The organism is Amycolatopsis sp. FDAARGOS 1241, from assembly GCF_016889705.1.
GTDB lineage: Bacteria > Actinomycetota > Actinomycetes > Mycobacteriales > Pseudonocardiaceae > Amycolatopsis.
Map to the genome: position 1 here is coordinate 3,225,311 of NZ_CP069526.1, position 110,528 is coordinate 3,335,838.

Here is a 110,528-nt window from a genome sequence, read left to right on the forward strand (position 1 = left end):
CGCCGCGGTGACCGCCGAGGGCTACTCGGTGTCGGGCGGCCGCGTCGACGCGACCCGGCACCGCGCGGCGCTGCTGGCCAAGCGGACGTCGGACAACACCGACTTCGTACTGCCGCTGGCGCTGGCCGACGGTGCGCTCGGCACACCGCTGCCCGCGGATCCGCCGGGTGCGGTCACCGGCGGGTTCAAGATGATCGCGCTGGACCAGGCCAGCGGGCTGGTCTACCTGGCGCGCGCCGGCAGCGGCCTGATCTGCTTCGGCGCGGGCGCGGCCTCGGTGGCGGCGGTGGACCTCGACTCGGGCACGACCCGGCTGTCCGACGGGGGCAGCGTGTGCGCGAACGGGCTGGCGTTCGACGACGGCGCGAACAAGCTGTACGAGACGGTGTACCGCTCGGTGAGCCTCAACATCGTCGGCACCACCTCGCTGGGCTCGGTCGCCGGCGACACGCTCACGGCGGGTGGCTCGGTGACGGTGCGCCAGCAGCAGTCTTCGTTCCTGGCCGTCGACGGGGTGCACCACCTGGGGCTGGTCGCTTTCCGCACGCCGCCGGTGATCTCGCAGTTCGGCAAGGTCGGTGGGGTGATCACCGACAGCAACGCCACGAGCCAGTTCGCGGTGCTCGACCTGACGACCGGTAAACAGGTGTCGGTGGTGTCCGGGCTGAACATCGTGGCGGGCCCCTTCGGCGGCGAGGTCAACAGCCAGACGGAACGCTCGGCCCAGCTCGACCCCGCCACCCGCACCGGCTGGGTGCCCTCGGCCGACGGTAGGCAGCTGCAGCAGTTCCGGTACTGACGAGTCCCTCCCGGCGGCGCGGCCGGGAGGGCCGGGTGATGGCGGGATCGGTCCGATGTGGACCGGTCCCGCCATTTTTGCGGGTTTCGATCGCCGAAACCCGGGGCGGCAGGGCAAGATCGACAGCGTGGACCGACCGCTGGCTGGCAGGATCGCCGTCGTCACCGGCGCGAGCCGGGGCGTGGGCAAGGGCATCGCGCTGGAGTTGGGTGCCGCCGGCGCGACGGTGTACGTCACGGGCCGCAGCGTCGGCGCCGGCCCGTTGCCCGGCACGATCGCCCAGACAGCCGCCGAGGTGACGGCGCTCGGCGGTACCGGCGTCGCCTTGCGCTGCGACCACCACGACGACGCGCAGGTGGCGGCGGTGTTCAAGCGCATCTCCATCGAAGCGGCCGGCTCGATGTACTGGTGAACAACATCTTCTCCGCGCCTGACCTCGCGGGGTGGCTCGACAAGCCGTTCTGGGAGCTGCCGATCAAGGCGTGGGACGAGGTGCTCGGCATCGGCGCCCGCTCGCACTACGTGGCCAGCGTCCACGCCGCTGCGCTGCTGTTCGCCGCGGGCGGGGGCCTGATCGCGAACATCTCGTCCTCGGGCGCGGCCGCGTACACAGCAGGACACCGTCTACGGCGTCGGCAAGGCCGACGTGGACAAGATGACCGCCGACACGGCGCTCGAGCTGCGGCCCCGCAACGTCGCGGTCGTGTCCCTGTGGCCCGGTCTCGTGCGCGCCGAACTGCTGGCCTTCGCCGCCCGCCGGACGCGCGAGGGCCGCACGGTCCTCGACATCCCCGGCGCCGGCGCCTTCGACCTCGCCGCGGCCGAGTCCCCGCGCTTCGTCGGCCGCGGTGTCGTGGCGCCGGCGGCGGACCCGGACGTGCTCAACCGAGCGGGCACCGTCGAAACCACCACGGACCTCGCGGCGGCCTACGGCTTCACCGACGTGGACGGCACCCTGCCGGGCGAGATCGCGGCGTCCTGAGCGTCACCACCGGTGCCACCTAGGCGGATTCGCCCGGCACATTCCCGACATGGCTCGGCAAGCTCGCGTCCCCGGCCGCCCGGCCTAGCGGGCCGCGCCGGCCGGTCCGGAGCCCAGGTCGAGCAGCTCCTCGAAGAACCCGCCGATCCGGCGTTCGCGGTCGACGAGGTGGACCTCGAGGATCCAGTGCGACACCTGACCTTTGCGGTCCGGCCGGCGCATCGGCCGGTCGCTGCCCGGTGCGATGTACGACTCGATGCGCTCGCCGTCGATCGTTTCATGCGGGAACTGGCCCACGAGGTGCCCCGCGTGCGCGCCGCCGAACTCCCAGCCGGCGTCGGCGGCGAACTTCGTGACGTGCGCGTACAGCTCGGCGCCGCTCACGTCCGGGTGCGCCTCGAAGTACGCGCGCCCCGCGGCCCACACCACCGGCAGGCTGTCGCGCAGCCGCTGCTTCACCGGGTCGTCGCCCAGCACGAACGTCCGCCCGAAGTCGGCCTCGAACTCCTCGAAGATCGGGCCGAAGTCCACGAACACGATGTCGTCTTCGGCGATCACGCGGTCCGGTGGGTTCTCCCGGTACGGCTGCAGCGTGTTTTCGCCTGCGCGCACGATCCGCTTGTGCCAGTAGCGGTCCACGCCGAACAGATCGGCCGCGAGGTCGCGCACGGCGTCGCTCGCCTCCGTCTCGCGCACGCCCGGCGCGAGCAGCCCGCGCCGCTGCACCTGATCGAACAGCTCGACGGCCTTGGCCTGCGCCTCCAGCAGCCGCCGGGCGCGCAGCGCCTCGTCCTCGATCAACTCAGCCATGCCGCGACCGTAACCGGCTGGCGCCCGCGCTCACCAGGGGCGCCCGATTCGGGCGCGTACGGGGAGGAATGTCCGGTCTTCAGGGGAACCGGGGAAAACTCCACAGGTTGCGCACGGAGCGTGGCAAGGAAACTCTCAGGTACGGGGTGTGTCCTGGTCGAGGCGGCAAGCCAGGAGCGGGACGAGGCTGGAGCGGGAAAATGAGCGAACAGGAACCGGGTTCGACGGGCGGACAGGCCGGCGGCTGGCCGTACGGCGACCAGACCCAGCCGGGCCACTACGGGCAGTACGGGCAGCAGGCGCACCAGAGCCGGCAGGGGCAGCACGGCCAGCAGGGCCAGCAGGGCCGGTACGGACAGCAGAACCCGTACGGCTATCAGCAGGGCTGGGCGCAGCAGGGTGCCTGGGGCACGCAGCAGTATCCGCAGACGCCGTACCACAAGCCCAAGCCCAAGCCGCCCAGGCCGGTGCGCAGCGCGGCGATCGCGGTCGGCACCATCGGGCTGTCGGTGGTCCTCGGGCTCGGGATCGGCCACTTCGTGTGGACGCCCGGCTCCGGCTCCGCGAGCGGCAACCAGAACTTCGGGTCCGTCGCCCCGCCCGGGGGCACGTCGAGCACGTCGATCGACGCCAACGGGATCGCGCAGAAGGTCGACCCGGCGCTGGCCGACGTCAACACCGACCTCGGTTACCAGGGCGCGGAAGCCGCGGGCACCGGCATCGTGCTCACCTCCGACGGCGAGATCCTCACGAACAACCACGTCGTCGAAGGCGCCACCAGCATCAAGGTGACCGACCTCGGTGATGGCAAGACCTACACCGCTTCCGTTCTCGGTTACGACCGCAGCCACGACATCGCGGTCATCAAGCTCAACGGCGCGTCCGGGCTCAAGACCGCGACGCTCGGCAACTCGTCCTCGGTCCAGACCGGCGACGCCGTGGTCGGCATCGGCAACGCCGGAGGTGCCGGTGGCACCCCGGCCGTGGCCGCGGGCAAGGTGACGGCGCTGAACCAGTCGATCACCGCGTCGGACGAGTCGAGCAGCTCGTCGGAGCAGCTGTCCGGCCTGATCCAGGTCGACGCCGACATCCAATCCGGCGATTCGGGCGGCCCGCTGGTCAACGCGAGCGGTCAGGTGGTCGGTGTCGACACCGCCGCGTCGCAGAGCTTCCAGTTCAACGGCGGCCAGGGCCGTGGCTTCGGCGGCGGGCTCGGGCGCGGGCAGGGCGGCTTCGGCCAGGGGCAAGGCGGCCTGGGCCAGGGCGACGGCCAGCAGGGCGGCTCCACCGGGAACCAGGGCTTCGCGGTCCCGATCAACCAGGCGATCGACCTGGCGCACCAGATCATCGGCGGCAAGTCGTCCGAAACCGTCCACATCGGACAGAGTGCCTTCCTCGGTGTGTCCGTGAGCGACGCCGGGCAGCAGGCCCAGGGCGGCTTCGGCCAGGGTCAGCGCGGGCTCGGCCAGGGTGGCCTGGGGCAGGGCGGCTTGGGTCAGGGTCAAGGGCAGGGCCAGGGCAGCTCGTCCGGCGCGCTGATCCAGCAGGTGGTCCAGGGTGGCCCGGCGGCGGCGGCCGGCCTGACCGGCGGCGACGTGATCACCGCGGTGGACGGCAAGGCCGTCGACTCGGCGACCACGCTCACCACCCTCATGGACACCCACCACCCGGGCGACAAGCTCACCGTGACCGTCGTCGACCAGACGGGCCAGCAGCACGACGTCTCGATCACCCCGGCCAACGGGCCGGTCGGCTGAGCGCGACCACCAAGGGGTCCCGGTCCACTTCGGACCGGGGCCCCGCGCTCGCGGGCCGGCCCCTCCTCGCGGCGAGGCAGGGGGTTTCCGCCGGCCCTGCCGACGGAGCCGGCCGGGTGCGGCACGAGCGAACCGGCGGCCCGCCGTGCCCGGGCACTGCGGGGTCGCCGCCGTCGCGCAGCTCGTCTCGGACGCGCCCGGACCGCCGCCTGAGTCGCTGGTGGCTCACATTCCCCGCCTCTGAGGCCGATCGCGGCTTATCGTGTGGCAGGCACCGTCGCCGAAGCCGGGAGAGGATTCCGTGGACGCAACCAGCACCTGGTCGTACGAGCCGCTCACCCCCACCGCCTACCTCGATCGCGCCGCGGCCGCTCACGGCGACCGCATCGCCGTGGTCGACGGTGAGGACCGCTGGACCTACTCCGAGCTGCACGAACGGTGCCGCCGGCTCGCCGGCGCACTCGCCCCGCTCGCCGCCGGGCGGCCGGTGGCCGTGCTGGCGCCCAACACCCACGTGCTGCTGGAGGCGAATTTCGGCGTGCCGTGGGCGGGTGTGCCGCTCGTCGCCGTGAACACGCGGCTCGCGGCTCGCGAGATCGCCTACCTGCTCGAGCATTCCGACGCCGCGGTGCTGGTGCACGACCCCGGGTTCGACGAATTGGTGGCCGACGCCGTGGCGCTGCTGCCCGGCGAACCGCCCCGCCGGATCCGCGCGGGGGAGGAGTACGAGCGGCTGCTGGCCGCAGCCGAACCGCTCGCGCTCACGCCCGGCGACGAGCGGTCGGTGCTCTCGATCAACTACACGTCCGGCACGACCGGCCGGCCGAAGGGCGTGCTGTACAGCCACCGCGGCGCCTACCTGCAGGCGCTGGCGATGGTCGGGCACACGGGCTTGTCTCCGTCGGCGGTGCACCTGTGGACGCTGCCGATGTTCCACTGCAACGGCTGGTGCTTCCCGTGGGCGGTGACGGCCGCGGCCGCCACGCACGTGTGCCTGCCGAAGGTCGAGCCCGCCCGCGTGTGGCAGCTGATCCGGGAGCAGGGCGTCACCCACCTCAACGGCGCGCCGACGGTGCTGTCGATGCTCGCGTACGCCCCGGAAGCGGCGCCGGTGGAGAAGCCGGTGCGCGTGGCGACGGGCGGGGCGCCGCCGTCGCCCGCGATCCTGCGGCGGATGCGCGAGCTCGGCTTCGACGTCACGCACCTCTACGGCCTCACCGAGACCTACGGCCCGGCGATGATCTGCGACTGGCGCCCGGAGTGGAACGCGCTCGGCGAACAGGAGCAGGCGCGGCTCAAGGCGCGCCAGGGCGTGGGCAACATGATCTCCTGCACCGCACGCGTGATCGGCGACGACGGCGCGGACGTGCCCGCCGACGGTGCCACGATCGGCCAGATCGCCCTGCGCGGCAACAACGTGATGCTCGGCTACCTCAACGACCCGGCGGCGACGCGCGCCGCGGTGCCCGACGGCTGGTTCCGCACCGGCGACCTGGGCGTCGTGCACCCCGACGGGTACGTGGAACTGCGCGACCGCAGCAAGGACGTGATCATCTCCGGCGGTGAGAACATCGCGTCGGTGGAGGTGGAGCAGGCGATCGCCGAGCACCCGGCCGTGCTCGAAGTCGCGGTCGTCGCCGTGCCGGACGACCGCTGGGGCGAGGTGCCGGCCGCCTACGTGACGCTGCGCGACGGCGAAACCGCGACGGAGGCCGAGATCGTCGAGTTCGTGCGCGAGCGGCTGGCGCGGTTCAAGGCGCCGAAGAGCGTGACCTTCGGAGACCTGCCGAAGACGTCGACGGGGAAGATCCAGAAGTACGTGCTGCGCGAGAAGGCGTGGGCGGGGGTCGAGCGGCGGATCCAGTGACGAAGCTCAGCCGAGCCGGTAGAAGCGCCACGTGTCGTGCTCGATCGGCAGCACCGCGATGCGGTCGAACCCGGCTTCGTGCGCGTAAGCCTCGACGGTCGAGCGGCGGATCGCGGTGCCGGTGGCGGCCGAGTGGGGGCTGCTCATGCTGTCGGGCAGGCAGATCGCCACGCTGAAGCCGTACATCAGCCGCTCGACGGAGTCGCCGGGCGCGGTGAAACTGTCCGCGACCTTCATGTCGGCCACGAGCACCGTCGTGCCGAGACGGTGCATCGCCTCGAGCGCGCGCACGGGATAGGGCAGGTCGTGGAGGCACTCGAAAGCCATCACGAGGTCGTACGGTCCGGCGCCGGCCGTGCCGATGTCCTGCCGGTGCACGGTGATGCGGTCTTCGAGGCCGGCTTCGGCGACGTTGCGCCGGGCGAGCTCGACGGTGGCGCGGTCGAGGTCGTAGGCGTCGACGCTCGCGTGCGGGAACGCGCGCGCGAGCGCGATCGCGGCCCAGCCGCCGCCGCAGCCGACGTCGGCGATGCGCGTGGGGCCGTCGGTGAGCTTGGCGAGCACGTCGGGCATCGCGGGCAGCCACTCGCTGGCCAGCAGGTGCAGGAACCCGGGGCGGTTGAGCGCGGCCTGGGACTCGCGCATGTCGGCGCCGTGGCCGGACCACGGGAAGCCGTGGCCGGTGCGGAACGCTTCGGCGACCTGGGGCACGTGCCCCGCGGCGCTCACCAGCTGGCGTGCGAGCGGGCTGAGGTAGGCGAGTGCGTCGTGGTCGGCCAGCACCGTCTCCGCGCCGGGGGCGAAGCGGTAGCGCCGGTCGCCCTCGGTGCCGGTCACGTCGAGGAAGCCCGAAACCGCTTGCTGTTCGAGCCACTCGCGGGCGCAGCGCTCGTCGGTCCCGGTCGCCTCGGCCAGCTCGCCGGGGGAGCAGTGGCCACCGGCGAGAGCCCGGTAGTAACCGAGGCGATCGCCCAGCGCGATCGCGATGACGTCGGACGTCGCGACGGCGGCGTCGAACACGCGCGCGGCCACGGTTTCCGCGGGATCTTCGGGCATCACCCAGTATTTCCAGCGCCGGACGAGCCGGACAACGGCCGACTTTTCATCGCGGGCCTGGTTCATCCTGGTGCTTCCGGGGTGCGCTTTCCGCGGCTCGCCGTGGTGCCGCCGGGCAGTTCCCGGGCGAATGCTGCCGCAGAGGCGCTGCTCCTTCGCGCCTCCGGCTTTGCTCGTCGCTGAGAGTGGCGCAGGTCCACCACAACGAACAACCGTTCGCGGAGTTCGCCACGGCGCCGGAGACGGCTCGGCACGATCGTTTTCCGCCGGAGTGGGCCGCACGGCCGGCCAACAGGCCCAGACCATGGGGCGAAATGGTTGTCTCCGGGCACCTGGCCCGGTTCCGGTGCCGCCGAGCCGGTCGCGGCGGCACCGGCGGCTCAGGCCGGCCTGACCTCGCACGACCACGCGCCCCCGGCACCGCGGGTGCACGTGATCTGCTGGTCGTCCCCGTCGTCGGGCCGGCGCCACGGCATCACGGCGTCCCCGGCGAGGAGGGCGTCGAGCGTCTGGAGCTCGGGGTCGCGGGGCTCGGGGTGGTGCTCGTAGCCGGCGCGGCCCAGTGCCAGCGCGATGGCCATGCCGAGCAGGTTGACGTCGTTCGCGCCGGTCGGCAGGTCGCCGCCGCCGTCCGGCCGCAGCCGCACCCCGGCCTCGGGTGTGTAGACGATCGCTGCGGTGTAGCTGTCGGACATCGCCGGGCACTCTCCGTTCCTGAACCCACTGACGGGCCCAGCCTATTTCCCCGCCCACCCCTGACCACCAGCGACCCGCCGCGGGCCTCAGCCCAGTGCCCGACGCAGCCGCGGTGCGCGCACGAGCACGCGGCACGCGTACCGCACCTGGGCCCAGCGGCCACTCCGGCTGCTCGCGAGCTCGTGGAGCTCGGACAGGAACAGCTCGGCGTATTCGGCTCGGTTGCCGGCCGGCAGCAGCGCCACCGCGCACGTCGCGGCCAGGCGGGAGAACGCGATCACCTCGGCTCGATTCGCCGCCGGACCGGCCCAGCCACGCCAGCGCGGGCCGCGCGGGCCGAAGCCGTGGTCGCCGAGGACGGCGAGCACGTCCGTGCGCGCCAGATCGAGCTGATCGACCAGTTCGGTCACGCAGCGCCGCGCGAGATCGTGGTCGGCGCGGTCGGTGCCCTCGCTCATCAGCGACAGCGCGCGCCCGGCGTAGGCGCGGGCGGTGTCGAGCGCCGGGCCCAGCTCCGCGGGACCCGCGAGGTCCGCCGTCACGTCGAGTTCGCGGCACAGCTGCCGCAACCGCGCGGCGACGAGCGGCCGGTCGACCACCCGGCGGGAAATGCCCAAGTGCGGCAACACCGACTCCGCGACGTCGTCGTGCGTCCGGGCGAGCATCCGGTCCAGGCCGAACAGCAGGTCCAGCGGCACGCTCACCGGGCACCTCCCGAAAGGCGCGGCCGCAGCCGGGCCGCCGCGGGCGCCGACTTTTCCGCGCGGAGCAAGGCTTCGCGCACCGCCTCGATGCCGTCGGGGTCCAGCCGGTAGTAGCGCCGTCGCGGTCGGCCCGCCTCGGCCGGATCGGTTTCCTCCCAGCGCGAGCGCAGCCACCCGGCTCTCTCGAGCCGCGCGAGGATCGGGTGGATGGTGCCGCTGGGCAGCCCGGCGGCAGCGCAGATCTCGAGCCCGTAGCGCTCCTGGGCGGGCTCCCGCAGCAAGGCGTGCAGCACCAGCTGAGTCGGGAGGGTCATCCGCGGAGCGGTCATGGTTGAACCTACCTAGCCCGGGCCGTCCGGAGAAGCCCCCGATTCCGGCGTGCGGGTGACCTGTGCCGAATGGTCTGGACATGCTTCGATTGGGCCAGATAATAAGCCTCTGCCCGCCAAGCCGAAGGTGCGCGATGAGGCGGTTCCGACTGTCCCTGTTCGCTGCGGTGGTGCTGGCCGCCGTGCTGCCCGGGGTGGCCCGAGCGGACAACCTGTTGGTCAACGCCGGGTTCGAGAACGGTGTGAGCGGGTGGACGTGCGCGGCCGGTGCGGTGGCCACGCAGCAGCCCGTGCGCGCGGGCACCGGCGCGCCGGCCGGTCCGGCGTCGGCGGGGGACACGGGCCAGTGCAGCCAGACGGTGCGAGTGCGGCCGAACACCGCGTACACCGTCCAGGCGTGGGTGCGGGGCAATCCGGTGTACCTGGGGGTCGCCGGAGGGCCGTCGACGTGGACTGCCGCGGCCGAGTACACGCGGTTTCAGCTGCAGTTCACCACGGGGGCGAGCCAGACGTCGGCGCAGGTGTACCTGCACGGGTGGTACGGCGCGGGCACCTACTACGCCGACGATGTCAGCCACGACGGGCCGGGCGGCGGGACCCCGGGCACGCCCGCGGCACCGGGCACCCCGGCGGCGACCCAGGTCACCAGCACGTCCGTCGCGCTGAGCTGGGCCGCCGCGGCGGGCAGTCCGGCCGGGTACCGCGTGTACGAGGACAACACGCTCAAAGCCACGGTCTCCGGCACGTCGGCCACCCTCGCGGGCCTGCAGCCGTGCACCACGCACACCTACGCGGTGGCCGTGTACAAAGCCGCCGGGGAGTCGCCGAGGACCACGCCGGTCTCCGCGACCACCGGCGGTTGCACCAGTGCCGGCCTGCCGGAGCACGCCCTCATCGGCTACCTGTACGCGAGCTTCGCGAACGGGTCCGGTTACGTCCGCATGGCCGATGTGCCCGACGTGTGGGACATCGTCGCCCTCGCGTTCGGCGAGCCGACCTCGCCGACGTCCGGCGACATCGGCTTCACGCGCTGCCCGGCGAGCGAGTGCCGGCGTCGAGAGCGCCGCGGACTCCACCGCCGCGATCCGGGCCAGGCAAGCGCAGGGCAAGAAGGTGCTCATCTCCATCGGCGGGGAAAAGGGCCAGGTGCAGCTCACCACCACGGCCGCGCGCGACGCGTTCGTCAGCTCCGTCTCGGCGATCATCGGCAAGTACGGCTTTGACGGTCTGGACGTCGACTTCGAAGGCCACTCGCTGTCCCTCAACCCCGGCGACAGCGACTTTCGCAGCCCCACCACACCCGCCGTGGTCAACCTGATCTCGGCGCTCAAGACGCTGAAAGCGCGCTACGGTGCCAGGTTCGTCCTCACGACGGCGCCCGAGACGTTCTTCGTGCAGGTCGGTCACCAGTTCCACGGCGGCTCGTCGGGCGGCGACCCGCGCACCGGCGCCTAGCCGGAGAAGTGGTCCCAGTTCACCGACCACGTCATGATGCCCCGCAAGCCCGGCTGGGTGCCGCCGCGCAGCGAGTAGCCGCCGCACCCGGTGCCCTTGACGAGGCAGGTGAGAGTCGCCTGCACGTCGGCGGGTGCGGTGTAACCGTTGCCGGCGTTGACCGTGGCCGGCACCGACGGCGATCTGCTCGTCGCGCAGACCCGGGAAGAACGCGCCACCGGCGACGGTGAACCCAGCCTTCAGCATGTCCGTCATCGCGACGTGGAAGTCGGCGCCACCCATGGTGTGGTACTGGTTGTCGAGCCCCATGACCGGGCCGGAGTTGTAGTCCTGGACGTGCAGCACCGTCAGGGAGTCGCGCAGCTCGTGGATCACCGGCAGGTCTGGGCGTTCCAGAACGCACACGCCTCGTTCCTCGACGCCCTGCCGTGACCCACCCGACCTGGCGGTGCGTGATCGTTCTCGGGCAAGCTGGGACGTACCCGAGATCGTGAGGACCACCGATGGACTTGAACCTGGTCGGCAAGCGGGCGCTGGTGACCGGCGCGTCGAAGGGGATCGGCGCCGCCATCGCGGAGGTGCTGGCCGGCGAGGGCTGCCACCTGCACCTGGCCGCGCGCAGTGAAGACGCGCTGCAGGACCTGGCGAAGAAGCTTCGCGACGCGCACGGTGTCGAGGTGACCGTGCACGCCGTGGACCTGCGCGTACCCGAAGACCTGGAGCGCCTCGCCGCGGCGACCGCCGACGCGGGCATCCTGGTGAACAACGCCGGGGACATCCCGGCGGGCACGCTGCACCAGGTGGACCGCGACCGGTGGCGGCACGCGTGGGACCTCAAGGTCTACGCCTACGTCGACCTCTCCCGCCTGTTCTTCGCGCGCCTGGGCGAACGAGGCAGCGGCGTGATCGTCAACGTCATCGGCGCGGCCGGCGAACGGCCCACGGCCGGCTACATCGCGGGTGGCGCGGGCAACGCCGCGCTCATGGCGTTCACCAAGGCCCTCGGCGGCGACGGCCCGCGCCGCGGGGTGCGGGTCGTCGGCGTGAACCCCGGTCCGGTCGCCACGGAACGGATCACGGCCATGCGCGCCGCCAACGCCGACGTCGACGCGAGCTTCGCCGCGCTGCCCTCCGGCCGCGTCGCCGAGGCCCGCGAGGTCGCCGACCTGGTGGCGTTCCTGGCCTCGCCCCGGGCCGCCTACATCAGCGGCACCATCGTGACCATCGACGGCGGCATCTCCGCTGCGGGCTGATCATCGCGCGCCGAAGACGTGGCGCCACCGCTCGGCCGAGGTCGCCAGGTCGCGGCCGACGTGGTCGAAGTAGTCGCCCATCGCGGCCAGGCGCGCGGCCGCGGGGGAGCCCGCCGGCAGTGCGGCTCCCGACCGGGCCGAATCGGCCCAGGCGGCGCACACGTCGGCCTCGCGCCGGCACGAGCGGTACCACGCGTCGTCGTCGACGCGGTAGCGGTCACGGGTGCCACGGGTGCCACGGATGCGCCGGACGAGTTCGAGCTGTTCCGGACAGGCGACCGCTTTGGACACCGACGCCGGGCTCCACGCGCGCCACGAGATCGGCCGCCGACAGCTCAGCCTCGCCACCGGTGAGGAGCGCGGCGAGGACGCGTGCGGCCATCCGCGGGAGTCCGGTGTGGACCATCATCGTGGTGAACCGTTCCTCGAACCCGGTGAGGACGGGCCCGTCCGCGGGCATCCGCCGGGCGCGCGCGAGAGCGTGGCCTCCTGGGCGTGGTCGGCGTGGTCGGCGCGGTAGCCGCCGTTGCGCCGGATCTCCCGGCTCACCGTCGACGTCGGCCTGCCCAGGCGCCGGGCGATCTCGGCGTAGGGCAGCCCGCCCGAGAGCCCCTCGGCGACGGCGCGGCGGTCTTCGTGCGTGAGTCGGCTTCCCGGTATGGGGCCGGCGTAGCGCTCATTGCAACGGCAAAACCCGAGTTGCACTCGCGACAGTCATTGCAACACAAGAAAAACTCGAGTCGACGAGCCTCGGTGGACAGTCGTAGTTTCCGGATCGGGAAACAAGGGGCTCACCATGGACACGACGGCGTTCACCGCGGTGGAGAACAGTCTGTACCTCACGCTTGACGGCCGGGCGCTCGACAGCCGCGCACCGCGCCCGGTGCCGGGCGATCCGACCGCCGCCGGCGTCGCCGAGGCGCTCGGGCACGACCGTGGCAAGGCGCCGCTGGTGAAGAGCCAGGTCTTCGACATCGCGGTGCGCTCGCGGATCCTCGACGACGTGGTGCGCTCGTTCGTCGCCCGGCACCCCGACGCCGTGGTGCTGGAGCTCGGTGCCGGGCTCGACGGCCGGATCGAGCGCGTCCAGCCACCCTCCACAGTGGACTGGTACGACCTCGACCTGCCGGCCGTCGTCTCCGCGCGCGAACGCCCGCTTCCGGCGCACCCGAACGTCCACCCGATCGCCGCCGACCTCACCGAGCCGGGCCGGCTCGACCGGCTGCCGGAGGGCAGGCCCGCGGTCGCGGTCGCCGCCGGACTGGTCGCGTTCCTGCCGCAGGAAGCGTTCGTCGCGCTGCTGAGCGGGCTCGCGCACCACTTCCCCGCGGGCGAGATCGCGTTCAACAGCTACACGCGCTTCCATCTGTGGGCGATCAAGGACCACCGCGGCACCGGCTCCATCGCCGGCGTCGTGGCCAACCCCGCGTTCGACGACCCGCGCGACCCGCAGCGCTGGGTGCCGCAGCTGCAGCCGGCCGGCGAGCTGTTCGCCACGCGGGCACCGGAGGTCACGCTGCAGCCGCTCGCGATGCGCTGGTTCACGCGGCTGGCGGCTCGCAGCGCGGCACTGTCGCGGCGCGGCACGTGCGTGCTGCGCTACCGGTTCTGACTCACGCGTCCGGGTAACGGGTGTCGACGGCGTAGGCCTCCCACGCGGCGAGGTCGGCCAGCTGCTTCTCGAGCTTGGCCCGGATCCGCGTGACGGCCTCGGGCCCGAGTGGCAGCCGCAGCGGCGCGTCCGGTGTCTCGACGAGCTTGATGATCGCCGCGGCCGCGCGTGCCGGGTCGTTGGGCTGGCGGCCGTCCTGCGCGGAGAACTGCTCGCGCAGCCGCCCCGCGGGGGTGTCGCCGTAGTCCGCGATGGGGTCGGCGAAGGCCATGGACCGGCCCGCGAACTCCGTGCGGAACGGTCCCGGCTCGACGATGCTCACACGGATCCCCAGCGGCGCGACCTCACCGGCGAGTGCCTCGGACATGCCCTCCAGCGCGAACTTCGACGTCGCGTAGATCGCGTGCCCCGGGTTGCCGACCACGCCGCCGACCGACGACAGCTGCACGACGTGCCCGCTGCGCCGCTCGCGCAGGTGTGGCAGCACGGCGCGGGTCACGGCGAGCACGCCGAACACGTTGGTCTCCATGACCTTGCGCGTCTGCTCGTCGGTGAGCTCCTCGAGCGCGCCGATGAGGCCGTGGCCCGCGTTGTTGACCAGCACGTCGATCTGGCCGTACTCCGCCAGGGCCGCGTCGACGGCCGAGCGGATCGACGCGGGATCGGTCACGTCCAGTCGCGCGACGAGCGCGCGGTCGGCGAAGTCCTTGATGCTGTCGATGTCGCGGGCGGTCGCGACCACCCGGTCGCCGTGGGCGAGCACGGCCTCGGTGAGCACCCGGCCGAATCCCGCGCTCGTGCCGGTGATGAACCACACCCGGCTCATGGACCACTCCTTCACAACCGATACTTTGAGTCTCAAACCAAACTACCTTGAGACTCAAGGGAGTGTCCAGGCGGGGAGTGTGGTCGTGGTGCAGGATTCGGTCGGTGCCGGGCTCGGCGCGTGGCTGCGCGTGATGCCCGCCGGGGTGGACCCGGACGTGGAGGCCGCGCGGCAGCGCATCGGGCGGCTGTCACGGCAGTTCGAGCAGGTGCTGGAGCGCGCGGCCGCCGCCCACGACCTCACGCCGGGCGACTGGCAGGCGCTCTCGGCGCTGCACCGCTCCGGCGAGCCGCCCGTGCTCACGCCCAAGGAACTCGGTGACCTGCTGGGCGTCACATCGGGCACGGTGAGCGTGCGCATCGACCGCCTCGCCCGGGCGGGCCTGGTCGAACGGGTCGCCGCAGCCGACGGCCGCAGCCGCCCCGTGCGGCTCACGCGCAAGGGCCGCGACCGTTGGGCCGCCGCGACGCAGCAGCGCACCGACGACGAACACGACCTCTTCGCCGGTGCGCTCGACCCCGTGCGGCTGGCCGCCCTCAACGCCCTGCTCGGTGACCTCCTGGCCCGGTTCGAGACCGAGTTCGGTGCCGCATCCACAATGGACACGATCCGGGGCGGGTGAAGCCCCGCCGGCCGGGGTGGCGCCACGTCCCGGAAGCGCCACCCCGCCGGTCGCGGAACTCAGACCAGCATCCCGTGCGGGTCCAGGACGTACTTGCGCGCCGCACCCTCGTCGAACTCGTGGTAGCCGCGCGGGGCGTCCCCGAGCGAGATGGGAGTGGCGTTCACGGCCTTCGCGATCTGGACCCGGTCGTTCAGGATCGCCATCATCAGCCGCCGGTGGTACTTCATCACCGGGCACTGACCGGTCGTGAACGAGTGCGACTTCGCCCAGCCCAGTCCGATGCGGATGGACAGCGACCCGTGACGGGCGGCTTCGTCGCCGGCGCCCGGGTCACCCGTCACGTACAGCCCGGGGATGCCGAGGGCGCCGCCGGCGGCGGTGATGTCCATCAGCGAGTTGAGCACCTCCGCGGGGTGCTCGGTCGCGGCCTCCTTGCCGTGTCCGCGCGCCTCGAACCCGACGGCGTCGACGCCGCAGTCGACCTCGGGCATGCCCAGGATCTGCTCGATCTGGTCCTTCGGGTCGCCCTTGGACACGTCGACGGTCTCGCAGCCGAAGCTGCGCGCCTGCGCCAGCCGGTCGGCGTTCAGGTCGCCCACGAGCACCGCGGCGGCGCCCAGCAGCTGCGCCGAGGCGGCCGCCGCCAGGCCCACCGGCCCGGCGCCCGCGATGTACACCGTCGAACCGACCGTGACGCCCGCGCTCACGCAGCCGTGGAAACCGGTCGGGAAGATGTCCGACAGCATGGTCAGGTCGAGGATCTTCTCCATCGCCTGATCGCGGTCGGGGAACTTCAGGAGGTTCCAGTCCGCGTAGGGCACCATCACGTACTCCGCCTGGCCGCCGACCCAGCCGCCCATGTCGACGTACCCGTACGCCGAACCGGGCCGGTCGGGATTCACGTTCAGGCAGATCCCGGTCTTGCCTTCCTTGCAGTTGCGGCACCGGCCGCACGCGATGTTGAAGGGCACCGAAACCAGGTCGCCCACCTTGATGAACTCGACGTCGCGGCCGGTCTCGACCACTTCGCCGGTGATTTCGTGACCCAGCACCAGGCCCTGCGGTGCCGTCGTGCGCCCCCGGACCATGTGCTGGTCGGAACCGCAGATGTTCGTCGCCACGTTCTTCAGGATCACGCCGTGGGGCGTTTGGCGACCCACGTTCGCCGGGTTCACACCCGGACCGTCCTTGAGCACGAATCCCGGGTACTCGATCGTGTCGACCTCGACCTTGCCCGGACCCATGTACGTGACCGCTTTGTTGCCTGCCATGAGTTTCTTGCCGCCTTTCCTCGTTCGCCGGTGAACAGGTGGCGCGGCGCGGGGGGTTTCCTCCCGTCACGTCAGGCAATCCATGCTAGAAAAGTGAACGCGCTGCGTGAAGGGCCTGCGTGCTGACTTGCCCGCGAACGCCCGGGTGGGCAAGATCGATCGCGGCGGGGGACCGGGAAGCCACTGTCTGGAGGAGCCGCGGTGGAGATCGTCGAGTTCACCCCCGAACGCGAGCAGTACGCGTGGACTTTCGGTGGGGTGGAACCCATTCGCCGGGTCGCACCCGGCACGCTGATGAGGCTCTGGACCGAGGACGCGTTCAGCGGCCGGCTGCAGAGCGCGGCGGACAAACCGAGTGAAAAGCTCGACATGCGAGAGGTGAATCCCCAGACCGGTCCGTTCTACGTGGAGGGTGCCGAACCGGGCGACACACTCGCGCTGCACTTCGTGGATCTGGACCCGGCGCGCGACTGGGCGGCGTCGGCGACGATTCCGTTCTTCGGTGGTCTGACCGCCACCGATCGCACGGCGATGCTGCACGAGCCGCTGCCCGAGCTGACCTGGATCTACCAGCTCGACCGCGACCGCCAGGTCGTGGTGTTCGAGGCGCTGCGCGGCGAATTCCGCCTCGACCTGCCGGTGGAACCGATGCTCGGTACGGTCGGCGTGGCGCCCGCGGGCCGTGAGGTCCGCACCTCATTGGTCCCCGACATGTTCGGCGGCAACATGGACACGCCCGAGATGAAGGCCGGCAGCACCTGCTACCTCGGGGTGAACGTGCCGGGCGCGCTGTTCTCGGTCGGCGACGGCCACTACCGGCAGGGTGAGGGCGAGGCGTGCGGCACCGCGGTCGAAGGCGCCATGAACGTGACGCTGATCGTGGAGCTGATCAAGGGCGGCGCACCGGTGTGGCCGCGGATCGAGCAGGACGACCACTACGTGGTGGTCGCGTCGTCGCGCCCGCTGGAGGACGCGTGGCGCTCGAGCCAGCACGGCATGATCGGCTGGCTCGGCGAGCTGTACGGGCTCGATCCCCTCGACGCCTACCAGTTGCTCACCCAGATCAGCCAGGCCCCGCTGGCCAACGTCGTCGACGCGAACTACAGCGCCGTCACCAAGATCCCGAAGCGCCTGCTGCCCACGGGCGAGGCCTACGGCGGAATGCACCGCTACCTGCGCGAGCAGGCCGCGAAGCTCTAGGAGGAGACCACATGGATCTGCGGCTGGCCGGGCGCAAGGCCCTGGTGACCGGTGGGACGAAGGGGATCGGGCGCGCGATCGTCGCCTCGCTCGCGGGCGAAGGCGCGGAGGTGGCGTTCTGCGCGCGCACCGAATCCGAGGTGCGTGCCACGGAGAAGGACTTCCGCGATGCGGGCGCGACCGTGTCCGGTGAGGCGGTGGACGTCGCCGACGGCACCGCATTGACGGCGTGGGTCGAGCGGGCCGCGGCCGATCTGGACGGTCTCGACATTGTCGTGGCGAACGTCAGCGCCCTGTCCATCGGCCCGACCGAGGAGAACTGGAGCTCGAGCTTCGAGGTCGACCTGATGCACACGGTCCGCGTCGCCGAATCCGCGCTGCCCCACCTCGAACGCAGCGACGCGGGCTCGATCATCGCCATCTCGAGCGTCTCGGGCCGCGAGATCGACTTCGCCGCGCCGGCCTACGGCACGATGAAGGCCGCGGTGATCCACTACATCCAGGGCCTGGCCTTCCAGCTGGCGCCCAAGGGCATCCGCGCGAACACCGTGTCGCCCGGCAACATCTACTTCGAGGGCGGCATCTGGCACAGCACGGAGACCGGCAACCCCGACCTGTACAACCAGGCACTGGGGCTGAACCCGACGGGCCGCATGGGCACGCCGGAGGAGATCGCCTATGCGGTGACGATGCTGGCCAGTCCGCTCGCGTCGTTCATCACGGGGACGAACCTCGTGGCCGACGGGGCGCTGTCGCGCGGCGTGCAGCTGTAGCACTCAGTTCCGTTCGGCGCTCCCGGCTCGCGGTCCCGGAGCGCCGAACTGCGTGCGCAGGAAGTCGATCTCCGCGGTGATCATCGCTTCACGAGTGCGCAGTCCGTAGACGTGGCCGACGTCGTCGAGCCACCGGAAGTCCGCGTCGGCGCCGGCGTGCCAGTAGGTGGTGACCAGGGTTTCGCTCTGGATGATGGGGACGGCGTCGTCGGCGGTGCCGTGGACGGCGAGCAGGGGCGCGGCCGACGCGGTCACGTGCGAGAGCGGGCTCGCGGCCGCGGCGAGGGCCGGGTGCGGGGCGGGCACGCCGCCCAGCAGCCAGGCGTGCGGGTCTTCGCCGGTGGCGCGGAACGGTGAGCTCGGTGGGGCTTCGGCAGCCGCGTGAAGTCCGAGGGCGCGCTCCACGCCATGACAGCCTGCACGCCGCTGTCCGGCCCGAGGACGCCGATCTCACCTTCGAGGTCTTCGCGGCCGCCGGTCACGGCGAGCATCACCGCCAGGTGCCCGCCCGCGGCGTGGCCCCACGCGGCGAAGCGGTCCGGGTCGAGCAAGAGCGCCGGGTGGGGGTGGCGCAGCCAGCGCACGGCCGCCTTCACGTCGTGCGGCTGTGCCGGGTACACCGCCTCACGGCTGTGTCTGAAGTGGACCTCGGCGACGGCGAACCCCGCGGCCGGCAGGCGGTCGCCCGAGGTAACGGCCGAGTGGCGCGTGCTTGGGCGAGCCGACGGCGAAGGCGCCGCTGTGCACGAACACGACCACCGGCCGGCCCGTCGCGGGTGGCGGGCCGGCCGGCACGACCAGGTCGAGCAGCAGCGGCCGGTAGCCGAGCAGGGGCGCGACCACTGCGTCGCGGTAGAGCAGACAGCCCTGGCCCGGCTCGGGTTCCGGCGGGGCGGTCTGCGGGAGAGCGGGCAGCACGTGGGTCACGGCGCCGACTATCACCCACCGCGAGCCGGAACCGGTAGCCGTACCAGAAAGCGGGAGAGCCGACGGATTTCGTACAGCCGTCACAGGGCGAACGCGATCGACCGCACGACGATCGCGGCGACGAAGACCACCGTGAACGCCAGGTCGATCGACAGCCCGCCCGCGCGGACGGGCCGCAGGACCCGGCGCACGGGCGCGATCACGGGCTCGGTCGCGCGGTGGCTGTAGTAGCGCGCTTTCCCGAGCCAGGGCGGCCCGGTGGTCGCCACGCGCGTCCAGTCCAGGATCATCCGCGCGATCAGCACGAGGATGAACAGGGTCAGCAGGTACCCGACCAGAGTTCCGATCAGGCTCATCACACACTCCTCGGATGGCAGTCGTTGCACCCTGCTCAACGCCGGAAGAGCCCGGGGAGTGTCCCGTTTGCCGGAGTTCTCAGCGACTTATCAGCCGGGCACCACCGTGACCTGCGGCTGGAGCACGCGGTCGAAGCCCACGAATCTTCGCGCGCCCGCCATCGGCACCGCCAGCACGGTGTGCGCGACCGCGCTGGAGGGGCCGATGTGCAGCTCCACCGGACCGGTGTCGACGAGGCGGTCGCCGGCCCGGCCGGTGAACGACGTGAGGTCCGCGTGCAGGTCCAGGTGCACCACCCGGGTCGCCCCGGGTGGGAGCGCCACGCGCGGCGCGGCGATCAGCTGGCGCAGCGGGCGCGCGACCTCGGCGACCGGGTCGTGGAGGTAGACCTGGACGACCTCCGACGTCTCCGTGTCATGGGGGTTGCGCAGGGTGACGCTCACCCGGCATGTGCCGTCCGTCGGCCACGTGGCTGCGCCGGTGACCGAGACCCACGTCGCCGGGTGGTAGGCGAGGCCGTGGCCGAACGGGAACACAGGCGTGGGGTCGATCGAGCTGACGTCGCTGCGCGCGGCCAGTGCCGCGCCGAGGTAGGTCGAGGGCTGGGTCGTCCCGGCGGCGGGGAAGCTCACCGGCAGGCGGCCCGACGGCTCGACCCGGCCGGTCAGCACTCCGGCGAGCGCCGCCGCGCCTTCTTCGCCCGGGTAGAACCCGCACACGACGGCCGCCAGGCGGCCGACCTGGCGCGACAGCTCGTAGGGCCGTCCGGACAGCAGCACCAGCACGACCGGTGTGCCCGTCGCCAGCACCGCTTCGAGCAGCTCCTCCTGCCGGCCCGGCAGCCGCAGATCGGCAGCGTCGCAGCCTTCGCCGGACGTCCCGCCGCCGAACAGGCCCGCGCGGTCGCCGAGCACGGCGACGCAGACGTCCGCCGCCGCGGCCGCCTCGACGGCGGCGGCGAGCTCCTCATCCGTCCCGTCGGTGACGCCGCAGCCGCGGGCGAAGGTGACGTCGAACGACTCGCTCAGCGCCTCGGCGACCGTCGGCACGTCGAGCCCGATCGGCACGCCCGGGTGGTGCACGCCGACGTGCATCGGGAACGAATAGCAGCCGAGCATCGCGCCCGGCTCGTCCGCGCGCGGGCCCACGACCGCCAGCCGGACACCGGAACGCAGCGGCAGCGCTCCGGTGTTCGACAGCAGCACCACCGACCGCTCCGCGAGCTCCCGCGCGAGCGCGCGGGACTCCGCGTCGTCCAGCGCCGTCACGGCCGGATGTGGTGACCACTCGGGATCCAGCAGGCCCAGCTCGAACTTCTGCGTCAGCACGCGGTGCAGCGCGCGGTCCACGAGGGACTCCTCGACGCTGCCGTCCGCCAGCGCGGCCACGAGCGGCGCACCGTAGCAGTCCACTGTGGGCAATTCCACGTCGACGCCCGCGGTGAGCGCCTGGCGCGCCGCGTCCGCCGGTCCGGTCGCGACGTGGTGCAGGGTGTGCAGGAACGCCACGGAGAAGTAGTCGGCCACCACGGTGCCGGTGAACCCGTAGCGCTCGCGCAGCAGGGTGGTCAGCAGTCCGGGGTCCGCCGCGGCGGGCAGCCCGTCGAGGTCGGTGTAGGAGTTCATCACCGAGCGCGCCCCGGCGCGCAGCGCGTGCTCGAACGGGGGCAGCAGCACGTCGGCGAACTCGCGCGGCCCGATCGCCACCGGCGCGAGATTGCGCCCGGCTTTCGACGCCGAGTAGCCCGCGAAGTGCTTGAGCGTCGCGACGATCCCGGCGGACTCGAGCCCGGCGACGTAGGCCGCGCCGATGGTGCCCACGAGGTAGGGGTCCTCGCCGATGGTCTCCTCGACGCGGCCCCAGCGCAGATCCCGCGCCACGTCGAGCACCGGCGCCAGGCCCTGGTGCACGCCGAGCGCCCGCATGGTCCGCCCGATGCGGGAAGCCATGCGCCGCACCAGGTCCGGGTCGAAGCTCGCGCCCCAGCACAGCGGGGCCGGGTACACCGTCGCCTGCCACGCCGCCAGACCGGTGAGGCATTCCTCGTGCACCACGGCGGGGATGCCGAAGCGCCCGCGCGCCACGATCTCCTCCTGCGTCCGCGCGAGCCCGCGCGCGCCGATCTCCGGGTCGACCGGCCGCGTGCCGAACGCGCGGGTCAGCTGCCCGACGCCGTGCGGCACGAGCGCGTCCCAGTCGGGCGGATCCTGCGCGAAGTCGTGCTGGTGCGGCGCGACTTCACCACCGGAGTCCATGCCGACCCAGATCCCGGACAGCTGAGCCACCTTCTCCCGCACGGACAGGCGCGCCACGAGGTCGCGCACCCGCTCGGCGACGGGCAGCCGCGGGTCGCGCCACGGTTCCCCCGCGGCCTCGGCGGGCTGGGTGGTCTCGGTGGTCACGAGCGGGCTCGCGGCGCGGCGCTCGACGAGCGCACCACCAGTTTCGTGTCGAGCACCACGGGCTCACGCTCCTCGGGTCCGCCGTTCATGAGTCCGATGAGGACGGTGATCGCGCGGTGGCCCATCTCGCGGATGGGCTGCTCCACCGTGGTGAGCGGGGGAGTGCACAGCGCCGATTCGGGGATGTTGTCGAAGCCGACCACGGACACGTCGTCCGGCACGCGCAGGCCCAGTGCCGAAGCGGCTTCCAGTGTGGCAATGGCGGAGGTGTCGTTGGCGGCGAACACCGCCGTCGGCCGGTCGGGGCGCGTCAGCAGTTCGCGTGCCGACGCCGCGGCGAGCTCCCCGTCGTAATCCCCGGCCACGACCAGGGTCTCGTCCACCTCCACGCCGGCCGCGGCCAGGGCGTGCCGGTAGCCGGTCTCGCGCAGCTGCGCCGACTGCAGGTCCGGCCGGCCCGCGAGCAGCGCGATCCGCCTGTGCCCGAGCCCGAGCAGGTGTTCGGTCGCCAGCTGCGCGCCGCGCAGGTTGTCGGAGACGATCGCCGGCAACGGCGAGCGCCCGGTGTGCGGATCCACGGCGACGACGGGAGTTCCGGGCAGGCCTTCGAGTTCGGCCGCGGGGGTCACGAGCACCGCGCCGTCGACGAGCGTGCCGCTCAGCCGGGACAGGTACCGGCGTTCCCAGCCCTCCGGGTCGCCGGTGCGCCCGCCGGCGGAGTACACGACGAGCTCGAACCCGGTGCCGCGGATCGCGTCCGCCGCGCCCTTGAGCAGCTCGGTGCTGAACGGTTCGAGGTCGGCCACGAGGATGCCGATCACGTTGGTCTTGTGGTTGCGCAGGCTCTGCGCCACGAGGCTTGCCTCGTACCCCAGCTCGTCGATCACGGCGCGGACCCGCGCGAACGTGTCGGCGGCGACACCGTAGCGCTGGTTGATCACCTTGGACACCGTCGCGACGGACACTCCGGCGTGGGCGGCGACGTCACGGATCGTGACACGGGAACGAGGCTGCACCGGGCCAGCCTAGCGATGTAAAACGTTATCGACAACGATTGACACGGGAATTTCGGGCGCGCAGACTCTTCGCCATCCCGGGCGCCGTCACGCCCCGTCCAACTCGGCCGAAGTCGTCAGGAGTGGATCCGCCATGCGTCCCAGCCGGAAATCCCCCGTCGCCGCCCTCGTCGTGGCAGCCGCGCTCGTGCTCTCCGCGTGCGGGGGAGGTGGCGACGGCGGGCCGGCCGCCGCGTCGGGACCGGTCACGCTGACCTGGTGGCACAACGGCACGGCGGAGCCTGTGCGGTCCTTGTGGCAGCAGGTCGCCGACGCCTACCACAAGGCGCATCCCGACGTGTCGTTCACGGTGCAGCCGATCCAGAACGAAGAGTTCACCACCAAGGTGCCGCTGGCGCTGCAGTCGAGCACGCCGCCGGATCTCTACCAGCAGTGGGGCGGCGGGGACGAGGCTTCACAGGTCGATTCGGGCCGTGTGGCCGATCTGACGTCGTCGGTACAGAGCTGGATCGGCAACCTCGGCCAGACCACGCAGGGCTGGCAGGTCGGCGGGAAGCAGTACGGCGTGCCGTACGTCCAGCACGTCGTCGGGTTCTGGTACCGGAAGGACCTTTTCGCGCAGGCCGGGATCACGGCCCCGCCGACGACCATGGCGGACTTCACCGCGGCCGTCGGCAAGCTGAAGGCCGCCGGGGTCGCGCCCATCGCGCTCGGGGGCAAGGACCGCTGGCCCGATGCCTTCTACTACGACTACTTCGCCGTGCGCGCGTGCTCCACGCAGGTGCTCAAGGACGAGATCTCCGCCGGCAAGCTGCAGAACCCGTGCTGGGTCAAGGCGGGCCGGGACCTGCAGGGCTTCCTCGCCACCCAGCCGTTCCAGACCGGGTTCAACGGCACGCCGGCGCAGCAGGGCGCGGGCAGCTCGGCCGGCCTCGTCGCCAACGGCAAGGCCGCGATGGAGCTGCAGGGCGACTGGGAACCGAGCACGATGTCCTCGCTCACCGACGACAAGGAGCTGGACGGCAAGCTCGGCTGGTTCCCGTTCCCGTCGGTGCCCGGCGGCGCGGGCGACCCCGCGGCGCTGCTCGGCGGCGGTGACGGGTTCTCGTGCACGACTCGCGCGGTGGCCGCGTGCGCCGGGTTCCTGCAGTACCTCACGAGCACGCCGGTGCAGAAGAAGATCGCCGAAGCCGGCTCGGGCCTGCCGGTGAACGCCGAGGCCGTGGCGTCGTTGAAGAGCGAGTCGCTCAAGGCCGTGGCCGAGCAGACGCGCAAGGCGTCGTACGTGCAGATGTACTTCGACCGCGCGTTCCCCACGGCTGTCGGGCAGGCGCTCAACGACGCCGTCGCGAACCTGTTCGCGGGGCAGGGCAACCCGGAAACGGTGGTGCAGGCCGTGAACCAGGCCGCCACCGGGAACAAGTGATGGCGGCTCCGGCGCCGCCCCGGCCGCGCTCGCGGACCGTCCACAGTGCCCCCCGGCGCCCCGCGCGGCGCCGGGGCCGCACCCGGCTCGAGCTCGTGCTGCTGCTCGGCCCGGCGCTGACGCTGTTCACGGGGTTCGTGCTGGTGCCCATCGGCATTGCGCTCTACTACAGCTTCTACTCCTGGAACGGGTTCGGCCCGCTCACGGACTTCGTGGGGTTCCAGAACTACGCCGACGTGTTCGGTGGCGCGGTCTTCCGCGGCGCGATCGGCCACAACGTGATCCTGGCCGTGCTCTCGATCGTGGTCCAGCTGCCGCTGAGCATCGGCATCGCGCTGCTGCTGGACCGCAAGCTCAAGGGCCGCACGTTCCTGCGGATGGTCGTGTTCGCGCCGTACGTGCTGTCGGAGGCGATCACGGCCGTCATCTGGGTGCTCATGCTGCAGCCAGGAGGATTCGTCGACGAGATCCTGCGCGGCGCCGGGCTCGGTGGGCTCGTGCACCAGTGGCTCGCCGATCCGCGGATCGTGCTGTACACGCTGTTCGTGGTGATGACGTGGAAGTACCTCGGCTTCGGCGTCATCCTGCTGCTCGCGGGTCTGCAGGGGGTGCCGCCGGAGCTGCGCGAAGCCGCCGCGCTCGACGGCGCGACCGCGTGGCAGACCACGCGCCACGTGGTGCTGCCGCTGCTCGGCCCCACGATCCGGATCTGGGTGTTCCTGAGCGTCATCGGTTCGCTGCAGCTGTTCGACCTCGTGTGGATCATGACGCTCGGCGGCCCGGCCAACGCGTCGGCCACGATGGCCAGCTACCTGGTGGACCACGGGTTCAAACGCTACGAGTTCGGCTTCGGCAGCGCGGTCGCCGTGGTGCTGTTCGCCATCTGCTTCGTGTTCGCCTTGCTGTACCAAAGGTTCGCGCTTCGGCGCGACACCGCCGGTGCCCTGACCCGGGCGGTGAGCTGACGTGGCGGGCCGGCGCTGGGGCCTGGTCGCCGGTTACACGGCCGGGGTCGTCGTCGTGGTCGTCACGGTGGTGCCGCTGCTGTTCGTGGTGCTCGGCGGCTTCCGCACCAACGGGCAGCTCAACCGCGATCCGGCGGGCCTGCCGGGGCCGTGGGTGTGGGACAACTACCGCAGCGTGCTCACCTCGTCCGGCTTCTGGCGTTTCCTCGGCAACAGCGCGCTGATCGCGGTGGTGGCGACGGCGCTGGCCGTGGGGCTGGGTTCGATGGCTGCGTTCGCTTTGTCCCGCTACGCCTTCAAGGGCCGCGAAGCCGCGTATGTCCTGTTCACCCTCGGGCTACTGTTCCCGCTGGGGGTGGCGACGCTGCCGCTGTACTTGTGGTTGCGCCAGCTCGGACTGCTGGAGAACCCGCTGGGCGTCGCGATCCCGGAGGCCGCGTTCTCCCTGCCGGTCACGATCGTGATCCTGCGGCCGTTCATGCACGCCGTGCCCGGGGAACTCGAGGACGCCGCGGTGCTCGACGGTGCGAGCCGGCTCGGGTTCTTCTGGCGGATCATGCTGCCGCTCTCGGCGCCCGCGCTCACCACCGTCGCGGTGCTCGCGTTCGTGACGAGCTGGAACGCCTACCTGCTGCCGCTGCTGGTGTTCAACGACAGCACGCACTTCACGCTGCCGCTGGGCGTGGCGACGTTCCAGTCGCAGTATTCGCAGGACACGGCGCGAGTGCTCGCGTTCACGGCGCTGTCGATGGTGCCGGCGCTCGGGTTCTTCGTGGTGGCGCAACGGCGGATCGTGGGTGGGCTGACCGGGTCGGTCAAGGGCTGATCGCTTGCCCCGCCGCACCGGGTGCGGTGGAGTGGGGGAAAGACCATCGGCTCCGGGAGGCGTGGTTCACGTGGGCGAAGGGCAGGGTGGCCGGCGCAGCGCGGCGTGGTTCGGTGCGTCGGGGCGGGCGGGGATGATCCACCGCTCGTGGATGCGGTCGCAGGGGTTCGGCCCGGACGTGTTCGACGGGCGGCCGGTGATCGGCATCGCGACGAGCGCGTCGGAGCTCGCACCGTGCAACGTCCACCTCACCCGGGTGGCCGAGGCGGTGAAGCGCGGCGTCTGGCAGGCCGGCGGGTTCCCGTTGATGTTCCCGACCATGGCCACGGGCGAAACGCTCATGCGGCCCACCGCGATGCTCTACCGCAACCTCATGGCGATGGAGGTCGAGGAGCTCATCCGCGCCAACCCGCTCGACGGTGTGGTGCTGCTGTCCGGCTGTGACAAGACGACGCCCGCGATGCTGATGGGCGCGGCGAGTGTCGACCTGCCCGCGGTGATGGTGACCGGCGGCCCGATGCTCAACGGCAAGTTCCGAGGTGAGGACGTCGGGTCCGGCACGCACGTGTGGAAGTTCGAGGAAGAGCTCAAGGCCGGGCGCATGAGCCAGGAGGAGTGCTTCTTCGCCGAAGGTTGCATGGCGCGCTCGAACGGGCACTGCATGACCATGGGCACGGCGTCGACCATGGCGTGCCTCGCCGAGGCGCTCGGCATGCAACTGCCCGGCTCGGCGACCTGGCCGGCCGTCGACGCGCGCCGGTTCGAGACTGCGCAGGCGGCAGGGCAGCGGATCGTGGCGATGGTGGAGGAGCAGCTGCGGCCGTCGGCGATCCTCACGCGCGAGGCGTTCGAGAACGCGATCCGCGTGAACGCGGCCATCGGCGGCTCGACCAACGCGATCATCCACCTGCTCGCGCTCGCGGGCCGCGTCGGCGTGCCGCTGGCGATGGCGGACTTCGACGCGCTTGGCCGCGAGGTGCCGACGCTCGTGAACCTCATGCCGTCGGGGAAGTTCCTGATGGAGGACTTCTGCTACGCGGGCGGCCTGCCCGTGGTCGTGCGGCGGCTGGCCGCAGCCGGGCTGTTGCAGCAGAACACGGTCACCGTGACGGGGAAGTCGCTGGCGGACAACGTGTCCGACGCCGAGTGCTGGAACGACGAGGTGATCACCGAGGTCGCCGATCCGTTCCAGCCGGCGGGGACCGGAACCGCCGTGCTCACCGGGAACCTCGCGCCGGACGGGGCGGTGCTCAAGCAGTCGGCCGCGTCGCCGGAGCTGCTCACGCACACCGGTCCGGCGCTCGTGTTCGACACCGCCGAGGACTACCACCGCGTCGCGGACGACCCGGACCTCGACGTCACCGCCGACACCGTGCTGGTGATCCGCGGCGCCGGGCCGAAGGGCTACCCGGGCATGCCGGAGGTGGCCAACGTGCCGCTGCCGGCGAAGCTGCTCAAGGACGGCGTCTCCGACCTCGTCCGCATCTGCGACGGCCGCATGTCCGGCACCGGCTACGGCACGGTCGTGCTGCACGTGAGCCCGGAGTCCGCCGCGGGCGGCCCGCTCGCGCTGGTGCGGACCGGCGACCGGATCACACTCGACACGCCCGCCCGTTCGTTGACGCTCCACGTCTCGGACGAGGAGCTGGCCGCGCGCCGGGCCGCGTGGCAGCCGCCGGAATCGCCGTACGTCAGCGGGTACACGTGGCTCTACACGCACCACGTGACGCAGGCCCACCAGGGCGCGGATTTCGATTTCCTGCACGGTTCCCGCGGCCCGGGTGTGCCGCGCGATTCGCACTGAGGGGCCGGGATGACTTCGCTGGTCAAGACGGCGGCGGGCTGGGGCGTGGCCGGGGTGTCGGGCACCGGGCTCCTGCCGCCGGGCACAACGTTGGGCTCGTTGCTCGAATTGCCGGCGGTGGAGCTGACGGCGCGGGTGGCCGCCGTTCCGCTGGGGTCCGCTTCGCCGGGGGCACCACTCGCGCCGGTCGACGACGACACCGAGGTGTGGGCGGCGGGCGTGACGTACGAGGTGTCGCGCGAGGCCCGCATGGAAGAGAGCGGCGACGCGGCGATCTACGCCCGCGTGTACGACGCCGAGCGGCCGGAACTGTTCTTCAAGAGCATCGGCCGGCGGGTGCGCGGGCCGGGTGAGGTGATCGGCGTCCGGGAGGACTCGACGTGGGACGTGCCCGAGCCAGAACTGGCGGTGGTGGCCAACGCGCTGGGCGAGATCGTCGGGTACACCGTGGTGAACGACGTCAGCTCCCGCAGCATCGAAGGCGAGAACCCGCTGTACCTCCCGCAGGCCAAGATGTACCGCGGTTCGTGCGCGGCAGGCCCGTCGATCGTGCTCGCCTCCGCCGTGCCCGATCCGTACGCACTGGCGATCTCGGTCCGCATCGACCGCGGCGGCGCCCCGCTGTGGTCCGGCCAGACCACCACCGCGCGCCTGCACCGCAAACTGCCGGACCTGGTCGCCTCCCTCTACCGCGGCGACCGCTACCCGCGCGGCGTCGTGCTCGCCACCGGCACGTCCGCCGTCCCGGGCCCCGACGTGACCCTGCAGGACGGCGACGAGGTCACCATCACCATCGACGGCATCGGCACCCTCCACAACCCCGTTCGGAGGGGGTTGTTCCCCTAGCCGCTGGGGCTGGTGCCGTCGCAAAGCCGTCGAGCAACCCCGGGAGGAACGCCGGCTCGAGGCTGCCCCGCCGGCCATCACCCTCCGCCGGACGGCGTCCGGCGCCCCGCGCCCGGTCCGCGGCCGCCGAAGACGACACAGTGCGGATGAGGGCCGAATCCGTGGCCGAACCCGCGGGCCGAGCCGGTCGTCGGGCGGAGTGGCGCTACTCCCCGATGTTGGTGAGGGTGCCAATGACGTAGCGCATGTCGCCCATGCGCATGCCGTCGTCCTCGAGGGGTGGAAGGTGGTTGGCGGCGAGGAGGTCCCGGATGCTGGTTCCGGTCAGCGTCCAGCCGAGGTCGGTGAGGTAGGGAGCCGCTTCGTTGCGCGCGCCGAAATAGCGCAGCCGCGTCATGTCGGTGTCGAAGTTCTGCGCACGCCAGTGTTCGGAGATCCGGTCCAGGCTTTCCTTTGTCGTGTCTTCGTCGCCCGGTCGCGGATTGGGCCTGTTTTCCGTGGCCACCCGGCTGCCCGGCGCGCTGAGTTCGGTGATGGTGTCCAGCAAGCGATCCTGTGCCTCGGGCGGCAGGTAGCCCAGCAGGCCTTCGGCGCTCCACGCGGTCGGCCGGGCCGGGTCGAAGCCCGCGGTGCGCAACGCGGCGGGCCAGTCGTCGCGCAGGTCGACCGCGGCCACCCGCCGGTCGGCGGTGGGGGTGGCGCCCAGCTCGGCCAGGGCACGGGTCTTGAATTCGACGACCTGCGGCTGGTCGAGCTCGTACACCACGGTCCCGGCCGGCCAGGGCAGCCGGTACGCGCGGGAATCCAGTCCCGAGGCCAGGATCACGGCCTGCGTGAGGCCCGCGTTGGTCGCGTCGAGGAAGAACTCGTCGTAGAACTTGGTCCGGACCTTGGCCAGGTCGATCCACACGTGCCCGACCAAATCGCCGGGGGCCTCTTCGCCCGTCGCCAGCCGGGTGAGCAGGTCGACGCCGACCGCCCGCACGAGCGGTTCGGCGAACGGGTCGTCGATGAGCGAACGATCCTCGCGGGTCGCGATCGCCCGGGCCGCCGCGGCCATGGTGGCGGTCGCGCCGACGCTGGACGCCAGGTCCCAGGTGTCTCCGTCGCGCCTGGTGGATTCCACGTGCTGCCCCTCTTTCCGTGAACCTCGGTCGTGTTCGGGAAAGGGCATACCACCCGGACGATGCGGTCACCCCACGGGCCTGGCACCGTCAGCGGTCACGCCGTGGTGCCCGGCCGGCCTCGGTCACCCGTCGGCGGTGGTGCGGGTGAACCACGCGGCCAGCGCGGACCGGGGGCGGACGCCGAGTTTGGCGCGGATGCGTTCGAGGTGGGTGGCGACCGTGCGCGGGGCGATGCCGAGGCGGCGCGCGATCTGCTGGTTGGTCAGGCCGTCGGTGACGAGGGCGGCGACGGTCTGCTCCTGGGGTGTCAGCCGGTCGTGGCCGGTGGCGTGGAAGTGCTCACTCGCGTCGAGGGAATGGGCGACGGCGGCGGCGAGGGAGACGCGCGTGCCGGCGCGGGTGGCGGCGCGGGCGCGGCGGGGGTCGAGAGCAGTGGCCGCGGTGGCGGCGGCCGAGCGGACGCGGTGGCGCCACGCGGGTTCCGCCACGGCGTCCAGGCCGCGGCGGACGGCGTCGGCGCAGGCGAACAGGCCCAGCGCGCGCTCGTGGTCGCCGCGGGTGGTCAGGACGATGGCGACGCCCTCGGTGAAGTAGGGCACCTTGAGGCCGTCGGTGGGGGCGGTGACGAGGAGGGCCTCCACGAACCGGGCTTCGGCCGTCGCGTGGTCGCCGGCGGCGAGGGCGGCGGTGCCGGCGGTGTGCAGCACGCTCGCGAGCCGACCGGGGGTCGCGTGCGCACGTGCGAGCGGGAGGCCTTCGCCGAGCAGTTCCTGCGCCTCGGTGAGGTCGCCTGATTCCACGGCGGCCCACGCGAGGTCGTTGAGCAGCACCGAGAGCACGGCCGGGTCACCGAGCTCGCGGGCGAGCGACAGCGCAGCGCGGTAGTGCCCGTCCGCCTGCGCCGGCGAGCCGGAAGCGCGGTGCCCGGCCGCGAGGAGGTCGTGGAGCGATGCGATGCGTGCCGGACGGTCCAGTGTGGACTCCAGCGCCAGTGCGTCCGCACCGATGCGCAATTGCTCGCCGAAGCGGCCGGCGCGGTGCAAAGCTTTGCACAGCGCCGCTTGCAGCGACGCGGTGAGGTCCGGCCGATCGGCGACGTGCGGGAGCGCGGCGCGCACGAGCCGTTCGCTCTCTTCGAGGTGGCGCCCGAGCGCCAGCCACGCCCGGGCGAGCCCGCAGGCCGGCACGGCGAGCCGCGCGTCGCCACGCGCGGTGAGCCAGCCGATCGCCGCCAGCACGTGGTCGGCCCGCGCGACGAGCCGCCGGCACAGGCCCTCAGGCAGGAGGAACGCCGGCAGGTGCGGTTCGACCTGCGCCACGAGGTGGGCCGCGAGCGCCTCGAACGCGGCGTCCGTGTTCCCTTCGGCGTCGAGCTGCTCGCGCGCGAACGCACGGCCCCCCGCCCACAGTCGCAGGTAGGTCGTGCCGTCGGCGGCGGGCTCAGGCACGAGCAGCGACTCCGTCACCAGCCGGTCCAGCACACCGGGACCGGCGCCGAGGACGGCCGCCAGCTCGGCGTCGAACGGCCCGGGCAGCACCGCCAGCCGGTGCCACGCCGCGCGTTCGGACGGGGCGAGCCGCCGCTGGTCGCGTTCGAGATCCGCGCGCACGGACCGCTCGCCGGGCGCGAGGTCGAGCGCCGTCGTGAGGCCTTCGGACGCGCCGGCCGGACCGAGCAGGCGCACGCGCGGCGCGGCCAGCTCGAGCGCGGCGGGGACGCCTTCGAGGACGCGGCACAAGTCCGTGACGTCGGCGGGACCGACGGCGAAGAACGGGTTGAGCAGGCGGATCCGGTCCAGAAGCAGCCGCGCTGCGTCGGCAGAAGCGAGGCCACGCAGCGGAAGCACCTGCTCGCCCTCGACGCCGAGCAGGCTGCGGCTCGTGGCCACGATCCGCACCTCCGGTCTTTCGCCCAGCAGCCGCCTGACCAGCTCTGACGTGGCACCGGGCCGGTGGTCGCAACCGTCCAGAACGACGAGGTCGGCGTCCGGCGGCACTGGCGGATCCACAATGGACACATCGAGCACGGGTGCGGTGAGCTCGGCCGCGAGCCGGGTCTTGCCGATGCCACCCGGGCCGGTGATCGTGACGAGCCGGTGGCGGGTGAGCAGCCGGCGAAGCGTCGCGAGCTCTACGCGCCGCCCGATGCAGCCCGGGCCGGGCCGCGTGGTCCGGACCCGGCGCCGGTACGCGCGCTGCCGGCACGCGCCGGAGCAGTACCGCGGGCGCCGCCCGCCCTGTTTTCCCGGCCCAGGGGACAGTGGGGCACCGCAGCTGAGGCACAACACGCCGGCAGCCTAGAGCGAGACGTAACGTCGGCTGATCGCGCTGCAACTGCGGTTTCGTAACGCCCGGCCGTGCTGCCGACTGGGCCAGGGCCGTTCGCCTGCCTAAGTTGGTTTCACATATCTGCCAGATATTCAGATACATGAACGGAGTTGCGGTGCTGCCTCCTTCACGGTCCCGTTCCCGGCTGGGCCGGTTCTCCCTCGTCCTCGCCACCGTCACCGGCCTGCTCGCGACCACCGCGGGCGCGGCCGGCGCCTCGCCTGCGCCGCAGCAGCCGGTGTCGGTGTGCTCGCTGCCGATCGTGTCCCTCGCGTGCCAACCCGGCACCGTCGTCCTCGACGGCGCCCGGCTCACGAAGAACCGCGTCGGGCTGCTGCTCGGTGACGCAACACTGCGCACGTCCCTCGGCGACCTGCTCGATCAGGCCGACGCAGCCCTGGCCAAGGGCCCGTGGACGGTCGTCGACAAGGATCGCGTGCCCCCGAGCGGCGACAAACACGACTACCTGAGCCTCGCGCCGTACTGGTGGCCGAGCCAGCCGGCGACCGCCGACAACCCGCAGGGCTGCCCGTACGTGCAGCGCGACGGCGTGCTCAACCCCGAGACCACCGCCGTGCCCGACAAAGCCGAGCGGCTCACGGCGTTCAGCTCGATCTACCAGCTCTCCCTCGCCTGGTTCTACACGCGCAAGCCGGAGTACGCGCAGCGCGCCGCGCGCGACCTGCGCACGTGGTTCCTCGACACGGCCACGAAGATGAACCCGAACCTGAACTTCGCGCAGGGCATCCCGTGCAAGAACGACGGCCGCGGGATCGGCATCATCGAGTTCGCCTACACCTTCACGCAGGTGCTCGACGCCGCGCAGATCCTGAGCACGGGCGCGCCCGGCTGGTCGAAGAGCGACGCGAAGGGGATGCAGGGCTGGTCGGCCGACTTCCTGGCCTGGCTGCGCACGAGCCAGAACGGCAAGGACGAAGCCGCCGAGACCAACAACCACGGCTCGTTCTACGACATGCTCACCGCCGGCATCGCGCTCTACACCGGCGACAAGGCGCTGGCCAAGCAGATCGTGCTGACCGCCGAGAAGACGCGCCTGGACCACCAGATCGCCGCCGACGGCAGCCAGCCCGAGGAGTCGACGCGCACGCGCAGCTTCCACTACCACACGTTCAACCTCGTCGCGCTCACCCGGCTCGCGCAGATCGGCCGCCACGTCGGCGTCGACCTGTGGAGCTACCACACCCCGGAGGGTGGCAGCCTCTTCAAGGCCGTCGACCACCTCCTGCCCGCCGCGACGGGCGGTGCGTCGCAATGGCCGCTGCCGGACCTGAACTTCCTGCAATACGCGGCCCTCGACAGCGTCCACGCCGCCGCCGACGCCGGTGACGCCCAGGCGCGCGCAGCCCTGCCCCACATCCCGGCCCCGCCGGGCGGCGACCTGTACCCGGTTCGCCCGGCCGCCGAACAGCTCGACGACATCTCGGTCACCGGCTGACCGGGCGCTCGACGGTCCGATCGTGCTCGGGCCATGGAGCGGGCGCGGGTGCCGGTGGTGCCGGGACCGTCCGACGTGCGTCGGCCGGTGGGGGACGTGGCCTCGGGCCGCGTCCCCGTCTTGTCGCGCCGAGTCGGTCTTGCTATCGGACTCTGCTCGTGGGAACTCGAGTGGGAAAGTCCTGCTGACGGAGGCTTTCCGTGACCGAGCTACCGCGCAAATTCGCCGCCCACCCGTCGGTGCGGGCTGTGCTGGAGCGGGGCGTCCCCCAGCGGCCCGGGGCGATCGACGCGGCGTGGCTGCGGGAGCTGGCGCTGGCGGCGGGGGGCCGACGACGTCGCGGCGGTGTCGCTCGACCACGCCGACCTGGCGGGGGAGCGCCCGCACGTGCTCTCGGCCCTGCCCGGCACGCGCAGTCTCGTCTCGCTGGTCGTGCGCATGAACCGCGACAACCTGCGCACGCCCGCGCGCAGCGTCGCGAACCAGGAGTTCCACCGCAGCGGCGAGATCATCAACGAAGCGGCCCGCACGATCACCCGCGCGCTGCAGGACGCCGGCCACCGCGCGCTCAACCCGGCGGCCACGTTCCCGATGGAGAAGGACCGCTTCCCCGGCCGGATCTGGGTCGGGGCGCACAAGACCGTCGCGGCGGCGGCCGGGCTCGGGGTGATGGGCTTGCACCGCAACGTGATCCACCCGAAGTTCGGCAACTTCGTCCTGCTCGCGACGCTGCTGGTCGACGCCGAGGTGACCGAATACGGCGAAGCCCTGGACTACAATCCCTGCGTGGAGTGCAAGCTGTGCGTGGCCGCGTGCCCCGTCGGCGCGACCGCCAAGACCGGCGAGTTCGACTGGGCCGCGTGCTCCACGCACAACTACCGCGAGTTCATGGGCGGATTCACCGGGTGGGTCGAGACCGTGGCCGACAGCGGTGACGGCGCCGAGTTCCGGTCGCGCGTCACGGATTCCGAGAACGCGTCGATGTGGCAGAGCCTGTCCTTCAAGGCCAACTACAAGGCGGCCTACTGCATGGCGGTGTGCCCGGCGGGGGAGGAAGTGCTCGGACCGTACCTGCAGGACCGCCGGGAATTCATGCGCACGCTGCTGCGGCCGTTGCAGGACAAGGAGGAGACGGTGTACGTCACCAGTGGCTCGGCCGCCCAGTCCCATGTGGAGCGCCGGTTCCCGCACAAGACAGTGAAGGAGGTCCGCGGCCGCAAACCCTGAGTTCGCCCGGACGCGCGGGCGGTTCACGGCCCGGCGCGTGCGAAGGCGTGGAACGATTTTCGGCGGAACCGTCGGAATGTGAAGGGAAACCGCGCGTGGGCGAGACCAGCCGGGTCGGCGAGGCGAGCCGGAAGGTGACGTTCGTCCTGCCGCCGGACGCCCCACCGGGCCGGTCAGCGTCATCGGCGTCATCGGCGTCATCGGCGACTGGCAACCGGGACGGCACGAACCGCGCAAGCGCTCCAACGGCACCCGTTCCCCGCCGTCGAAGTCCGCTCCGGCGCCGGGCTCCGCTTCCGCTACCTCGCCGACGGTAGCCGTTGACTCGACCTGCGCCCGCGACGGTCGCAGCCGCGTGTTCGTCGCCGACTGACCGGCGCGTCCCGAGTTTTCGAACGTGTGCTCCACAACACCGTTGTTGTGGAGCACGTTCCGTTATTCTCGCCTTTCGTGCCCAGACCCCGGATCCACGATCCAGAACGGCTGCTCGACGTCGCCGAGCGGCTCGTGGCCGAGCGCGGCCCTGAGGAGGTCACCGTGCGCGCGCTCGCACTCGAGGCGGGGGTGCCGAACAGCACGATCTACCACAGCTTCGGCTCGCTGCCCGCGCTCGTCGGGCGCGCCTGGCTGCGCGGCGCCACCCACTTCCTCGACGTGCAGGAGAACCTGGTCGACGAGGCGCTGGCCGGCGATGGGCCGATCGCGGCCGTCGTCGCCGCGGCCGATGCGCCCGCCGTGGTCGCGGGGCTGCGGCCCGACGCGGCGCGCCTGATGATCACCGTCTCACCCGACCGCGTGCTCGGCCCGCAGCTGCCCGCCGAGGTGGTCGAAGCCCTGCACGCGCTGGACAAACGAATGGTGCGCCTGCTCGTCCGCCTCGCCCGTGAGCTGTGGCAGCGCGGTGACGGCGCGGCCGTCGAGGTCATCACCGCGTGTGTCGTGGACCTGCCGACCGCGCTGTTGCGCCGCGAGCTGGTCGAAGGGCGCGTCGGCGAGGGCAGCCGCCGCCGGCTCGCTGCCGCGGTGCGCGCCGTCCTCGCACTCCCGCCGCCGAAACGGCGTCCGTCCCGTACCGGAAGAAGCACCTGAACCGCCCACGACAAGGACTTCGCGATGCCGACCCTCACGCGCCACGACGCCGTTTCGGTTCTCGACTTCGGTGCCGACGAGAACCGCTTCTCGCCCAGGTGGCTGGAGGAGGTGAACACGCACCTCGACACCGTCGTCGCCGGCACGGCGCCGGCCGCGCTGGTGACGACCGGCGGTGGCAAGTTCTACTCCGACGGCCTCGACCTCGAGTGGCTCACGGACCACGGCGGCGACGAGGCCGCCAAGTACGTGACTTCGGTTCACGAGCTGCTCGCTCGAGTGCTCGCGCTGCCGGTGCCCACGGTCGCCGCCGTGAACGGGCACGCCTTCGGCGCCGGCGCGATGCCGGCGATGGCCCACGACTTCCGCGTGATGCGCACCGATCGCGGCTTCTTCTGCTTCCCCGAAGCCGACCTCAACTTCCCGTTCACGCCCGGCATGGCCGCGCTCATCCAGGCCAAGCTCACGCCGGCCGCCGCGGTCGCGTCGATGACCACCGCACGCCGCTTCGGCGGCCCGCAGGCCCGGGACCTGGGCCTGGTCGACGCGACGGCCGACGAAGCCGCGCTGCGGTCCACCGCGGTCGAGGTCGTCGGCCGCTCGCCGGCAAGGACCGCGCGACGCTCGGCGCGATCTAGTCGACCATGTTCGCGCCGGCGCTGACGGCCCTTCGGAGCTGATCCGGTACCCTGGTGCCCGGGTGCGGTGGTGGGGCTCGCCGCCCGGGACGCCGGACCACGGGGTTCCCGGACAACCGCAGTTACCACTGCCAACAGTCCCTACTCGAGCCGAGGGCACCGCTGTGCTCACCCTGGAGTAGGAGACTTGTGCCCGAATCACCTGACCCGCGGGCGGTTTCCGGCCGTCGTCGGCCACCCGCACGCTGGATCGCACTGCGTGAACACGCGCCGGTGCTCGCCGTGATCGCCCTCGGCGGCGCCCTCGGTGCCGTCGCCCGCTACGGCCTCGCCGTACTGCTGCCAACCCAGCCAGGGCACTTTCCGCTGGCAACCTTCCTGACCAACGTGTCCGGCTGCTTCCTCATCGGCATCCTCATGGTCGCCGTCACCGAAGCGTGGACCGCGCACCGGCTGGTGCGGCCGTTCCTCGGCATCGGGATCCTCGGGGGCTACACCACGTTCTCGACCTACACCGTCGAAATCCGGGGGCTCCTGGACGCGGGTGAGGCCGACGTCGCGCTCGGCTACCTCGCGGCCACGCTCGTGGCGGCGTTGCCCGCCGTGGCACTGGGGATGGCGCTCGCGCGGTTGGCTTTCGTCCGGCGCGAGCGGGCGGTCCGGCCGTGACGGTCCTGCTCGTGATCGCCGGCGCGATCGTCGGCGCGCCGCTGCGCTACCTCACCGACCGGTTCGTGCAGGCGCGCCACGGCAGCCCCTTCCCGTGGGGCACCTTCGTCGTCAACCTCACGGGGTGCCTGATCCTCGGCGGGCTCGCCGGCGCCGGCTCCGCGTTGCCCACGGCCGTGTCGCTGCTCGCCGGCACCGGTTTCTGCGGGGCGCTCACGACGTACAGCACGTTCGGCTACGAGACCGTGCGCTTGCTCGAACGGCGCGCGTACTGGCCCGCGGTGGGCAACATCGCGCTGAGCGTCGTGGCGGGCGTGGGGGCCGCGGCGCTCGGGTACGCAGTGGTCCACGCCCTCGTCGGCTGAAGCGCGTCAGGACGCCAGGTCGGCGTACACGACGATGTTGTCCACGTAGCTGTGCTCGGCGTGGTCGAACACGCCGCCGCAGGTGATCAGCCGCAGCTCCGGTTTGGTGCTGTTGCCGTAGACCGCGTCCTCGGGGAACTGGTCCTTCGGCACCTGCGTGACACGCGCGACGGTGAACTTCAGCTTCTTGCCGTCGCTGCGGTCGATGTCCACTTCGTCACCGGGGACGAGGTCCTTCAGCCGGTAGAAGATGCCCGGCTTCTTGTCCCCGTCCACGTGACCCAGCACCACGGCCGGCCCGACCTCGCCGGGCACCGGGGACAGGCGGTACCACGCGGCCTGCATCGGCGTCTTCACCGACGGCACGGAGATCTTGCCCTGCAGGTTCACCGCGACCGAGACGAGGCTCGACTGCGCGCCGATCTTCGGGATCGACACCTCCGTCGGGCGCAGGCCCTTGAACGGTTTGGTGACCGGCACGCTCGCGGGCACCGGTTTCGGCGCCGCGGCCGGGGCCGGGTCGCCCGACGAGCCGCAGCCGGCCACCACGACCGCCAGCGCGAGCGTGGCGGCGGCCGTGGCGGCGCGGCGAAACTTGGTCGTCATCGGCTCAGGACCAGAACCGGGCCGTGCCGCCGAACCCGGTCTCGACGCCACCCTGCGGTGCGTACCGGACCTGGACCGTCGGTCGCGTGGTGCTCCGCGCCGAACCGCTGGTGGTGGAGGCGGTGCTGCCGGGCGCGGTCGCCGATGTCGCGGGGCTGTCCGGGGAAACCGGCGAGCCGGTGTCCTCGGGCGAGCTGGTGCCGGTCGGCGTGTCGCTCGGGGTGGGAGCGTCCGAAGTGGGCGGTTGCTCCTGCTCGAAGGTCACGTCACCGTGGCCTTCCTCGGTCCCGCAGGTCCAGCTGAAGGGGGCCGTGGTGCCGGTGTAGCCGTCGGTCACGCGCACGTCGTAGTTCCAGTAGCGGCCGTCGGCGCCGTCCTGGTCCGGACCGGCGGTGACGGTCAGCCCGAGCGTGGCGAGGTTGCCGGGCGCACCCTGCGCGCACGCGATCACCAGCACGCCTTCGCCGCCGAGGCCGACGAACCCGTGGCCGACGTTGTCCGTGTACCCGTCGCCGGGTTCCGCGCTGCCGGACGTCTCGTCGGCGTCCTGCTGGTCCTCATCGGACGTTCCGGCGTCACTCTCGTTCTGCGCGAGCCCGTTCCGCGCGGCCGGGGCGTGCTGGGCGTCGGTGGTCTGCACCTGTGGGTCGCGAGGCGACGTCCCGGCGGGCGCGCTCGACGATTCGCTCGGCGGCGCGCCGGGCGCCGGGGTGCCCGAGTCGGTGGTGGGCGGGTCCGACGGGCTCGTCTCCGACGTGGTGGGCGTCGCCGGGTCCGTCGTGGTCTCCGACGTCACCGTGGTCTCGGCCGGTGCGGATGGGTCGTCCTGCGCGAAAGCAGCCGGCGCGGACGCGATCGTGAGGGCGGCACCGGCGAGCACGGCGCCCGCGATTCGGCCCAGCGGTTTCTTCACGGAGAACTCCCCACTCGAACTGTGCCCGGCGTTGGGCAATGGCGGGATTCTGCCGCAACCACCGAGAAAAGGGAAATTGTCCGAGGGTGGGAAAAACCACGCCTGAATCCGGTAACGGCCCGGTTTTACGGAGCGATGGAATTGCTCGGTTGCCGCGCCGGGAAACGACCTGATAACGAAGTGGTTCACGTGATAACAAAACCGATCGTAACACGATCACCAATTCCGCGCGGCATCCGGCACTTCTTTTCCGGTCGCCTCAGGCGGCCCCGCGGGCGAGGTCGATCAGCCGCCCGAGCACGTGCTCCCCGGCCGCGCGCAGCCCGTTGTGCTCGTATTCGTTAGTCACCCACGGCAGCATCGAGGGAATCAGCCGCGCGGTCTCCTCGGAGAACCGGCGGTCGACGTAGGCGTCTTCGGTGTAGATCGCCGCCGCGCACGGCACGTCACAGCGGCGCAGCGCGTCCTCGTCGTACAGCCGCGGCCATTCGCGCTCGGCGAGCAGCTCGGCCGCCTCTCGCAGCGGCGCCAATCCGGGCAGGTCGGTGAACACCGACGGGAACACGTGCTCACCCGTGAAGAGCGTGACGTCCTCGTCATAGAGGGCCGGGCGCACGCGCTCGGCCGACCAGCGCGTGGCGTGGCCGTCGGCGTAACACGCCTCGTGGATCACGGCGTAGAGCGGGTTGCGCGCGGAAAACGGAAGCATGGCGGCGACGTCGTGGGCGAAGGCCGGCGACTCCGGGTCGCGTTCGAGCAGGTAGTGCAACGTCTCGGCGCCCTCGCTGGAACCGAGCACGTTGCCGAGCTGCCGGAACAGCCGCGGGTTGAGGGAGGTGCCGTCGGGGAGCGAGATCTCGCCGGCCGCCAGGCGCGGGTGCAGCGCGCGCACGCGTTCACGGTCGGCGGGGTAGCGCTCGTAGTAGCGGCGGTTGCGCTCCAGGAGCGTCTCGAACGTCGCGGTGTAGACCTCGTCGGGGTGCCGCTTCACCGGCGGGAGGCCACCGGTGAAGAACGCTTCGCGCAGGCCCTGGGGCGTGTGCGAGAGGTAGGTCAGCGCGCAGAACCCGCCGAACGACTGGCCCAGCACGCTCCACCGGTCCACCCCCAGTCGCGCGCGGATCAGCTCGGCGTCGCGCACGATCGAGTCGGCGCGGAAGTGCGCCAAGTACTCGGCTTGTTCGGCGGGCGTGCGGCCGGGCAGTACGCCGACGGGCGCCGAGCGGCCGGTGCCGCGCTGGTCCAGCATCAGCACGCGGTAGTCCCGCAGCGCCCGCGGCAGCCAGCCGGGTGCGCCCTTCACCGGCCGCGGCGCCTCCTGGCCCGGCCCGCCCTGCAGGAACACCAGGAACGGCCGGTCCTGCCCGTCGGGTGCGGCGACCTCCCGCGCGAAGACGGTGAGCTGCTCACCGTCGGGCCGGCTGTGGTCGAGCGGGACGGAGAACTCGTGTTCGGTCAGGACCAGACCGGGAACGCGCACGGAGGTAGCCATGCCGGTGATCCAAGCACGCGCCGGCGGCCGGCGGGACCGATCGCGCCCCGCGGTGTGCGATCGGGAACCGCGCCCGCGGCGGCGGTTGCGGTGCTCGTGGCGTTCATCAGCGCGACGGCTGCGGGCACACCGGCCGCCCGGCGCGCGAGCGCCTCCCGCAGCCGGCGGTGCTCCGGCACGCGGCGGCGTTCGTGTCGCACGCCGCACGAACCCGATCGCCGACGTGGTGCCGGGCCGGTCCTCCTCGCCGTCCACAAGGGACGGTGGGGTTCACTCCTTGCGCATCGCGCGCCGGATTTCGGCGAGCTTGTCCTTCGCCTTCTGGTCCCGCTCCTCGATTTTCTTGTCGAGCGACTCGAGGGTCTCCGGGCCGCCGATGCCCGCGAGCTCCTGCGCGCCCACCGACGTGTTGTAGCGGTTCTCGATGCGGTCGCGCACGTAGTCGAACGACGGCACGCCGCGCTCGCTGTAGTCGGGCTCGGGCACCTCGGGTGCGCCGCCCGGGGCGAGCGGGGCGGCCGGGTTCTCGACGATCTCGGCGTCCAGGGGTTCCTGGCCGCCGGGCTGGTTCGTGGTCATGGGCTTGCTCCTCCATCGCGGTCCCCGCTTCCGACCCTAGCCGTTCCCGCAAGGTGTCGCCTTTGCGCGGTAACACCGTGGGCGACGGGTTCGCAACTTTCGGCTGTCCCGGTCATCGGGGCCGCCTTGACACCGGTGAGCCCGGCTCGGAAATGTCGGTGTCCCTTGGATTCCTCGGCCGCACACGCCGCCACGTGTCGTGTCGTGTCGAAAGGAAGGTCCCCCGTTGTCCGAGCACCCCGATCAGACTCTCGCGAGGAGAAGCTTCCTGGCCCTCGGTTCCGGCGCCGCGCTCGCCGCGACGTCGGGGCTCGCGCTCGCCCCCGAAGCGACCGCGACGCCGCAGCAGACCCAGCAGACCCGGCAGACCCCGAAGGCCCCGCCACCCGCCACCCACGCCGCCGGCCAGCCGGACTTCGGCCCGCACGTGCACGTCTTCGACTCCGCCACCGGCGCGGCGAACATCCAGGCCACCCTCGACGCCGTCTACGCGCAGCAGCGCGGCAGCCAGTTCGGCACCGGCCGCTACGCGCTGCTGTTCAAACCCGGCGCCTACTCCGTCGACGTCAAGCTCGGCTACTACACCCAGGTCGCAGGCCTCGGCCTGCAGCCGAGCGGTGCGAGCATCACCGGCTCGCTGGGCGTGGAGGGCGACGCGCACGGAAACGGGACGCTCGTGAACTTCTGGCGCGGCGCGGAGAACCTCAACGCCGTGCCCAAGAGCGGGGTCGACACCTGGGCCGTCTCGCAGGCCACCTACTACCGGCGCATCTACCTGCTCGGTGACCTGAAGCTGTCCGACGGCGGCTACTCCAGCGGCGGCTTCATCGCCGACTGCCAGATCACGGGCCAGGTCAACTCCGGCACCCAGCAGCAGTGGCTCACGCGCAATTCGGTGCTCGGCTCGTGGGTGGGCTCGAACTGGAACTTCGTGTTCGTCGGCACGCCCGGTGCGCCGGCTACGACGTTCCCGACCCCGCCTTGCACGAACGTGGCGGACACACCGGTGATCTGCGAGAAGCCGTTCCTGTACGTGGACGCCGACGGGGCGTACCAGGTCTTCGTTCCGGCCGTCCGCACGGACACGCGGGCCACCAGCTGGGAGGCGCGCCGTCCCGACGGCACGTCGCTGCCGATCGGCGACTTCCACCTCGCCAAGCCCGGCGAGACCGCGGCCGAGCTCAACGCCGCGCTGACGCAGGGCAAGCACCTGCTGCTCACGCCCGGGATCTACCACGTCGACCAGCCGCTGAAGGTCACGCGCGCGAACACCGTCGTGCTCGGCCTCGGCTACGCCACGCTGATCCCGGACAACGGCGTGACCGCGCTCGACGTCGACGACGTCGACGGCGTGCGCGTGGCCGGACTCCTCGTCGACGCCGGCCCGGTGGCGTCCGACCCGCTCGTCCGCTTCGGCCCGGACGGCTCCCGCCGCTCCCACGCGCACAACCCCAGCTCGATGCACGACGTGTTCGTCCGGGTCGGCGGCGCCGGGGTGGGCAAGGCCAAGCGCTGCGTGCTGGTGAACAGCAACGACGTGCTGATCGACAACATGTGGCTCTGGCGAGCCGACCACGGCACCGGCGTCGGCTGGACCGCCAACACCTCCGATGTGGGCCTGGTCGTGATCGGCTCCGGGGTGCTCGCGTACGGGCTGTTCGTCGAGCACCACCAGAAGGCCCAGGTGCAGTGGAACGGCGAAGGCGGGCGCACGTACTTCTTCCAGAACGAGATGCCCTACGACCCGCCGGAGCAGGCCGCGTGGATGGACGGGACCCACCGGGGCTTCCCGGCGTACGCGGTGGGTGACCGCGTGCGCACGCACGAAGCGTGGGGCCTCGGCAGCTACTGCATCTTCGCCGCGGACCGCACGATCGTCTCCGACCGCGCGATCGCCGCGCCCCGCCGGCCGGGAGTTCGGTTCCACAGCATGATCACGTTCTCCCTCGGCGGCGGGCAGGGCACGATCGCCCACGTCGTGAACGACACGGGCGGCCCGTCCGACGCCGTCACCGGGCTGGCGATGCTGAAGTCCTACCCCTGACGGGGAAGCCGCGCCTCGACCGTCCACTCACGACGGTCGAGGCGCGGCGGGTCAGCCCGCGAAACCCAGGTCCTGCAGGATCCCGTCGATCTTGGCCGCGTGCTCGGCCTCCCACTCGCCGAGCGACTGCTCGGCCTCCTTGGCGAGGCGGGCCTGCGCGGCGAGCAGGATCCGCTCGGCGTCGGCGGCGGGGGTCACGACGATGCCCTCCTCGTCGGCGGTCACGACGTCGCCGGCGTGCACCGTGACGCCACCGCAGCGCACCGGCTCGCCCAGCGGTGCCACGGCCCCCTTGGTGCCCGGGATCGGGACGACCCCGCGAGCGAACACGGGGAAGCCCAGTTCGCGCACTTCTTCGACGTCGCGGATCACGCCATCGAGCACGAACGCGGCGATGCCGCGGCGCTGGGCCACGGCGCAGACGTTGCCACCCGCCAGCGCGTAGTCCAGGTCGCCGGACTCCACGACGACGACCGAGCCCGGCTCGGCGCGGTGGATGGCCGCGTGGAGCATCAGGTTGTCCCCGGCCGGGCACCGCACGGTGTAGGCCGGTCCGGCCACCCGCGGTACCGGCGGTCCCCACAGCGGGCGGATGCCCAGGTCCAGCACCTGGCCGCGGTTCAACAGATCGGCGAGCGTGGTGGTCGGGATGTCGCGGAAACCGTCGGACATGGTCCTCCTGTCGTGACTGCGTGTCTCGTGGCCGGGACCGCGATCGTCGCACGCCACACGCGTGGAAGTGCCCCGGAGTCGCGGACTCCGGGGCACTTGTGACGCACTTCGCTCAGTGGATCAGCGGCGGCCCGAGCGGGAGTGCTTTCCCTCCGGTGGCCGTCGAGGCCGAGCTGAAGAACAGGTACACCCCGACGGCGGCGAACACGAGCACGACGATGCCGCCGGCCATGAGGAGGTCGGCCGACCCGTTGAGGGTGCCGGCCAGCACGAGCGCGAGCGCGACCTCGATCAGCGCGAACAGCGCTGTGTACGCGACGGGCAGCCGCAGCGTCGCGAGCGTCAGCATGCCGACGATGACCAGCCACGAGATCAGGAAGACCCCTTGGGTGTGGATGGCGGCTTCGACGGCGATGGCGAACCACACGTGGGTGAGGCCGAGCACGAGCAGGGCGTAGCTCAGCCAGAACCCGGCGAAGATGGCGAACACGCCTGCCACCGCGCTCTGGCCCAGTGAGGCGGCCCAGATGGTCGCGACGAGCAGACCGAGGCCGGTCGCCGCGATGATGATGGCGAGTGAGGCGCCGACCGCGGCGGCGGGCACGTACCCGATGAGCACGAGTCCGAGCGCGACGGATCCGACGACGAAACTGGGCAGTCCGACCATCATCGGGTCGGCCGCCGGGGCCGCTTCGGGCGCGGCCTCCGCGGTGTGCTGAGCGGGTACTCGAGGAACACTTTCGGCACTGGCATCGAGGGTGGTCATGTGCGGGCTCCCTGGCTGGGCATCCGGACTGTGCCTGGTCGTCGCGGTGGCACATCGCTCGGTATACCGCTGTCCCCGGAAACGCGGAGTCTCATTTAGAGACGTTCACGACCAGGCCGAAACCGGGGCAGACCGCCCACTTCCGGCCGTTACGCTGGGCAATCACCGCCGCGAATGGTCTGGCGAACGGTCCGCGCAGGGCCTCGAACCGGCGCAACGACTGGGCCACGAAACGGCGTAGTTCCCGCTACGCCGACCGGATCCCTCGCTGAGCGCACGGTCCGCTGCGCCCGGTGAGCGCCGGGGGAGGGGCGCCACTGGACCTTCGGACGTGCCCGGTGAGGCAGGGCCGAACGGGACGTCCCGGCCGATACCGTGCTCCCATGGCGCCGGTGCGGAGCACGTCCACGGCCGGGTTGCTGGCCCGGTTCACCATCGCCGGAGTGGTGGTGCTGACGGCGCTCGCGGGGCTCATCGCTTACCTCGCGAGGGAAGCCGGCGCGGTCCAGGCCACGCAGTCGGCGGTACAGACCACGTCCGTCGCGGCCCGCGGGGTGGTCGAACCGCGCCTCGACGCGGCCGTGGTGGACCGCGACCCGGCGGCGCTGACCGCGTTCGACGCCGCGCTCCGCCGCTACGTGCTGCAGGGCTCGCTGGTGCGCGTGAAGGTCTGGGCCGCCGACGGCACGATCCTCTACTCCGACGCTTCCGCGCTCATCGGCGAGCGTTACCCGCTCGGCCCCGAGGAGATCGAAGCGCTGCGGGCGCAGGCGGGCGTGTCCGAGATCAGTGACCTGACCCGGCCCGAGAACCGGCTCGAGAGGTCGTTCGGGAAGCTGCTGGAGGTCCACGTCGGCATCCGCGCGGTCGACGGGACGCCGCTGCTGTTCGAGGCCTACTACCGCTACGACGCCGTGACGGAGGCCGGGCAGGCCGCGTGGGCGCGGTTCGCGCCACCCTCCTTGGGCGCGCTCGCGGTGCTGGAGGTGGTGCAGATCCCGTTCGCGTGGTCACTCGCGCGGCGCGTGCGCCGGCAGCAGCGCGAGCGGGAACGCCTGCTGCAGCACGCCGTCGAAGCGTCCGACGCCGAGCGCCGCCGCATCGCGCGCGATCTGCACGACGGCATCGTGCAGGACCTCTCGGGCCTCACGTTCGGCCTGGACGCCGCGCGGCTCGGCACCCCGGGCGACGGGCAGCGCGCCGAGGTGATCGCCGACGCCGCGACCCGGCTGCGCTCGAGCGTCGGGCAGCTGCGGTCGCTGCTGGTGGACATCTACCCGCCGAACCTCGCCGAGGAGGGGCTCTTGCCCGCGCTCGCCGAACTGGCGGCGGGCCTCGAACGCGCCGGGGTGGCCGTGCACCTGGACGCGGACGAGGCCGACACTCTGCCGCCTGCGTCGTCGGCGCTGTTGTTCCGCACTGCGCAGGAGGTGCTGTGCAACGTCGTCACCCACAGCCGGGCGCGGACGGTGCTCGTGCGCGTGACACGCGAAGGTCCTTCGGCCACGCTGGTGATCGACGACGACGGCCGGGGGTTCGACGGTGACCGGCTGAGCGAGCAGGTACGGGACGGGCACTTCGGGCTGCGCGCCGTCGGCGACCTGGTGGCCGAGGCGGGTGGCAGGCTGTCGGTGCGGGCCGCGCCGGGACGCGGCACGCGGGTGGAGGCGGAGGTACCCCTGACATGATCCGCGTGCTGATCGCCGACGACCACGCCATCGTGCGGACTGGCCTCGCGCAGCTGCTGATCACGGCCGGCGACCTGGAGCTCGTCGGCTCCGCCGGTGACGGCGAGGAGGCCGTGGCGCTCGCGGCGCAGCTCAGCCCCGACGTCGTGCTGATGGACCTGTCGATGCCCGGCACCGACGGGGCCGCGGCCACCGCGCGGATCGTCGCGGCGAACCCCGCGGCGCACGTGCTGGTGCTGACCTCGTTTTCCGACCGGACACGGATCCTCGACGCGCTGCGCGCCGGCGCCGAAGGCTACCTGCTCAAGCACAGTGAGCCGGAGGTGATCCTGGCCGGCATCCGCGAGGTCGTGGCCGGTGGCTCGCCCCTGGACCCGAAGGCGGCGCGTGTCCTGCTCAGCGACCGGCGGGCCGCCCGGCCCGCCGCGCAGCTCACCGCCCGCGAACGCGAGGTCCTGCGCATGGTCGGTGACGGGCTGCCGAACAAATCCATCGCGCGCCGGCTCGGCATCAGCGAGCGGACGGTGAAGGCGCACCTGACGAACGTATACCAGCGCCTCGGCGTCACCGACCGCACGCAGGCGGCCCTCTGGGCACAACGGCACGGTGATCAATTTCACGACAGCGATCAATTCCGGGAGGGGTGCTAGGACTTCCGGACAGTGGCGCCCGGCGGCTGCGGCCGCGACGATGACGGCATGACCGACGTCCCCGACCCGCGGCCCGTGGTCTTCGAGACCAGCGCCGACGCCGGCCCGCGAGGCCCTCGCCGCGGCCGCCAGGTCGTGGGTGCCCTCGCCGGCGCGATCGTGGCCGCCGGAGCCGCGGCCGGGATCGTCTGGGGTGGCAGCGCGGTGTGGTCCCTCGTCGAGCCGGGCGGCACGGCCGGCGCACCGGCCCCGCTCTGGATCCCGCCGCCGTCCCCGGTCACCGCGGTCGCCACCGCCCCGTCGGACGACACCCCGCACACCTCCGCGGCCACCCGCGCTCCGGAACCCGGCGGCGATGACGGCGGCGACCACGGCTCCGGCGACAGCAGCGGGCGTGGTCCGGACGACGGCGGCAGTGGGCGTGGCCGCGGTGGTCCTGGGCGCTGAATTCGCGGTCAGGAAAGGAAGAACCCGACGCCCACCGCGAGCAGTACGCCCACCAGTGACGGCACCCGCGTGCGCAGGAGTCCGGTGCCCGCCGCGACGAGGGCGCCGGTGACCCAGCCGGTGGTCGCGTGGACCGCGAGGGAGCCGCTGGACACGGTGGGCAGGGCGATGACCATGAGGCTCAGCGAGTGCAGCACGGCGTGGAACCGTCTGTTGTGGACCAGCCGGGACCGCACGCGTGCCAGCACGAGCACGAGCATCGGCGGCAGCAGCACGGCCGTGAACGCCGCCCAGGGCGCCCAGCGGGCCGTGGAGGAAGTAGCCGATCACCACGAGGTAGAGCCCGTTGGGGCCGGGGCTGATGTTGCCGACGGCGAGCGAATGCAGGATCAGCGCGTCGGGGGAGACGCCGGCGGCGGTGAGCCGGCCGCGCAGCACCGGCAGCGAGCCGAGGCCGCCGAAGCCGAGCAGGCTCGGGTTCGGCGGGACCGCGACGAAGAGCTGGTCAATCCGCATCGCCGGGTGCACCCTCCCCGTCCTCGGACTGTCCACTGTGGCCGGTGTTGAAGATGTGCGGCGCCACGAGCGCGGCCACCACCGCGATCCCCATCAGCACCAGCGGGTTGTCGATCAGCAGGGCGAGCACCAGGAACGCGCCGTAACACAGGAGACCGCGCGGCACCCGGCCGCGGCGCAGGACGTCGCGGACCATTTGCAGCGCCAGTGCGATCGCGAACCCGGCCGCGACCGCCGCCACCGCAGCTAGCGGACCGGCCGCGCCGGGCAGGTCTGCCACGCGCGTGTAACCCCACGCGGGCCCGATGGTACGGCTGGCGCGGTTCTCGGCCGCACCGTGGCTGGTGTCGTCGAAGGAGGCCTCGTGCCACGAGATGAGCCAGCGCGCGTGCGGCGCGGCCGGTTTCGTGCCCGACGTGGTCGCCGAGGCCACCGATTTCTCCGTGCTGATCGCACTCGTGGCTGCGGGGCGGGTGTCGCGCTGATTCCGCGCCTGGCGCTGCCGGAGGCCCCCGCCCCGGTGGGCCTGCACCCTCTGGCGAATCCCATGTCCCGCAAGGTGTACGCGGTGACGCGCCTGGGCACCGGCCGCCGCCCCGACGTCCGGGCGGTGCTCAGCGGCCTCGGATCGGCGTGACCTCGCCGCGTCCACAAAGGACCACGGAGGCGCCGGTCAGCCGGTGCTCTCGTCGACCGTCAGCGTGTGCCCGAGCCGCTGCTGTTTCGTCCGGAGGTAGCGCAGGTTGTGCGGTGTCGCCGCGGCCGGGAGGCTGACGCGGCCGGTGATCTCCAGGCCGTAGCCGTCGAGGCCGCCGTACTTGGCGGGGTTGTTGGTGATCAGGCGCAGGCGCGTGATGCCGAGGTCGGCGAGGATCTGGGCGCCGACTCCGTACGAGCGGGAGTCGACGGGCAGGCCCTGGGCGGTGTTGGCGTCGACGGTGTCGAGGCCGGTCTCCTGCAGGGCGTAGGCGCGGATCTTGTGCGCCAGCCCGATTCCGCGGCCCTCGTGGCCGCGCAGGTAGACCACGGCCCCCGCGCCCTCCGCCGTGATCGCGCGCAGTGCCTGCTCCAGCTGGGCCCCGCAGTCGCAGCGCAGCGACCCCACGATGTCGCCCGTGAGGCACTCGCTGTGCACGCGGACGAGGGCTCCCCGTGTGCTGCGGCTCGCGGCGGCCGCGTCGCCGTGCACGAGGGCGAGGTGGTCGATGCCGTCGATGGTGGAGCGGTAGGCGACGGCGCGGAACTCGCCGAAGACGGTCGGCATCGCGGACGTCGCGACGTGCTCCACGAACCGCTCGGTGGCGCGCCGGTAGCGCACGAGGTCCGCGATCGCGAGCACGGGCAGGTCGTGCTCGGCGGCGAACGCCGCCAGGCGCTCGCCGCGGCACATCGACCCGTCGGGGGAGACGAGTTCGCCGATCACGCCCACGGGTTCCCGCCCCGCCAGGCGCAGCAGGTCCACGGCGGCCTCGGTGTGGCCGGCGCGCACGAGCACCCCGCCGTCCCGCGCGCGCAGCGGGAACACGTGCCCCGGCCGCCGCAGTTCACCGGGCCGGGTGCCGGGAGCGGCGAGCGCGCGCAACGTGGTGGCGCGGTCCGCGGCCGACACCCCGGTGCCGCTCGCCACGTGGTCGACGGTGACGGTGAACGCGGTGCCGTGGGCGTCGGTGTTGTCCTCGACCATCGGGGGCAGCCGCAAGGCGTCCGCGCGTTCGCCGGTCATCGGCGCGCACACGATGCCGGTGGTGTGCCGCACCACGAAGGCGATGTCGTCCGCATCCGCCGCGGCTGCGGGCAGGACCAGGTCGCCCTCGTTCTCGCGGTCGGCCGCATCGGTCACCACGACCATGCGTCCCGCCGCGAGCGCCGCGACGGCCCGCTGCACCGCGAGGGTCGACGGAAGCCCGGGTCGGGTCATCGCTGGCTCCTCGGATCGGGATCGGTTCGCCGTGACGGTACGAGTGCGGCCACGGTGGAGATATCCGCTGCCCGCACGCGAATGTCCGTTGTGCGACGCGCTTCGCGCGGCGGCTATTCGGCCGCGGTGCGCGGCTGTCGCCGCCGGCCCGGCGTGCTTACCGTTGCGGCGCATGGACAACTGGACACCCACCGAGCCGCAGCAGGTCGAGCCCAGGCGCATGCGGGAGGTCCTCGGACACTTCGCCTCCGGCGTCGTGGTCGTCACCGCCGCCGCGAACACCGGGCCCGCCGGCTTCACCTGCCAGTCGTTCAGCTCGCTCTCGCTCGACCCGCCGCTGGTGTCGTTCGCGCCGGCGCGCTCGTCCACGAGCTGGCCGAAGATCCGCGCGGCGGGCCGGTTCTGCGTCAACGTCCTCGCCGGCGACCACGCCGGGCTCAGCACCGCGTTCGCCCGCTCGGGCACGGACAAGTACGCGGGCGTCCAGTGGCGTCCGGCTCCGTCGGGCGCGCCGATCCTCGACGGCGTCACGGCGTGGCTCGACTGCACGCTGGAGCACGAGTACGCCGGCGGCGACCACACGATCGTCGCCGCCCGCGTGCACGCGCTCGGCGCCGACGCGTCGCGGGCGCCGCTGCTGTTCCACCGCGGTGCCTACGGCAGCACGGCGGGCTGATCAGGCCGACACCGCCCGCAGCGTCTCGCGCGGCAGCTCGCCGAACCGTTCCCGGTACTGCTGCGCGAACCGGCTCTGGTGGAAGAACCCCCACCGCAGCGCGACGTCGGTGACGCGCGTCTGCGCCGGGTCGCCGCGCAGGAGCTCGGCCCGCACGTGGTCGAGCCGGATGCGGCGCAGGTGGTTCATCGGCGACTCGCCGAGCACCTGCTGGAACGTGGCGTGCAGCGTGCGCACGCTCATGCACCCGACCCGCGCCAGCTCCTGCGGTGTGAGCGGCTCGTCGGCGTGGCACTCCATGTATTCGATGACCGGCCCGAGGCGGCTCTGGCGCACGGGATCGCCGGGCGCGGTGAGGTCGTCGCTGAACTGGTGGCGTCCGGCGTGCAGCAGCTGCGTCATCACGAACGCCTCGAGCTGCTCGCGCGCGATCGGCATCTCCGCGAGGCCGCCGGGCCGGTCGAGTTCGCGGGCGAAGAACTCCACCGAGGCCAGCAGGGTGCTGCCGGCCGGGGTGGTCAGATCGACGCCGAAGCCGAACTCCAGCACCTCGGCCACGGGCCGGTTGAGGTGCTCGGCCAGGTGGGTCTCGAGGCTGCGGCGCGGGATCTTGAGGATGAGCTGCTCCGCGTCGGGTGACCAGCGCACGGTGTTGCGCTGGTCGGGCAGCAGCACGACGCCGCTGGTCCGTGCACGGGTCGTGGCGCGGCCGCCGTCGCTGCGGTCGGCGTCGGTGCGCCCGCCCAGCGTCAGGTTCACGTGGTAGCAGTCCTCCGTCGGCGGCATCACCAGCTTCGCGCACGCGGCGTAGCTGAGGTAACCGATCGTGAACATCCGGTCGGCGGTCGCGTTGAGCGTCATGTCGAGCCGGTCGCCGGGCACCGTGAGGTCGTGGTCGAGGTAGATCCGCGTGACCGCGTCCCGCGCCTCTTCCAGGTCACGGGTGCCCAGCACGGGGAACCGCGAGAGGCGGGCCTGGGCCTCGGGCGGGACGTCCTCGGGACGGGCGGCCATCCGACACCTCCTCGTGTCGACAGTCGTCGGCCGGGCCTCGCGGGGGAGGCCGTGAGCCACGCGGCTCGACCCTAGGCGGCCGCGGCAGCCCTTACTAGCCCGACAGCGCACCGCGCCATCCGCTGAGTGCGGCGGTGCGCGCTTCGCGCTGAGCGGCTCCCGCGCTGCCGCCCACGGATATCGGCGGCCCTGGTCCCGTCCCTAGCGTCTGCCGACATCCCGCACCGACGAAGGAGAGGTCGATGACGACCACCTCAGCGCCTCAGCTCGAGGACCTGAAGCTGTTCATCCACGGCGAGTCCGTCGACGCTCGCTCAGGGCGGACCTTCGAGTCGCAGAACCCCTACACCGGGCAGCCGTGGGCCCGCCTCGCCGACGGGTCCGCCGAGGACGTCGACGTGGCCGTCGCGTCCGCCCGCGCCGCGTTCGACGGCGAGTGGGGCGGCCTGACCGGCTTCCAGCGCGCCGCGATCATGCGCCGCTGCGGTGACGCGATCGCCGCCAACGCCGAGCGCCTGGCGCGCCTCGAGGTCAACGACTCGGGCAAGTTGCTGCGCGAGATGCTGGGCCAGCTGAACAGCCTGCCGCAGTGGTACTACTACTTCTCCGGCCTGGCCGACAAGCTCGAGGGCCGCACGGTCCCGCCGGTCAACCCGAACTACTTCGGGTACACCCGCCGCGAACCGGTGGGGGTCGTCGGCGCCATCACGCCGTGGAATTCGCCGCTGCTGCTGCTGACGTTCAAGCTGGCGCCGGCGCTCGCCGCCGGCTGCACGATGGTCGTCAAGCCGTCGGAGCACGCGCCGGCCTCCACCGTGGCGTTCGCGCAGGTGCTGCACGAAGCCGGGCTGCCGGCCGGCGTGCTCAACGTCGTCACCGGCTGGGACCGCAGCACCGGCGAGGCGCTCGCGAAGCACCCGGGGCTCGACAAGGTCGCGTTCACCGGCTCCTCCGCCACCGGGGCGAAGGTCGCGCAGGCCGCCGTCACGAACTTCAACCGCGTGACGCTCGAGCTCGGCGGGAAGTCGCCGCAAGTCGTCTTCGCCGACGCCGACCTCGACGCCGCCGCCAACGGCCTGGTCGCGGGCGTGTTCGCGGCGACCGGGCAGACGTGCATGGCCGGCTCGCGCCTGATCGTGCACGCCGATGTCCACGACGCGCTCGTCGAGAAGATCGTCGCGCGCGCCGATGCCATCAAGCTCGGTGACCCGACGGCGACCGCCACCGAGATGGGCCCGGTCGCCAACCGGCCGCAGTACGAGAAGGTGCTCGGTTACCTGCGCGGCGCGGCCGCGGAGGGCGCGACGTTCGCGTGCGGCGGCGAGCCCGACGCCGAACGCGGCGGCCTGTTCGTGAAACCGACCGTGGTCACCGGCGTGACCGCCGAGCACACGATCGTCCGCGAAGAGGTGTTCGGCCCCGTGCTGGCGGTCTACCCGTTCCGCGACGAGGACGAGGCCGTGAAGCTTGCCAACGACACCCCCTACGGCCTGGCCGGCGCGGTCTGGACGAAGGACGTGCACCGCGCCCACCGCGTCGCCGCGAAGCTTCGCGCGGGCACCGTGTGGATCAACGCCTACCGCGTGATCGCGCCGAACATGCCCTTCGGCGGCTTCGGCGCCAGTGGCATCGGCCGTGAGAACGGCATCGACGCCGTGCACGAGTACACGGAGAACAAGTCCGTGTTCGTCGAGCTCACCGGCGGCACCCGAGACCCGTTCCAGCTCGGCTGAGCACCCCACACCCCGCGAAGGAGACACCCCGTGACGATGACCGCGAACGAGCGCCTCGGCCTCGCCCCGACCGACCCGCGTCCCGCCGACGAGACGCGGCCGCTGGCCGACCGCACGCTGACCAACCCGCTGTTCGGCGACCAGAAGATGAAGCTCGGCCTGTTCGGCACCAACTGCTCCTACGGGCTGATCATGAGCCACGCCCCCAGCTCCTACAAGATCACCTGGGAGCACACGCGCGAGATCGCGCAGCGCGCCGATGCGCTCGGCTTCGACGTACTGGTGCCCGTGGCCCGCTGGAAGGGCTTCGGCGGTTCGACCAACTTCAACGGCAACTGCTTCGAGACCTACGCGTGGGCCGCCGGGCTCGCCGAGGCGACGGAGCGGATCGCCATCGCGTCGACGTCGCACCTGCCGACGGTGCACCCGATCGTTGCGGCGAAGGCCGCCACCACGATCGACCACATCTCCGGCGGCCGTTTCGCGCTCAACCTCGTGATGGGCTGGGTGCCGCCGGAGATGGAGATGTTCGGTGGCGAGCAGCGCGAACACGACGAGCGCTACGCGTTCGGCCAGGAGTGGCTCGACTACGCGATCCGGCTGTGGACCGAACCCGGCTCGTTCGACGTCGCCTCGAAGTACTTCCAGGGACACGACGTCGAGGCCTACCCCAAGCCGCACCAGGGGCCGCGCCCGGCACTGCTCAACGCGGGCAACTCGCCCGCGGGGATCGAATTCTCCGCGCGCAACGTGGACATCAACTTCGCCTCGCTCGACACGCTCGAGAACATCAAGGCCTACACGGACAAGGTCAAGGCGAAGGCCCGCGACGACTACCGGCGCGACATCAAGGTGATGACGTATGGCCTCGTCGTGTGCCGCGACACCGAAGCCGAGGCCAAGCGGGCGTTCCAGCAGGTCGTCGACGAGGGCGACTGGGGTGCCGCGGGCAACGTCATCAAGATCGCCGGTTCCGGCGCGAGCCAGTCGTTCGACCACGCCGTCAAGAAGATGCAGGAGCGCTTCATCGCCGGCTGGGGCGGTTACCCGATCGTCGGTACGCCCGAGCAGGTCACCGAAGAACTCGGCCGGCTCAACGACGCGGGCATGGAGGGCATGATCTTCGGCCTGGTCGACTACAACGAGGAGCTCAAGTACTTCGGCGACGAAGTCATGCCGCTGCTCAAGCAGGCGGGCCTGCGGCACTGAGCTTGTGAACAACTGAGCTTGTGAACCACTGAGCCGCGCGCGGGCTCCGGGTACGCACCCGGAGCCCGCCGTTGGGATGACACAAGTTTGAGAAAAGAGGCGGTACCGCGCGGCCGGTGGTTTGCGACACTGGGTGCCGTGAACCGCCCGGACGAGCTCGCGAAGACGTTGCGGGGATGGCGGGAACGGCTGGTACCCGGCCGGGCCGGCTTGCCGGTGCACGGGCAGCGGCGGGCGAGGGGCCTGCGGCGCGAGGAGTTGGCGGTGCTCGCCGGGCTCGCGGCCGATCACGTCGTGCGGCTGGAGCAGGGCAGGGCGGCCGCGCCGGGCGTCCAGGTGTGCGTGGCGCTCGCGCGGGCGCTGCGGTTGTCGGACGCTGAGCAGGAACGGCTGTTCCGGCTCGCCGGCCACGAGCTCGGCGGCGGCCGGGTGCCGCGCCTGGTGCCGGAGAGCACGCGGCGCCTGCTCGAACGGCTCGACGACCACCCGATCGCCGTGCACGACGCGATGTGGACGCTCATCGCGTGGAACCGGCCGTGGGCCGCGCTCATGGGCGAGCCCGCGGCGCGCGACGAAGACCGCAACGCGGTGTGGCGGCACTTCGCCGCTCGCCCGACCCGCACCCGCCTGACCCCGGACGAGCGCGCCGAGTTCGAACACGCGCTCGTCGCCGATCTGCGGCTGGCGCAGGAGCGTTACCCGCGCGAACCCGACCTGACCGCGCTGCTGGGCCGGCTCGCCTCGGTCAGCACCGGCTTCCGCGCGCTGTGGGACTCGCACCCCGCCGACGGGCAGCAGCCCGCGGGCCTCACCGTCGACCACCCGGACGTCGGCCGCCTCGACCTCGACCGTGACGTCCTCGCCAGCCGCCACGGCGACCTGCGCATCGTGGTCTGCACCGCCCGCCCCGGCACGGAGTCCGCCGCGAAGCTCGCCTTGCTCGGTGCGCTCGGCTTCGAGGCCATGGCCCCACCCGGCTGACCCCGCTGCCGGTCAGCGGCCGTCGAGGTCCGGCGCGGTGAAGCCGCCGAGCTCCGCTTCCAGCAGTTCCGCCAGCCGCAGCGTCGTGCGGTCGCCGTACATCGGGCCGATGAGCTGGACGCCGACGGGCAGGCCGGCGGCGTCGGGACCGGTCGGGATGACCGTGGCCGGCAGACCGGGCAGGGTGGCGAGGCCGGCCCACACGAGCTGGTCGCCGTAGGGGTGTCCGGTGCCGTCGATCGTGATGGTGCGCCGGTCCTGGTGCGGCGACTGGTCCTGCGGGAACGCGGGCGTGGGCGAGACCGGGCAGACGACGGCGTCGTACTCGGCGAACACCGCGCGCCAGGCGTGCCGGTGGCCTTCGCGGGCCAGGTCGGCGGCGAACCAGTCGCGGTGGCTCAGCCGGGCGCCGCGCACGCGGGCGGCGACGAGGCTGTCGTCGGCGGGATCGAGGCTCGCGGCGAGGGCGCCGAAACGCTCGTAGATCTCGGCGGGGTAGCTCGCGCCGAAGATGGAGAACAGCAGGCGCAGGTAGAGCCGCGCGGACTCGCCGAGATCCGGCACGACGGGGCTGCCGTGGTCGACGCGGGCCCCTGCCCCGGTGAGGGCGTCGGCGACCCGCGTGAGGCCGGCGCGCACGCTCGCCGATGTCGCGATGTCCGGGTGGTCCGCGAGCACGAGCACCCGGAAGTCACCGAGCCGGTCGTGGCGCGCGGGCGGCAGCCGCAGCTCGTACGCGGCCCCGAGGGTGAGCGGATCGGGTTCGGCCAGCACGTCGAGCAGCACCCCGAGGTCGGCCGCGCTGCGTGCCATCGGCCCGATCACGCCCAGGTCCACTTCAGCCGTCAGCGGGGGAGCGGGCGGCGGGGTGTGGCCGCGCGCCGGCACCAGCCGGAACGTCGGTTTGTGCGCGTAGACGCCGCAGAAGTGCGCGGGCGTCCGCAGCGACCCGCCGATGTCCGAACCGATCGACAGCGCCCCGAACCCGGCGGCGAGTGCGGCCGCCGAACCGCCCGACGAACCGCCCGGCGAGCGGCCGAGGTCCCAGGGGTTGGCAGTGGTGCCGTAAATGTCGTTGTAGCTCTGCAGATCTCCCAGTGCCAGTGGCACGTTGGTCTTGCCGAGCACCACCGCCCCCGCCGCCTTCAGCCGCGCAACCGCCAGCGCGTCCTCGGCCGGCGTGAAGTCCGCGAACTGCGGGAAACCCCACGTGGTCGGCAGGCCGGCGACATTGAACGACTCCTTGACGGTCATCGGCACTCCGAGGAGCAGGCCGTCCTCGCCCCGGGCGCGCGCCGCGTCGGCCGCCCGTGCGGCGTCGAGCGCGCGGTCGAAATCGCGTACGCAGATCGCGTTGATCTCGCCGTCGTGCTTCGCGATGCGCTCGATGGCCGACTCCGCCAGCTCGACCGCCGTCACCTCGCCCGCTCGCAAGGCTGCGACGAGCTGCCCGGCCGACAGCAGGTTCCGGTCGGTGCCCATGCGTTCCTCCCCCACCAAGCGGCCGATGTGGGACCGAGGCTAGCCCGCGCCGTCGCTATCGTGGCCCGTGGTGGGCGAAGTCGTGTTCCGCGCGGACCTCACACTTCGGCGCGCCCGCGCGTCTACCTGGTGTGACGCGAGGAGAAGGGAACGGGGACATGGGTGTTCGGCACGCGGTCGCGGGGTCGCCGGTGGGCGATCTGACGCTGGTCGCGGACGGCACGGCCCTCGTGGGGCTCTACTTCGACGGCCACAAGCGCGAACCGCGCCTGACGAGCCTGGGACCGCGGGTGGCCGGGACGGACCCGACCTTCGCCGCGGCGATCAGCCAGCTGACCGAGTACTTCGCCGGCGAGCGGCGGGACTTCGACCTCGAGCTGGCGCCGCGCGGGTCGAACTTCGAACGGAAGGTGTGGGGCCTGCTCACGAAGATCCCCTACGGTGAGAAGCGCACGTACGGTGAACTCGCCGCGGAACTCGGTGACCCGGGGGCCGCGCAGGCCGTGGGCAACGCGAACGGCTGGAACCCGATCAGCATCGTCGTGCCGTGCCACCGCGTGGTCGGCGCGAGCGGCGGGCTCACCGGGTACGCGGGCGGCGTCGAGCGCAAGCGGTTCCTGCTCAGCCTGGAGGAACCGCCCGCCGAGGACGACGGCAGGTTGTTCTGAAAGCGCGCGGCGTGCGGCCCTTCGACGAGGTCGTGCTGGAGCACGGCGCGATGGTGCTGCGGGTCTGCCGCGCAGTGGTGGGCCCGCACGACGCCGAGGACGCGTGGTCGGAGACGTTCCTGTCCGCGCTCAAGGCCTATCCGGACCTGCCCGCCGACGCGAACGTCGCGGCGTGGCTCGTGACGATCGCGCACCGCAAGGCCGTGGACATCACGCGCACCCGTGCCCGGCACGCGGTCCCGGTGGAGCACCCGCCGGACGAGCCGAGCCGCACCGGCCGCCCGGAAGACTGGGACGGAGACCTGTGGGACGCGCTCGCCGCGTTGCCGGACAAACAACGCGCGGCCGTCGCCTACCACTACCTCGGCGGGTTCCCCTACGAGGAGGTCGCCGCCATCACCGGCGGCACCGCCGCCGCCGCGCGCCGGGCGGCCGCCGACGGGGTGAAGGCGCTGCGGGCGGCGTCCCGCCGCGGCGAGCTGGAAGGAGCAGCGCCATGACCACCGATCTGTTCGCCGCGCTGCCGGCGACCGACGAAGCCGCGCAGGTGCGCCTGCGCGCGCGGCTCACGACCGCGGCGGACCGCGCAGGACTGCTCGACGTCGCGTACCGCACCGTCGATTCGCCCGTCGGCCCGCTGCTGCTCGCCGCGACCGGTGCCGGCCTGGTGCGCGTCGCGTTCACCGTCGAAGGCCACGACGCGGTGCTCGAGTCGCTCGCCGGTGAGATCAGCCCGCGCATCCTCGCTGCCCCCGCGCGGCTCGACCGGGTCGCGCGCGAGCTCGACGAATACTTCACCGGTCGCCGGCACGAGTTCGACGTCGACGTGGACTTCCGGCTGGCGAAGGGCTTCCGGCGCGAAGTGCTGCAGCACCTCGCTGACATCCCCTACGGCGGCACGCGCAGCTACGCGGAAGTCGCGGCCGCAGCGGGCAGTCCGAAGGCCGTGCGGGCTGTCGGCACTGCGTGCGCGCGCAACCCCGTGCCGCTCGTCGTGCCGTGTCACCGCGTGGTGCGCTCCGACGGCAGTGCCGGTCGCTACCGCGGCGGCGAGGAGGCGAAGCGGGTTCTGCTCGCCCTGGAATCGGCTGCCTGATGCGTACGCTGAGCCGGTGGACGGACCCGGCCCGGGGGTGATCAGGGTCTTCCTCGTCGACGACCACGAACTGGTGCGCCGCGGAGTCGCGGATCTCGTGGAGGACGAGGAAGACCTCACCGTGGCGGGCCAGGCCGCCTCGGCCGCCGAGGCGCTGGCGCGGATTCCCGACCGGACGTCGCCGTGCTCGACGTGCGCCTGCCCGACGGCGACGGCGTTCGGCTGTGCCGTGACCTGCGGGCTACGCTGCCGGGCCTGCGGTGGCTGATGCTCACGTCCTACACCGACGAGGAGTCGATGGTCGGCGCCGTGCTCGCGGGCGCCGACGGGTACGTCATCACGGACACAAGGGGCTGCAGCTCATCGACGCGGTGCGCCGCGTGGCCGCCGGGCGCAACTTGCTCGACGAACGCGCGGTATCCGCGGCGGTGGGGAAGGTGCGCGAGGGCGCGCGCAACCCGGGCCCGCTGGCCGCGCTGACCGAGCAGGAACGCGTACTGCTGGATCTCATCGGCGAGGGACTCACCAACCGGCAGATCGCCGAACGGATGTTCCTGGCGGAGAAAACGGTAAAGAACTACGTGTCGCGGCTGCCGGCGAAGCTCGGCGTGGAACGGCGGACCCAGGCGGTCGTGCTCGTCACCGCCTTCCACGACGAGCGGCGGTGCACCACCGGTTGATCACGGCCGGCCCGGCGAGGGCGGGCGGACCGCGCTCGCCGGGCCGTTTCCAGCGGTGCCCGCTCGGGTACCGGCGCGGGGGCGCCGTGGCCGAGGCACAGCGGGACCTGCGGCCACAGCCCGCCGCCGAGCAGGCCGCGCAGCTCGCGGCGGCTCGCCGGGGTCAGCACGTCGGTCCAGTGGGCGGCCGACTGGCCCGCGACCGTCGCGGTGAGCAGCACGCGTTGCACGGCCTGCCCCGCGTGCAGCTGCGCGAGCGGGGTGTCGTGGAGCGAGCCGACGGCCACGAGCAACCGTTCGGGTGCCAGGTCGAAGCCGCTGGAATCCGTGCGTCGCAGGATTTCGCGCAGCCGGGGAAGGTGCTCGGGGCCGATCGTGGCGGGCCACGCGCGTTCGAGCTCCGCGGCGCGGCGCAGTTCGCGGTGCACCACCGGCGGCACGACCGCGGTCGTTGAACGGGCTGCGTTGCCGCGGCGGATGCGGATGGCTCCCGCGAGCCGGCGCTCGATCGGCGTCACCGGCTCGAGTCCGCGCGGGCGCACCACCGCCAGGAGATCGGGCCGGCTCTGAGCGGGCAGCACCCACACGTCGGGGTGGCAGCCTGGGCTTTCACCGCGAGCCGAAGGTTGAGCAGGGCCGCGCCGCAGTCGAGCAGCTGCCCGCGCCGGCCGTTGCGCGACGGCGCGACGTAGAGCTCGATCGACACCGGGGTGCAGCGGAACCGCCACGGGCGCCCCTCGTGCAGGGCGGCGGTGTGGTCGCGGCGACCAGCACCGCCCGCACCTGGCGGTCGGTGAGCCGTCCGACGGGTATGACTCCGGCCTTCACGGTGCGACCTCTCGGGCACGTCGGCCGTCCACGGCGCGCTCTCCCGCCGACCCTGGCTAGTGCCGAACGTCCCGCGTGGCGGGTCCAAGGGTCGCCGGTGACGGGTGACCCCGGGCCCGGATTTCCGTGCCAGAGTGGGGGGATGCCGGACGTCGACGACCGGAGACCGGGCACAGCCCGGGCCGGGGAACGGGACCGGATGGACGCGCTGCTCGCCACGGTCCCCGGGTTCTCCCCGGGCCTGGAGCTGGACCGCACGCTGCGCCGGGTCGTCGCCACCACAACGGATCCCGCCGGAGCCGGTTGCGGCGCCCTCGCCGCGGTGGACCAAGACGGGGCCACCACGGGGTTCGCCGGCGCGCACCGCGAGCGCTTGTCCCTGACGGAGAAGAAGACGGGCGAGTGCTTCACCGACGACGACGACCTGGCGTTGGCCGGTCTCGCGGCTGCCGATGGGATCGCGTTCCCCGGCACCGAGGACACGCACGGGGGCACCGCGTGGCCGGACCCGGACGCCGGCGCGCTGACCGGCGCACCGGTCACCTCGCTGGTTGCCGTTCGCGCGTCCGGGCAGGCACGGTTCACCGACCGGCTCGTGATCGACGGGCCGGGCACCAGTGCCGGGCTGCCGGCCGGGAGTCGCGCGCGGCGGGCTGCCGAACCTCGAACGGCGGTCCGCCGAGTCCGGCGGCACGTTCCAGGGCGAGCCGGCGTTCCCGGGCCGCACACGTCTCGTGTGGACAGTGCGCCGCCCGGTGGCCGGCGCGCGCGGTGCGACCCTCGACGTCCGCTCGTCCGTCCACATCGGACCCGACGGGGCGGGCCGAGTTGCGGCAGGAGGTGAGTGCGATGAGCGGGTCGGCGGAGTGGTTCAGGCGGATGGGCCGCACGCTGTTCGCCCGGCACGGCGGCCTGGCGCGGCCGTCGGACCGGTTCCAGGCGGTGGTGCTGGCCGTCTTCGTGGTGCTCGCCCTCGTGGCGGTGCCCATCGCCGTGGGGCTCGGCTCGGGCACCACGGCGCAGCGCGGCCGGCAAGCGGCCGAGGAGGCAGCCGCGCGCCACCAGGTTCCCGCGACGCTGCTCGTCGACGCGTCTCCCGACGACGCCGCGATCGGACCCGACGGCGTCCCGGCCGGACCCAGCCCGCGCGACGCCCGCTGGCGGCTGCCCGGCGGCGGCTACCGCGTGGCCAAGGTCGACGCCGACTTGCAGCTCCACGCGGGGGAAACGGTCCCGATCTGGGTGGACCGCGCCGGCAACCTCGTGCCCCCGCCACTCGAGCGTCGCACCGCCGTGGTCGAGGGCGTGCTGACGGGGTTCGGCGTGTGGGCCGGGTCCTGCGCGGCGCTGGCTCTGCTCTACGGCGGGCTCGTGCTCGGCCTGGACCGGCACCGGCTCAAGCGCTGGCAGCACGAGTGGATCGTCGAGCTCGACCGGAGAACCCCATCGTGACCGGCCCCGGCCGGCCCTTCGGAGGAAGGCGGAACACCCATGCTCACCCTGTCCGAATCCGCCACGGAAGCCATCGACCGGCTCACCGTGACCTACCAGGTCGGACGTCGCGGCGGCTTCCGGCTCAACCTGGCCGGTCCGCCGGAGGCCGGCTGCGCCGTGGATGTCGAAGCCGCGCCCTGTCCGCGCGGGGACGACGACGTGGTCGCGTTCGACGAGATCCAGCTCTTCCTGTCGCGCGAAGCCCGGGAGGGTCTCACCGAAAAGATCCTCGACGCCCGAGAGGACTACGAGGGACACTTCACGTTCTCGATCGTCAACGCCGGGTGCTGACCCGCCGGCCCGGGAAACCGGTTACGAGGGCTCCCGCGGGGCCGGCATCGTTCCCCCGCCCGGGTGTTCCGTCGGTTCGGCTGTCCGCTGTGGACCGTCGTGGGACGAGAGGCCCCGCAGGCGGTCGATCATGCGGTGGGCTTCGGCTTCGGTGAAACGGCCCTGGCGGGCATAGCCCAGGATGGCGAACACCGTGCTCATGTGTGGCTCGGCGATGCCGGTAAGATCGACGGAGTCCATGGCCCCCCCTCGTCAGACGCGTCCGCCGGGGGCACGGGCGGCGCACTTCGCACCCTACGCCGGTCTCGGCGCGTCAGGACGAATCGCGGCAAACCTTTCAGCGCAACGATTTCAACGATCGCGGACGGTGAGGATGCCGACCGGGCAAGGAAAACTGGTGCCGACGTGGGGCAAACCGAGCTGGATCAAGGATTCTGGGCGGGCGTGACCGCGGTCATCGCGCGATCGAGGTAGCCCGCGAACGTGGCCTTCGCACCTCCAGCGAGCCACGCGCGCTGCGCGGCGAGCAGGCACGCGAACGCGGAACCGATCACCGCGCGTGGGGCCGGGTCGGCGGGCTGGTACGGCGTTCCCCGCTGCTCGGCCCGTTCGCGCAGCACGACCTCGGCGGCGGACTCCATGCGCTGCAGCTTCTCGAGGTAACTCGCCAGCAGGGCCGGGGTCGCGAACACGATGCGCTGCATGGGATCGGCGACCTCGTGCTTGCCGGGGGCGTCGACGAAGGGGACCAGCAGGTCGAACGTCCGCCGCAGCGACTCCCACACCGGCTCGTCGGGCGGGCGCTCACGCAGCCGCTCGACCATCGTGTCCGCCAGTACCTCGAACTTGCCGACGATCAGGTCTTCCTTGGTGGGGAAGTAGCGGAACAGGCTGCGCCGCGACAAGCCGGCCGCCTCGGCGACGTCGTCCATGGTCGTGCGCTCGTAGCCGTGCTCGACGAACAGCCGCTGCGCGGCCTCGGTGATGTCCCGCTGGACTGCCCGGCGGGTCCGTTCCCGCAGGCCGGGGCGGTGTTCGTTCACCGGCACCACAGTAGCAGGCAGGGTCAGAGTTGACACTCAGTGCCAAGAGTGTCGTACAGTGTCAGGCATCGACCCGTGAAGGAGTGCCATGTCCCCGAAGACGATCGTGATCACCGGCGCCAGCGACGGCATCGGTGCCGCCGCGGCCCGCGAACTGCACGGGCGCGGTCACCGCGTGGTGGTCGTCGGGCGGTCGCCCGTCAAGACCGCGGCCGTCGCGGGCGAGCTGGGCGTGGACCACCACGTCGCCGACTTCACGTGCTTCACCGAGGTCCGCGAGCTCGCTGCCGCTCTCGACGCGGCGCACCCGCGCATCGACGTGCTCGTGAACAACGCGGGCGGCGTTTTCGGCGACCGAGCCAAGACCGAGGACGGGTTCGAGCAGACCGTGCAGATCAACCACTGGCGCCGTTCCTGCTCACCGCCCTGCTGGTGGACAAGCTGCTCGCCTCGCGCGCGTCGGTGATCCAGACGGCGAGCGCGGGCGCCCGGCTCTTCGGCGACCTGCGCCCCGACGACCTCGACCACGACGCTGCCTACACCCCGCACAAGGCCTACGGCACCGCCAAGCTCGAGAACATCTTGTTCACCCGCGAGCTGCACACGCGGTTTCCACGCCCGCGGTCTCTCGTCCGCCGCGTTCCACCCCGGCGCAGTGGCGACGCGCTTCGCCACCGGCAGCGCGAGCTTCATGCGCCTCGTCTACACCAACCCGATCGGCCGGCTGGTCATGCTCAGCCCGGAGAAGGGCGCGCGGCAGCTGGTGTGGCTGGCGACCACGGCGCCGGGCGCGGACTGGGAATCCGGCGTGTACTACGAACGCGGCCGCCGCGCTCGCCGGGTGAACCCGCAGCGGCGAAGGACGACGACCTCGCGCGCCGCCTGTGGGACCGGTCCGCCGAGCTGGTCGGGGTAAGCGTCGGCTGACCGCGCGAGCGGGGTTCACCGCGGCCGCAGCCCGTCCACGAGAAGGTCGAGTAGTCGCGAGGCGAGCGCCCGCTGGTCTTCGTGGCCCGCGATGAGCGTGACGCCGCCGATCGCCATCATCACGTCGTCCGCCGGGACGTCGGAGCGCAGTGTCCCGGCCTCGGCCGCGGCGGCGAGCATGCGCTCGATGGCCGCGCGCAGGAGGTCGCGGCTGTGCGTGCGCAGGCCCTCACGCGCGGCGAGGATGCCCGGCAGCGCTTCGGCCATGCCGTTCTTCGTGAGCACGTAGTCGACGAACCGGTCCATCCACGCCCGCAGCGCGGCTTCGGGTGGCAGCTGGGCGAGGAGGCCGGCGGCCGAGCCGGCGAGCCGCTCGGTCTCGCTGCGGTAGGTCGCCTCCACCAGGTCCTCGCGGGCCGGGAACCGCCGGTACAGCGTGGCGATGCCGACACCGGCCTCCTTCGCGATCGCTTTGAGCGAGGTGTCCGCGCCCTGCCGGGAAAACGCGCGCGCCGCCGCCTCGAGGATGCGGTCCTGGTTCTCCCGTGCGTCGGCCCGCAACGACCGTCCCGCGTTCGGCACACCACTCTCCTTGCTAAGTGGACCCGGCTCCGGTTACGGTCGTAAGTGGAACAGGCTCCACATATCAGGCTAGCGGAGCGGAGAGAGGACAGCACCATGACCCAGCGCAGCACGACACCGTTCGGGGCGACGGCCACCGCCGCCGAGGTGATCGCGGGGGTCGACCTGACCGGCCGGCGCGCGATCGTGACCGGCGCCGTGTCGGGGATCGGGGCGGAGACCGCCCGGGCGCTGGCCTCGGCCGGCGCGGAGGTGACCCTCGCCGTGCGCGACACCGCGGCCGGCGAGGGGGTGGCGCGGGACATCGCGACCGGCACGGGCAACGCGGCGGTCCACGTGGCTGCGCTCGACCTGGCGGATCCGGACTCGGTCGCCGCGTGCGTTCAGTACTGGCCCGGACCGCTGCACATGCTGGTGGCGAACGCCGGCGTGATGGCGACACCCGAGCGGCGGACGACGCAGGGCTGGGAACTGCAGTTCGGCACCAACCCCCTCGGCCACTTCCAGCTCGCGACCGGCCTGCACGGCGCGCTCGCGGCGGCCGGCGGCGCCCGCGTCGTGGTGGTCAGCTCGGTCGGGCACGTGAACGGCGAAGTGCTCTTCGACGATGTGTCCTTCACGCACACGCCCTACGACCCGTGGGCGGCCTACAGCCAGTCGAAGACGGCCAACGTGCTCTTCGCCGTCGCCGCGGCGCGGCGGTGGGCGGCGGACGGGATCGCGGTCAACGCGCTCAACCCCGGCCGCATCCGGTCGACGAACCTCGGGCGACACCTGGCCAACCCGCCCACGGCGTTCGACCCGGCAGGCTCGACCGGCGTGTCGGTGAAGGACATCCAGCAGGGCGCCGCGACGTCGGTGCTGCTGGCCGCGTCGCCGCTCGTGGCGGGCGTCACCGGCAAGTACTTCGAAGACGGTCGGAAGCGGAGCCGTTCACCGCGGGCCTGCGGCGCGGAGTCGCGGACTACGCGCTCGACCCGGAGAAGGCCGACCGGCTCTGGACGCTGTCCGAGCACCTGCTCGCCGAGGCAGGCCACCCGGTCCGGTGACCGGGCTCCGGTGGGGTGACCGCGACGTTCACGGCGCGGTCACCCCACCGGGCCGGGAGGCTCACTCGCGCAGGAACGTCAGCAGCTCGGCGTTGAACGTCGCGGCGTGGGTGACGTTGAGGCCGTGCGGGGCGTCGGCGACGAGCACCAGGCGGGCGTCCTTCACCATCTCGGCGGTGCGCTTGCCGCTGATCTCGAAGGGCACGATCGCGTCGGAGTCACCGTGGATCACCAGGGTCGGGATCGTGAACGCCTTCAGGTCCTCGCGGAAGTCCGTGTTGGTGAACGCGGTGGTGCAGTCGAGCGTGCCCTTCGGTGACGCGAACGCGGCGATGGCGGTGTTGTACGCGTGCACCGACGGGCTGACCAGGTCGGTGCGGCCCTTCACCGCGAAGAAGTTCGTGACGAACCCTTCGACGAACGCCGGGCGGTCGGCGCGGATGCCGTCGTGGAACGACGTGAGCAGGGCGTCGTCGAAGCCGCCCTCGGGGTTGCCGTCTTCCTTGTGCAGGAACGGCGGGACGGCCGCGGCGAACACGGCCTTGGCGATCCGGGTGGTGCCGTAGCGGCCGACGTAGCGGGCGACCTCGCCGCCGCCCATCGAAAACCCGACCAGCGTGACCTCGGTGAGGTCGAGCGCGGTGAGCAGCTTGTCGAGGTCGTCGGCGAACGTGTCGTAGTCGTAGCCCTCCCACGGCTGCGACGACTGCCCGAAGCCGCGGCGGTCGTAGGTGATCACGCGGTAGCCGTCCTCGACGAGCGCCGGCACCTGGGCTTCCCAGGAACGGCCCGACAGCGGCCAGCCGTGGATCAGCACGACCGGGCGCCCGGCACCGCGGTCTTCGTAGAACAGCTCGACCGGTGCCCCGTTCTCTTCACCGACGGTCAGCTTGGGCATGAGATGTCCTTCCCTCCAGAATGGTGTGGTCTGGCACTCCGGGCCGTGGCCCCGTTGCCGGCGCCGGTGCTGCCGAGGGGAACCGTAGTCCCACCATGTGGTCGGGCGGCAGTCCCACCAATGGAGTAATTGTGTGAATACTTCCGTGACGCGTCCGTTCGGGTGACGGGTCGGCCGGGGATTCGTTGCCTCCCAGAGGTTTCGGCTGGCAGGCGCGTTTTTCCACCGCCGCACGCGGGCCCGGCCGACGTCCCGATGCGTGGCTCGATCAGCACGCTCGCGTGGTCCGGCCACTCTGGACGGTCCCGCGATTTCGGACGTGGCGGGACGATTCCGGGCATCGGGGAACCGGCTCCCCGGCGGGGAACCGGTTCCCCGTTTTCCCGGGTTTCCCGATAGTGCCCTGGTTCCCGGGTACGAACGGACGTCCTCAGTGGACGGCGCGCCTCACGCCTCGGCCATGCCCGCGGTGAGCGAGCCCCGGGCCGCGCGCCGCGCCGGCAGGGCGGCCGCGAGCGGGGCGGCCAGCACCGCGGCCGCGAGCAGCACCGTGAGCCGGGGCCACGGCAACGTGAACAGGACCGGTTCGGCGGCGGTCGACGCGACGCGCGTGATCAGCCACGCCGAGCCGACACCGAGCAGCAGCCCGCACGCGGCGCCGAAGACCGCGACGAACACCGACTCGGCGGTGAGCGTCGCGCGCAGCCCGCCCCGCGTCAGGCCGAGTGCGCGCAGCAGTGCCGACTCGCGCGTGCGTTCGAGCACCGACAGCGACAGCGTGTTGGCGATGCCGGCGAACGCGATCAGCACGGCGAGAGCCGTGAGTGCCCACAGCAGGTCGAGCGTGCTGCGCAGTGGTGCCGACAGCTGGTCCTCGAGGTCGGCGATCGTGTTCAGCTGCGCGAGGGGAGTGGCCGCGAGCGCGTGGTCCAGCCCCGCCCGGACACGGTCGGCGTCGGCGGCCGTCGCGACCTTCACGAGCACACTGCCGTCGTGCTCGCTGTCCGCCAGTGCGACGCGGGGCAGCTCGCCGAGGTCGACGAGCCCGAGCCCGAGACTGGCGCCCGGCGCGTCGACGCTGTCGTACACCGCCACGACCCGCAGCGCCCCGGACGCCGTGCGCACCGTCTGGCCGACCGACAACCCGGCCTCTTCGGACAGCTGCCGGCTCACGGCGAGTTCGCCGGGGCCCAGCCGGTCGAGCCGCCCGGCCAGGACGACCGGCCGCAGCAGCGTGCCCACCGCGTCGCCACGCACGGCGGTCATGCCGTACGCGCCGAGGTTGCCGAGGTCACCCGTGAACTCGGTGACCGGCGCGGCGGCCGCGACCCCCGGCACCGCCGCGAGTGTCGCGGGCAGCGTCGGCGGCAGCTGCTGCCCGTTCACCACCGACGTCACGGTGAATTCCGCCGTCAGCTGCTGTTCGACGCCCCGGCCCTGACCCGCTTCGACCCCGGCGGTCACGGTCGTCACGAGCGCCACCACGGCCAGCCCGATCGTGAGGGCGGCCGCGGTCGCCGCCGTGCGCCGCGGGTTGCGGTCCGCGTTGAGCGCGGCGAGTTTGGCGGGCTCACCCAGCACCGGCCCGGTCACCGAGCCGAGCGCCCGCACGACGGGACCGGCCAGCAGCGGCCCGACGGCGAGCAGCGCGCCCAAGAGCGCGACCATCGCGAAGACGGCGAGCACGGCACCGTCCTCGACCTCGGCCGCCAGCGCCCCGATCGTCGCGGCGATCCCGGCGACCAGTAGGACCACCGCGGCGATCGTGCGGGGCCGGCCCGCGCGTGCCCGGCGGCCCTCGACCGGCGTCCGCATCGCCTCCACCGGGGCGACGCGCGTCGCGGTGCGTGCCGGGGGCACGGCTGCCAGCACCGTCACCACGACCCCGATCACGATCGCCAGCACGGCGGTGCGGGCCGAGAGCGGCACGTACACCGGCGCACCCGGCGGCCCGGTGATCGCCTGCAGCGCCGCGGCGACCCCGAGCCCGCCGAACACCCCGGCGACCGAGGCGACGAGCCCCACCGCGCCGGCTTCCAGCAGCACCGCACCGAACACCTGCCGCTTCCCGGCGCCCACGCAGCGCAGGAGCGCGAGCTCCTTCGCTCGCTGCGCCACGAGGATCGTGAACGAGTTGGCGATGACCATTGCGGCCACGACCATCGCGAGCACGGCGAACGCGGTGAAGAACTTCGTGAGCCCGGCCGAGTCCGGCGCCGCGTTCGACAGCAGCTCCGAAGCGGCGCGGTCACCCGTCACCACGCGGACACCCTTTCCCCCGACGGCCTTGTCCAGGCCGGCGACGAGCGCGGCCGGCGCGACCCCCTGCGCCGCCCGGACCACGATCTCGCCGTACTCCGGCTCCGGCGCCACCTGCCGCAGCCCCTCGGGGGTCAGCACCAGGTCCTCGGCGCCGATCCCCGCGTCGGACGGCCGGCTGAAGGTGCCGACCAGGGTGAACGGGTGCTCGCCGCCCTGCTGGTCGAACAGCGTGACGCGCTGCCCGAGCGTGAAGTCCGCGGCGGTGGTCTCCTCCATCGCGAGCTCCCCGGGCTGCTGTGGGAAGCGGCCGCCGGCGAGGTCGAACGGCCGCAACGCGGCGTCGGCGGGCAGCGCGACGGCGCCCGCGTCGCGTGCGTGGCCGGTGGTGTCGCGCAGGGGAGCGCTGACGGTGGTGCGGCCCTCCGCCGCGGCCACACCGGACACCCCGCGCACCTTCGCGAGCAGCGCGTCGTCCAGGCCACCACCACCGCCGCGGGTCTGGTCGACGACCGCGTCGACCCCGCGGGTCTGGTAGGCGACGGCGGCACGCAGCCCGGCGCCGACGGCCGCGGACAGAATGAGCGAGCCGGACACGAAGGCCACCCCGAGGGCGATCGCGACGGCCGAGAGCAGCAGGCGCAGGGGCCGGGCCCGGACCCCCGCGGCGACGACGCGCAGCATCACGCCACCAGCCCGCTCAGCGCGGCCAGCACGGAGTCGGCCGTCGGGTGGGGCACGTGCGCGGCGACGCGGCCGTCGGCCAGCAGCACGCCGTGGTCGGTGTAGGACGCGGCGACCGGGTCGTGCGTCACCATCACCACCGTCTGGCCGAGCTCGCGCACCGACGCGCGCAGGAAGCCGAGCACCTCCGCGCCCGAGCGCGAGTCGAGGTTGCCGGTGGGCTCGTCGGCGAAGACCACCTCCGGCCGGCCCACCAGCGCGCGGGCGCACGCCACGCGCTGCTGCTGGCCACCGGACAGCTCCGCGGGGTGGTGGCGCAGGCGCCGGCGCAGCCCGAGCGCGTCGACGACCACGCCGAACCACGACGGGTCGGGCCTGCGGCCGGCCAGGCGCAGGCCGAGCAGGATGTTCTCTTCGGCGGTCATCGTCGGCAGCAGGTTGAACGCCTGGAACACGAACCCGATCCGGTCGCGCCGCAGCCGCGTCAGCGCGGCGTCGGACAGGCCGGTGAGCTCGGTCTGCCCGATCCGGACGCTGCCGGAGTCCACCGTGTCCAGCCCGGCGAGGCAGTGCATCAGCGTCGACTTGCCGGACCCCGACGGGCCCAGCACGGACGTGAACCGCCGCGCCGGGAAGTCGACGGACACGTGGTCCAGTGCCCGCACCGCCGTGTCCCCGCGGCCGTGGACCTTGACGACCCCGCGGACGCCTGCCGCGACCAGACCGTCCATTGTGCTTGGTTGCATGAGTTCTCCCCGAACTTCGCCTGTGGTGCCCGGCGATCATGGCGGGCGCGGCCTGAACGGTTCCTGAACCCACCTGAAGAACGCTTCAGGTGCCCGCGGCGGCGTCTGGGAAGATCGGGTTCATGAGGGTGCTCGTGGTCGAGGACGAGCGGCGGCTCGCCGAGACGCTGCAGTGGGGGCTCGAAGCCGACGGTTACGCCGTGGACCTCGCCCACGACGGCGAGACGGGGCTGCAGCTCGCGCAGCTGCACCCGTACCAGGTCATCGTGCTGGACATCATGCTGCCGAAGCTGAACGGCTACCGGGTTTGCGCCGCGCTGCGCGAACGGGGCGTGACGACGCCGATCCTCATGCTGACGGCCAAGAACGGCGAGTACGACGAAGCGGAGGCGCTGGACACGGGCGCCGACGACTTCCTGAGCAAGCCGTTCTCCTACGTCGTGCTCACCGCCCGCCTGCGCGCGCTCGTGCGCCGCGGCCGGGCGGCCGCGGCGGCGACGCTGACCTTCGGCGATCTCGTGCTCGACCCGGCGAAGCGCACGTGCCGGCGCGGGGGCACCCCGGTGGCGCTGACGACGAAGGAGTTCGCGGTCCTGGAGTGCCTGCTGCGCCACGACGGCCACGTGGTCGCGAAGCACGAGATCCTGGAGCAGGTGTGGGACCTCGCGTACCAGGGCGACCCGAACATCGTGGAGGTCTACGTGAGCGCGCTGCGGCGCAAGCTGGACGCGCCGTTCGGGCGGCGCACGATCGCGACCGTGCGCGGCGCCGGCTACCGGCTGGTGGCCGACGGGCCCCATGAGTAGGGGGTGGCCCGAGTCCGTGCGGCGGAGCACGGCGCTCGCGGCCGTGCTGCTGGCCGTGGTGGTGTTCGGGCTGGGCTGGTGGGGGATCCGGCAGTTCGTGTCGACGCAGCTGTCGCGCAACGCGGTGACCGCGACGCGCGCGGAGCTCGACCGGCTGGCCGCCGCGTACCGGCTGGGTGCGCTCCCGTCGGCGGGGCTGAACGGGGACGCGATGTTCGAGGTCGTCGCCGACTCCGGGCAGGCCGTCGTCCACAGCGAGAACCTCAGCCGGCTCGATCCCGCGTGGCGGCCGCTGCCGCCCGCCCCGCGCGGTGCGCCTGCCGGCTGGGTCACGACCACGAGCGCGACGCTGCGCCCGGGAACGCACCCGCAGTGGCGTGAGTACCGCACTTACACCGTCGTCGGGACGGTGGTCCCGGACGTACCGGCCGCTCTCGTGCAGCCGCTGGGGCGGTCGGGGTCCAGTGTGGACGCGGGGTTGTCCGGCGCCGCGGGGCCGCGATACCGGTTGACGCTCTACCTCTACGTGCTGCCCTGGGACACGCTCGGCACGGTGGGGCTGTTCGACGACACGCTGCGGGTGTTCGTGCCCGTCGCGGTGCTCCTGACGGGGATCGTCGCGTGGTTCGCGGCCGGGCGCGCGCTGCGGCCGGTGGAGGCGATCCGCTCGAAGCTCGCGGAAGTGAGCGGCAGCAGGCTCGACCGCCGCGTGCCCGTGCCGCGGTCGAAAGACGAAATCGCGCGGCTGGCCCACACGACCAACGACACGCTCGACCGCCTGCAGCGCGCCCACGAGCGGCAAGAGCGCTTCGTGGCCGACGCGAGCCACGAGCTGCGCAGCCCGCTGGCGAGCCTGCGCACCGGTCTGGAGGTGGCATTGGCCCACCCCGGCCGAGCCGACTGGCCCGCCGTCGCCGAACGTTCCCTCGACGATGTCCGGCGTCTGCAACGCATCACCGCCGACCTGCTGCAGCTGGCGGTGGACCAGGCCGGCGCGCCCGCGTCCGACCCCGTCGACCTCGCCGACGTGGTGCGCGAGCAGGTTGCCGAACGCGCCTTGTCGGACGGTCCGACGTTCCGGTCCTTTGTGGACGGACCGGCCGTGGTGCCGGGCGAACCGGTCCAGCTCGAACGCCTGCTGCGCAACCTCCTCGACAACGCCGCCCGCCACGCCGCGTCGTCCGTGACGGTCACCGTCGGCCGCACCGGCCCCCACGTCGTCCTCGAAGTCCTCGACGACGGCCCCGGCATCCCACCCGCCGACCGCGAGCGGGTGTTCGACCGCTTCGCCCGCCTGGACGACGCGCGCACCCGCGACGCCGGCGGGTCCGGCCTGGGCCTCACGCTGGCCCGCGACATCGCCCACCGCCACGGCGGCACCCTCACCGCCGAGGACTCCGCCAGCGGCGCCCGCCTCGTCGCGTGCCTCCCGGCTGCCGATGCGGCGGTCACTGCCGCCGAGTGAACGGATGGGCCCCGGCTTCACACCGCCTTGCGCGCGAAGCGGTGTGCCGGTTCCCCTGTGCGGTGCGCTCGTCCCGACCACGGCGCCGGCGCAGGCGCGGGCGAGGTGCACAGTGCCGTGCGGGCTGCGGCTCTGCCGGCGACGAGGCGGCCGGCGTTGCTCTACCACGGTGTCCGGCGCGAGGCTCTCTCGCCTAGCGCGCGGCGAAGGCGGCCAGTCCGGCGGTGTTCACGTCGGGTGTGTTCGACCGGCGAGGCCGCGGTGTTCTACGGGCGCCGGTGCTGGTCGCGCGCCGCCGCTCGCGCGGGAGGTTTCAGGGGGCGGGAGCGACTGTTCCGGTCGGTCGCGCGGGGTCAGGGGGTCGTCGACGTGGTGCTGGTGGAGCCGCCGCAGACGTCGAGCACCGAGCGGACCGACGCGGCGACCTGGCCGGCCGCGGAGCGGACCGCGGCGGTGTCCAACGGCTGGGTCGTGAGGGCGGTCTCGAGCTGTCCGACGGCCGCGCCGGCCGCGTCGAGGCCGGCGCGGGCGTTCGGGCCGAGGGTGTCGCGGGCGGCGTCGAGGGCGGCGGCCAGGTCGCGGCCGGCGGTGGCGACCTGCTCGCGGCTCGTCTGGCCGGCGACGAGCGCCTGCACCTGACTGGTGAGGTTGCGGGTCGCCGAGCTGACCGCGGCGCACTCGGTGCTCGTCTCGCCGGCGGTAGGCGAGGCGGTGGGCGCGGGGGTGGGGGACGGTGTTTGTCCATTTTGGCCACCGCCGGCTCCGCCGCCGCACGCGACCGCGATCGCGGCGACCGCGGCCACGACCGCCGCGGCCCCGGTGCGCGCTGTTCGCCGTGTGGGTGCGCTCACGGGCGCTCCTCTCCCGCCGCGGGCGACGTGGCCTGGGCTCCTGTCCCCCCATCGTCGCGGCGGCGGCGGCCGGGGTGCCTCGCCTGATCCGGGTGACCTGTCCGCAGCGCGGAACGCCGCACGGCCACCGGACCCGGTCGAATCGAAACAACCTCCCCAGGATCAGGCGTCAGCACGGAAATCCCCACCCGGCGCGGAGCACCACTCTCCGAAGAGGAGCAGGACCTCTTGCCATCGCTCGACGACCGTGGCCCCCGATACCGGTATGGCGCCGGAAAATCACGGGCTCGGCGACGGCGGATCCCCGGGAAACCGTTCTCTCCGTGAACGGTCAGCGTTTCGCGGTGATCGTGGTGACCGGCAGCCCGAACCGGCGCTCGGCCTGGTGCGGGAGGTCGGCCTTGAGCCAGCGGGAGGCGCGCCGGGGCAGCGTGGCCACGACGATCTCGTCGAAGTCGCGGTCGGCGAGCACCTTCTCGATGGCTTCGAGGGGATGGGCGCTCCCGAGGTCGCCGTCCGCCTGGACCTTCTGCGCGGCGAGGTCGGCGAGCACCTGGTCCAGCCGTTGCCGGGCCTGCGCCGTGGCCTCCTCGTCGGAGGCGGGTCGACCGGAGTCCAGCACCACGCTGGGCATCGGCATGAGGCCACCGGCGGCGGGCACCGTGTGGTAGTGCGCGGCGGCGGTGTTCGGGACGAGCACGTAGAAGGAACTCGGCCCCGCCTCGATCCTGGTGCGGAGCTCCTTCTGCAGCTCCGGCCCCAGGAGGGTCTGGTTCGCGACCACGAGGTAACTGCGCATGAAGACCACCCACTTGGTCAGCCCTTGACATGGTGTCCTGATTCATGATAAGGCGCGCCGCTCGTCGTGGTCTACGGGCGAGTGGTGCCGGGGCCTTGTGTGAACCCCGTGCGGGGGACAACGCCGGCGTTCCGCCTTACCTCAGTGGCCACCATCGAGACGGGCCCCAGGTCCACAGAGGATTTGCTGGGCGCGGATCCCCGATGAGGTCTCGGATCCTCCGGCCTCACCGCAGGTGGGACAGGTCGGCAGCGCCCACGAGCCCGGCTTCGTTGCCCAGTTCGGCGATGCGCACCTTCGCGGTCGGGCGGTGTCCGCGGCCGGTGAGGTTCTTGCGGAAGACGACCTCGGCCGGCGCGCGCAGGATCTCCCCGGCCTCGGACACGCCGCCGGCGATGACGAACATGCCCGGATCGAGGATCGCGGCCAGCGCGGCCATCCCGCGCCCGAGCCATTTGCCCAGCTCGTCGAAGCAGTTCAGCGCGGTCACGTCCCCCGACTGCGCGGCCGCGGTGACGAGGTGGCCGGTGATGCCCTCGGGGCGCCCACCGGCGAGCCGCAGCAGTTCCTGGGCCATCGAGGGCGCCACGGTCGCCTGCTCCTGCGCTTCGAGGACGAGCGCACGCCCGCTGCCGTACTGCTCCCAGCACCCGTGCAGGCCGCACCCGCAACGCCGGCCGTCCGGGACGATGGTGAAGTGCCCGATCTCGGCGGCCAGCCCGTACCGGCCCCGCAACAGCTTCCCGTCGACGACGACGCCGCCGCCGATCCCGGTGCCGATGGTGAGGATGACGGCGTGGGACTCGCCGCGGGCGGCGCCGAACCGGGCCTCGGCCCACGCGGCCGCGTTGGCGTCGTTCTCCACGACCACGGGCATGCCGAGCCGGTCCTCCAGAGACTCGCGCAAGTGCTCGTCGCGCCAGGCGAGGTTCGGCGCGAACATGACGGTCGAGCGCTTCTCGTCGACGAAGCCCGCCGCGCCCAGCCCGACACCGACCACGGTGTATTCGCTGGTCAGCTCACGAACAGCGTCGGCGATGGACTCCTGGGTCCGCGGCGGGTCGTCGGCGGGTGTCGGGCGCCGGGTGCGGGCGACGATGTGCCCGCCCTCGTCGACGACCCCCGCGGCGATCTTGGTGCCGCCGATGTCGACGCCGATGGCGAGTGTCCTCTCGGCCGTTTCCCGGACCCGCCGGGGAACCGGCTCCGCCGCTGGTGCTTGGCTGTTCATGACGCCCGCCCCGCCAGTTCGTGGGTGCCGAGCGCCGCGACGTCGATCTCGTCGAGGGAGGTCACCACGATGTCGGCCCGCGCGGCCGTGAGCAGCGCCTCGTCGTCGGCTCTGGCGACCCCCAGCGCCGACATCCCGCCGGCCTTCGCGGCTTCGATGCCGCTGGCCGCGTCTTCGACGACGAAGCAGTCTTCGGGGGCGACGCCGAGCTCGGCCGCCCCGGTCAGGAAGATCTCCGGGTGTGGCTTGCCGTGGGCGAAGTCGCGGCCGGAGATGTCGGCGTCGAAGGAGTCGAGCAGGCTCAGCCCGGGCGTCACGAAGTCGTAGGAGAGGCCGTTCTGCGCGGCGAAGGTGTCGAGGCGGATCTGCCGCAGGAAGAGCCCCGCGTTCTTCGACGACGACGCCGCGGCGGTCGGGATGCCCGCGGCCTTCACCGCGAGGACGAAGCGCAGCGCGTCGGGGTACGCCTCGAACTCGCCGGCCTCGATGAGCTTGATGACCATGGCCTGCTTGTGCGCGCCGTAGGCCTCGACGCGATCCTTCGCGTCGGGGACCTCGAAGTGCTCGAGGGCGGCCAGCGCTCCGGCTGCCCGGGGTTTGCCGGACATCACCTGCTGGTAGACCTGCGGGGTGAAGCGGTCGTCCGACCACGTGGTCCGGTCGCGGATGTCGGCCCAGTCGGTCTCCATCAGCTCGCGCAGCGAATCCTTCCAGGCCCGCTCGTGCGGGGAGTCGACGAGCACGCCGTCGACGTCGAAGATCGCGCCCTCAAAGCCCGTCGCCATGGTGGCTCCCTTCCGCGCGGTCCCGGTGGCCCTCCCGGGTTGGAGGTCCGGACTCCCGCGACAGCGTGAAGACCCGGCTGTCCCCCGCTCCGAGTTCATGGACCTCGTCCCCGACACCGACGCGGATCGGTCCGCGGATGCCCTGGGGGAGCGCGAAGACCGTCAGCTCGTCGCCCGCTATCGACACCCGCAGCGGTGCGCCGCGGAACTGCATCGAGAAGACCAGCCCGTCGAGCCGGTCGAGCAGGGTCGGTGCGAAGTACAGCACGCCGTCCCGGACCGCGGTGCCGACGTAGTAGCGCTGCAGCAGGTCCAAGGTCCCGGACATGACACCCATGTGGATGCCTTCCTTGGTCGTTCCTCCTTGGACGTCGCCGATGTCGCTCTCCAGCGCCACGATGAACCGGTCCCAGGAACTCTTCGGGTCCAGCGCGGCGAGCACGCCGGCGTGGGTGACGAGACTCAGCGTCGAACCGTGGGAGGTGCGCCGGTCGTAGTAGTCGATCGTGCGCCGGGTCAGCTCCGCGTCGTGCTCGTACCCGAGCCTGCGGAAGAGGGTGCGCAGCTCGTCGTCGGAGAACAGGAAGAACAACATGACCACGTCGGCCTGCTTGGCCAGTTTGAACCGGTCGGGATCTTCGCCCTCGGCCTTGAGGATCCGGTCCAGGCGCTGGATGTTGGTGTGCTCGGCCCGGTAGTGCTCCCAGTCGAGTTCGGCCAGGTCCAGGTAGCCCTCGAACTGGCTGATGATGCCGTCCGGGTGGAACGGCACGTACATCTTGCGGCTCATCTCGTCCCACGCGTGCAGCTCGTCGTCGGTCAGTCCGAGCCGGGCGCGCAGCGCGGCCCGGCGGCTGGCCGGCAGCAGCCTCAGCACCCGCGGAGCGGTGTCGGCGATCCAGGCCACCATCACGTTGGTGTAGGCGTTGTTGTCCAGGCCGCCGTTCGCGCTGCCGGGGTAGCGTTCGTGGAACTCGTCGGGTCCCATCACGCCGTGGATCTCGTAGCGGTCGCGTTCCGGGTTGTACTGGGCGATCGAGGCCCAGAACCGCGCGATCTCGAGCATCAGCTCGGCGCCGTAGTCGCGCAGGAACTCCCGGTCGTCGGTGGCCTGGTAGTACTGCCAGACGTTGTAGAAGATGGCCGCGTTGACGTGGCGCTGGTTGTGGCTGAGGTCGGGGTCCCACTGGCCGGAGAGCGGATTGAGGTGGACGACCTGGGTTTCCTCGGTGCCGTCACTGCCGCTCTGCCAGGGGAACATGGCGCCCCGCAAGCCCGCGTCCTGGGCGGCCGCGCGAGCCTCGATGAGCCTGCGGTAGCGGTAGAGGAGCAACCCCCGGGTGATCCCGGGCAGCCGGAAGTTGAGGAACGGGTAGATGAACAGCTCGTCCCAGAACACGTGCCCGCGGTAGGCCTCGCCGTTGAGTCCCCGCGCCGGGACACCCGCGTCGTGCCGCGCGGTGTGCCGGGAGCAGACCTGCAACACGTGCGCCACGTGGAACCGCAACAGCAGTTGCACACGCGGCTCCCGCGGGAGCTCGAGGTCGCAGACCTCCCACAGCTCCGTCCACGCCGAGGCGTGCTCCGCCAGCGCCTCGGCGAAGTCCGGATAGCGCAGGACGCCCCGGCCGGCGGCCGCCAGCGTCTCGGTGATCGCGTTGTCGTGCGAGGTGAACAGCGACACCATCTTCTCCACCCGCACCGGCCGTCCCCGCGCCACGTCGAAGGCGATGACCTGCTGGATGTAGTCGTCCATCTGGTGCAGGGTGCGCTCCACCGGAAGCTGTTCGCCGTCGCGGAAGACGCGGGTGCGGGCGGCCTCGGTGACGTAGATGTTCGACTGCCGGGTCTGCACCTTCAGCGCGATGGTCTCCGGGCCGAACGTACGGGGGGACACCGGGTCGAGATGACGTCCCTCGAGCTCGCGGTAGCGCGCGACCATCTGATTGGTCACCCGGCCGTCCAGCCCGGAGATCACCTCGACGTGACCGGACCAGTTCTCGGGCGTCAGCGTCCATTCGATGCCGGCCTGGTGGCTGTGGGCCATGCTCACGAAGCGACGGCTGCGCAGCGTCGTCTCCCGGCCGGAGCGGTCGCGGAAGCGCAGGACGCGCTGCAGGGTCGCGAGCCGGATGTCGTAGGAGTGCTCGTAGGAGATCAGTTCGACGTTGCCGAGCCTGATCGCCTCCTCGCCGTCGATGCGCAGCTTGAGCACCAGCCAGTTCGGCAGGTTGACCAAGTCCTCGTTCTGCACCGGGTGCCCGCCGAGGATGGTGGTCTCCCGGTTGAAGCCACCGTGCGCGTAGGTGCCGGGGTAGTGGACTCCGTCTGTGTCCTCCCACTCGGCCGCACCGCGGGTGCAGAAGTACCCGTTGCCCGTCGACGTCAGCGATTCCCGCAGTCCCTCGGCGCCGGGATCGAAGTGGTCGTAGACGAGTACGCAGTCGGACACGGCTTTCCGCTCGTCCGGGGGCGAGCCCTCGCCGACGGCCAAAGTGGACAGCAGCTGCGTCACCTCTTCCGTCGAGGCGAGGATGAAGTCGGCCGACGTGGTCCTATCGCCCACCTCGGGGTCGTCCGCGCTGCCGACGAAGATGCCGACTCCGCCCCGATCGGCCAGTGCCCGGAAGGCGTCCTCGTCGGTGATGTCGTCGCCGAGGTAGATCGGGACCACGTCCGGTGAGTCCAGGCGCAGGGTGCCGAGCAGGTGGAGCACGGCCTTGCCCTTGTGCCAGTCGATCTTCGGCTGAAGCTCGTAGACCATCTTGCCCGGCGTCATCTTGAGCCGGTCCGGGTGCTCGGCCAGCAGGGTCTCGACCGCGGTGGCGATCCGGCTGCGCCCGTCCGGGTCGACGAGCCGGTAGTGCACGGCGACCGAAGCCTTCTTCGGTTCGATCACCACGCCCGGGATCGAGCCGGTTTCGGCCCGCAGGCGCTGGGTGACCTCGCCGACGACGTCCTCGAACCCGCTCGCGGCGTCGTGGTGGATCTCGCCGGCGGTCGGGCTCCAGATGTCGAACCCGTGGCTGCCCGCGACGACCAGGTCGTCGATCCGCATCAACCGCTGCACGTCGAGCCGGTCGCGCCCGCTGACCACGCACACCGGGCAGCGCATGGCCAGCGCCCGCACCGTGTCCCGCATCCGGTCGGAGATCACCGCGTCGTCGGGATGAGCCACGATCGGGGCCAGCACACCGTCGTAGTCGAGGAACACCGCCGGGTGCCTGCCGGCCACCCGCTCGGCGAACCGATCACCGTCGCGCAGTGCGTGGGGAAGATCTCGGACCGTCGGCGTCGGCTCGGTCATCGTCAGGCCATCTCCTCCAGCTCACGCCCCTTCGTCTCCTGGACGTACTTGATCACGAAGAAGATCGACACGAAGGCGAAGAACGTGTAGACGCCGTAAGCCAGGCCCAGCCCGACATCCGACAGCGCCGGGAAGGTCGTGGAAATGAGGAAGTTGGCCAGCCACTGCGCCGCCGCGGCGACGGACAGGGCCATCGCGCGGATCTTGTTGCTGAACATCTCGCCGAGCAGCACCCACACCACCGGGCCCCACGTCGCCCCGAAGAACACCACGTAGACATTGGCGGCGATGAGGGCGATCGGACCGGCCGCACCCAGGTCCGGCGTGCCGTTCACGATCGGTGCGGTGCCGAAGAGGATCGCGAGGACGCCCAGGCAGACGAACTGACCGATCGAACCGATCAGCAGCAGTGGCTTTCGGCCGATCCGGTCGACCAGTGCGATGGCGATGACCGTGGTGACGATGTTGGTCACCGACGTGATCACGGTGATCGCCAGTGCGTTCTGCTCGCTGAACCCCACCGCCTGCCAGAGAGCCGACGAGTAGTAGAAGATCACGTTGATGCCGGTGAACTGCTGGAAAATCGACAGTCCGATGCCGACCCAGACGATCGGCAGCAACCCCAGCCTCGGGCCACGGATGGTGGCGAAGCCGGTCTGCTCGGTCTTTCCCCTCAGCGTCCGGACGATCTCCGTGATCTTCGCGTCGACGTCGCCGCCGACGAACCGGCGGAGGACCTCGGCCGCCTTGGCCAGCTGCTCCTTCTGGACCAGGTGCCGCGGCGACTCCGGGATCGTCAGGGCCAGGAGGCCGTAGGCGAGCGCGGGCACCGCCAGCGACAGGAACATCCACCGCCAGGTGGCGAGGCCGAACCAGAGCGGATCCAGTGCGCCGCCCGAACCGGCGACCAGTGCGTAATCGACCAGCAACGCAACGAAGATACCGGTCACGATGGCCAATTGCTGCAGCGAGCCGAGCCTGCCGCGCAGGTACGCCGGTGAGATCTCCGCGATGTAGGCGGGCGCGATCACGGACGCGGCACCGACGCCGAGACCGCCGATCAGCCGCCAGAACGCGAGATCCCAGATCGAGAACGACAACCCGCTGCCCAGTGCGCTGATGGCGAACGCGATCGCCGCGAGCCACATGACGCGGATGCGACCGTAGCGGTCTGCGATCGCACCCGCGAACCAGGCGCCGATCGCGCAGCCGATCAGGGCCGCGGCGACTGCGAAGCCGAGGACGAAGGGCGACGCGCCGAAGTTCTGCCCGACGGCCTTGACGGCTCCGTTGATCACCGCGGTGTCGTAGCCGAAGAGGAAGCCGCCGAGCGCCGCCGTCGCGGCGACGAGCACGGTGCGCCCGGTACTCGGGGTGGCATAGCCGACCTGCTGGGCGGGGTCGCCCGGCTGCTGGGAGGATTCGCTCGGCGGTGGTTGCCCGCCCGGTGTGGTCCCCACTTGGACCTCCCCTGCCCGAGGGTTTTCGAGGCGGTCTGCGCTCGACAGCTCCCTCACACTTCTCTCCAGAGTGTGTCTGAAATCACATCCAGTCAAGAGGGTGCCTCAGCGAGCCCGAGCTGAAGATCTGCCGGTTCAGCTGCCCGCGGCTGGAGGTAAAACCGGGCGGAGGACGCCTCTGCGGTACGAGTCGAGCTGTCAGGGAGGGCCTCGGGCGGCCGGACCGGCTTGTCGCCGTGGTCGTTCGGGCTCGTTGCGGGAGCAGTCCCGCAACGAGCCCGACGTGATTTTCGCCGGCTCCCGGCGCCGCTTCGGGGCCGCGTTGACCGGCGGGGCGCGCGGCGGGCCTAGAGCTGCCGTCGCAACCGGTTCCGCCGGCCTAGGGAGAGAAAGCGCTTTCCGCCAGTAGCTGGGATTCGCCGGTTCGGCAGATTCCCTGTTGCCTTCCTGCGAACGCCAGGCCCGCTGAACGCGGATCGGCGCCTCCGCCAGGGTTGAACCAGGTCGCGGCGGGACGTGGGCGGCCTCGCGGAGTCAGTTCGCGGCGCCGAGCCGCTGGGAGAGCAGCCTCTTGCCCTGCTCCGCGCCCTTCCGGCTTTCCCCCTGCGCACGGCGGAAGAAGTCAGCGAGCTCGCGGTCGCCTGCGCGGTCGGCATCGGCGATGTAGGACTCCATGCGCAGTGCATTGCTCAGGCAGGCCTCCACGAACCAGATGATGTTGTAGTCCTTGTCCTGCGTACCGGTGACCTGGCCGGTTTCGCTGCTGACCACGATTCCTCCTCGAACTCGTTTCCGACGACCTCAAGCCCCGGCTACCCGCATTCCGCCACTTGACACCTCCAACCGCCGGACCAGCGCGCGGGAGGTGCACCCGAGCCGTCCGAGTTGACGGCCACGTCGTGAGGGGCTCAGGCAGAGCCGAGACATGCGCTAGCCCCGCTGGGGGCCCTTTCCCTTACCCGGATGCCCCTCCTTCTTCCCCGCATGGCCGGGCGGCTTTGCCTGGGGAGGCGGCGCAATTCGGTTCGCCGCACTCTCGGCGACGGACGGAATGGGCTGTTCGGCCACCCGCACAGTGGCGGTGATCGTGGGCGGCACGCCCACGCTGACGGGCGGGGGCGATGGCGGCTGAGTCTGCGTGGGTGGAGCTCCGGTCGGCTGTGAGCCGTTGACCAGCAAGGGGACGACAAGGCCCGTGGCGCCGACGGCGAGGGCCGCGACAGCGGCGACCCGCGCCCTCGTCCTCGTCCCCGTCCGAGGCTGCCCGAGCGCCGCGGTGGACGACGGTGGGCCGGTCAGCTTCGCGTGGATCGCCGCGGCGGTGGGACGCGCTGCTGGTTCGCGCGCGGTCATGTGATCGAGCAGGCTCGACAGCTCCGCCGGCAAGCCCGCGGGAATGCGGGGCCGGCGGTTCAACCGAGCCACCGCGGCCTCGGCCATGGTTCCCGGGTACTCCAGCTCGCCGGTGAGGCATTCGAGGAGGACCAATCCCAGTGAGTAGACGTCGGCCGCCGGCTCGACCGGATCGCCCACCACTTGTTCCGGTGCCATGTAGGCAGCGGTGCCGACCACCGTGCCGGTCGCGGTGACCCGGGTGAGGTCGAGCGCGTCGGCGATGCCGAAGTCGGCGATGAGCGGGCCGTGCTCGGCGAGCAGGATGTTGCCCGGCTTGAGGTCCCGGTGGGTAACCCCTTGGGCGTGCAGGTGGGCCAGCGCGTCCGCCAGCCGGCTTCCCATCCGGGTCACCTGTTCGGGAGTCAGCGGCCCGCGCCGGAGTCGCTCGGCGAGATTTTCCCCGGCCACGAACTCCATCACCAGGTACATCCGACCGGCCTCGGTCCCGCTGTCGAGCAACGCGACCACTCCGGGGTGATCGACACTGCCGTGGATCCCGACCTCCCGCAGCCGCCGGCGCTGCTCCACCGCCACCGCGTCACGGTTGAACACCTTCACCGCGACTTCCCGGTCGAGCCGGCGGTCGTAACCGCGATAAACCCGTGCGGTCGCACCGACGCCGAGAAGGCCACCGACCTCGTAGCGATCACCGACCACAGCGGGTGCGCCGCCACCGGCGTCGGGCACGAACCGTGGCCGCGTCGGGCGATCACGATCGTCACGCAGAGGATCCATCGTCACGGCGGCAACCCCGTTCCTCGACCGTCGGGGCCGGGATACCCACCAGGAGGCGCGCGAAACAGAGCACCGCAGGGGTTCGGCGCGGTGCGGCGCGGCCGCTCGATCCGGTGAACAATGCCCGGAGCCTCATCGCCTTTCCGTTCGCGGGTACCCCTCTCGAAACGAGGAGGAGACGATGCCCGACGGCGACCTCATGGGTTTCCTGATCATCGGACTGATCTTGGTGGCGGCCGACGGCCAGGTCCTCTACCGCGGCGGCCGTCGCTACCTGAGGGGGCCGAACGGCGGCGAGGCCGCCGGTTCGATGGCCCGGATGGTGGTGGCGGTGTTCCACCTTGTCGCGATCGGCGTCCTCGCGCTGCTCTCGGTGGTGGGTCCGGCGTGGTCGGGCTCGGCCGCGGCGGTGGTCGGCCGCGTGGGCGTCTTCCTCCTGCTGCTGGCGGTCGTCCACGGGCTCACCCTGGTCGTCCTGGCCCGTCGGCGGCAGGACGAGGTGGTCGAGACCAGCCTGCAAGAGCGCGACGCCACCCGGCCGCCCATTGACCCGCAGCCGCGGCCGACGTCCGAGCCGGGCCACGATCCGATGGCGGCCGACGCGTCGTGGCGGCCGACGACCGTCACTCCGGTGCCCGGCCAGACCGGACCGTACCCCCAGGTGAGCCCGGACAGCGAGGACCGCGGCCCGGACCAGACCTGAGATCGCGACCGCGGGCCGGTCATCGGCCGAGAGCAGCTCCGGGTGTTCGCGCTGCGTCGTGCCTTCGCAGGCGGTGCGGTGGATCCCGCGGTCCGGCAGTTCGGGGACGAGCTGGTCGACGACGTCGTCGATCGACGCGGGTACGAGGTGCGGGCTGAGGTTGACCCCGTCCGGCGTCGTGTTCTGCGCCGACACCGCCTTCGGCAAGGCCCAGGCCTACGCCGACGATCTACGGGCCCGGCTCGCGCCGCACGGCCGCCCCGCCGACGCGGTGCGGATCCTGCCCGGCGCGTCCGTGCTCCTCAACGACGCCCCCGCCGACGCGGCCGAACGCGCCGAAGAGATCCGCCGCTGCCAGATCAACCCGCAGCGCGCGCTCGCCTTCCTGAAGCAGTACTGGGGTCAGCCCTGTCGGCGTACGACTCGCTTTTCGAGATCGATCCCACCGCCCAGGAACTCGACCCCTCGCGCGGCACCATCTCCCTCGAACACCGCACCGGCAAGCTCGACCGCATCGGGCAATGGCACGAACTCGCGGAGACCAAGAACCTCTCCATCCACCAACTCGTGCTCGGAGTCCAGCCACGACAAGCACTCCTTCGTCTGCACCCCGGCCCAGGTGGCCGGCGAATGGGCCCGCGACGCCCACGCCCGCGTGGTCCGTGTGGCGGGCGGCCGGTTCTCGGCCGCCGGGGGAGTCGCCTGCCTGGAACAGCACGGGGCGGGCTTGCGGGCTCGGTGGCACCGTCGGCGTGGCCCGCAGCCGGACGAGGTCGGTGTCGGCCTCCCCGGGCCGGTCCTGGACCAGGGCGCCTTGGCCGCTTCGAAGAACTGCGTCGCGCGTTCGTAGCGGCGTTCGTGAGCCGGCCATCCGCCGCGGCGGAAGTTGGTACCGGTCCGGGCGTTGTCGGTCGTGACGATGTTCCAGCCCGCGCGTCCGCCCGAGAGGAAGTCCAGAGACGCCAGCCGGTGCGCGAGGTCGGCGAGGTAGTTGTAGGTGGTGTTTTGCGTGGCCGCGAGCCCGATCCGCTCGACAGCGCCGGCGAGCGCGCTCGGTTGCGTGATCGCGCCCGCGCGGCCGGCGACGACGAGGGAGTGGATGCGGCCGCGGTTCTCCCGCCACGCGCAGGCTTTCGCCGAGGAAAACGCGTCGAACAGGCAGCGTTCGAGCGTGCGCGCCACGGACACGTACGTCTCGATCTCGGTGGGCGGTGCGTTCGACGGATCATCCCACCGGAACTGTGGGCCGACGCCCGGGTAGAAGGCGCCGAGGTGCGGATGCGCTCATGCGCGACTCGCGCAGCGTCGCGCCACGCGCGGGCGGCGTGTGCAGACCCCGGCGCTCCAGCGCCGGCAGTACCTCGCAGGCCACTCGCGGAAGATGGGTGGCAGGTGCCGACAGGTGCAGGTGGACACCGTCGACAACGCCGGCGAGTCTCTGTCAGCAGTTCCGTCAGCCCTGACGTGGATCCGGCGAAGCGGAGCCGGTCCGGGCCGCCGCCGGTCGGTCCGCCTGGCTGCAGCGCAACTTCCACTTCGGCGGGACACCAGCCGGTCCGCGAACTGACCGGCGCGGCGGCGCACTTCGTCGACGGTCGAGCCGGCGATGAGCACGATGTCCGGGCGGACCGCGCCGGCGACGTCGCCGGACGAGAGGATGCCGAGCCGGCCCCGCGGCGGGCGCGGCGTGATGAGCGGACCTGTCATCGAGAACGTCGCGCCTTCGAAGCCGACGTGGTGGACCTGTCCGGGGCGAGGTAGTGGCCGGTTGCGACGTCCTTGACGACGGCGTCGTCCTCCCATGAATCCCACAGCCGCCGCGCAACTCGACCACGTCGGCGACCTCGCGGCGCGATGCGTCGGGGCCGAGCGGTTCACGGCCGACGGTGGCCAGTGGCTTCGGGTGAGGCGTCGGTGCCGACCACCCAGCCCGCGTGCCCGTGGGGGGGGCGAGACTGGCGAGCCGCGTGGCCAGGTCCAACGGTTCGGCCGTGGCGACGGTGGACGTGGGAGTCGGGCCGATCCGGTCGGTCAGCGTGGCCACGGACGCCAAGCGCGTGGTGGCATCGAGCGGGAAACCGTCGTCGGGCGGCAGCGGGGAGTCGGCGAAGGTGGCGAACGTGAAACCGGCGCCGGCCGCGCTCGCCACGACCGCGGCCGTCGAACGCGGCCAAAGCCCGTCCGCGGGCTCCTTTCCGTGAGTCGCGTCGATCTCCACCGCGACGTACAGTCTGGGGGAAGTCATGCACCACCCTCGATTCGTTTGCCCACAGCTATCCCGTTCCGGCGCCCGGCCGCACGCACGTTCAGGATGTGGACAACGGCGGAGTGTTCTCCCGCACGCTGGACGAGGTGGACCACGCCGGACGCGCGTGGACAATCAGGGTCGGGGGCGGTGACGAGAGGTGACCGACGATGCGGATGTTGCGTGCGCTGACCCACGCCCTCACCGGGTCCGGCTGGGTGGTGACCCCGCCCTCCAGCCCACTCGACGCCGGGTTCGTGGTGCCGGTGCCGCGACCGGGTGCGCACGACTCGCCGCACGTGCCACTGTCGAAGCACGAGCGGGAAGCCTTTCTGCGGATCACGTGTGGTTTCCCCGGCGACGGCAAGATCCACTGAGGACCCCGAGCCAAGAGTCCACAGTGGATCAATCAGCTGCTTCTGCGCGGTGCGTTCGTCCGATCGGTGGCCGCGCCATGTGGGAGAACGGCCGGGGGTGTGGACAAACATTCCTTCGTCGGCAACGGTTCCCGGCCATGCCAGAAATCGCGACGGACGTTCTGGCGGTCGGCGGTGGCCCCGCCGGGACGTGGGCGGCGGTCAAAGCGGCGGAATCGGGCGCGCACGTCATCCTGGCGGACAAGGGCTGTTGCGGGACGAGGCGGCGCGACCGCGTCGGCCGGTACCGGGGTCTGGTACGTGCCACCGGATCCCGCGGCCCGGGCCGCGGCGATGGCCAGCCGGGAAGGGCTCGGTGGGCACCTGGCGGCGGAAACCGGAGCGGTCATGTCCGGGATGGAGTTTTTGAACGCCCACGTGATCGCCCCGGTGTTCACCTCGGTGACCAAGACCGCCTTCAACACGTTCGCGGGAAGTCTTCGTGCCACGCAAAGCACGACACGGCAAACCTCGCGACGGCAGCCTTCCCGAGCGACGGAGTTTGTCCGTGCATCTGTGCCAGTCAGGCGGCGACCTGTCTGCGGTGGTGGAGCGGAGGCCGAGGGCAGCCGGCGTGCCTGGCACCGTGCTGAGGTGCGGTGGAGCGTGGGGGCGGGGAGGATGGGCAGAATGAACCCCTCCGAACCCGATCCCACGGTCAGCGCGACCACCGCGGCCGACGTCGCGCTTCGACATACCGGCGAGGGCGTCGTGATCGCCGCCCGCGGTGAGTTCGACGCGCTCACCACCCCGGCCCTGCAGGAGGCGATCCACGACGCCCTCGCGGAACGGCCCCGCGTGCTGGTGATGGACCTCAGCGAGACCGCGTTCTTCTCCTCGACCGCGATCGGCGCCCTCGTCGACGCCGAGCTCACCGCAGGCGAACCCACGTCCGTGCGGCTCGTCGCGTCCCCGCCGATCCGCCGCACGTTGCGGCTGCTGGGCCTGGACCGGCACTTCGACTACTGCGACACCACCGACGACGCCCTGACCACCACGCCGGGCTGAGCCTCGGCGCCGAGGCCACCCGCCGCGGCATGCGCCACCGCACGACCGCTGACCAGCGGAGATCAAGGAGCAGCCACCGGATGCGTTCGGTCAGCGACCCGGACCCGGACGATGACCCTCCGCCTGTGCTGCACCTGCGCCGGCGGGCCCGCCTCGAGGACGCGTCCGCGCTCAGGAAAGCCCTCGTCCATTGGGCCCGCGCCCACCGCCTGTCCGCGGCCCTGATCACCGACCTCGAACTCGCGGTGTACGAGGCCCTGGTCAACTCCGCCGAGCACGCCTACCCCGGCGACACCGAGGGCTCGCTCGACCTGCACGCCCACCATGAGGACCAAGTCGTGCGGGTCACCGTCACCGACCACGGCCGCTGGCGCCCCCAGCCCCCGCCCGACCCGCTGCGCGGGCGCGGAGTGCCCCTGATCCACCTGCTCGCCGACCACACCGACATCGCTGCCACCGAGCAGGGCACCACCGTCACGATGACCTGGCAGCTCAGCCGGCACTGCGCAGACTGACGGGCGTGTTCAGCGCCGCGCGGCCGTGATCCCAGCGACTCGCGATACTGCCCACACCCCTGGCGCCCGCCGGGCGTGGCGCGGCAGGCCACGGTCGTCCCGACGCACCAAGATCGGGTGGACGCGCTCGACGCCCCGACCGGAGATGAAGACGCCGTTCACCGCCGTCCGCCGCAGGCGAAGTCCGGACGACTGTGTCCGATGACCGCAGGCGGCGAAGCGGCGGGTGTTCTCGCCGTGCCCGTCGATCCGGCCGGCCGGCATTGCTTTCCGCCGCAGCCGCCTGGGACGCGGTCAGCCGGCGACGTGGTACCGGCTGGTGATCGCGACGCGGTTGAAGGCGTTCATCACCGTGGCCAGCCAGGCGACCGCCGAGATCTGGTCCTCGGTGAGTTCGGCTGCGGCGGCGTTGTAGTCCTCGTCGCGGACGTGCCCGTCCGACACCCGTGCGATCGCCTCGGTCAGGCGGAGGGCAGCGCGTTCCGTGTCGGAGAAGTAACCGGTCTCTTCCCACGCGGGCAACACGGCGATCCGGTCGGGGTTTTCGCCCTTCTTGAGGGCGTCACCGGTGTGCATGCGCAGGCAGAACGCGCAGCCGTTGATCTGGGAGGTGCGCACCCTCAGCAGTTCGACCAGGAGCGGGTCGAGGCCCGCCGCGGTGGCGCTGTTCTCGACCTCGATCGACAAGGCGATGAGGGCCTGGTAGGCGGCCGGGTGCTGCTTGTCGATGCTGACGCGCTGCGTGTTCGTCACGGTTCCTTCGATTCCTTCTGCGGCCTGCGCCGTGGAGTTCGCTCCGGGCGCGTCGTGGTGGCCGGTGGTGTGTTCGGGGCAGAGGCGGTGCCGGTGTGCGCCGACGTGGCCACAGCTGCGTGACCAGGTTGATCGAGCCTGCTCGCTCGTCGTTTCCCGTCTCGCCAGGGAGACGAGGTAGCCCCTCGGGGTGTGACAGCTCAGACGTGAGAGAGTTTGTCCGGGTTGAGCACCCTGCGGTACGCGGTGATCAAGCCGTCTGTGATCTGCACCGTGTCGACGGAGTAGACGCGGCCCTGCCAGTGGCACACGAGGGCGAGCTCGCCGCCCACCTCGATGAAATCGATGCGGTCCGGGCGCCACAGGCGACCCACGCGCACCATCACCTCGGCAACGCGCTCACCACCGCGGATGATCTTGCGCGCCGCCGAGACCTTGCCGCCGCCATCGGTGACGTAGACGGCGTCCGGGTGCAGGAGCCGGACCAGACCGGCCAGGTCACCGGACTCGTAGGCGGCGCGGAACGTCGCCAGCACCCGTTCGCGCTCCGCCTTCGGGGCCGGCGAAGCGGACTGCTTCGCCTTGGCCACGCGCCGTCGAGCCCGCGACGCGAGCTGCCGGGAGCCGGGCACGGAGACGTCCAGCACTTCCGCGATCCGGCCGAACTCGAACCCGAAGACGTCGTGCAGGACGAAAGCCACCCGCTCCGGTGGGCTCAGCTCCTCCATGATCAGCAGCATCGCCGCGCTCACGGATTCGTCGACGAGCACCGGTTCCGAGGCGTCCGGCCCGGTCAACAGCGGTTCCGGCAGCCACGGCCCGACATAGGCCTCTCGGCGAGACCGAGCGCTCTTGAGGATGTCGTACGACCGCCGCGCGGCGACCGTGACCAACCAAGCCCGCAGGTCGTCGACCTCGTCCAGATCCGCCCCGGCCGCCCGCAGCCACACGTCCTGAGCCACGTCCTCGGCGTCGGCCACGCTCCCCAGCAGCCGGTAGGCCACACCGAACACCGCAGGTCGATGCGTTTCCCACTCGGCAGCGAGCGTGTCCTGTTGCTCAGACCCCCGGGGCGCCTGCCCGTCACCCATGCCGATCGCGTCCTCCTCCGACGTGCGGGTCCAGCGTACGGCCGGAAAGCCTTCCCGGCATCCGTTCGTAACGCACACCTCGCGATCGTGGGCGATCGGAGTTCGCCGTGAGCGACGCACTCGACTGGAAGGCCGTGACCATCGCGGCTTCGGCGCGAGTACATCAACCCGATGACTCTCGCTCCCGCGGCTCTGAATACCAGTGGCCCACACGGACGCCGGTATCGGGAGGGCGATTTCCGGCGCGCAGGGTTGTGGCCGGCACGCAGATCGGCGGTGCGGCCGGCGCGTTTGCTGCAGGAGGCCGGCGCGGCACTCTGTGGCTACGGAGGGCCGTTCCGTCCACACTCGACATGCCGGCCTGTCCGATGCCGCAGATCACCGCTGACCAGGACGCCCCACTCTGGCAGGGACCTCGGCCTTGGAGAACTCGTCAGGGGTGCGGGTCGTCGACCTTGAGCGGATCTCCGGGTTGGAGACGAAATCCGTCAGGAGCTTGGCCGGTTGTGTCGCACTCGTGTTCTCGGCGACGACGTGGTGGGAGCCCGAACGCCTCGGGCGCCCCGGCCAGCGGCGAGCTGTGCGGTCAGGCCGGTGGTGCGGTAGCCAGCGCCATCAGGACACCCGACACGTCGTGTCCCGGCACGCTCGGCGTCCGCTCCCGGCCGGCGCGGTCGGCCCACGTGCCCGGCCACTCCAGCTCGCCGGTGGGGAACCCCGCGGCGTGCACCTGGGCGACGTCGTTCTCCGCCGAAGGGACGTCCTCAAAGGACAGTTCGGCGACCCCCCGTCACGATCGCGGATGGCGCTGACTCGCAATACGGTCCTCGTCTGGTGGGGCGGTTGTCGCCAGGGAGACGACAGCCCCCCCAGGCGTGACAGCCCGGAGATCTTTTTCCAGCCACCGGAAGTCGCTCCTCACGGGACTTTCCCGGACCGAGCACTCCGAAAGGCGTCCCGTCGCCGCGAACAGCACGGTCAGCGCCACCAGCTCGAGGCTGTCGTCGAACTGCCGGTCGCCGGTGCGTCGACGGTACGCAGGAGCACTTGGGTCGTGTGGCGGATGTGCTCGACGAGGATCGCCACGGCGGCGTCGGCGTCCTTGGCGAGGATCGCGTCCAGCATGGACTTGTGCTCGCCTACGATGTCGCGGTGCTCGTGTCCCAGGGAGACCGACCAGCGGCGGTAGAGCTCGGCGGAGGCACGCAGCGAGCAGGCGATCGCGAGGAGCCGAGGGTTCGGGCAGCCGGGCAACGTTGAGGGGTGGCGTGGTGCGCAGGAGGTGATCGCGATGTCCCGGCCGGTCATCCCGATGGCTGATGTCGAGGATGCGGGCATCGGCAGGGTCCTCGTGCACACGCGCTCTGTCGAAGAGGCCGAGATCCGCGGTACCCGGCTGCTCTCGCCGCATCGCCTGGCGGTCGGACGGGGCGGGCTTGACGCGCGGATTCGCGGTGTCTCCCTCGGCCCGGTTGCGCTGTATCACCTGAGCTACGCCGCCGGTGTCACCGTCACCGCGCCGCCCACGGTCGGGTACCTCGACACGTTGCTGCCTGTTCGCGGGCGGTGCGGGTCGACCATGCCGGTGCCCGGTTCGACGCCGTGGCGGGCCGGGCGGCGGCGGTGATCAGTCCGCACGCCCCGATGGTTCTCCAGTGGAGCCCTGGCCTGCGGTCGGCGATGATGCGCATCGAGACTGAAGCGCTCGGTTCCTTCGCCCGGATGATCACCGGTCGTGACGACTTGCCATTCCGCTTTGACCCGATGGTGGCGGACTCGAACGCCGTCGCGGGCCTGCACGGCGTCGCTCACCTGATCCGCTCGACCACGGCCCAGTTCTCCGGTGCGAGTGTGTGGCCGGGAGCGATCAGGACGCGAGTGCGTGAGCAGGCAATGCTCACGCTATTGCTGAGCCAGCCGGACTTTCGCCTTCAAGTGACCGGGGCGCCCGGCAGCCCGTGGCTCGAACGGCCGTGCGGAAGGCCCTTGAGCTGGTCGAGTCCAGCCCGGAGAGCTGTATTACTCTCGCGAGCCTGGCGTCTTCCGTCGGCGTCAGCCTACGTACCCTTCAGCTGGGTTTTCGCGAGGAAATCGACACGTCCCGGCGCGTACATCCTCAGTGTGCGACTTCGGCGGGTCCGCGAGGAGTTGTCCGCCGCACGGCCGGGCGAGGGGTCGACTGTGGCCAACATCGCCCATCGGTGCGGGTTCCTCAACCTCGGGCGATTCGCTGCGCAGTACCGCCGCGCCCATGGGGAATGCCCGTCGGACACCCTCCACCGTCGGTGACGGGCCTCTGCGGACCCGCGAAGTACCTTCAGACTTCCTCCTGAGGTACTTCGCGTCCGTGTCAGGCGTCCTTTTGCCGCCCGGTCAACGTGATGTGGCCTTCCGTGCGGAGACGTTCGATCATGTGCGGGTAGTGCAGCTCGAACGCGGGGCGCTCGGAGCGGATGCGGGGCAGCTCGGTGAAGTTGTGCCGCGGTGGCGGGCAGGACGTGGCCCATTCGAGGGAGTTGCCGTAGCCCCACGGGTCGTCGACGGTGACGATCTCGCCGTAGCGGTAGCTCTTGACCACGTTCCAGATGAACGGCAGCATCGAAGCGCCCAAGAGATAGGCGCTTATGGTCGAGATCGTGTTGAGCGTGGTGAACCCGTCGCTGGCGAGGTAGTCGGCGTAGCGGCGCGGCATGCCCTCGGCGCCGAGCCAGTGCTGCACCAGGAACGTGCCGTGGAAGCCGATGAACGTCGTCCAGAAGTGCCACTTGCCGAGCTTCTCGTCCATCATCCGGCCCGTGATCTTCGGGAACCAGAAGTAGATGCCGGCGAAGGTCGCGAACACGATCGTGCCGTAGAGCACGTAGTGGAAGTGCGCCACCACGAAGTAGCTGTCCGAGACGTGGAAGTCGATGGCCGGGGCGGCCAGCAGGATACCGGTCAGACCGCCGAAGAGGAACGTGACGATGAAGCCCATCGAGAAGATCATCGGCGTCTCGAAGGACAGCTGGCCCTTCCACATCGTGCCGATCCAGTTGAAGAACTTCACGCCGGTCGGAACCGCGATCGGGAACGTCATGAAGGAGAAGAACGGCAGCAGCACGGCGCCGGTGGCGTACATGTGGTGCGCCCACACCGCCACGGACAGGGCCGCGATCGCCAGCGTCGCGAAGACCAGCCCCTTGTAGCCGAAGATGGGTTTTCGGCTGAAGACCGGGAAGATCTCGGACACGATCCCGAAGAACGGCAGCGCGACGATGTAGACCTCGGGGTGCCCGAAGAACCAGAACAGGTGCTGCCACAGGATCACGCCGCCGTTGGCGGGGTCGAACACGTGCGCGCCGAGGTGCCGGTCGGCCAGCAGACCCAGCAGGGCCGCGGTCAGGATCGGGAACGCGAGCAGGATCAGGATGCTGGTGACCAGGATGTTCCAGGTGAAGATCGGCATCCGGTACATCGTCATGCCCGGCGCGCGCAGGCAGACCACGGTGGTGACCATGTTGACCGCACCGAGGATCGTGCCCAGACCGGAGACGACCAGGCCGGAGATCCAGAGGTCGGCCCCGACGCCCGGCGAGTGGATCGCGTCCGAGAGCGGGGTGTAGGCGAACCAGCCGAAGTCGGCGGCGCCACCCGGGGTCAGGAATCCGGAAAGGACGATCAGCCCACCGAAGAGGTAGAGCCAGTACGAGAACGCGTTCAGCCGCGGGAACGCGACGTCCGGCGAACCGATCTGCAGCGGCAGCACGAAGTTCGCGAACCCGAACAGGATCGGGGTCGCGTACAGCAGCAGCATGATCGTGCCGTGCATCGTGAACAGCTGGTTGTACTGCTCTTGCGACAGGAACTGAAGCCCCGGCCGGGCCAGTTCCGTGCGGATCAGCATGGCCATCGCGCCGCCGATGAGGAAGAAGCCCATCGAGGTCACCAGGACATGACGCCGAGTTGTTTGTGGTCGGTCGTGCGCAGCAATCGCACGAGCAACGAGCCCGTCGGTGCCTGCTGCGGAGAGTGGCCGGGGAGGGTCACCGGGGCCGGAACCAGTTTGGTCACTTGTGCCTCCGTGGCGGCGGTGCCATCGGGCAGAGCAGGGGGTGGATGGGAACGCGTTTGCCTGTGCGGACTGGGATTCCGAGGCCGGCTGAGCTCCGGACCGGCCGCCAAGCTCCAGTGCACGAGGTCTTGCGTACGGCGAGATGGGCAGCCTGGAGTGCGTCGGCCGGATCGCCGTGCCACCAGACCACCCAGTCGGCGTCCGCGCGCATTCCCTCCAACACCAGGCAGGCGCCACGAATCGTGGCACCGTCCGCAGAATTCGTCAGCGCCTGCTCCAGTTCATGAGCGATCGCGGGGCGATCGTCCCAGGTGGTCTGCGAGCCGGCCTTGAAGACCGGCCACATCGTGCGCGCCAATCCGGGGTCGAGGGTGACGGCGCTCATCGCGCGAGCAGGGAGAAGAGCAGGGCCAGGGTGGAGATCGCCGCGCTAGTCACCAGCAGCGCCGAGGCGAACGGCTTGTGCCCGACGGTCACTGAATGTGACTGGATGCGAGGGCATTCGTGTGTCGTTTTGTCCACCTGTGCTCCGTTCGAACTGATCGTCCGCCCAGATGGATAGTGCACTGATGATTAGCGCGCTAATCAAATGTGCGATGTGCATCTCAGGCGTGCCTCGAACCAGTCGAGTCCTCTGCGGACAGACGGCGGAGGAGGTGGATCGCGTTTTGCAACGCCCGAGGCGCGGCGACCGTGCCCTGTGGACGGTTCGTGCTCCCAGTGACCCCACGACACCACGGCACCGCGACACCACGGCTACACAACGCGACGCGGGTGGGCAGAACCTTGGGCGCCAACGTGACCCCCCAAGATCAGTACTGTCCACGCCCGAGGAGCATCCGTGGCGGCGCTCAAACTTCCGCATCGCGATCTGACGCCGGCCTGAGACGGCGGCGATCCCGAGGAACCCGGGGTGGGGGAGGTGGCGGCGGCCGATTCCGCCGACGTTCACTTTCACCGAAGGCGGGCGCACTTACAGCACATCGCCATCTGACGACTGAAGCCCTGCTCCTCCGAGAAGGAACAGGGCTTCTGACCTGCGGTTTCAGCTGGTGCGCGATACTGGGATTGAACCAGTGACCTCTTCCGTGTCAGGGAAGCGCTCTCCCGCTGAGCTAATCGCGCGAGGTGGAGACGGGATTCGAACCCGTGTACACGGCTTTGCAGGCCGTTGCCTCGCCTCTCGGCCACTCCACCGTACAGGCTCGAGAGCCTACCGAGCGGACGACGGGATTCGAACCCGCGACCCTCACCTTGGCAAGGTGATGCGCTACCAGCTGCGCTACGTCCGCACTATCCGCGACTCGGGAGTGTCCGGGCTCGTGACCCGCACCCCGTCGCCGTGGTGTGGGAGAACCATATCGGACGCCGAAAACCGCCCCGCCACCGGGGGGTCATCCGTCGGTCGCGGGGCCGTGATCAGGCGAGATCGTTCGGGATGAGGTGCGTGAGGGCGTCGTCGACGTCGACCCACAGGTGCTCGTTGCCGGGGAGGACCACGTCGTAGGTGCGGTCGAGGAAGTCGGCGAGCTCCTGGGCGGAGGCCTCGAACATGGCGTGCCCGGACGGCGAGTTCAGCTCGATGAGCACGGACTCGGGGTCTTCGACCGACGGGCGGATGCGCACGTCCCCGTCGCCGGCGTCGGCCAGGAGGCCGTCGGCGAGGAGGTCGCGGGCGTAGACCCACTCGACCCAGCCCGCGCGGCCGGTGCGGAAGGCGGCGACGACCGCGTAGGGGTCGCGAGTGTCGTAGCGCAGCTCCACCTTGACCGGAACCGCCGGGGTCCGCGGCGCCAGCAGGTCGAAGACCGCCGTCGAGCGGAGCGTCACGTGATCGTTGCGCATCGTCCTACCCTTCGTCTCCCTTCCCGGCCCGGACGACCGAGGACGACGATGAGACGCCCCGGGGAGCCGATTCCGTCGCGGGTTCGGTGGAGATCACCCGTCCGTGGCCATCGCTTCCGGTCGTCCGTCGTCGCCCGCGCCGCGCAGCCTTCCGCGGGTGCCCGCTGGGCAACCACACGTACATACTGCGCGGTTCGACCGCCGCGCGATAGCACCGTCGCACGGATGCCGGGGCCGGGCGCGACCGCCCCCACCGCGGAACAACCCCGGCTAGCTCGGGGTTGTTCGTTCCGTATTCGCTGGTAGACGCAGCGTGGTTGGGGGTTACCACCCGTTTGCAGGCCCTCGAAAGTCGTGCTGTAGAGTTCTGTTCACACCGCGAGCGGGCGATTAGCTCAGCGGGAGAGCGCTTCGTTCACACCGAAGAGGTCACTGGTTCGATCCCAGTATCGCCCACCACCGCGAGGCCCCGGATCCACGATCCGGGGCCTCGACTGTTTTCCGGGAAAGAATTTTCCCAGGTCAGCACCTCGCCGCGCGTCCGCTCTCCGAAAGTGATCTCCGCGCCGCCCGTCACGGCTCGGCAACAGCCGGAAGCAGCGGCTCCGGATGCAACCTGCAGATTGCCAGTGGAACATCGACGCATTCCGGTCTTCCGTCGCCACTTCTGTCACGCCCGGGACGGAGTCCGCGGCTTGAGTGTGATCTTGCGCACTTTTTCGATCACGACCCGGTGTGGACCCGCCGAACGGCCGTATCGGGGCCGCACCAACGCCTTGCCGCCACTGTCCACGGGTCCATGAGCCGCACTGCGAGCGCCGGTGCGCCGGCTCCGAAGTTCGCAGGTTTCCGTTGGGGGGGCCGCCGTTCCGGTGAATCCGCCCGGTCGCGGTGAAGGTCACAACCCGGCCACAGGCGCGGCGAGATGGGTGAACCACGGCGCGGGCCGCCGGGAGCACCGCGTGACCGGCGGGGTCATGGCGCGCTTGTCCACGGAGGGGTGTGCAGCGAGGGTGATCGGCGTGGTCGCGGGCGGGGTTCGTGGTACGACGAAAACGCGACGGCGTGACACGGTGACGTGGAACGTCATCAAGAAGGTGGTCTGATCCGCTGCCCGTCCGGGTGATCGCACTGCGGCTCCACTGTGGATGTGTCCGAACAGGAGTGTCCACAGTAGAATGGCCAGGATCCGGGACGGCACGGCTCCGGCTCCGGGGGCGTGGTGGAAACTTGACTACATTCCGTAGCTATCGGTGGGTTGCTTCGCATTACTCATCGTCATCATCCCGTTATCATCAAGCCATTCATTTGCGTGAAAGACCTGCAGGATGTGGCTGGAAATCCTTGTAACGATGCCCTGAGAGCCGCCGATACCTTGGCGTGTGTCGCTCCTTTGGTGGCTGAATCGGGTGCGATTGCGATCACCCTCGGTGATTGCCCTCGTTCACGCAGCGTGCCGGCGGAGGCCTTCGAACCATGCTCCTGGGAGGTCTGATGGAAGAGTCGGTGCGGCCCTCGTCCACGGTCAGCGAACCGCTGCCGCACATCGACCTCCAGGCGATCCCTGCGGCTCGGGGCGCGGCGCCGGCGGCCGTCGAGTCGGCGTCGGCGAAATCGCACCCGGCGTCGTGGGAGAAGCGGTACCGCGCCTGGGTTGTCGCGAGCGACATCGTCGCCGCGTTCGTGGTGATCGGCGTGAGCGCCTTCGTGATCGACCGCGTGGCGCCGCAGGACATGCACGCGTTCGGCACCGCGCTGGCGGTGCTGTGCGCCCTGCCCGTCTGCCGCGCGTGGAGCCCGCGCGTGCTCGGCGAAGGGCCTGAGGAGTACCGGACGCTCGGCCGCGGCCTCGTCGTGGCCGCCGTGCTCGTGGCACTGGGCGGCCTGCTCTTCCGCGCCCTCGACGTGCAGCCGTGGGTCTTCATCGTCGTCCCCGTGATCGCGCTCTTCGCGTTTCCGCAGCGCTACCTCCTGCGCCAGGTGCTGCACCGGCAGCGCCGCCGGGGGCTGTGCCTGCTGCCCGTGATGGCGGCCGGCAGTCCCGGCACGGTCGCCGATCTGATCGCGCGCACCAAGTCCGAGGTGCACGTGGGCTGGCGCGTCGAGGCAGTGTGCACGCTCACGGGGCACGGCGCGGACCGCGACAGCGGCGAGATCGACGGGGTGCCGGTCGTCGGCAGGCTCGAGGAGCTCTCGCGGCACGTGCGCCGCGGCGGGTACCGCGTCGTCGCGGTCACCGGTGACCAGTACTGGAACCCGAAGCGCCTGCAGCGGCTCGCGTGGGACTTGGAGGGCACGACGGCGGATCTCGTCGTGGCGCCGGTGCTGATGGACATCGCGGGTCCGCGGCTCAACGTCTCGGGTGTCCTGGGCATGCCGCTGCTGCGGGTCACCGCGCCGCGGTTCACGGGGGGCCGCCGGCTCGTGAAGGAGGCCCTCGACCGCTGCGGCGCGGCGTTCCTGCTCACGCTGTTCTCGCCGCTGCTGCTGACGATCGCGCTCGCGGTGAAGCTCGGGGACCGCGGCCCGGTGGTCTACCGGCAGCGCCGCGTCGGCAAGGACGGCGAGAGCTTCACGATGCTCAAGTTCCGCACGATGGTCCCCGACGCCGACAAGATCCGCCAGAACCTCGAAGGCGACAACGAGGGTGCGGGCCCGCTGTTCAAGATGAAGCGGGACCCGCGCGTGACCCGCGTCGGCGGGCTGCTGCGCCGCTATTCGCTCGACGAGCTGCCGCAGCTGTTCAACGTGCTTTCGGGCCGCATGTCCCTCGTCGGCCCGCGGCCACCGCTGCCCGAGGAGACGCGGCAGTACGCACCCGACGCGCGCCGCCGCCTGCTCGTGAAGCCGGGCCTGACGGGCCTGTGGCAGGTCAGCGGCCGCAGCGACCTGACGTGGGCCGAGAGCATCCGCCTCGACCTGCGGTACGTGGAGGACTGGTCGCTGGCGCTGGACCTGGTCATCCTGTGGAAGACCTTCCGCGCCGTCGTGGCCGGCCAGGGCGCCTACTGAGCCGCCCCGCGAGCGGGCCGTCCCGGCCGCCGACCCGCAGGGCCGGCGGCCGCTTCGTGTCCGCAGGGCCGGCAAAGGCGGCGGGTCCGCGGTGACCGCCAAGCCGGGCCGGACAGTGGGTGCAGGACACCCGCGGAGGCCTGGCGCCGTCGTGGCCGAGCCGATCCGGGCCGCCCGGCGGCGCGGGGCCGGGACGCGCGGCGTTAGCGCCGCCAGGCGTCAGGCGCTCACGGGCCGCCGACTAGCATCGACGGGAGTCATCCCCTGTCACTTGCCCCAGAAGGAGCCGATCGTGTCGCATCCGCCGTCAGCCGCCGCCGTCCCCGCCGAGCGCGTGGTGGTCGCGGCGGGCACTACGGCGGGCGCCGCGGTCCGCGAAGCCGGGCTGCCGACCAAGGGGCCGGACACGGTCGTCGTCGTGCGCGACGCGGAGGGCAAGCTGCGCGACCTGGCGTGGGCGCCGGAGACCGACACCGAGGTGGAGCCCGTCGCGGCGAGCACCGAGGACGGCCGCAGCGTGATCCGCCACTCGGCCGCGCACGTGCTCGCGCAGGCCGTGCAGCAGGAGTTCCCCGAGGCGAAGCTGGGCATCGGGCCGCCGGTGAAGGACGGCTTCTACTACGACTTCGCGGTCGACAAGCCGTTCACGCCCGAGGACCTGCAGGCGCTCGAGAAGCGCATGAAGCAGATCGTGAAGGGCGCGCAGCAGTTCTCCCGCCGCGTGTTCGGGTCGGTCGACGAGGCGAAGGAAGAGCTGGCGAAGGAGCCGTTCAAGCTCGAGCTCGTCGACCTGAAGTCCGAAGTGGACGCTGTGGACACCTCCGAGGTGATGGAGGTCGGCGGTGGTGAGCTCACCATCTACGACAACCTCGATCCGCGCACGAAGGAGCGCGTGTGGAGTGACCTCTGCCGCGGCCCGCACGTGCCCACCACGAAGTTCATCCCCGCGTTCAAGCTCACCCGCGTGGCCGCCGCCTACTGGCGCGGCAGCGAGAAGAACCCGCAGCTGCAGCGGATCTACGGCACGGCGTGGGAGTCGGCCGAGGCGCAGGACGCCTACCTGGAGCGCATCGCCGAGGCGGAGCGGCGCGACCACCGCCGGCTCGGTGCCGAGCTGGACCTGTTCTCCTTCCCCGAGGAGATCGGCTCCGGCCTGCCGGTGTTCCACCCGAAGGGCGGCATCATCCGCCGCGAGCTCGAGAACTACTCGCGCCGCTGCCACGAGGAGGCCGGCTACGAGTTCGTGAACACGCCGCACATCTCCAAGGGCGAGCTGTTCCACACCTCGGGCCACCTGCCCTACTACGCCGACACGATGTTCCCGCCGGTCAAGCTCGAGGACGAGGACTACTACCTCAAGGCCATGAACTGCCCGATGCACAACCTGATCTACCGTTCGCGCGGGCGGTCGTACCGGGAGTTGCCGCTGCGGCTGTTCGAGTTCGGCACGGTGTACCGCTACGAGAAGTCGGGTGTGGTCCACGGCCTCACCCGCGTGCGCGGCCTCACGATGGACGATTCGCACATCTACTGCACCAAGGAGCAGATGCCGGGCGAGCTGCGGTCGCTGCTCAAGTTCGTGCTCGACCTGCTGGCCGACTACGGCCTGTCCGACTTCTACCTCGAGCTGTCCACCCGCGGCGACTCCGAGAAGTTCATCGGCGAGGACTGGGAGTGGGAGGAGGCGACGGAGACGCTGCGGCAGGCCGCGATCGACTCCGGCCTCGAGCTCGTGCCCGACCCGGGCGGCGCGGCGTTCTACGGCCCGAAGATCTCCGTGCAGGCCAAGGACGCCATCGGCCGCACGTGGCAGATGTCCACGATCCAGCTGGACTTCAACCAGAACAAGCGGTTCGACCTCGAATACACCGCACCGGACGGCTCGCGTCAGCGGCCGGTGATGATCCACCGCGCGTTGTTCGGCTCGATCGAACGGTTCTTCGGCGTGCTGACCGAGCACTACGCGGGCGCGTTCCCGGCGTGGCTCTCGCCGGTGCAGGTCGTGGGCATCCCGATCACCTCCGACCAGGTCGAATACCTCCACGATGTCCAGAAGGCTTTGCGCGCCAAGGGAATCCGCGTCGAGGTCGACGCGAGCGACGACCGGATGCAGAAGAAGATCCGCACCCACACCACGCAGAAGGTGCCGTTCCTCCTCCTGGCCGGCGCGAAGGATGCGGAGGCGGGCGCGGTGTCGTTCCGGTTCCGCGACGGCGGCCAGATCAACGGCGTGTCCGTGGACGCGGCCGTCGAGGCCATCGCCGAGTGGATCACCCGTCGCGAGAACGACTCGCCGAACGTCGAGGCCGTGGAGAAGATCCTGCGGTGAGCGACGCGGACGGTCCCGAGATCGTCGAGCAGGACGGCGTGGGGGTCCCGGACGCGCTGCAGCGCCTGTGGACCCCGCACCGGATGGCCTACATCAAGGGCCAGGAGAAGCCGGACGGCGACGAACCGGCTGGCTGCCCCTTCTGCCGGATCCCCAGCCTCGACGACGAGACGGCGCTCATCCTGGCGCGCGGCAAAACGGTGTACGCGGTGCTGAACCTGTACCCGTACAACCCGGGGCACCTCATGGTGGTGCCCTACCGCCACGTGGCCGACTACACCGACCTCACCGTCGACGAGACGCGTGAGCTGGCCGAGTTCACGCAGCACGCCATGCGCGTGGTGCGTGAGGTCTCGGCGGCGCACGGGTTCAACATCGGGATGAACCAGGGCGTGATCGCCGGCGCGGGCATCGCGGCGCACCTGCACCAGCACCTCGTACCGCGCTGGGGCGGCGACGCGAACTTCATGCCGGTGATCGGCCACACGAAGGTGCTGCCGCAGCTGCTCGGCGAAACGCGGAAACTCCTGGCGGACGCGTGGTGAAGAACGTTCGGCGCACGAGTGTACCGACGGGGTAATTGAGCCCTCAATCAGGGGTACCATGGTGGCATGTCCGAACCCCGATGGCTCACCGACGAAGAGCAGCAAGTCTGGCGTGACTTCTCCGAGGCGGCCGCGATGCTGCAGGCACACCTCGAGGCTCAGCTGCAGCACGACTCGGGCATGCCGCACACGTACTACGAGGTCCTGGTGTCGCTGTCGGAGGCCGAGGACCGCCGGCTGCGCATGAGCGACCTCGCCGACGCCCGCCGGTCGTCGCGCAGCCGTCTCTCCCACGCGGTGGCGCGCCTGGAGGCGAAGGGCTGGGTGCGGCGCGAGTCGTGCCCCACCGACAAGCGCGGCGCGTGGGCCGTGCTCACCGACGCCGGGTTCGCGGCACTGCAGGAAGCCGCGCCCGGGCACGTCGAAGCCGTGCGTGAGAGCCTGTTCGACCCGCTGACGCCGCAGCAGGTGCGGCAGCTGGGGGAGATCAGCAAGGCGGTGCTGGCCGGCCTGTCGCCGCGCTGCGCGGCCGCGGCGGAGGCTGCCGAGGCGGGCGAATTCGTGGCCCCGGTCGTCGAACTGCCGAAATCCGGCTGATCGCCCGGCGGGTCGCGGGGCGGGGACGTGGGCCCGCGCGCCGGGGTCGATAGGCTTTCGTGGCCCACCCGCCCCCTAGTCAGGTGCACCAGACGACGAGATGCTCAACATTTTCGCCCGTGCTTCAGTCTCCCGCGTCACCGACCCGATCGGCCGGACGCTGGTCCGCGCCGGACTGACGCCGAACGCGATGACCGTGATCGGCACCGCGGGTGCCGTGGCGTGCGCGCTCGCCTTCTTCCCGCAGGGGCTCCTGCTGTGGGGGACGTTCACCGTGTGGGGGTTCGCGATGCTGGACCTCCTCGACGGCGCGATGGCCAGGGCCCGCGGGTACGGCACGCCCTTCGGTGCCGTCCTCGACGCGACGTGTGACCGGCTGGTCGACGGCGCGCTGTTCGCCGCCATCGCCTGGTGGTGCTTCGCCGTCGACGACAACAACCGGGCCGGGGCAGCCGCCCTCATCTGCTTGGTGCTCGCCCAGGTCATCTCCTACGTGAAGGCCCGCGCCGAGGCGTCGGGCCTCGAAGCCGACGGCGGGCTCATCGAGCGCGCCGAGCGGCTCATCATCGCGCTCGTCGGCACCGGCCTGCACGGCCTCGGCGTGCCCTACACGGTCGAGATCACGCTGTGGCTGCTCGCGGTGCTGTCCGCGGTCACGCTCGTGCAGCGCGCCGCCGCCGTCGCGAGCGCCGCCCGGGCCGCGACGGCCGCACAGACCGCGAAGCCCGCACAGGCTGCACAGTCCGCGCAGTCCGCCGACGCGGAGCGGTCCGCGCCGGCGGAGAGCGAGCGGACCGCCAGTTCTGCACCCGCCGAGCAGCCTGCCGGCGACGTACAGCCAGGTGGGGCGCAGCCGTGAGCGCGCTGTCCCAGCGGCTCGGTGAGTTCGGCTACGCGACGGGCTGGCGGCTCGCGCGCCGGCTCCCCAGGCCCGTGGGGACGGCGGTGTTCGCGCTGGGCGCCGACGTCGCCACGCGCCGCGGCGGTGGCGGCGTGCGGCAGCTGCGCGCGAACCTCACGCGGGTCGTGCCACAGGCCGACGAGCAGGAGCTCGACGAGCTCGTGCGCCGGGCCATGCGCTCGTACGCGCGCTACTGGTACGAGACGTTCCGGCTTCCCTCGGCCGACAAGGACGAGCTGTTCGCGAACTTCACGATCACCGGGGTCGAGAACATCGACGCCGCCCTCGCCGAGGGCAACGGCGCGGTCATCGTGCTCCCGCACAGCGGCAACTGGGACGTCGCGGGGGTGTGGCTGGCGAGGTATCTCGGTGGCTTCACGACGGTCGTGGAGCGGCTCAAACCCGAGTCGCTGTTCCGCCGGTTCGTGGCCTACCGCGAGTCGCTCGGCTTCGAGATCGTGCCGCTCACCGGGGACAGCGCGGCGATGCGTGTGCTGCTGAAGCGGTTGCGGGAGAACAAGGTCGTCTGTCTCGTCGGCGACCGCGACCTCACCACGAGCGGCCTCGAGGTGAAGTTCTTCGGCGAGCGGACGCGGATGCCCGCGGGCCCGGCCCGGCTGGCGGCGACCACCGGCGCGGCGCTGCTGCCCGTGGGTTCCTGGTACAGCGGCGACGGCTGGGAGCTGCGGGTGCACCCGCGCATCCGCGTCACCGCGCGCGCCGAGGTGCCCGCGGCCACGCAGGCGCTGGCCGACGTGTTCGCCGGCGACATCGCCGCCCACCCGGCCGACTGGCACATGCTGCAGAAGTTCTGGCTCGCCGACCTCGAGGCCGAAGAGCTCGCCGGCCTCGAAGAAGCGAGCTGACCCGGTGGCGGGCGGGCTGAAGATCGGGATCGTGTGCCCCTACTCATTCGATGTGCCCGGTGGGGTGCAGGGGCACGTGATCGACCTCGCGCGGGCGCTCATCGAGCGCGGCCACCGCGTGTCGGTGCTGGCGCCGGCCGACGAGGACGCCGAGCTGCCGGACTTCGTCCACCCCGCAGGCAAAGCGCTCGGCATCCCGTACAACGGCTCGGTCGCCCGGCTCCAGTTCGGCCCGGTGTCCTACGCGCGGGTGCGGCGCTGGATCCGCGACAACGGCTTCGACGTGCTGCACCTGCACGAACCCACCGCGCCGAGCCTGTCGCTGCTCGCGTTGAAGGTCGCCGACGGCCCGATCGTCGCGACGTTCCACACGGCCACCACGCGCTCGCGCACGCTGGCGGCGTTCCAGCCGGTGCTGCGGCCGCTGCTGGAGAAGATCACCGCGCGCATCGCGGTATCGGTGCTCGCCCGGCGTGTGCAGGTGGAGCACGCGGGCGGCGACGCGGTGGAGATCCCCAACGGCGTCGACGCGGAGTTCTTCGCCCGCGCCGCACCGCTGGAGGGCTACCCGCGCGCGGGTGGCACGGTCGGGTTCGTCGGCCGGTTCACCGAACCCCGCAAGGGCATGGACGTGCTGCTGGAGGCGGCGCGGCGGCTGTTGCCGGAGTTCGAGGAGCTGCGGCTGCTCGTCGTCGGCCGTGGTGATCCGGACCAGCTTCGCCGCATGGCCGGACCCGAGCTGTGGCCGCACGTCGAACTGCTCGGCCAGGTCGACGACGCGACGAAAGCTCGGGCGCTGCGCAGCGTCGACGTGTACTGCGCGCCCAACACCGGGGGCGAGAGCTTCGGCATGATCCTCACCGAGGCGATGGCCGCGGGCACGCCCGTGCTGGCCAGCGGCCTCGACTCGTTCCGCCGCGTGCTCGACGACGGCAAGGCCGGGATGCTCACCGCGACCGGCGACGCGGGAGCGCTCGCGGACGGCCTGCGGGAGCTCCTCGGCGACCCGGCTCAGCGCGCGTCGCTGGCCGCGGCGGCGGGGGAGCGGGTGACGGCGTACGACTGGTCGGTCGTCGTCACCCAGGTGCTGCGCGTGTACGAAACCGCGATCGCGGCCGACCCCCGGCTGGTCGTCGCGGGGGAGCGGGAGCTCACGCAGTGACCTGGCTGGCGTGGCTGATCCCCCTGCTGGCCGCGGTCGTCGTGCTCGGCGGGCTGTTCCTCGTCGCGACGGCCAACCGGCTCGACCGCCTGCACGTCCGCATGGACGCCGGCTGGGCCGCCCTCGACGCCGCCCTCGCGCGGCGCGCGGTGGTCGCCCGCGCCGTCTCGGCGGTGCTGGACGGAGACGGGACCGGGCTGAGGGTGGCGGCCGAACGGGCCGAAGGCGCATCGCGGGCCGAACGCGAGGTGGAGGAGAACGAGCTCACGCTCGTCCTCGCGCGCGTGAACCGGACCGGGTTGCCGCCCGCGCTCGCCGAAGAACTCACCGACGCCGAGCACCGCGTGGTCATCGCGCGCCGCGTGCACAACGACGCCGTGCGCGACACGCTCGCGTTGCGGCGGCGGCGGAAGGTCCGGTACTTCCGGCTCGCCGGCACCGCGCCGCTGCCCGAGTACTTCGAGTTCGCTGAGCCCGACCTGTGACGGTGGCAGACTGAGGCGCATGACCGCCGAATCCGATGCCTGTGCCGTCGCCCATGGAGCTTTCGACCCGGACGTCGACGAGCGGACGCTGGTCGCCGTGTTCGCCTCACCCGTGGCGCGGTACCTGCTGAGCTACGCCGCCGACTTGGGCTACCGGACCGTGCTGTTCGAGCCCGACGCCGCGCGGGCGACCGATGTGCCGACCGCATGCGACATCCGGACTGTGCTGCCGGAGATCGACAAGACCGCGGACGTGGTCGTGACGGACCACCACCGGGCCGAGCTCGGGGTCGTGCTGCGGGACGCGCTGGCCAGGGACCCGCGCTGGGTGGGGGTGCTGGGGAACCCGCGGCACGAAGGCCCGCACGTGGCCGCGTTGACGGGGCTGGGAGTGGCCGCCGGGGAGATCGCGCGGGTGCATCGGCCGGTGGGGTTGAACATCGGGTCGAGGAAACCGGCGGAGATCGCGATCGCGGTGCTGGCGGGGCTGCTGGCTGATCGGAATGGGAAACCTGGGGGGTTTGAGTTCTGAGAGGTCGCGTGCGGGGCTCGCGGCAGGGGGTCGCGTGCGCAACGTTGCGCGCGGGGGGTGACGAGCACCCCGATTTTTGATTGTTTCTACGGTTCTGGGCCGGTTGTCAAGGCTGGAAAGCGTGCCCCGACAACCGGCCCAGAACCGTGAAGGGCGCGGGGATCGTGGTGCAGGGGTGGGGCTGGGTGCACTGGTGAGGTGCGTCGGGTTGCCGTTGGTGATGCGGTGTTTGTGCTCGGGTGGCGGTGTCGTCTGTTTTTTAAGTGGGGACGGCGGCGCCTTCCGGTAGGGGTTCGAAGCGGGCGTGGTGCCTGGTGAAGGTGGCGGTGCCGGACGTCAGCGAACGCAGGTCGATGGCGTAGCGGAGCAGTTCCGCGGCGGGGATCTCGGTGTGGATGACCGTGCGGCCACCTTCGCCGGATTCGGTGCCGAGGACGCGGCCGCGGCGGGAGGACAGGTCGCCGAGCACGGTGCCGAGGTGCTCGTCCGGCAGGGTGATGTCGACGGTGTCCAAGGGTTCCAGCAGGGTGATGCGGCTGGCCGCCGCGGCTTCGCGCAGGGCGAGCGCGCCCGCGGTCTGGAACGCGGCGTCGGAGGAATCGACGCTGTGCGCCTTGCCGTCCACGAGCGTCACGCGCACGTCGACGACCGGGTGGCCGTCGAGCAGCCCCCGCTTCAGCTGCGCGCGGACGCCCTTCTCCACACTCGGGATGAACTGGTGCGGCACCGACCCGCCGACGACCTTGTCGACGAACTCGAAGCCGCCGCCGCGGGGCAGGGGCTCGACTTCGATGTCGCAGACGGCGAACTGGCCGTGGCCGCCGGACTGCTTCACGTGCCGGCCGTGACCGCGGGCGGGCTTGGCGAACGTGGAGCGCAGGCTGATCCGCACGGGTTCGGTGTCGACCTCCGCGCCGCCGGCGCGCAGGCGCGAGAGCACCACGTCGGCGTGCGCCTCGCCCATGCACCACAGCACGAGCTGGCCCGTTTCGGCGTTGCGGTCCAGCCGCAGCGTCGGGTCGCCCGCGACGAGGCGGGAAAGGTTGCGCGACAACGTGTCCTCGTCGCTGCGGGTCTTCGCGACGATGGCGACCGGCAGCAGCGGTTCGGGCATGCGCCACGGTTTCATCACCAGCGGGTCGTCCGGCGAGGAGACGGTGTCGCCCGTCTCGGCCGAACCGACCTTCGTCAGCGCGCACAGGTCGCCCGCGACGCAAAACGGCACTTCGCGCAGCGACGAGCCGAGCGGGGAGTACAGGTGCGCGACGCGCTCGTCGGCGTCGTGGTCCTCGTGGCCGCGCTCGGCCAGGCCGTGGCCCGACACGTGCACGGCGTTCTCCGGCCGCAGCGTCCCCGAGAACACCCGAACCAGCGACACCCGGCCGACGTACGAGTCGACCGCCGTGCGCACGACCTCCGCGGCGAGCGGACCGCCCGGGTCGGCCGTCAGGGCGCCGTGCTCGCCGCCGTCGGGCGTGGTGACCCCGGGCGGGGTGTGCTCGAGCGGCGACGGGAACGCGCGGACGATCCCGTCGAGCACCTCGGCCAGCCCGATCCCGCTCGTGGCGCACACCGGGATCACGGGGTGGAACGACCCGCGCGCCACGGCCGTCTCGAGGTCGGCGATGAGCGTCTCCTCGGAGATCTCCTCGCCGCCGAGGTAGCGCTCCATCAGGGTCTCGTCTTCGCTCTCGGCGATGATCCCTTCGATGAGCTCGTTGCGGGCCTCGGTGAGCCCGTCGAGGTCGGCCGGGTCCGGCTCGCCGACGCGCGGCGGATAGCCGGCCGAGTAGTCGAAGTAGCGCTGGGTGATGAGCCCGACCAGCCCTTCGCTAGCGGGCAGGTACAGCGGCAGCACACCGGCGCCGAACGCGGCCTGGCACGCGGCGATCTCGGCGAGCGCATCGGCGCGGTGGTGGTCGAGCCGCGAGACGACCACGGCCCGGGGCATCCCGACGGAGGCGCACTCGTCCCACACGGCCACGGTCGCGGCATCCACCCCTTCGGCGGCGCAGACCACGAACAGGGCGGCGTCGGCCGCCCGCAGCCCGGCGCGCAGTTCGCCCACGAAGTCGGCGTACCCGGGCGTGTCGATGAGGTTGATCTTGTGGCCCTGGTGCATCACGGGTGCCACGGACAGCCCGACCGAGCGCTGCTGGCGAACCGCGGCCGGGTCGTGGTCGCACACCGTGGTGCCCTCGACGACCGAGCCGGCGCGCGGGACGGTGCCGGACGCGGCGAGCAGCGCTTCGGTGAGAGTGGTCTTCCCGGACCCGGAGGGGCCCACGAGCACGACGTTGCGGACCTTGGCGGGGTCGTCCACAGCGACGGCGGCCCCGGTGTCGGTACTCCTGTTCTGCTTGTCGGCCATGGCGACTCCTCGGCGAACGGCTGGTGTACGCGATGTGTCCACGATCACACACCCGCTACCCTGGCCAGGGCAAGGCGGGGCCGGGGTGACCACGCGTTTGCTCCCCGCCGCAGGCGCGGTGAGGGGGCGCCTCGCCGATCACCGCCGCGCCCTCCCGCAGCCGTGTGGGAGCCGCAGTACTGATCATCCGCTCGTGGACTGGAGGGGTGGTGCGGTCCGGCTGCGGTGACGCGTCCCGGGCCCCGAAGAGATCGGCGAGTTTCCCCTTCCGCTCCGCCGACACCCTTTCGGGCGAAAATGCACGTGGGGCCGGAACGAGCGAATCCGTACCGGGCACCGGCTCGAATTCGGCATCACCGCCGACACGAACCGCCTCGATCCGGAAATGGCTGACCGCGACCGCGCATAGGGGGGCGGGAGCCTCTCCCGCCCCCGAATCGTCGCCCGCAACGTTCGAACTGGCTCTACGGCAAGGCGTTACCTTACCCCAGCCGAATGTCCACAACGGATTCTTCCACACTGCCTTGATCCCCGTTTCCCTGAGGAGGAATGTGCTGGATCTGGCGTGGTCGGTGGATGAACTCGCGCGAACGAGACTCGCGTTTTCGCCGCTGTGGGAAATCGTCGCGAGCGTGCGCGTGCTGGCGCGGCCGGGGGAACACGCGTTGCACCTGCCGTGGATGCGCCAGGCCTCGGCGGCGCTGGCCGACGCGGAGATCGACGTGGCTCCGCTCGCCGATCTCGTCGCCGGCCGGTCCGTGCCGCGCTTCTTCGCGCCCGCGCCGAGCTCCCCGATGCCGCGGCCCGCGGACGAGCTCGCCGACCTGCGCGATGTATCGCCGCGCGCGGTGCGCCGGGAGATCGAGTCGATGGACCCGACACGTCCGGCCTCGCTCACGCGCCTGCACCGCGACCCGGAGGCCGGGCCGACCGGCTCGCCGGCCTCATGGAGCGGTACTGGGCGGTCGCGCTGGCGCCCGTGTGGCCGCGCATGCGCGCCCTGCTCGTGGGCGACGTGCTGCACCGCTCGCGGCTGCTGGCCGCCGGCGCGGTCGACGACCTGTTCCTCGACCTCGGCGCCCGCCGTGCACTGGGCCGAACGCGCCCTCACGGTGGCCCGGCGCCGGATCCCCGCGACGGGCGCGCCGCACGGGCGCGGGCTCGTGCTGGCGCCGTCGGTGTTCGTCTGGCCGCGGGTGGTTTCGCGCACCCACGCCGGTCGGCAGCCCGTGCTGCGCTACCCGGCCCGCGGCATCGCCGGGCTGTGGGAAACGGGCGGCACCAGGTCTTCGCCGGCCCTGCGCGGGGTGCTGGGCCGCAGTCGCAGCGCGCTGCTGGCCTCGCTCGCCACGCCGGCCGACGCCGGGGACCTGGTGCGCCGCACCGGACTGAAGCCGTGTGTCGTCGCGAAGCACTTGCAGCTGCTGCAGGCGGCGGGTCTCGTCACCGTCGCCGACGACGGGGTCTGCTCGCGCACCCTCGCCGCCGACGCCGTGGTCACCGCCGTGGACGAGTGAGGCTCACGGGACGCCGGCGAGCCGCAGCAGCGCGGCGGTCGCCGCCGCGGCCACCACGACGGCGACGAACGGCGCCTTCCGCCAGGCCAGCACGCCTCCGATCAGCACCCCGGCGGGCCGGGCGAACCCGGCGAACGCGTGGCCCTCGGTGAACGCGCTGGTCGCGACGAGCGCCGCGAGCAGCACGACCGCGGCGAGCGCCATCAACCGCTGCGCCCGAGCGGACAGTCGCACACGCTTGCGCAGCACCGGCCCGGCGAAGCGGAACGCGAACGTGCCCGCCCCCAGGACGACAGTGGCCACCAGCAGTTCGACGGCGTCCATCAGTGCGCTCTCTCCAGGCGCTTCGGTTCCTTCGCCGCGACGCCGACGAGCACGCCGGCCAGGGCCAGCAGCACCGGCAGCCCGGCGGGCAGGAACGGTGTGGCCACCAGCGCGATCACCACACCCACGAGCACCGGCAGCCGCGAAGCGCGATCGCGCAGCGCGGGCAGCACGAGGGCCAGCAGCACCGCCGGGAACGCCGCGTCCAGGCCGAACGCGGCCGTGTCGCTGATCGCCGTACCGGCGAACGCGCCGAGCACCACACCGGCGTTCCAGCACACGAACAGGCCGATTCCGCAGCCCCAGTACGCA

At 71.8% G+C, this 110,528-nt stretch carries 115 protein-coding genes, 4 tRNA genes and 5 pseudogenes (2 of these 124 running past the window's edge); 65 read left to right on the plus strand and 59 right to left on the minus strand.

The genetic code is table 11. The features are described 5' to 3' along the window. From I6J71_RS15790 to I6J71_RS48250, 4 genes and pseudogenes are all read left to right on the plus strand, one after another. Positions 1-799, plus strand: partial view of a S8 family serine peptidase gene (locus tag I6J71_RS15790; RefSeq protein WP_204095397.1) — the 3' end only. 3,350 nt of this gene lie to the left of the window's left edge; only the last 799 of its 4,149 coding nucleotides appear in the window; its start codon lies beyond the left edge, outside the window; its stop codon occupies positions 797-799. Positions 800-854: 55 nt separating this feature from the next. Continuing rightward, complete coding sequence (locus I6J71_RS15795; protein ID WP_204095398.1) at positions 855-1,211, plus strand: SDR family NAD(P)-dependent oxidoreductase; 357 nt, start codon at positions 855-857, stop codon at positions 1,209-1,211. Continuing rightward, positions 1,208-1,351 (plus strand): annotated as a pseudogene (locus I6J71_RS50735) (hypothetical protein); the annotation flags it as partial. The gene I6J71_RS15795 and the pseudogene I6J71_RS50735, both read left to right, overlap by 4 nt. A gap of 103 nt (positions 1,352-1,454) precedes the next feature. Next, positions 1,455-1,781 (plus strand): hypothetical protein, encoded by a 327-nt coding sequence (locus tag I6J71_RS48250; RefSeq protein ID WP_239154877.1) that lies wholly within the window; start codon positions 1,455-1,457, stop codon positions 1,779-1,781. An 84-nt stretch (positions 1,782-1,865) separates the two neighbouring features. Here the strand turns inward: I6J71_RS48250 and I6J71_RS15805 are convergent, their stop codons facing one another. Further along, positions 1,866-2,591, minus strand: coding sequence for a M24 family metallopeptidase (locus I6J71_RS15805; protein ID WP_204095400.1), 726 nt, complete (start codon positions 2,589-2,591; stop codon positions 1,866-1,868). A 200-nt stretch (positions 2,592-2,791) separates the two neighbouring features. On the opposite strand from I6J71_RS15805, the gene I6J71_RS15810 reads away from it, so the two are divergent. After that, a complete protein-coding gene (locus I6J71_RS15810) occupies positions 2,792-4,348 on the plus strand; it encodes a S1C family serine protease (RefSeq protein WP_204095401.1) in 1,557 nt (518 codons plus the stop codon). Between the two features lie 301 nt (positions 4,349-4,649). Then, positions 4,650-6,215, plus strand: coding sequence for an AMP-binding protein (locus I6J71_RS15815; RefSeq protein ID WP_204095402.1), 1,566 nt, complete (start codon positions 4,650-4,652; stop codon positions 6,213-6,215). Positions 6,216-6,221: 6 nt separating this feature from the next. On the opposite strand, the gene I6J71_RS15820 is transcribed toward I6J71_RS15815, so the two are convergent. The 4 genes from I6J71_RS15820 to I6J71_RS15835 form a co-directional block, all read right to left on the minus strand. After that, positions 6,222-7,271: a bifunctional 2-polyprenyl-6-hydroxyphenol methylase/3-demethylubiquinol 3-O-methyltransferase UbiG gene (locus I6J71_RS15820; protein ID WP_204095403.1), complete on the minus strand. Its 1,050-nt coding sequence runs from the start codon at positions 7,269-7,271 to the stop codon at positions 6,222-6,224. A 380-nt stretch (positions 7,272-7,651) separates the two neighbouring features. Beyond that, entirely contained in the window at positions 7,652-7,966 is a 315-nt protein-coding gene (locus tag I6J71_RS15825; RefSeq protein WP_204095404.1) for a hypothetical protein, read from the minus strand. An 87-nt stretch (positions 7,967-8,053) separates the two neighbouring features. Next, positions 8,054-8,671, minus strand: coding sequence for a hypothetical protein (locus I6J71_RS15830; RefSeq protein WP_204095405.1), 618 nt, complete (start codon positions 8,669-8,671; stop codon positions 8,054-8,056). Next, positions 8,668-9,000 (minus strand): PadR family transcriptional regulator, encoded by a 333-nt coding sequence (locus I6J71_RS15835; protein WP_239154879.1) that lies wholly within the window; start codon positions 8,998-9,000, stop codon positions 8,668-8,670. The genes I6J71_RS15830 and I6J71_RS15835 overlap by 4 nt, the downstream gene beginning before the upstream one ends. A 134-nt stretch (positions 9,001-9,134) precedes the next feature. Between I6J71_RS15835 and I6J71_RS15840 the strand changes: the two genes are divergently transcribed. Both I6J71_RS15840 and I6J71_RS50740 read left to right on the plus strand, forming a co-directional pair. Then, entirely contained in the window at positions 9,135-10,223 is a 1,089-nt protein-coding gene (locus I6J71_RS15840; protein WP_370542146.1) for a carbohydrate binding domain-containing protein, read from the plus strand. Further along, the gene (locus tag I6J71_RS50740; protein WP_370542147.1) at positions 10,114-10,455 is read left to right on the plus strand and encodes a glycosyl hydrolase family 18 protein; all 342 of its coding nucleotides are present in this window, start codon (positions 10,114-10,116) and stop codon (positions 10,453-10,455) included. The genes I6J71_RS15840 and I6J71_RS50740 overlap by 110 nt, the downstream gene beginning before the upstream one ends. Here I6J71_RS50740 and I6J71_RS50745 read toward each other — a convergent pair. Beyond that, positions 10,452-10,628, minus strand: a complete 177-nt coding sequence (locus tag I6J71_RS50745) for a hypothetical protein (RefSeq protein ID WP_370542148.1) — start codon at positions 10,626-10,628, stop codon at positions 10,452-10,454. The two genes, I6J71_RS50740 and I6J71_RS50745, sit on opposite strands and share 4 nt — an antisense overlap. Here I6J71_RS50745 and I6J71_RS50750 point away from each other — a divergent pair. Both I6J71_RS50750 and I6J71_RS15850 read left to right on the plus strand, forming a co-directional pair. Next, complete coding sequence (locus I6J71_RS50750; protein ID WP_370542149.1) at positions 10,618-10,887, plus strand: hypothetical protein; 270 nt, start codon at positions 10,618-10,620, stop codon at positions 10,885-10,887. The genes I6J71_RS50745 and I6J71_RS50750 overlap by 11 nt on opposite strands. Positions 10,888-10,958: 71 nt before the next feature. Beyond that, positions 10,959-11,708: a short-chain dehydrogenase/reductase gene (locus tag I6J71_RS15850; RefSeq protein WP_204095406.1), complete on the plus strand. Its 750-nt coding sequence runs from the start codon at positions 10,959-10,961 to the stop codon at positions 11,706-11,708. Here I6J71_RS15850 and I6J71_RS48255 read toward each other — a convergent pair whose 3' ends face one another. Further along, complete coding sequence (locus tag I6J71_RS48255) at positions 11,709-11,999, minus strand: hypothetical protein (RefSeq protein ID WP_239154881.1); 291 nt, start codon at positions 11,997-11,999, stop codon at positions 11,709-11,711. Here I6J71_RS48255 and I6J71_RS48260 point away from each other — a divergent pair. Next, complete coding sequence (locus I6J71_RS48260; protein ID WP_239155657.1) at positions 11,992-12,228, plus strand: hypothetical protein; 237 nt, start codon at positions 11,992-11,994, stop codon at positions 12,226-12,228. The two genes, I6J71_RS48255 and I6J71_RS48260, sit on opposite strands and share 8 nt — an antisense overlap. Here I6J71_RS48260 and I6J71_RS48265 read toward each other — a convergent pair. Beyond that, positions 12,114-12,413 (minus strand): helix-turn-helix domain-containing protein, encoded by a 300-nt coding sequence (locus tag I6J71_RS48265; RefSeq protein ID WP_239154883.1) that lies wholly within the window; start codon positions 12,411-12,413, stop codon positions 12,114-12,116. The genes I6J71_RS48260 and I6J71_RS48265 overlap by 115 nt on opposite strands. Positions 12,414-12,504: 91 nt before the next feature. Between I6J71_RS48265 and I6J71_RS15860 the strand changes: the two genes are divergently transcribed. Then, positions 12,505-13,320, plus strand: coding sequence for a class I SAM-dependent methyltransferase (locus tag I6J71_RS15860; protein WP_204095407.1), 816 nt, complete (start codon positions 12,505-12,507; stop codon positions 13,318-13,320). A 1-nt stretch (position 13,321) separates the two neighbouring features. Here I6J71_RS15860 and I6J71_RS15865 read toward each other — a convergent pair whose 3' ends face one another. After that, positions 13,322-14,146 (minus strand): oxidoreductase, encoded by an 825-nt coding sequence (locus tag I6J71_RS15865; protein ID WP_204095408.1) that lies wholly within the window; start codon positions 14,144-14,146, stop codon positions 13,322-13,324. Between the two features lie 85 nt (positions 14,147-14,231). Here I6J71_RS15865 and I6J71_RS15870 point away from each other — a divergent pair, with 85 nt between their 5' ends. Next, entirely contained in the window at positions 14,232-14,768 is a 537-nt protein-coding gene (locus I6J71_RS15870; RefSeq protein WP_239154886.1) for a MarR family winged helix-turn-helix transcriptional regulator, read from the plus strand. Between the two features lie 59 nt (positions 14,769-14,827). Here the strand turns inward: I6J71_RS15870 and fdhA are convergent, their stop codons facing one another. Further along, positions 14,828-16,042 (minus strand): formaldehyde dehydrogenase, glutathione-independent, encoded by a 1,215-nt coding sequence (fdhA, locus tag I6J71_RS15875; protein ID WP_204095409.1) that lies wholly within the window; start codon positions 16,040-16,042, stop codon positions 14,828-14,830. 201 nt (positions 16,043-16,243) lie between these two features. Between fdhA and I6J71_RS15880 the strand changes: the two genes are divergently transcribed. Next, the gene (locus tag I6J71_RS15880; protein WP_204095410.1) at positions 16,244-17,242 is read left to right on the plus strand and encodes an acetamidase/formamidase family protein; all 999 of its coding nucleotides are present in this window, start codon (positions 16,244-16,246) and stop codon (positions 17,240-17,242) included. An 11-nt stretch (positions 17,243-17,253) separates the two neighbouring features. Further along, positions 17,254-18,015 carry an SDR family NAD(P)-dependent oxidoreductase gene (locus I6J71_RS15885; protein ID WP_204095411.1) on the plus strand — a complete coding sequence of 254 codons (762 nt, stop codon included), beginning with the start codon at positions 17,254-17,256 and terminating at the stop codon, positions 18,013-18,015. A gap of 3 nt (positions 18,016-18,018) precedes the next feature. Here the strand turns inward: I6J71_RS15885 and I6J71_RS15890 are convergent, their stop codons facing one another. The 6 genes from I6J71_RS15890 to I6J71_RS15915 all read right to left on the minus strand — a co-directional run bounded on the left by I6J71_RS15890 (position 18,019) and on the right by I6J71_RS15915 (position 22,717). After that, complete coding sequence (locus I6J71_RS15890) at positions 18,019-18,321, minus strand: alpha/beta hydrolase family protein (protein WP_370542215.1); 303 nt, start codon at positions 18,319-18,321, stop codon at positions 18,019-18,021. Further along, positions 18,267-18,692: an alpha/beta hydrolase gene (locus I6J71_RS15895; RefSeq protein ID WP_204097079.1), complete on the minus strand. Its 426-nt coding sequence runs from the start codon at positions 18,690-18,692 to the stop codon at positions 18,267-18,269. The genes I6J71_RS15890 and I6J71_RS15895 overlap by 55 nt, the downstream gene beginning before the upstream one ends. Beyond that, positions 18,640-18,942 carry a hypothetical protein gene (locus tag I6J71_RS15900; RefSeq protein ID WP_204095412.1) on the minus strand — a complete coding sequence of 101 codons (303 nt, stop codon included), beginning with the start codon at positions 18,940-18,942 and terminating at the stop codon, positions 18,640-18,642. The genes I6J71_RS15895 and I6J71_RS15900 overlap by 53 nt, the downstream gene beginning before the upstream one ends. A gap of 80 nt (positions 18,943-19,022) precedes the next feature. Then, positions 19,023-19,298 (minus strand): YggT family protein, encoded by a 276-nt coding sequence (locus tag I6J71_RS15905; RefSeq protein WP_204095413.1) that lies wholly within the window; start codon positions 19,296-19,298, stop codon positions 19,023-19,025. Between the two features lie 90 nt (positions 19,299-19,388). Beyond that, positions 19,389-21,701, minus strand: a complete 2,313-nt coding sequence (locus I6J71_RS15910) for a beta-glucosidase (protein WP_204095414.1) — start codon at positions 21,699-21,701, stop codon at positions 19,389-19,391. After that, a complete protein-coding gene (locus I6J71_RS15915; RefSeq protein ID WP_204095415.1) occupies positions 21,698-22,717 on the minus strand; it encodes a LacI family DNA-binding transcriptional regulator in 1,020 nt (339 codons plus the stop codon). The genes I6J71_RS15910 and I6J71_RS15915 overlap by 4 nt, the downstream gene beginning before the upstream one ends. Before the next feature lie 133 nt (positions 22,718-22,850). Here I6J71_RS15915 and I6J71_RS15920 point away from each other — a divergent pair, with 133 nt between their 5' ends. From I6J71_RS15920 to I6J71_RS15940, 5 genes are all read left to right on the plus strand, one after another. Beyond that, positions 22,851-24,143, plus strand: a complete 1,293-nt coding sequence (locus tag I6J71_RS15920; protein WP_204095416.1) for an extracellular solute-binding protein — start codon at positions 22,851-22,853, stop codon at positions 24,141-24,143. Continuing rightward, positions 24,143-25,108: a carbohydrate ABC transporter permease gene (locus I6J71_RS15925; protein WP_204095417.1), complete on the plus strand. Its 966-nt coding sequence runs from the start codon at positions 24,143-24,145 to the stop codon at positions 25,106-25,108. Before I6J71_RS15920 ends, I6J71_RS15925 begins: the two co-directional genes overlap by 1 nt. Before the next feature lies 1 nt (position 25,109). Further along, positions 25,110-25,934 carry a carbohydrate ABC transporter permease gene (locus tag I6J71_RS15930; protein ID WP_204095418.1) on the plus strand — a complete coding sequence of 275 codons (825 nt, stop codon included), beginning with the start codon at positions 25,110-25,112 and terminating at the stop codon, positions 25,932-25,934. 133 nt (positions 25,935-26,067) lie between these two features. Continuing rightward, positions 26,068-27,738, plus strand: coding sequence for an IlvD/Edd family dehydratase (locus tag I6J71_RS15935; RefSeq protein ID WP_239155370.1), 1,671 nt, complete (start codon positions 26,068-26,070; stop codon positions 27,736-27,738). 9 nt (positions 27,739-27,747) lie between these two features. Continuing rightward, on the plus strand, positions 27,748-28,584 hold the full coding sequence (locus I6J71_RS15940) for a fumarylacetoacetate hydrolase family protein (protein ID WP_204095420.1): 837 nt from the start codon (positions 27,748-27,750) through the stop codon (positions 28,582-28,584). 205 nt (positions 28,585-28,789) lie between these two features. Here the strand turns inward: I6J71_RS15940 and I6J71_RS15945 are convergent, their stop codons facing one another. After that, on the minus strand, positions 28,790-29,710 hold the full coding sequence (locus I6J71_RS15945) for a class I SAM-dependent methyltransferase (RefSeq protein ID WP_204095421.1): 921 nt from the start codon (positions 29,708-29,710) through the stop codon (positions 28,790-28,792). Positions 29,711-29,833: 123 nt separating this feature from the next. Further along, positions 29,834-31,999 (minus strand): LuxR C-terminal-related transcriptional regulator, encoded by a 2,166-nt coding sequence (locus I6J71_RS15950; protein WP_204095422.1) that lies wholly within the window; start codon positions 31,997-31,999, stop codon positions 29,834-29,836. Positions 32,000-32,139: 140 nt separating this feature from the next. Here I6J71_RS15950 and I6J71_RS15955 point away from each other — a divergent pair, with 140 nt between their 5' ends. From I6J71_RS15955 to crcB (I6J71_RS15980), 6 genes and pseudogenes are all read left to right on the plus strand, one after another. After that, positions 32,140-33,495 (plus strand): alginate lyase family protein, encoded by a 1,356-nt coding sequence (locus I6J71_RS15955; RefSeq protein WP_239154890.1) that lies wholly within the window; start codon positions 32,140-32,142, stop codon positions 33,493-33,495. Positions 33,496-33,840: 345 nt separating this feature from the next. After that, positions 33,841-34,722 carry a (4Fe-4S)-binding protein gene (locus I6J71_RS15960; protein ID WP_239154892.1) on the plus strand — a complete coding sequence of 294 codons (882 nt, stop codon included), beginning with the start codon at positions 33,841-33,843 and terminating at the stop codon, positions 34,720-34,722. A 450-nt stretch (positions 34,723-35,172) separates the two neighbouring features. Beyond that, complete coding sequence (locus I6J71_RS15965; protein WP_204095423.1) at positions 35,173-35,811, plus strand: TetR/AcrR family transcriptional regulator; 639 nt, start codon at positions 35,173-35,175, stop codon at positions 35,809-35,811. Between the two features lie 24 nt (positions 35,812-35,835). Beyond that, a pseudogene (locus tag I6J71_RS15970) lies at positions 35,836-36,449 on the plus strand (enoyl-CoA hydratase/isomerase family protein). Positions 36,450-36,638: 189 nt separating this feature from the next. Next, positions 36,639-37,118: a fluoride efflux transporter CrcB gene (gene crcB, locus I6J71_RS15975; RefSeq protein WP_370542150.1), complete on the plus strand. Its 480-nt coding sequence runs from the start codon at positions 36,639-36,641 to the stop codon at positions 37,116-37,118. Continuing rightward, positions 37,115-37,483, plus strand: a complete 369-nt coding sequence (gene crcB, locus I6J71_RS15980; protein ID WP_204095424.1) for a fluoride efflux transporter CrcB — start codon at positions 37,115-37,117, stop codon at positions 37,481-37,483. The genes crcB (I6J71_RS15975) and crcB (I6J71_RS15980) overlap by 4 nt, the downstream gene beginning before the upstream one ends. A 6-nt stretch (positions 37,484-37,489) precedes the next feature. Here the strand turns inward: crcB (I6J71_RS15980) and I6J71_RS15985 are convergent, their stop codons facing one another. From I6J71_RS15985 to I6J71_RS16000, 4 genes are all read right to left on the minus strand, one after another. Then, positions 37,490-38,089, minus strand: coding sequence for a class F sortase (locus I6J71_RS15985; protein ID WP_204095425.1), 600 nt, complete (start codon positions 38,087-38,089; stop codon positions 37,490-37,492). Positions 38,090-38,093: 4 nt separating this feature from the next. Next, complete coding sequence (locus I6J71_RS15990) at positions 38,094-39,002, minus strand: hypothetical protein (RefSeq protein WP_239154895.1); 909 nt, start codon at positions 39,000-39,002, stop codon at positions 38,094-38,096. Between the two features lie 259 nt (positions 39,003-39,261). Then, positions 39,262-40,494: an alpha/beta fold hydrolase gene (locus I6J71_RS15995; protein WP_204095426.1), complete on the minus strand. Its 1,233-nt coding sequence runs from the start codon at positions 40,492-40,494 to the stop codon at positions 39,262-39,264. A 270-nt stretch (positions 40,495-40,764) separates the two neighbouring features. Next, positions 40,765-41,073, minus strand: a complete 309-nt coding sequence (locus tag I6J71_RS16000; protein ID WP_204095427.1) for a hypothetical protein — start codon at positions 41,071-41,073, stop codon at positions 40,765-40,767. Positions 41,074-41,299: 226 nt separating this feature from the next. On the opposite strand from I6J71_RS16000, the gene I6J71_RS16005 reads away from it, so the two are divergent. Beyond that, positions 41,300-43,117 (plus strand): coagulation factor 5/8 type domain-containing protein, encoded by a 1,818-nt coding sequence (locus I6J71_RS16005; RefSeq protein ID WP_239154896.1) that lies wholly within the window; start codon positions 41,300-41,302, stop codon positions 43,115-43,117. 51 nt (positions 43,118-43,168) lie between these two features. Here I6J71_RS16005 and I6J71_RS16010 read toward each other — a convergent pair whose 3' ends face one another. After that, the gene (locus tag I6J71_RS16010; protein WP_204095428.1) at positions 43,169-43,789 is read right to left on the minus strand and encodes an RraA family protein; all 621 of its coding nucleotides are present in this window, start codon (positions 43,787-43,789) and stop codon (positions 43,169-43,171) included. Positions 43,790-43,901: 112 nt separating this feature from the next. Further along, entirely contained in the window at positions 43,902-44,555 is a 654-nt protein-coding gene (locus tag I6J71_RS16015) for a GPR1/FUN34/YaaH family transporter (RefSeq protein ID WP_204095429.1), read from the minus strand. A 383-nt stretch (positions 44,556-44,938) separates the two neighbouring features. On the opposite strand from I6J71_RS16015, the gene I6J71_RS16020 reads away from it, so the two are divergent. The 3 genes from I6J71_RS16020 to I6J71_RS16030 are packed head-to-tail and all read left to right on the plus strand — an operon-like array spanning position 44,939 to position 47,340. Next, a complete protein-coding gene (locus I6J71_RS16020) occupies positions 44,939-46,243 on the plus strand; it encodes a sensor histidine kinase (protein ID WP_204095430.1) in 1,305 nt (434 codons plus the stop codon). Continuing rightward, a complete protein-coding gene (locus I6J71_RS16025) occupies positions 46,240-46,893 on the plus strand; it encodes a response regulator transcription factor (protein ID WP_204095431.1) in 654 nt (217 codons plus the stop codon). Before I6J71_RS16020 ends, I6J71_RS16025 begins: the two co-directional genes overlap by 4 nt. Before the next feature lie 48 nt (positions 46,894-46,941). Next, complete coding sequence (locus I6J71_RS16030) at positions 46,942-47,340, plus strand: hypothetical protein (protein ID WP_204095432.1); 399 nt, start codon at positions 46,942-46,944, stop codon at positions 47,338-47,340. Positions 47,341-47,348: 8 nt separating this feature from the next. Here I6J71_RS16030 and I6J71_RS16035 read toward each other — a convergent pair whose 3' ends face one another. Next, on the minus strand, positions 47,349-47,615 hold the full coding sequence (locus I6J71_RS16035; protein WP_204095433.1) for a hypothetical protein: 267 nt from the start codon (positions 47,613-47,615) through the stop codon (positions 47,349-47,351). A gap of 230 nt (positions 47,616-47,845) precedes the next feature. After that, positions 47,846-48,136: a hypothetical protein gene (locus I6J71_RS16040; protein ID WP_370542151.1), complete on the minus strand. Its 291-nt coding sequence runs from the start codon at positions 48,134-48,136 to the stop codon at positions 47,846-47,848. Positions 48,137-48,161: 25 nt separating this feature from the next. Here I6J71_RS16040 and I6J71_RS50755 point away from each other — a divergent pair, with 25 nt between their 5' ends. After that, complete coding sequence (locus I6J71_RS50755; RefSeq protein WP_370542152.1) at positions 48,162-48,341, plus strand: LysR substrate-binding domain-containing protein; 180 nt, start codon at positions 48,162-48,164, stop codon at positions 48,339-48,341. A 188-nt stretch (positions 48,342-48,529) separates the two neighbouring features. Here I6J71_RS50755 and I6J71_RS16045 read toward each other — a convergent pair whose 3' ends face one another. Continuing rightward, positions 48,530-49,774: a bifunctional 3,4-dihydroxy-2-butanone-4-phosphate synthase/GTP cyclohydrolase II gene (locus I6J71_RS16045; protein ID WP_204095435.1), complete on the minus strand. Its 1,245-nt coding sequence runs from the start codon at positions 49,772-49,774 to the stop codon at positions 48,530-48,532. A gap of 172 nt (positions 49,775-49,946) precedes the next feature. On the opposite strand from I6J71_RS16045, the gene I6J71_RS16050 reads away from it, so the two are divergent. Continuing rightward, positions 49,947-50,450, plus strand: a complete 504-nt coding sequence (locus tag I6J71_RS16050; RefSeq protein WP_204095436.1) for a flavin reductase family protein — start codon at positions 49,947-49,949, stop codon at positions 50,448-50,450. On the opposite strand, the gene I6J71_RS16055 is transcribed toward I6J71_RS16050, so the two are convergent. After that, the gene (locus I6J71_RS16055) at positions 50,451-51,464 is read right to left on the minus strand and encodes an AraC family transcriptional regulator (protein ID WP_204095437.1); all 1,014 of its coding nucleotides are present in this window, start codon (positions 51,462-51,464) and stop codon (positions 50,451-50,453) included. It lies immediately after the preceding gene. Between the two features lie 242 nt (positions 51,465-51,706). On the opposite strand from I6J71_RS16055, the gene I6J71_RS16060 reads away from it, so the two are divergent. The 3 genes from I6J71_RS16060 (at position 51,707) to I6J71_RS16070 (ending at position 55,387) form a co-directional block, all read left to right on the plus strand. Beyond that, the gene (locus I6J71_RS16060) at positions 51,707-53,197 is read left to right on the plus strand and encodes an aldehyde dehydrogenase (RefSeq protein ID WP_204095438.1); all 1,491 of its coding nucleotides are present in this window, start codon (positions 51,707-51,709) and stop codon (positions 53,195-53,197) included. Positions 53,198-53,233: 36 nt separating this feature from the next. Further along, complete coding sequence (locus I6J71_RS16065; RefSeq protein ID WP_204097084.1) at positions 53,234-54,406, plus strand: LLM class flavin-dependent oxidoreductase; 1,173 nt, start codon at positions 53,234-53,236, stop codon at positions 54,404-54,406. A gap of 138 nt (positions 54,407-54,544) precedes the next feature. Next, complete coding sequence (locus I6J71_RS16070; protein WP_204095439.1) at positions 54,545-55,387, plus strand: helix-turn-helix domain-containing protein; 843 nt, start codon at positions 54,545-54,547, stop codon at positions 55,385-55,387. Positions 55,388-55,399: 12 nt separating this feature from the next. On the opposite strand, the gene I6J71_RS16075 is transcribed toward I6J71_RS16070, so the two are convergent. Then, positions 55,400-56,869, minus strand: coding sequence for an amidase (locus I6J71_RS16075; protein ID WP_204095440.1), 1,470 nt, complete (start codon positions 56,867-56,869; stop codon positions 55,400-55,402). A gap of 158 nt (positions 56,870-57,027) precedes the next feature. Between I6J71_RS16075 and I6J71_RS16080 the strand changes: the two genes are divergently transcribed. The 4 genes and pseudogenes from I6J71_RS16080 to I6J71_RS16095 all read left to right on the plus strand — a co-directional run bounded on the left by I6J71_RS16080 (position 57,028) and on the right by I6J71_RS16095 (position 59,313). Beyond that, positions 57,028-57,537: a methylated-DNA--[protein]-cysteine S-methyltransferase gene (locus tag I6J71_RS16080; protein WP_204095441.1), complete on the plus strand. Its 510-nt coding sequence runs from the start codon at positions 57,028-57,030 to the stop codon at positions 57,535-57,537. Between the two features lie 11 nt (positions 57,538-57,548). Continuing rightward, the gene (locus I6J71_RS16085; RefSeq protein WP_204095442.1) at positions 57,549-58,037 is read left to right on the plus strand and encodes an RNA polymerase sigma factor; all 489 of its coding nucleotides are present in this window, start codon (positions 57,549-57,551) and stop codon (positions 58,035-58,037) included. Further along, a complete protein-coding gene (locus tag I6J71_RS16090) occupies positions 58,034-58,633 on the plus strand; it encodes a methylated-DNA--[protein]-cysteine S-methyltransferase (protein ID WP_204095443.1) in 600 nt (199 codons plus the stop codon). Before I6J71_RS16085 ends, I6J71_RS16090 begins: the two co-directional genes overlap by 4 nt. A 37-nt stretch (positions 58,634-58,670) precedes the next feature. After that, a pseudogene (locus tag I6J71_RS16095) lies at positions 58,671-59,313 on the plus strand (response regulator). Here the strand turns inward: I6J71_RS16095 and I6J71_RS16100 are convergent. Both I6J71_RS16100 and I6J71_RS16105 read right to left on the minus strand, forming a co-directional pair. Then, positions 59,211-59,855: a hypothetical protein gene (locus I6J71_RS16100; protein WP_204095444.1), complete on the minus strand. Its 645-nt coding sequence runs from the start codon at positions 59,853-59,855 to the stop codon at positions 59,211-59,213. The pseudogene I6J71_RS16095 and the gene I6J71_RS16100 overlap by 103 nt on opposite strands. After that, on the minus strand, positions 59,828-60,019 hold the full coding sequence (locus I6J71_RS16105; RefSeq protein ID WP_204095445.1) for a hypothetical protein: 192 nt from the start codon (positions 60,017-60,019) through the stop codon (positions 59,828-59,830). The genes I6J71_RS16100 and I6J71_RS16105 overlap by 28 nt, the downstream gene beginning before the upstream one ends. A gap of 264 nt (positions 60,020-60,283) precedes the next feature. Between I6J71_RS16105 and I6J71_RS16110 the strand changes: the two genes are divergently transcribed. The 3 genes from I6J71_RS16110 to I6J71_RS16120 are packed head-to-tail and all read left to right on the plus strand — an operon-like array spanning position 60,284 to position 61,926. Beyond that, positions 60,284-60,985, plus strand: a complete 702-nt coding sequence (locus I6J71_RS16110) for a hypothetical protein (protein ID WP_204095446.1) — start codon at positions 60,284-60,286, stop codon at positions 60,983-60,985. Between the two features lie 5 nt (positions 60,986-60,990). Beyond that, positions 60,991-61,593: a hypothetical protein gene (locus I6J71_RS16115; protein WP_204095447.1), complete on the plus strand. Its 603-nt coding sequence runs from the start codon at positions 60,991-60,993 to the stop codon at positions 61,591-61,593. Positions 61,594-61,632: 39 nt separating this feature from the next. Continuing rightward, positions 61,633-61,926 (plus strand): hypothetical protein, encoded by a 294-nt coding sequence (locus tag I6J71_RS16120; protein WP_204095448.1) that lies wholly within the window; start codon positions 61,633-61,635, stop codon positions 61,924-61,926. Positions 61,927-61,947: 21 nt separating this feature from the next. Here I6J71_RS16120 and I6J71_RS16125 read toward each other — a convergent pair whose 3' ends face one another. Then, positions 61,948-62,166 carry a hypothetical protein gene (locus I6J71_RS16125; RefSeq protein WP_204095449.1) on the minus strand — a complete coding sequence of 73 codons (219 nt, stop codon included), beginning with the start codon at positions 62,164-62,166 and terminating at the stop codon, positions 61,948-61,950. 185 nt (positions 62,167-62,351) lie between these two features. Next, a complete protein-coding gene (locus I6J71_RS16130) occupies positions 62,352-62,969 on the minus strand; it encodes a TetR/AcrR family transcriptional regulator (RefSeq protein WP_204095450.1) in 618 nt (205 codons plus the stop codon). Positions 62,970-63,057: 88 nt separating this feature from the next. Between I6J71_RS16130 and I6J71_RS16135 the strand changes: the two genes are divergently transcribed. After that, the gene (locus I6J71_RS16135; RefSeq protein ID WP_204095451.1) at positions 63,058-63,435 is read left to right on the plus strand and encodes an SDR family NAD(P)-dependent oxidoreductase; all 378 of its coding nucleotides are present in this window, start codon (positions 63,058-63,060) and stop codon (positions 63,433-63,435) included. A 189-nt stretch (positions 63,436-63,624) separates the two neighbouring features. Then, positions 63,625-63,885: a hypothetical protein gene (locus I6J71_RS16140; protein WP_204095452.1), complete on the plus strand. Its 261-nt coding sequence runs from the start codon at positions 63,625-63,627 to the stop codon at positions 63,883-63,885. A 26-nt stretch (positions 63,886-63,911) separates the two neighbouring features. On the opposite strand, the gene I6J71_RS16145 is transcribed toward I6J71_RS16140, so the two are convergent. Continuing rightward, a complete protein-coding gene (locus I6J71_RS16145; protein WP_204095453.1) occupies positions 63,912-64,478 on the minus strand; it encodes a TetR/AcrR family transcriptional regulator in 567 nt (188 codons plus the stop codon). Between the two features lie 96 nt (positions 64,479-64,574). Here I6J71_RS16145 and I6J71_RS16150 point away from each other — a divergent pair, with 96 nt between their 5' ends. Continuing rightward, positions 64,575-65,546, plus strand: a complete 972-nt coding sequence (locus I6J71_RS16150; protein WP_370542153.1) for an SDR family NAD(P)-dependent oxidoreductase — start codon at positions 64,575-64,577, stop codon at positions 65,544-65,546. Between the two features lie 42 nt (positions 65,547-65,588). Here I6J71_RS16150 and I6J71_RS16155 read toward each other — a convergent pair whose 3' ends face one another. The 3 genes from I6J71_RS16155 to I6J71_RS16165 all read right to left on the minus strand — a co-directional run bounded on the left by I6J71_RS16155 (position 65,589) and on the right by I6J71_RS16165 (position 70,099). Further along, positions 65,589-66,425, minus strand: coding sequence for an alpha/beta fold hydrolase (locus I6J71_RS16155; RefSeq protein WP_204095454.1), 837 nt, complete (start codon positions 66,423-66,425; stop codon positions 65,589-65,591). A 447-nt stretch (positions 66,426-66,872) separates the two neighbouring features. Next, positions 66,873-69,368, minus strand: a complete 2,496-nt coding sequence (locus I6J71_RS16160; protein ID WP_204095455.1) for an ABC transporter permease — start codon at positions 69,366-69,368, stop codon at positions 66,873-66,875. Then, the gene (locus tag I6J71_RS16165) at positions 69,368-70,099 is read right to left on the minus strand and encodes an ABC transporter ATP-binding protein (protein ID WP_204097085.1); all 732 of its coding nucleotides are present in this window, start codon (positions 70,097-70,099) and stop codon (positions 69,368-69,370) included. The genes I6J71_RS16160 and I6J71_RS16165 overlap by 1 nt, the downstream gene beginning before the upstream one ends. A gap of 137 nt (positions 70,100-70,236) precedes the next feature. On the opposite strand from I6J71_RS16165, the gene I6J71_RS16170 reads away from it, so the two are divergent. Then, a complete protein-coding gene (locus I6J71_RS16170; protein ID WP_204095456.1) occupies positions 70,237-70,920 on the plus strand; it encodes a response regulator transcription factor in 684 nt (227 codons plus the stop codon). 16 nt (positions 70,921-70,936) lie between these two features. Beyond that, positions 70,937-72,385 (plus strand): cell wall metabolism sensor histidine kinase WalK, encoded by a 1,449-nt coding sequence (locus I6J71_RS16175; protein WP_239154898.1) that lies wholly within the window; start codon positions 70,937-70,939, stop codon positions 72,383-72,385. Positions 72,386-72,738: 353 nt separating this feature from the next. Here I6J71_RS16175 and I6J71_RS16180 read toward each other — a convergent pair whose 3' ends face one another. The 8 genes from I6J71_RS16180 to I6J71_RS16220 all read right to left on the minus strand — a co-directional run bounded on the left by I6J71_RS16180 (position 72,739) and on the right by I6J71_RS16220 (position 82,900). Beyond that, positions 72,739-73,236: a hypothetical protein gene (locus I6J71_RS16180; RefSeq protein WP_204095458.1), complete on the minus strand. Its 498-nt coding sequence runs from the start codon at positions 73,234-73,236 to the stop codon at positions 72,739-72,741. Between the two features lie 331 nt (positions 73,237-73,567). Beyond that, positions 73,568-74,035 carry a hypothetical protein gene (locus I6J71_RS16185; protein ID WP_204095459.1) on the minus strand — a complete coding sequence of 156 codons (468 nt, stop codon included), beginning with the start codon at positions 74,033-74,035 and terminating at the stop codon, positions 73,568-73,570. Between the two features lie 226 nt (positions 74,036-74,261). Further along, on the minus strand, positions 74,262-75,266 hold the full coding sequence (locus tag I6J71_RS16190; protein ID WP_204095460.1) for an ROK family glucokinase: 1,005 nt from the start codon (positions 75,264-75,266) through the stop codon (positions 74,262-74,264). Beyond that, complete coding sequence (locus I6J71_RS16195; RefSeq protein ID WP_204095461.1) at positions 75,263-76,051, minus strand: HAD family phosphatase; 789 nt, start codon at positions 76,049-76,051, stop codon at positions 75,263-75,265. The genes I6J71_RS16190 and I6J71_RS16195 overlap by 4 nt, the downstream gene beginning before the upstream one ends. Then, the gene (otsB, locus tag I6J71_RS16200) at positions 76,035-79,358 is read right to left on the minus strand and encodes a trehalose-phosphatase (RefSeq protein ID WP_239154900.1); all 3,324 of its coding nucleotides are present in this window, start codon (positions 79,356-79,358) and stop codon (positions 76,035-76,037) included. The genes I6J71_RS16195 and otsB overlap by 17 nt, the downstream gene beginning before the upstream one ends. Positions 79,359-79,360: 2 nt before the next feature. Beyond that, positions 79,361-80,818, minus strand: a complete 1,458-nt coding sequence (locus I6J71_RS16210) for a sugar porter family MFS transporter (RefSeq protein WP_204095462.1) — start codon at positions 80,816-80,818, stop codon at positions 79,361-79,363. A 534-nt stretch (positions 80,819-81,352) separates the two neighbouring features. Next, a complete protein-coding gene (locus I6J71_RS16215) occupies positions 81,353-81,589 on the minus strand; it encodes a hypothetical protein (protein WP_204095463.1) in 237 nt (78 codons plus the stop codon). A 159-nt stretch (positions 81,590-81,748) separates the two neighbouring features. Then, on the minus strand, positions 81,749-82,900 hold the full coding sequence (locus I6J71_RS16220) for a serine/threonine-protein kinase (RefSeq protein ID WP_370542216.1): 1,152 nt from the start codon (positions 82,898-82,900) through the stop codon (positions 81,749-81,751). A 229-nt stretch (positions 82,901-83,129) separates the two neighbouring features. On the opposite strand from I6J71_RS16220, the gene I6J71_RS16225 reads away from it, so the two are divergent. Beyond that, positions 83,130-83,651, plus strand: coding sequence for a hypothetical protein (locus tag I6J71_RS16225; protein WP_204095464.1), 522 nt, complete (start codon positions 83,130-83,132; stop codon positions 83,649-83,651). Between the two features lie 402 nt (positions 83,652-84,053). Here the strand turns inward: I6J71_RS16225 and I6J71_RS16230 are convergent, their stop codons facing one another. Continuing rightward, positions 84,054-84,839, minus strand: a complete 786-nt coding sequence (locus I6J71_RS16230) for an LLM class flavin-dependent oxidoreductase (protein WP_239154903.1) — start codon at positions 84,837-84,839, stop codon at positions 84,054-84,056. 803 nt (positions 84,840-85,642) lie between these two features. Between I6J71_RS16230 and I6J71_RS16235 the strand changes: the two genes are divergently transcribed. The 4 genes from I6J71_RS16235 to I6J71_RS16250 all read left to right on the plus strand — a co-directional run bounded on the left by I6J71_RS16235 (position 85,643) and on the right by I6J71_RS16250 (position 87,835). Then, positions 85,643-85,852 carry a hypothetical protein gene (locus tag I6J71_RS16235; protein ID WP_204095465.1) on the plus strand — a complete coding sequence of 70 codons (210 nt, stop codon included), beginning with the start codon at positions 85,643-85,645 and terminating at the stop codon, positions 85,850-85,852. Positions 85,853-86,066: 214 nt separating this feature from the next. Next, positions 86,067-86,273, plus strand: coding sequence for a hypothetical protein (locus I6J71_RS16240; protein WP_204095466.1), 207 nt, complete (start codon positions 86,067-86,069; stop codon positions 86,271-86,273). A 669-nt stretch (positions 86,274-86,942) separates the two neighbouring features. Next, positions 86,943-87,320 carry an STAS domain-containing protein gene (locus tag I6J71_RS16245; protein ID WP_204095467.1) on the plus strand — a complete coding sequence of 126 codons (378 nt, stop codon included), beginning with the start codon at positions 86,943-86,945 and terminating at the stop codon, positions 87,318-87,320. 80 nt (positions 87,321-87,400) lie between these two features. After that, the gene (locus I6J71_RS16250) at positions 87,401-87,835 is read left to right on the plus strand and encodes an ATP-binding protein (RefSeq protein ID WP_204095468.1); all 435 of its coding nucleotides are present in this window, start codon (positions 87,401-87,403) and stop codon (positions 87,833-87,835) included. A gap of 294 nt (positions 87,836-88,129) precedes the next feature. On the opposite strand, the gene I6J71_RS16255 is transcribed toward I6J71_RS16250, so the two are convergent. The 4 genes from I6J71_RS16255 to I6J71_RS16270 all read right to left on the minus strand — a co-directional run bounded on the left by I6J71_RS16255 (position 88,130) and on the right by I6J71_RS16270 (position 90,987). Beyond that, positions 88,130-88,588: a carboxymuconolactone decarboxylase family protein gene (locus tag I6J71_RS16255; protein WP_204095469.1), complete on the minus strand. Its 459-nt coding sequence runs from the start codon at positions 88,586-88,588 to the stop codon at positions 88,130-88,132. A 200-nt stretch (positions 88,589-88,788) separates the two neighbouring features. After that, entirely contained in the window at positions 88,789-89,679 is an 891-nt protein-coding gene (gene sigJ / locus I6J71_RS16260; RefSeq protein ID WP_204095470.1) for an RNA polymerase sigma factor SigJ, read from the minus strand. A 586-nt stretch (positions 89,680-90,265) separates the two neighbouring features. After that, positions 90,266-90,409 (minus strand): hypothetical protein, encoded by a 144-nt coding sequence (locus tag I6J71_RS16265; protein ID WP_204095471.1) that lies wholly within the window; start codon positions 90,407-90,409, stop codon positions 90,266-90,268. A 248-nt stretch (positions 90,410-90,657) separates the two neighbouring features. Further along, complete coding sequence (locus I6J71_RS16270; RefSeq protein WP_204095472.1) at positions 90,658-90,987, minus strand: FCD domain-containing protein; 330 nt, start codon at positions 90,985-90,987, stop codon at positions 90,658-90,660. Between I6J71_RS16270 and I6J71_RS16275 the strand changes: the two genes are divergently transcribed. Both I6J71_RS16275 and I6J71_RS50760 read left to right on the plus strand, forming a co-directional pair. After that, complete coding sequence (locus I6J71_RS16275; protein ID WP_204095473.1) at positions 90,971-91,306, plus strand: hypothetical protein; 336 nt, start codon at positions 90,971-90,973, stop codon at positions 91,304-91,306. The two genes, I6J71_RS16270 and I6J71_RS16275, sit on opposite strands and share 17 nt — an antisense overlap. Positions 91,307-91,572: 266 nt before the next feature. Continuing rightward, positions 91,573-91,968: a helix-turn-helix domain-containing protein gene (locus tag I6J71_RS50760; RefSeq protein WP_370542217.1), complete on the plus strand. Its 396-nt coding sequence runs from the start codon at positions 91,573-91,575 to the stop codon at positions 91,966-91,968. 61 nt (positions 91,969-92,029) lie between these two features. Here I6J71_RS50760 and ctaD read toward each other — a convergent pair. The 6 genes and pseudogenes from ctaD to I6J71_RS16310 form a co-directional block, all read right to left on the minus strand. Beyond that, a pseudogene (ctaD, locus tag I6J71_RS16285) lies at positions 92,030-93,705 on the minus strand (cytochrome c oxidase subunit I). 20 nt (positions 93,706-93,725) lie between these two features. Continuing rightward, the gene (locus tag I6J71_RS16290) at positions 93,726-94,115 is read right to left on the minus strand and encodes a chlorite dismutase family protein (protein ID WP_204095475.1); all 390 of its coding nucleotides are present in this window, start codon (positions 94,113-94,115) and stop codon (positions 93,726-93,728) included. A gap of 665 nt (positions 94,116-94,780) precedes the next feature. Further along, positions 94,781-94,855, minus strand: a tRNA-Val gene (locus tag I6J71_RS16295). 1 nt (position 94,856) lies between these two features. Further along, a tRNA-Cys gene (locus tag I6J71_RS16300) sits at positions 94,857-94,927 on the minus strand. 22 nt (positions 94,928-94,949) lie between these two features. Then, positions 94,950-95,022, minus strand: a tRNA-Gly gene (locus tag I6J71_RS16305). Positions 95,023-95,149: 127 nt separating this feature from the next. Next, entirely contained in the window at positions 95,150-95,575 is a 426-nt protein-coding gene (locus tag I6J71_RS16310; RefSeq protein WP_005159130.1) for an SsgA family sporulation/cell division regulator, read from the minus strand. A 384-nt stretch (positions 95,576-95,959) separates the two neighbouring features. Here I6J71_RS16310 and I6J71_RS16315 point away from each other — a divergent pair. The 10 genes and pseudogenes from I6J71_RS16315 (at position 95,960) to I6J71_RS16360 (ending at position 106,004) form a co-directional block, all read left to right on the plus strand. Then, positions 95,960-96,034 (plus strand) — tRNA-Val (locus I6J71_RS16315). A gap of 1,035 nt (positions 96,035-97,069) precedes the next feature. Beyond that, positions 97,070-98,587, plus strand: a complete 1,518-nt coding sequence (locus I6J71_RS16320) for a sugar transferase (protein ID WP_204095476.1) — start codon at positions 97,070-97,072, stop codon at positions 98,585-98,587. Between the two features lie 292 nt (positions 98,588-98,879). Continuing rightward, positions 98,880-100,916 (plus strand): threonine--tRNA ligase, encoded by a 2,037-nt coding sequence (gene thrS / locus I6J71_RS16325; RefSeq protein WP_204095477.1) that lies wholly within the window; start codon positions 98,880-98,882, stop codon positions 100,914-100,916. Further along, positions 100,913-101,461, plus strand: a complete 549-nt coding sequence (locus tag I6J71_RS16330) for an HIT domain-containing protein (protein ID WP_204095478.1) — start codon at positions 100,913-100,915, stop codon at positions 101,459-101,461. The genes thrS and I6J71_RS16330 overlap by 4 nt, the downstream gene beginning before the upstream one ends. A gap of 66 nt (positions 101,462-101,527) precedes the next feature. Next, entirely contained in the window at positions 101,528-102,058 is a 531-nt protein-coding gene (locus I6J71_RS16335) for a MarR family winged helix-turn-helix transcriptional regulator (protein WP_204095479.1), read from the plus strand. Positions 102,059-102,158: 100 nt separating this feature from the next. Then, positions 102,159-102,770: pseudogene (pgsA, locus tag I6J71_RS16340) on the plus strand (phosphatidylinositol phosphate synthase); the annotation flags it as partial. Between the two features lie 143 nt (positions 102,771-102,913). Beyond that, on the plus strand, positions 102,914-103,825 hold the full coding sequence (locus tag I6J71_RS16345) for a phosphatidylinositol mannoside acyltransferase (protein ID WP_204095480.1): 912 nt from the start codon (positions 102,914-102,916) through the stop codon (positions 103,823-103,825). Positions 103,826-103,841: 16 nt separating this feature from the next. Continuing rightward, entirely contained in the window at positions 103,842-104,987 is a 1,146-nt protein-coding gene (locus I6J71_RS16350) for a glycosyltransferase family 4 protein (protein WP_204097088.1), read from the plus strand. Continuing rightward, on the plus strand, positions 104,984-105,472 hold the full coding sequence (locus I6J71_RS16355) for an NUDIX hydrolase (protein WP_204095481.1): 489 nt from the start codon (positions 104,984-104,986) through the stop codon (positions 105,470-105,472). Before I6J71_RS16350 ends, I6J71_RS16355 begins: the two co-directional genes overlap by 4 nt. A gap of 19 nt (positions 105,473-105,491) precedes the next feature. Further along, entirely contained in the window at positions 105,492-106,004 is a 513-nt protein-coding gene (locus tag I6J71_RS16360; protein WP_204095482.1) for an XdhC family protein, read from the plus strand. A gap of 259 nt (positions 106,005-106,263) precedes the next feature. Here I6J71_RS16360 and I6J71_RS16365 read toward each other — a convergent pair whose 3' ends face one another. Beyond that, positions 106,264-108,375, minus strand: coding sequence for an elongation factor G-like protein EF-G2 (locus I6J71_RS16365; RefSeq protein WP_204095483.1), 2,112 nt, complete (start codon positions 108,373-108,375; stop codon positions 106,264-106,266). Between the two features lie 551 nt (positions 108,376-108,926). Between I6J71_RS16365 and I6J71_RS16370 the strand changes: the two genes are divergently transcribed. Continuing rightward, entirely contained in the window at positions 108,927-109,892 is a 966-nt protein-coding gene (locus I6J71_RS16370) for an ArsR family transcriptional regulator (protein WP_204095484.1), read from the plus strand. 3 nt (positions 109,893-109,895) lie between these two features. Here the strand turns inward: I6J71_RS16370 and I6J71_RS16375 are convergent, their stop codons facing one another. Together I6J71_RS16375 and I6J71_RS16380 are read right to left on the minus strand one after the other, a co-directional pair. After that, a complete protein-coding gene (locus tag I6J71_RS16375; RefSeq protein ID WP_204095485.1) occupies positions 109,896-110,216 on the minus strand; it encodes an AzlD domain-containing protein in 321 nt (106 codons plus the stop codon). Continuing rightward, positions 110,216-110,528 carry the 3' end of an AzlC family ABC transporter permease gene (locus tag I6J71_RS16380; protein WP_204095486.1) on the minus strand. 383 nt of this gene lie beyond the right edge of the window, so the window shows 313 of its 696 coding nt (coding positions 384-696); the start codon falls outside the window, past its right edge; its stop codon occupies positions 110,216-110,218. The genes I6J71_RS16375 and I6J71_RS16380 overlap by 1 nt, the downstream gene beginning before the upstream one ends.

What these genes read in the sequence shown, in the direction of transcription:
- I6J71_RS15795 (WP_204095398.1), top strand. Translation starts at nt 855, where the DNA reads ATGTGGACCGGTCCCGCCATTTTTGCGGGTTTCGATCGCCGAAACCCG.
- I6J71_RS48250 (WP_239154877.1), top strand. Translation starts at nt 1,455, where the DNA reads ATGACCGCCGACACGGCGCTCGAGCTGCGGCCCCGCAACGTCGCGGTC.
- I6J71_RS15805 (WP_204095400.1), bottom strand. Translation starts at nt 2,591, where the DNA reads ATGGCTGAGTTGATCGAGGACGAGGCGCTGCGCGCCCGGCGGCTGCTG.
- I6J71_RS15810 (WP_204095401.1), top strand. Translation starts at nt 2,792, where the DNA reads ATGAGCGAACAGGAACCGGGTTCGACGGGCGGACAGGCCGGCGGCTGG.
- I6J71_RS15820 (WP_204095403.1), bottom strand. Translation starts at nt 7,271, where the DNA reads ATGCCCGAAGATCCCGCGGAAACCGTGGCCGCGCGCGTGTTCGACGCC.
- I6J71_RS15825 (WP_204095404.1), bottom strand. Translation starts at nt 7,966, where the DNA reads ATGTCCGACAGCTACACCGCAGCGATCGTCTACACACCCGAGGCCGGG.
- I6J71_RS15835 (WP_239154879.1), bottom strand. Translation starts at nt 9,000, where the DNA reads ATGACCGCTCCGCGGATGACCCTCCCGACTCAGCTGGTGCTGCACGCC.
- I6J71_RS15840 (WP_370542146.1), top strand. Translation starts at nt 9,135, where the DNA reads ATGAGGCGGTTCCGACTGTCCCTGTTCGCTGCGGTGGTGCTGGCCGCC.
- I6J71_RS15850 (WP_204095406.1), top strand. Translation starts at nt 10,959, where the DNA reads ATGGACTTGAACCTGGTCGGCAAGCGGGCGCTGGTGACCGGCGCGTCG.
- I6J71_RS15860 (WP_204095407.1), top strand. Translation starts at nt 12,505, where the DNA reads ATGGACACGACGGCGTTCACCGCGGTGGAGAACAGTCTGTACCTCACG.
- I6J71_RS15865 (WP_204095408.1), bottom strand. Translation starts at nt 14,146, where the DNA reads ATGAGCCGGGTGTGGTTCATCACCGGCACGAGCGCGGGATTCGGCCGG.
- fdhA (WP_204095409.1), bottom strand. Translation starts at nt 16,042, where the DNA reads ATGGCAGGCAACAAAGCGGTCACGTACATGGGTCCGGGCAAGGTCGAG.
- I6J71_RS15885 (WP_204095411.1), top strand. Translation starts at nt 17,254, where the DNA reads ATGGATCTGCGGCTGGCCGGGCGCAAGGCCCTGGTGACCGGTGGGACG.
- I6J71_RS15905 (WP_204095413.1), bottom strand. Translation starts at nt 19,298, where the DNA reads ATGAGCCTGATCGGAACTCTGGTCGGGTACCTGCTGACCCTGTTCATC.
- I6J71_RS15920 (WP_204095416.1), top strand. Translation starts at nt 22,851, where the DNA reads ATGCGTCCCAGCCGGAAATCCCCCGTCGCCGCCCTCGTCGTGGCAGCC.
- I6J71_RS15925 (WP_204095417.1), top strand. Translation starts at nt 24,143, where the DNA reads ATGGCGGCTCCGGCGCCGCCCCGGCCGCGCTCGCGGACCGTCCACAGT.
- I6J71_RS15935 (WP_239155370.1), top strand. Translation starts at nt 26,068, where the DNA reads ATGATCCACCGCTCGTGGATGCGGTCGCAGGGGTTCGGCCCGGACGTG.
- I6J71_RS15940 (WP_204095420.1), top strand. Translation starts at nt 27,748, where the DNA reads ATGACTTCGCTGGTCAAGACGGCGGCGGGCTGGGGCGTGGCCGGGGTG.
- I6J71_RS15955 (WP_239154890.1), top strand. Translation starts at nt 32,140, where the DNA reads ATGAACGGAGTTGCGGTGCTGCCTCCTTCACGGTCCCGTTCCCGGCTG.
- I6J71_RS15985 (WP_204095425.1), bottom strand. Translation starts at nt 38,089, where the DNA reads ATGACGACCAAGTTTCGCCGCGCCGCCACGGCCGCCGCCACGCTCGCG.
- I6J71_RS15995 (WP_204095426.1), bottom strand. Translation starts at nt 40,494, where the DNA reads ATGGCTACCTCCGTGCGCGTTCCCGGTCTGGTCCTGACCGAACACGAG.
- I6J71_RS16000 (WP_204095427.1), bottom strand. Translation starts at nt 41,073, where the DNA reads ATGACCACGAACCAGCCCGGCGGCCAGGAACCCCTGGACGCCGAGATC.
- I6J71_RS16010 (WP_204095428.1), bottom strand. Translation starts at nt 43,789, where the DNA reads ATGTCCGACGGTTTCCGCGACATCCCGACCACCACGCTCGCCGATCTG.
- I6J71_RS16015 (WP_204095429.1), bottom strand. Translation starts at nt 44,555, where the DNA reads ATGACCACCCTCGATGCCAGTGCCGAAAGTGTTCCTCGAGTACCCGCT.
- I6J71_RS16020 (WP_204095430.1), top strand. Translation starts at nt 44,939, where the DNA reads ATGGCGCCGGTGCGGAGCACGTCCACGGCCGGGTTGCTGGCCCGGTTC.
- I6J71_RS16025 (WP_204095431.1), top strand. Translation starts at nt 46,240, where the DNA reads ATGATCCGCGTGCTGATCGCCGACGACCACGCCATCGTGCGGACTGGC.
- I6J71_RS16030 (WP_204095432.1), top strand. Translation starts at nt 46,942, where the DNA reads ATGACCGACGTCCCCGACCCGCGGCCCGTGGTCTTCGAGACCAGCGCC.
- I6J71_RS50755 (WP_370542152.1), top strand. Translation starts at nt 48,162, where the DNA reads ATGGTACGGCTGGCGCGGTTCTCGGCCGCACCGTGGCTGGTGTCGTCG.
- I6J71_RS16045 (WP_204095435.1), bottom strand. Translation starts at nt 49,774, where the DNA reads ATGACCCGACCCGGGCTTCCGTCGACCCTCGCGGTGCAGCGGGCCGTC.
- I6J71_RS16050 (WP_204095436.1), top strand. Translation starts at nt 49,947, where the DNA reads ATGGACAACTGGACACCCACCGAGCCGCAGCAGGTCGAGCCCAGGCGC.
- I6J71_RS16055 (WP_204095437.1), bottom strand. Translation starts at nt 51,464, where the DNA reads ATGGCCGCCCGTCCCGAGGACGTCCCGCCCGAGGCCCAGGCCCGCCTC.
- I6J71_RS16060 (WP_204095438.1), top strand. Translation starts at nt 51,707, where the DNA reads ATGACGACCACCTCAGCGCCTCAGCTCGAGGACCTGAAGCTGTTCATC.
- I6J71_RS16065 (WP_204097084.1), top strand. Translation starts at nt 53,234, where the DNA reads ATGACCGCGAACGAGCGCCTCGGCCTCGCCCCGACCGACCCGCGTCCC.
- I6J71_RS16075 (WP_204095440.1), bottom strand. Translation starts at nt 56,869, where the DNA reads ATGGGCACCGACCGGAACCTGCTGTCGGCCGGGCAGCTCGTCGCAGCC.
- I6J71_RS16080 (WP_204095441.1), top strand. Translation starts at nt 57,028, where the DNA reads ATGGGTGTTCGGCACGCGGTCGCGGGGTCGCCGGTGGGCGATCTGACG.
- I6J71_RS16090 (WP_204095443.1), top strand. Translation starts at nt 58,034, where the DNA reads ATGACCACCGATCTGTTCGCCGCGCTGCCGGCGACCGACGAAGCCGCG.
- I6J71_RS16110 (WP_204095446.1), top strand. Translation starts at nt 60,284, where the DNA reads ATGCCGGACGTCGACGACCGGAGACCGGGCACAGCCCGGGCCGGGGAA.
- I6J71_RS16115 (WP_204095447.1), top strand. Translation starts at nt 60,991, where the DNA reads ATGAGCGGGTCGGCGGAGTGGTTCAGGCGGATGGGCCGCACGCTGTTC.
- I6J71_RS16120 (WP_204095448.1), top strand. Translation starts at nt 61,633, where the DNA reads ATGCTCACCCTGTCCGAATCCGCCACGGAAGCCATCGACCGGCTCACC.
- I6J71_RS16125 (WP_204095449.1), bottom strand. Translation starts at nt 62,166, where the DNA reads ATGGACTCCGTCGATCTTACCGGCATCGCCGAGCCACACATGAGCACG.
- I6J71_RS16135 (WP_204095451.1), top strand. Translation starts at nt 63,058, where the DNA reads ATGTCCCCGAAGACGATCGTGATCACCGGCGCCAGCGACGGCATCGGT.
- I6J71_RS16150 (WP_370542153.1), top strand. Translation starts at nt 64,575, where the DNA reads ATGACCCAGCGCAGCACGACACCGTTCGGGGCGACGGCCACCGCCGCC.
- I6J71_RS16155 (WP_204095454.1), bottom strand. Translation starts at nt 66,425, where the DNA reads ATGCCCAAGCTGACCGTCGGTGAAGAGAACGGGGCACCGGTCGAGCTG.
- I6J71_RS16160 (WP_204095455.1), bottom strand. Translation starts at nt 69,368, where the DNA reads ATGCTGCGCGTCGTCGCCGCGGGGGTCCGGGCCCGGCCCCTGCGCCTG.
- I6J71_RS16165 (WP_204097085.1), bottom strand. Translation starts at nt 70,099, where the DNA reads ATGGACGGTCTGGTCGCGGCAGGCGTCCGCGGGGTCGTCAAGGTCCAC.
- I6J71_RS16170 (WP_204095456.1), top strand. Translation starts at nt 70,237, where the DNA reads ATGAGGGTGCTCGTGGTCGAGGACGAGCGGCGGCTCGCCGAGACGCTG.
- I6J71_RS16185 (WP_204095459.1), bottom strand. Translation starts at nt 74,035, where the DNA reads ATGCGCAGTTACCTCGTGGTCGCGAACCAGACCCTCCTGGGGCCGGAG.
- I6J71_RS16190 (WP_204095460.1), bottom strand. Translation starts at nt 75,266, where the DNA reads ATGAACAGCCAAGCACCAGCGGCGGAGCCGGTTCCCCGGCGGGTCCGG.
- I6J71_RS16195 (WP_204095461.1), bottom strand. Translation starts at nt 76,051, where the DNA reads ATGGCGACGGGCTTTGAGGGCGCGATCTTCGACGTCGACGGCGTGCTC.
- otsB (WP_239154900.1), bottom strand. Translation starts at nt 79,358, where the DNA reads ATGACCGAGCCGACGCCGACGGTCCGAGATCTTCCCCACGCACTGCGC.
- I6J71_RS16225 (WP_204095464.1), top strand. Translation starts at nt 83,130, where the DNA reads ATGCCCGACGGCGACCTCATGGGTTTCCTGATCATCGGACTGATCTTG.
- I6J71_RS16240 (WP_204095466.1), top strand. Translation starts at nt 86,067, where the DNA reads ATGCGGATGTTGCGTGCGCTGACCCACGCCCTCACCGGGTCCGGCTGG.
- I6J71_RS16245 (WP_204095467.1), top strand. Translation starts at nt 86,943, where the DNA reads ATGAACCCCTCCGAACCCGATCCCACGGTCAGCGCGACCACCGCGGCC.
- I6J71_RS16250 (WP_204095468.1), top strand. Translation starts at nt 87,401, where the DNA reads ATGCGTTCGGTCAGCGACCCGGACCCGGACGATGACCCTCCGCCTGTG.
- sigJ (WP_204095470.1), bottom strand. Translation starts at nt 89,679, where the DNA reads ATGGGTGACGGGCAGGCGCCCCGGGGGTCTGAGCAACAGGACACGCTC.
- I6J71_RS16275 (WP_204095473.1), top strand. Translation starts at nt 90,971, where the DNA reads ATGTCCCGGCCGGTCATCCCGATGGCTGATGTCGAGGATGCGGGCATC.
- I6J71_RS16270 (WP_204095472.1), bottom strand. Translation starts at nt 90,987, where the DNA reads ATGACCGGCCGGGACATCGCGATCACCTCCTGCGCACCACGCCACCCC.
- I6J71_RS50760 (WP_370542217.1), top strand. Translation starts at nt 91,573, where the DNA reads ATGCTCACGCTATTGCTGAGCCAGCCGGACTTTCGCCTTCAAGTGACC.
- I6J71_RS16290 (WP_204095475.1), bottom strand. Translation starts at nt 94,115, where the DNA reads ATGAGCGCCGTCACCCTCGACCCCGGATTGGCGCGCACGATGTGGCCG.
- I6J71_RS16310 (WP_005159130.1), bottom strand. Translation starts at nt 95,575, where the DNA reads ATGCGCAACGATCACGTGACGCTCCGCTCGACGGCGGTCTTCGACCTG.
- I6J71_RS16320 (WP_204095476.1), top strand. Translation starts at nt 97,070, where the DNA reads ATGGAAGAGTCGGTGCGGCCCTCGTCCACGGTCAGCGAACCGCTGCCG.
- I6J71_RS16335 (WP_204095479.1), top strand. Translation starts at nt 101,528, where the DNA reads ATGTCCGAACCCCGATGGCTCACCGACGAAGAGCAGCAAGTCTGGCGT.
- I6J71_RS16360 (WP_204095482.1), top strand. Translation starts at nt 105,492, where the DNA reads ATGACCGCCGAATCCGATGCCTGTGCCGTCGCCCATGGAGCTTTCGAC.
- I6J71_RS16365 (WP_204095483.1), bottom strand. Translation starts at nt 108,375, where the DNA reads ATGGCCGACAAGCAGAACAGGAGTACCGACACCGGGGCCGCCGTCGCT.
- I6J71_RS16375 (WP_204095485.1), bottom strand. Translation starts at nt 110,216, where the DNA reads ATGGACGCCGTCGAACTGCTGGTGGCCACTGTCGTCCTGGGGGCGGGC.